90 protein-coding genes (1 of these 90 cut by a window edge) are annotated in these 105525 nt (G+C 67.3%); 39 read left to right on the plus strand and 51 right to left on the minus strand.

Annotated features, from left to right (window positions below):
* The 3 genes in view from mutM to AC13GF_RS11510 are tightly spaced (at most 19 nt apart) and all read right to left on the minus strand, a layout consistent with a single transcriptional unit that may run on beyond the window.
* A protein-coding gene (mutM, locus tag AC13GF_RS11500; RefSeq protein ID WP_483004687.1) for a bifunctional DNA-formamidopyrimidine glycosylase/DNA-(apurinic or apyrimidinic site) lyase crosses the window boundary here: on the minus strand, positions 1 to 385 show its 5' end (the start). Its footprint begins 428 nt before the window's first position; only the first 385 of its 813 coding nucleotides appear in the window; its start codon is at positions 383 to 385; its stop codon lies off the left edge, out of view.
* A gap of 19 nt (positions 386 to 404) precedes the next feature.
* Positions 405 to 737, minus strand: a complete 333-nt coding sequence (locus AC13GF_RS11505; protein WP_483004688.1) for an EF-hand domain-containing protein — start codon at positions 735 to 737, stop codon at positions 405 to 407.
* Entirely contained in the window at positions 734 to 1936 is a 1203-nt protein-coding gene (locus AC13GF_RS11510) for a DesA family fatty acid desaturase (RefSeq protein ID WP_483004689.1), read from the minus strand. Before AC13GF_RS11510 ends, AC13GF_RS11505 begins: the two co-directional genes overlap by 4 nt.
* A gap of 151 nt (positions 1937 to 2087) precedes the next feature.
* Between AC13GF_RS11510 and AC13GF_RS11515 the strand changes: the two genes are divergently transcribed.
* Complete coding sequence (locus AC13GF_RS11515) at positions 2088 to 2909, plus strand: ABC transporter ATP-binding protein (RefSeq protein ID WP_483004690.1); 822 nt, start codon at positions 2088 to 2090, stop codon at positions 2907 to 2909.
* A 141-nt stretch (positions 2910 to 3050) separates the two neighbouring features.
* Here AC13GF_RS11515 and AC13GF_RS11520 read toward each other — a convergent pair whose 3' ends face one another.
* Both AC13GF_RS11520 and AC13GF_RS11525 read right to left on the minus strand, forming a co-directional pair.
* Positions 3051 to 4253 carry a DUF4785 domain-containing protein gene (locus tag AC13GF_RS11520; RefSeq protein ID WP_483004691.1) on the minus strand — a complete coding sequence of 401 codons (1203 nt, stop codon included), beginning with the start codon at positions 4251 to 4253 and terminating at the stop codon, positions 3051 to 3053.
* Positions 4254 to 4264: 11 nt separating this feature from the next.
* Positions 4265 to 5143 (minus strand): hypothetical protein, encoded by an 879-nt coding sequence (locus AC13GF_RS11525; protein WP_329891908.1) that lies wholly within the window; start codon positions 5141 to 5143, stop codon positions 4265 to 4267.
* A gap of 263 nt (positions 5144 to 5406) precedes the next feature.
* Between AC13GF_RS11525 and AC13GF_RS11530 the strand changes: the two genes are divergently transcribed.
* On the plus strand, positions 5407 to 6246 hold the full coding sequence (locus tag AC13GF_RS11530; RefSeq protein WP_483004692.1) for an acid phosphatase: 840 nt from the start codon (positions 5407 to 5409) through the stop codon (positions 6244 to 6246).
* A gap of 112 nt (positions 6247 to 6358) precedes the next feature.
* On the opposite strand, the gene AC13GF_RS11535 is transcribed toward AC13GF_RS11530, so the two are convergent.
* Complete coding sequence (locus AC13GF_RS11535) at positions 6359 to 8632, minus strand: TonB-dependent receptor (RefSeq protein ID WP_107378888.1); 2274 nt, start codon at positions 8630 to 8632, stop codon at positions 6359 to 6361.
* Positions 8633 to 8791: 159 nt separating this feature from the next.
* On the opposite strand from AC13GF_RS11535, the gene AC13GF_RS11540 reads away from it, so the two are divergent.
* Positions 8792 to 9808: a TIGR00266 family protein gene (locus AC13GF_RS11540; protein WP_483004693.1), complete on the plus strand. Its 1017-nt coding sequence runs from the start codon at positions 8792 to 8794 to the stop codon at positions 9806 to 9808.
* 178 nt (positions 9809 to 9986) lie between these two features.
* On the plus strand, positions 9987 to 10979 hold the full coding sequence (locus AC13GF_RS11545; RefSeq protein ID WP_019337382.1) for a patatin-like phospholipase family protein: 993 nt from the start codon (positions 9987 to 9989) through the stop codon (positions 10977 to 10979).
* 39 nt (positions 10980 to 11018) lie between these two features.
* Here AC13GF_RS11545 and AC13GF_RS11550 read toward each other — a convergent pair whose 3' ends face one another.
* Positions 11019 to 13019, minus strand: coding sequence for a hypothetical protein (locus tag AC13GF_RS11550; RefSeq protein ID WP_483004694.1), 2001 nt, complete (start codon positions 13017 to 13019; stop codon positions 11019 to 11021).
* Positions 13020 to 13106: 87 nt separating this feature from the next.
* The gene (locus AC13GF_RS11555; RefSeq protein WP_004153377.1) at positions 13107 to 13589 is read right to left on the minus strand and encodes an Lrp/AsnC family transcriptional regulator; all 483 of its coding nucleotides are present in this window, start codon (positions 13587 to 13589) and stop codon (positions 13107 to 13109) included.
* 125 nt (positions 13590 to 13714) lie between these two features.
* On the opposite strand from AC13GF_RS11555, the gene phhA reads away from it, so the two are divergent.
* The gene (gene phhA / locus AC13GF_RS11560; protein WP_110710638.1) at positions 13715 to 14608 is read left to right on the plus strand and encodes a phenylalanine 4-monooxygenase; all 894 of its coding nucleotides are present in this window, start codon (positions 13715 to 13717) and stop codon (positions 14606 to 14608) included.
* 113 nt (positions 14609 to 14721) lie between these two features.
* On the opposite strand, the gene AC13GF_RS11565 is transcribed toward phhA, so the two are convergent.
* Entirely contained in the window at positions 14722 to 15777 is a 1056-nt protein-coding gene (locus AC13GF_RS11565) for a LacI family DNA-binding transcriptional regulator (protein WP_483004695.1), read from the minus strand.
* A gap of 239 nt (positions 15778 to 16016) precedes the next feature.
* Between AC13GF_RS11565 and AC13GF_RS11570 the strand changes: the two genes are divergently transcribed.
* The 4 genes from AC13GF_RS11570 (at position 16017) to AC13GF_RS11585 (ending at position 19045) form a co-directional block, all read left to right on the plus strand.
* Positions 16017 to 16607, plus strand: a complete 591-nt coding sequence (locus tag AC13GF_RS11570; RefSeq protein ID WP_126930538.1) for a cysteine dioxygenase family protein — start codon at positions 16017 to 16019, stop codon at positions 16605 to 16607.
* Between the two features lie 115 nt (positions 16608 to 16722).
* Positions 16723 to 17361 (plus strand): bifunctional 4-hydroxy-2-oxoglutarate aldolase/2-dehydro-3-deoxy-phosphogluconate aldolase, encoded by a 639-nt coding sequence (gene eda, locus AC13GF_RS11575; RefSeq protein ID WP_057501592.1) that lies wholly within the window; start codon positions 16723 to 16725, stop codon positions 17359 to 17361.
* A 96-nt stretch (positions 17362 to 17457) separates the two neighbouring features.
* Entirely contained in the window at positions 17458 to 18486 is a 1029-nt protein-coding gene (adhP, locus tag AC13GF_RS11580; protein ID WP_049436145.1) for an alcohol dehydrogenase AdhP, read from the plus strand.
* Positions 18487 to 18652: 166 nt separating this feature from the next.
* Positions 18653 to 19045 carry a hypothetical protein gene (locus tag AC13GF_RS11585; protein WP_483004696.1) on the plus strand — a complete coding sequence of 131 codons (393 nt, stop codon included), beginning with the start codon at positions 18653 to 18655 and terminating at the stop codon, positions 19043 to 19045.
* Positions 19046 to 19116: 71 nt separating this feature from the next.
* Here AC13GF_RS11585 and ligD read toward each other — a convergent pair whose 3' ends face one another.
* The 3 genes from ligD to AC13GF_RS11600 all read right to left on the minus strand — a co-directional run bounded on the left by ligD (position 19117) and on the right by AC13GF_RS11600 (position 23063).
* A complete protein-coding gene (gene ligD, locus AC13GF_RS11590; RefSeq protein ID WP_483004697.1) occupies positions 19117 to 21591 on the minus strand; it encodes a DNA ligase D in 2475 nt (824 codons plus the stop codon).
* 3 nt (positions 21592 to 21594) lie between these two features.
* On the minus strand, positions 21595 to 22500 hold the full coding sequence (ku, locus tag AC13GF_RS11595) for a non-homologous end joining protein Ku (protein ID WP_483004698.1): 906 nt from the start codon (positions 22498 to 22500) through the stop codon (positions 21595 to 21597).
* A 164-nt stretch (positions 22501 to 22664) separates the two neighbouring features.
* Positions 22665 to 23063: a hypothetical protein gene (locus AC13GF_RS11600; protein ID WP_010487387.1), complete on the minus strand. Its 399-nt coding sequence runs from the start codon at positions 23061 to 23063 to the stop codon at positions 22665 to 22667.
* A 146-nt stretch (positions 23064 to 23209) separates the two neighbouring features.
* On the opposite strand from AC13GF_RS11600, the gene AC13GF_RS11605 reads away from it, so the two are divergent.
* Positions 23210 to 23554, plus strand: coding sequence for a hypothetical protein (locus AC13GF_RS11605; protein ID WP_126930451.1), 345 nt, complete (start codon positions 23210 to 23212; stop codon positions 23552 to 23554).
* Positions 23555 to 23724: 170 nt separating this feature from the next.
* Here the strand turns inward: AC13GF_RS11605 and AC13GF_RS11610 are convergent, their stop codons facing one another.
* Positions 23725 to 25815: a TonB-dependent receptor family protein gene (locus AC13GF_RS11610; protein ID WP_483004699.1), complete on the minus strand. Its 2091-nt coding sequence runs from the start codon at positions 25813 to 25815 to the stop codon at positions 23725 to 23727.
* A 171-nt stretch (positions 25816 to 25986) separates the two neighbouring features.
* Here AC13GF_RS11610 and AC13GF_RS11615 point away from each other — a divergent pair, with 171 nt between their 5' ends.
* The 3 genes from AC13GF_RS11615 (at position 25987) to AC13GF_RS11625 (ending at position 29237) form a co-directional block, all read left to right on the plus strand.
* Positions 25987 to 27189, plus strand: a complete 1203-nt coding sequence (locus AC13GF_RS11615; RefSeq protein WP_329766996.1) for an amino acid aminotransferase — start codon at positions 25987 to 25989, stop codon at positions 27187 to 27189.
* Positions 27190 to 27404: 215 nt separating this feature from the next.
* Complete coding sequence (locus tag AC13GF_RS11620) at positions 27405 to 28421, plus strand: class 1 fructose-bisphosphatase (RefSeq protein ID WP_014035428.1); 1017 nt, start codon at positions 27405 to 27407, stop codon at positions 28419 to 28421.
* Positions 28422 to 28529: 108 nt separating this feature from the next.
* A complete protein-coding gene (locus AC13GF_RS11625) occupies positions 28530 to 29237 on the plus strand; it encodes a 2OG-Fe(II) oxygenase (protein WP_483004700.1) in 708 nt (235 codons plus the stop codon).
* A gap of 56 nt (positions 29238 to 29293) precedes the next feature.
* Here AC13GF_RS11625 and AC13GF_RS11630 read toward each other — a convergent pair whose 3' ends face one another.
* From AC13GF_RS11630 to dnaA, 15 genes are all read right to left on the minus strand, one after another.
* Positions 29294 to 30385, minus strand: coding sequence for a PA0069 family radical SAM protein (locus tag AC13GF_RS11630; RefSeq protein ID WP_019337496.1), 1092 nt, complete (start codon positions 30383 to 30385; stop codon positions 29294 to 29296).
* 142 nt (positions 30386 to 30527) lie between these two features.
* A complete protein-coding gene (locus tag AC13GF_RS11635) occupies positions 30528 to 31271 on the minus strand; it encodes a pyridoxine 5'-phosphate synthase (RefSeq protein ID WP_483004701.1) in 744 nt (247 codons plus the stop codon).
* Between the two features lie 9 nt (positions 31272 to 31280).
* Entirely contained in the window at positions 31281 to 31550 is a 270-nt protein-coding gene (locus AC13GF_RS11640) for a hypothetical protein (protein ID WP_483004702.1), read from the minus strand.
* A 40-nt stretch (positions 31551 to 31590) separates the two neighbouring features.
* Positions 31591 to 33051 carry a cardiolipin synthase gene (gene cls, locus AC13GF_RS11645; protein WP_483004703.1) on the minus strand — a complete coding sequence of 487 codons (1461 nt, stop codon included), beginning with the start codon at positions 33049 to 33051 and terminating at the stop codon, positions 31591 to 31593.
* A 101-nt stretch (positions 33052 to 33152) separates the two neighbouring features.
* Positions 33153 to 33566 (minus strand): ExbD/TolR family protein, encoded by a 414-nt coding sequence (locus AC13GF_RS11650; protein ID WP_032129281.1) that lies wholly within the window; start codon positions 33564 to 33566, stop codon positions 33153 to 33155.
* Between the two features lie 3 nt (positions 33567 to 33569).
* Positions 33570 to 33995 carry an ExbD/TolR family protein gene (locus AC13GF_RS11655; protein WP_012509603.1) on the minus strand — a complete coding sequence of 142 codons (426 nt, stop codon included), beginning with the start codon at positions 33993 to 33995 and terminating at the stop codon, positions 33570 to 33572.
* Between the two features lie 57 nt (positions 33996 to 34052).
* Positions 34053 to 34814, minus strand: coding sequence for a TonB-system energizer ExbB (gene exbB / locus AC13GF_RS11660; RefSeq protein WP_004132614.1), 762 nt, complete (start codon positions 34812 to 34814; stop codon positions 34053 to 34055).
* A gap of 95 nt (positions 34815 to 34909) precedes the next feature.
* A complete protein-coding gene (locus AC13GF_RS11665; protein WP_049399022.1) occupies positions 34910 to 35578 on the minus strand; it encodes an energy transducer TonB in 669 nt (222 codons plus the stop codon).
* A gap of 143 nt (positions 35579 to 35721) precedes the next feature.
* Positions 35722 to 36909 carry a tetratricopeptide repeat protein gene (locus AC13GF_RS11670; RefSeq protein WP_483004704.1) on the minus strand — a complete coding sequence of 396 codons (1188 nt, stop codon included), beginning with the start codon at positions 36907 to 36909 and terminating at the stop codon, positions 35722 to 35724.
* A gap of 132 nt (positions 36910 to 37041) precedes the next feature.
* The gene (locus AC13GF_RS11675) at positions 37042 to 37848 is read right to left on the minus strand and encodes a M48 family metallopeptidase (RefSeq protein ID WP_483004705.1); all 807 of its coding nucleotides are present in this window, start codon (positions 37846 to 37848) and stop codon (positions 37042 to 37044) included.
* 71 nt (positions 37849 to 37919) lie between these two features.
* Positions 37920 to 38765, minus strand: a complete 846-nt coding sequence (locus AC13GF_RS11680; RefSeq protein WP_483004706.1) for a CPBP family intramembrane glutamic endopeptidase — start codon at positions 38763 to 38765, stop codon at positions 37920 to 37922.
* 67 nt (positions 38766 to 38832) lie between these two features.
* Positions 38833 to 41292, minus strand: coding sequence for a DNA topoisomerase (ATP-hydrolyzing) subunit B (gene gyrB / locus AC13GF_RS11685; RefSeq protein WP_483004707.1), 2460 nt, complete (start codon positions 41290 to 41292; stop codon positions 38833 to 38835).
* A 112-nt stretch (positions 41293 to 41404) separates the two neighbouring features.
* On the minus strand, positions 41405 to 42499 hold the full coding sequence (gene recF, locus AC13GF_RS11690) for a DNA replication/repair protein RecF (protein ID WP_126929271.1): 1095 nt from the start codon (positions 42497 to 42499) through the stop codon (positions 41405 to 41407).
* Positions 42500 to 43494: 995 nt separating this feature from the next.
* Positions 43495 to 44595, minus strand: a complete 1101-nt coding sequence (dnaN, locus tag AC13GF_RS11695; RefSeq protein WP_005411731.1) for a DNA polymerase III subunit beta — start codon at positions 44593 to 44595, stop codon at positions 43495 to 43497.
* Between the two features lie 275 nt (positions 44596 to 44870).
* The gene (gene dnaA, locus AC13GF_RS11700; RefSeq protein ID WP_057495961.1) at positions 44871 to 46202 is read right to left on the minus strand and encodes a chromosomal replication initiator protein DnaA; all 1332 of its coding nucleotides are present in this window, start codon (positions 46200 to 46202) and stop codon (positions 44871 to 44873) included.
* A 255-nt stretch (positions 46203 to 46457) separates the two neighbouring features.
* On the opposite strand from dnaA, the gene rpmH reads away from it, so the two are divergent.
* From rpmH to AC13GF_RS11730, 6 genes are all read left to right on the plus strand, one after another.
* The gene (gene rpmH / locus AC13GF_RS11705) at positions 46458 to 46598 is read left to right on the plus strand and encodes a 50S ribosomal protein L34 (RefSeq protein WP_005411729.1); all 141 of its coding nucleotides are present in this window, start codon (positions 46458 to 46460) and stop codon (positions 46596 to 46598) included.
* Between the two features lie 5 nt (positions 46599 to 46603).
* Complete coding sequence (gene rnpA, locus AC13GF_RS11710; RefSeq protein ID WP_021203275.1) at positions 46604 to 47098, plus strand: ribonuclease P protein component; 495 nt, start codon at positions 46604 to 46606, stop codon at positions 47096 to 47098.
* Complete coding sequence (gene yidC, locus AC13GF_RS11715; RefSeq protein WP_212561487.1) at positions 47098 to 48813, plus strand: membrane protein insertase YidC; 1716 nt, start codon at positions 47098 to 47100, stop codon at positions 48811 to 48813. The genes rnpA and yidC overlap by 1 nt, the downstream gene beginning before the upstream one ends.
* Before the next feature lie 150 nt (positions 48814 to 48963).
* Positions 48964 to 51636, plus strand: coding sequence for a polysaccharide deacetylase family protein (locus tag AC13GF_RS11720; protein ID WP_483004708.1), 2673 nt, complete (start codon positions 48964 to 48966; stop codon positions 51634 to 51636).
* A 3-nt stretch (positions 51637 to 51639) separates the two neighbouring features.
* Positions 51640 to 52989, plus strand: coding sequence for a tRNA uridine-5-carboxymethylaminomethyl(34) synthesis GTPase MnmE (mnmE, locus tag AC13GF_RS11725; protein WP_483004709.1), 1350 nt, complete (start codon positions 51640 to 51642; stop codon positions 52987 to 52989).
* A 271-nt stretch (positions 52990 to 53260) separates the two neighbouring features.
* Positions 53261 to 54367, plus strand: coding sequence for a glycerophosphodiester phosphodiesterase (locus AC13GF_RS11730; RefSeq protein ID WP_483004710.1), 1107 nt, complete (start codon positions 53261 to 53263; stop codon positions 54365 to 54367).
* 93 nt (positions 54368 to 54460) lie between these two features.
* Here AC13GF_RS11730 and AC13GF_RS11735 read toward each other — a convergent pair whose 3' ends face one another.
* Positions 54461 to 55231, minus strand: a complete 771-nt coding sequence (locus tag AC13GF_RS11735) for a rhomboid family intramembrane serine protease (RefSeq protein ID WP_483004711.1) — start codon at positions 55229 to 55231, stop codon at positions 54461 to 54463.
* Between the two features lie 106 nt (positions 55232 to 55337).
* Positions 55338 to 56300: a TerC family protein gene (locus AC13GF_RS11740; RefSeq protein WP_049447414.1), complete on the minus strand. Its 963-nt coding sequence runs from the start codon at positions 56298 to 56300 to the stop codon at positions 55338 to 55340.
* A gap of 351 nt (positions 56301 to 56651) precedes the next feature.
* On the opposite strand from AC13GF_RS11740, the gene AC13GF_RS11745 reads away from it, so the two are divergent.
* Both AC13GF_RS11745 and AC13GF_RS11750 read left to right on the plus strand, forming a co-directional pair.
* Positions 56652 to 57821, plus strand: a complete 1170-nt coding sequence (locus tag AC13GF_RS11745; RefSeq protein ID WP_049436108.1) for a class I SAM-dependent rRNA methyltransferase — start codon at positions 56652 to 56654, stop codon at positions 57819 to 57821.
* Positions 57822 to 57945: 124 nt separating this feature from the next.
* Positions 57946 to 59187, plus strand: coding sequence for a dipeptidase (locus AC13GF_RS11750; RefSeq protein ID WP_483004712.1), 1242 nt, complete (start codon positions 57946 to 57948; stop codon positions 59185 to 59187).
* A gap of 92 nt (positions 59188 to 59279) precedes the next feature.
* On the opposite strand, the gene AC13GF_RS11755 is transcribed toward AC13GF_RS11750, so the two are convergent.
* Both AC13GF_RS11755 and AC13GF_RS11760 read right to left on the minus strand, forming a co-directional pair.
* Positions 59280 to 60707 carry an amino acid permease gene (locus tag AC13GF_RS11755; RefSeq protein WP_460134515.1) on the minus strand — a complete coding sequence of 476 codons (1428 nt, stop codon included), beginning with the start codon at positions 60705 to 60707 and terminating at the stop codon, positions 59280 to 59282.
* A 175-nt stretch (positions 60708 to 60882) separates the two neighbouring features.
* On the minus strand, positions 60883 to 61878 hold the full coding sequence (locus AC13GF_RS11760) for an aldo/keto reductase (RefSeq protein WP_483004713.1): 996 nt from the start codon (positions 61876 to 61878) through the stop codon (positions 60883 to 60885).
* 121 nt (positions 61879 to 61999) lie between these two features.
* On the opposite strand from AC13GF_RS11760, the gene AC13GF_RS11765 reads away from it, so the two are divergent.
* Positions 62000 to 62902 (plus strand): LysR family transcriptional regulator, encoded by a 903-nt coding sequence (locus AC13GF_RS11765; protein WP_483004714.1) that lies wholly within the window; start codon positions 62000 to 62002, stop codon positions 62900 to 62902.
* A 23-nt stretch (positions 62903 to 62925) separates the two neighbouring features.
* Here the strand turns inward: AC13GF_RS11765 and AC13GF_RS11770 are convergent, their stop codons facing one another.
* Genes AC13GF_RS11770 through AC13GF_RS11780 form a run of 3 tightly spaced genes read right to left on the minus strand, consistent with a single transcriptional unit; the run spans position 62926 to position 64973 of the window.
* Positions 62926 to 63360 carry a hypothetical protein gene (locus AC13GF_RS11770; protein ID WP_483004715.1) on the minus strand — a complete coding sequence of 145 codons (435 nt, stop codon included), beginning with the start codon at positions 63358 to 63360 and terminating at the stop codon, positions 62926 to 62928.
* Positions 63357 to 63986, minus strand: a complete 630-nt coding sequence (gene leuE, locus AC13GF_RS11775; RefSeq protein WP_005411716.1) for a leucine efflux protein LeuE — start codon at positions 63984 to 63986, stop codon at positions 63357 to 63359. Before leuE ends, AC13GF_RS11770 begins: the two co-directional genes overlap by 4 nt.
* A gap of 15 nt (positions 63987 to 64001) precedes the next feature.
* On the minus strand, positions 64002 to 64973 hold the full coding sequence (locus tag AC13GF_RS11780) for a LysR substrate-binding domain-containing protein (protein WP_483004716.1): 972 nt from the start codon (positions 64971 to 64973) through the stop codon (positions 64002 to 64004).
* 91 nt (positions 64974 to 65064) lie between these two features.
* Between AC13GF_RS11780 and AC13GF_RS11785 the strand changes: the two genes are divergently transcribed.
* Positions 65065 to 66072 carry a zinc-binding alcohol dehydrogenase family protein gene (locus AC13GF_RS11785; RefSeq protein ID WP_483004717.1) on the plus strand — a complete coding sequence of 336 codons (1008 nt, stop codon included), beginning with the start codon at positions 65065 to 65067 and terminating at the stop codon, positions 66070 to 66072.
* A 66-nt stretch (positions 66073 to 66138) separates the two neighbouring features.
* On the opposite strand, the gene AC13GF_RS11790 is transcribed toward AC13GF_RS11785, so the two are convergent.
* Positions 66139 to 66744, minus strand: a complete 606-nt coding sequence (locus AC13GF_RS11790; RefSeq protein WP_483004718.1) for a glutathione S-transferase family protein — start codon at positions 66742 to 66744, stop codon at positions 66139 to 66141.
* Positions 66745 to 66789: 45 nt separating this feature from the next.
* Between AC13GF_RS11790 and AC13GF_RS11795 the strand changes: the two genes are divergently transcribed.
* From AC13GF_RS11795 to AC13GF_RS11805, 3 genes are all read left to right on the plus strand, one after another.
* Positions 66790 to 68325 carry a DNA recombination protein RmuC gene (locus AC13GF_RS11795; protein WP_483004719.1) on the plus strand — a complete coding sequence of 512 codons (1536 nt, stop codon included), beginning with the start codon at positions 66790 to 66792 and terminating at the stop codon, positions 68323 to 68325.
* A gap of 71 nt (positions 68326 to 68396) precedes the next feature.
* Positions 68397 to 68795 (plus strand): hypothetical protein, encoded by a 399-nt coding sequence (locus AC13GF_RS11800; protein ID WP_483004720.1) that lies wholly within the window; start codon positions 68397 to 68399, stop codon positions 68793 to 68795.
* A gap of 88 nt (positions 68796 to 68883) precedes the next feature.
* Positions 68884 to 69429, plus strand: coding sequence for a glutathione peroxidase (locus AC13GF_RS11805; protein WP_005411710.1), 546 nt, complete (start codon positions 68884 to 68886; stop codon positions 69427 to 69429).
* Positions 69430 to 69514: 85 nt separating this feature from the next.
* Here AC13GF_RS11805 and AC13GF_RS11810 read toward each other — a convergent pair whose 3' ends face one another.
* From AC13GF_RS11810 to AC13GF_RS11835, 6 genes are read right to left on the minus strand one after another with little or no spacing between them, the layout of a single operon-like run.
* Complete coding sequence (locus tag AC13GF_RS11810) at positions 69515 to 70528, minus strand: MlaA family lipoprotein (protein WP_483004721.1); 1014 nt, start codon at positions 70526 to 70528, stop codon at positions 69515 to 69517.
* Position 70529: 1 nt separating this feature from the next.
* A complete protein-coding gene (locus AC13GF_RS11815) occupies positions 70530 to 70841 on the minus strand; it encodes an STAS domain-containing protein (protein ID WP_032128488.1) in 312 nt (103 codons plus the stop codon).
* Entirely contained in the window at positions 70831 to 71493 is a 663-nt protein-coding gene (locus AC13GF_RS11820) for an MlaC/ttg2D family ABC transporter substrate-binding protein (protein ID WP_483004722.1), read from the minus strand. Before AC13GF_RS11820 ends, AC13GF_RS11815 begins: the two co-directional genes overlap by 11 nt.
* Entirely contained in the window at positions 71490 to 72014 is a 525-nt protein-coding gene (gene mlaD, locus AC13GF_RS11825; RefSeq protein ID WP_010487482.1) for an outer membrane lipid asymmetry maintenance protein MlaD, read from the minus strand. The genes AC13GF_RS11820 and mlaD overlap by 4 nt, the downstream gene beginning before the upstream one ends.
* A gap of 59 nt (positions 72015 to 72073) precedes the next feature.
* Complete coding sequence (locus AC13GF_RS11830; RefSeq protein ID WP_005414955.1) at positions 72074 to 72823, minus strand: MlaE family lipid ABC transporter permease subunit; 750 nt, start codon at positions 72821 to 72823, stop codon at positions 72074 to 72076.
* Complete coding sequence (locus tag AC13GF_RS11835; protein ID WP_483004723.1) at positions 72823 to 73611, minus strand: ABC transporter ATP-binding protein; 789 nt, start codon at positions 73609 to 73611, stop codon at positions 72823 to 72825. The genes AC13GF_RS11830 and AC13GF_RS11835 overlap by 1 nt, the downstream gene beginning before the upstream one ends.
* A gap of 189 nt (positions 73612 to 73800) precedes the next feature.
* On the opposite strand from AC13GF_RS11835, the gene recC reads away from it, so the two are divergent.
* From recC to recD, 3 genes are read left to right on the plus strand one after another with little or no spacing between them, the layout of a single operon-like run.
* Complete coding sequence (gene recC / locus AC13GF_RS11840; protein WP_483004724.1) at positions 73801 to 77148, plus strand: exodeoxyribonuclease V subunit gamma; 3348 nt, start codon at positions 73801 to 73803, stop codon at positions 77146 to 77148.
* Positions 77145 to 80825 (plus strand): exodeoxyribonuclease V subunit beta, encoded by a 3681-nt coding sequence (gene recB, locus AC13GF_RS11845; RefSeq protein WP_483004725.1) that lies wholly within the window; start codon positions 77145 to 77147, stop codon positions 80823 to 80825. The genes recC and recB overlap by 4 nt, the downstream gene beginning before the upstream one ends.
* Positions 80822 to 82702, plus strand: coding sequence for an exodeoxyribonuclease V subunit alpha (recD, locus tag AC13GF_RS11850; protein WP_483004726.1), 1881 nt, complete (start codon positions 80822 to 80824; stop codon positions 82700 to 82702). Before recB ends, recD begins: the two co-directional genes overlap by 4 nt.
* A gap of 390 nt (positions 82703 to 83092) precedes the next feature.
* Here recD and AC13GF_RS11855 read toward each other — a convergent pair whose 3' ends face one another.
* The 6 genes from AC13GF_RS11855 to AC13GF_RS11880 all read right to left on the minus strand — a co-directional run bounded on the left by AC13GF_RS11855 (position 83093) and on the right by AC13GF_RS11880 (position 88740).
* Positions 83093 to 83491 (minus strand): hypothetical protein, encoded by a 399-nt coding sequence (locus AC13GF_RS11855; protein WP_483004727.1) that lies wholly within the window; start codon positions 83489 to 83491, stop codon positions 83093 to 83095.
* 61 nt (positions 83492 to 83552) lie between these two features.
* Positions 83553 to 85592 (minus strand): FUSC family protein, encoded by a 2040-nt coding sequence (locus tag AC13GF_RS11860; protein ID WP_483004728.1) that lies wholly within the window; start codon positions 85590 to 85592, stop codon positions 83553 to 83555.
* 3 nt (positions 85593 to 85595) lie between these two features.
* Complete coding sequence (locus AC13GF_RS11865) at positions 85596 to 87056, minus strand: efflux transporter outer membrane subunit (protein ID WP_483004729.1); 1461 nt, start codon at positions 87054 to 87056, stop codon at positions 85596 to 85598.
* Positions 87053 to 87970, minus strand: a complete 918-nt coding sequence (locus AC13GF_RS11870; protein WP_181453341.1) for an efflux RND transporter periplasmic adaptor subunit — start codon at positions 87968 to 87970, stop codon at positions 87053 to 87055. Before AC13GF_RS11870 ends, AC13GF_RS11865 begins: the two co-directional genes overlap by 4 nt.
* Entirely contained in the window at positions 87967 to 88176 is a 210-nt protein-coding gene (locus AC13GF_RS11875) for a DUF1656 domain-containing protein (RefSeq protein ID WP_005411696.1), read from the minus strand. The genes AC13GF_RS11870 and AC13GF_RS11875 overlap by 4 nt, the downstream gene beginning before the upstream one ends.
* A gap of 108 nt (positions 88177 to 88284) precedes the next feature.
* Complete coding sequence (locus AC13GF_RS11880) at positions 88285 to 88740, minus strand: MarR family winged helix-turn-helix transcriptional regulator (protein ID WP_012481667.1); 456 nt, start codon at positions 88738 to 88740, stop codon at positions 88285 to 88287.
* 612 nt (positions 88741 to 89352) lie between these two features.
* Between AC13GF_RS11880 and folE the strand changes: the two genes are divergently transcribed.
* The 4 genes from folE to AC13GF_RS11900 all read left to right on the plus strand — a co-directional run bounded on the left by folE (position 89353) and on the right by AC13GF_RS11900 (position 95631).
* Entirely contained in the window at positions 89353 to 89964 is a 612-nt protein-coding gene (gene folE / locus AC13GF_RS11885; protein ID WP_004141296.1) for a GTP cyclohydrolase I FolE, read from the plus strand.
* 112 nt (positions 89965 to 90076) lie between these two features.
* Positions 90077 to 91546, plus strand: coding sequence for a DUF3375 domain-containing protein (locus AC13GF_RS11890; RefSeq protein WP_107433750.1), 1470 nt, complete (start codon positions 90077 to 90079; stop codon positions 91544 to 91546).
* The gene (locus tag AC13GF_RS11895) at positions 91533 to 92234 is read left to right on the plus strand and encodes a DUF4194 domain-containing protein (protein WP_099552819.1); all 702 of its coding nucleotides are present in this window, start codon (positions 91533 to 91535) and stop codon (positions 92232 to 92234) included. Before AC13GF_RS11890 ends, AC13GF_RS11895 begins: the two co-directional genes overlap by 14 nt.
* 16 nt (positions 92235 to 92250) lie before the next feature.
* Positions 92251 to 95631 (plus strand): ATP-binding protein, encoded by a 3381-nt coding sequence (locus AC13GF_RS11900; protein WP_483004730.1) that lies wholly within the window; start codon positions 92251 to 92253, stop codon positions 95629 to 95631.
* Between the two features lie 196 nt (positions 95632 to 95827).
* Here AC13GF_RS11900 and AC13GF_RS11905 read toward each other — a convergent pair whose 3' ends face one another.
* Positions 95828 to 96607 (minus strand): sulfite exporter TauE/SafE family protein, encoded by a 780-nt coding sequence (locus AC13GF_RS11905; protein ID WP_032130226.1) that lies wholly within the window; start codon positions 96605 to 96607, stop codon positions 95828 to 95830.
* 102 nt (positions 96608 to 96709) lie between these two features.
* Here AC13GF_RS11905 and AC13GF_RS11910 point away from each other — a divergent pair, with 102 nt between their 5' ends.
* The gene (locus tag AC13GF_RS11910; RefSeq protein WP_483004731.1) at positions 96710 to 97102 is read left to right on the plus strand and encodes a YchJ family protein; all 393 of its coding nucleotides are present in this window, start codon (positions 96710 to 96712) and stop codon (positions 97100 to 97102) included.
* Between the two features lie 3 nt (positions 97103 to 97105).
* Here AC13GF_RS11910 and AC13GF_RS11915 read toward each other — a convergent pair whose 3' ends face one another.
* Positions 97106 to 98386, minus strand: a complete 1281-nt coding sequence (locus AC13GF_RS11915) for a GGDEF domain-containing protein (protein WP_483004732.1) — start codon at positions 98384 to 98386, stop codon at positions 97106 to 97108.
* 150 nt (positions 98387 to 98536) lie between these two features.
* Between AC13GF_RS11915 and egtB the strand changes: the two genes are divergently transcribed.
* The 5 genes from egtB (at position 98537) to AC13GF_RS11940 (ending at position 103863) form a co-directional block, all read left to right on the plus strand.
* Positions 98537 to 99808, plus strand: coding sequence for an ergothioneine biosynthesis protein EgtB (egtB, locus tag AC13GF_RS11920; RefSeq protein ID WP_483004733.1), 1272 nt, complete (start codon positions 98537 to 98539; stop codon positions 99806 to 99808).
* Positions 99805 to 100779, plus strand: coding sequence for an L-histidine N(alpha)-methyltransferase (gene egtD, locus AC13GF_RS11925; protein WP_483004734.1), 975 nt, complete (start codon positions 99805 to 99807; stop codon positions 100777 to 100779). Before egtB ends, egtD begins: the two co-directional genes overlap by 4 nt.
* Before the next feature lie 84 nt (positions 100780 to 100863).
* Positions 100864 to 102132, plus strand: coding sequence for a lytic murein transglycosylase (locus tag AC13GF_RS11930; RefSeq protein ID WP_483004735.1), 1269 nt, complete (start codon positions 100864 to 100866; stop codon positions 102130 to 102132).
* A gap of 40 nt (positions 102133 to 102172) precedes the next feature.
* The gene (locus tag AC13GF_RS11935; RefSeq protein WP_483004736.1) at positions 102173 to 103039 is read left to right on the plus strand and encodes a D-hexose-6-phosphate mutarotase; all 867 of its coding nucleotides are present in this window, start codon (positions 102173 to 102175) and stop codon (positions 103037 to 103039) included.
* A 50-nt stretch (positions 103040 to 103089) separates the two neighbouring features.
* Positions 103090 to 103863 carry a DUF2628 domain-containing protein gene (locus AC13GF_RS11940; RefSeq protein ID WP_483004737.1) on the plus strand — a complete coding sequence of 258 codons (774 nt, stop codon included), beginning with the start codon at positions 103090 to 103092 and terminating at the stop codon, positions 103861 to 103863.
* A gap of 6 nt (positions 103864 to 103869) precedes the next feature.
* On the opposite strand, the gene AC13GF_RS11945 is transcribed toward AC13GF_RS11940, so the two are convergent.
* Positions 103870 to 105057, minus strand: a complete 1188-nt coding sequence (locus AC13GF_RS11945) for a benzoate/H(+) symporter BenE family transporter (protein WP_107380756.1) — start codon at positions 105055 to 105057, stop codon at positions 103870 to 103872.
* Positions 105058 to 105525: the final 468 nt, after the last annotated feature.

The raw sequence follows: 105525 nt of genomic DNA on the forward strand, positions 1-105525 counted from the left end.
CCTGCAGCAGCGGGTGGACTTCGCCGGCCGGCTGCCAGAGCAGGCTGCCGAAGCGACGCGGGTCGTTGAAGCGCAGCAGGCGGCCGTTGTCCAGGCTGATGTCGACGTGGTCGTGCGCGCGCAGCGGGGTATCACCGGGCAGCACGCGCAGGCTGCCGGACATGCCCAGGTGCAGCACCGCGCTGCCGATGGCGGTATCCAGCAGCAGGTACTTGGCGCGGCGGCGGATGTCCTCGATGCGCTGTCCCGGCAGCAGCTCGGCCACTTCCGGCGGAATCGGCCAGCGCAGGTCGGCACGGCGCAGGATCACGCCATGCACGCGGCGGCCCTGCAGGTGCGGCGCCAGGCCGCGGCGGGTGGTTTCTACTTCGGGCAGTTCAGGCATGAACCGATTCTACGCCCGCTCAGCGTGGCGGCGCCGCCAGTTCGCGCGCATCCAGGACGCCATCACCGTTGGCATCCTGCTTATGGAAGCGCTGCACGATCACCTGCCGCTGCTGCTCGCGGCTGATCGCCCTGCCCTTGCCACCGGGCAGCTCGTCGGCGCTCAGCACACCATCACCATTGCGGTCCATGCGGTCGAAGGCATACAGCATCCACTGCACGTACTCGGATTCACTCACCCGGCCGTCGCCATCGCTGTCCATCCGCTGCAGGTAGCTGGTGGTATCGGTGACCTGGGCCAGCACCGCACCCGGCAGCAGCACCGCCAGCAGAACCCCGTACCCAGCCCTCACGCGCCCACCAGGCTGTAGCCCTTCAATCGCGCGGCGTAGGCCTGCAGCGCGGCAATGCCGCTTTCCTCGGCCTCGCGGCACCAGGCCTGCAGCTGCTGCAGGCGCTCGGCGGCATCGTGGCCGCGGGCCTCGAGCAGCGCCGCCAGCCGCGCGCGGTACTCGACCAGGGTGCGGATGCGCGGGCGCTGTGCCACCCATTCGCTGAGCTGGGCACGACTGTCCGGCTTCAACCAGCGGCCATCGTTGACCAGGCCGCGGCGCAACCGGCGTGGCAGCAGGCGGCGCAGCTTGGCCCCGGCCTGCGTCGCTTCCTCGCGCAGGGCCGGCATGAATACATTGCGCTGGTAGTCGGTCATCGCCTGGAAGCGGTGCGACAGCAGCGCCTTCAGGGTTTCAGCATCGGGCACGGCGATGTTCGGGCGCACGTCCATGGCCGGCGCCACCCGCAGCACCCTGGCCAGGCGCAGCGCCTGCAGCAGGCGGATCGCCGTCCAGCCGATGTCGAATTCCCAGCGCCGCATCGCGAAGCGCGCCGAACTGGGGAAGGCATGGTGGTTGTTGTGCAGCTCCTCACCACCGATCCAGACCCCCCACGGTGTGAGGTTGGTGGAGGTATCGGCCGACTCGTAGTTGCGGTAGCCCCACCAGTGGCCCAGGCCATTGACCACGCCGGCCGCCCAGAACGGGATCCACGCCATCTGGATCGCCCACAGGGCCACGCCAGGCAGGCCGAACAGCACGGTGTTGATCGCCAGCAGCAGCACCGGGCCCAGCGTGGCGTGCGGGGTATACAGGTGGCGCTCGATCGCATCATCCGGGGTGCCGCGCCCATACTGCTCGATGTCCGCGCGCTGGCCGCGGGCTTCGCGGTACAGCTCCACGCCGTGCCAGAACACCGTGCCGATGCCGCGGGTGACCGGGCTGTGCGGATCGTCCTCGGTCTCCACCTTGGCGTGGTGCTTGCGGTGGATGGCCACCCACTCGCGGGTGATCATCGAGGTGGTCAGCCACAGCCAGAAACGGAACACGTGGGCCAGCGCCGGGTGGAAATCGACCCCGCGATGGGCCTGGCTGCGGTGCAGGTACAGGGTCACCGAGAAGATGGTGATCTGGGTGAAGACCAGCAGCACCGCCAGCATGGCCCACCCACCCAGGCCGAGCACACCACCGGTCAACAGGGACATCAGGGCATCAGGCATGACGGCTCTCCGGATCGACGCGGGGATGGCAGACATCATGGGCGCTTGCGTTGCAAACTGCATCCCTGCGGCGGTGCTTCGCATCGCCATCCGAGGCACCGTTCACAGTTGGGGACCTGAGTTGTCGAGCCTTGATCCACGCGCCAGCACCATGACCGCCGCCCCGCCCGTCGCGGAGCTGCCCCCGTTGATCGAGCTGGACCACGCCACCGTGGTGCGTGGCCAGGTGAAGGTGCTGCACGGGCTCAGCCTGCGCATCGCACAGGGCCAGCACACCGCCCTGCTCGGCCCCAACGGCTGTGGCAAATCGACCTTCATCAAGCTGATCACCCGCGAGCTGTACCCGCTGGCGCAGGTCGACGGCTCGGTGGCGGTAAGGGTGCTGGGCCAGAACCGCTGGCAGGTGGACCGGCTGCGCTCGCAGCTGGGCATCGTCACCGGCGACCTCAGCAGCAACCTGGCCGACATGCCGGGGCTGACCGTGGAACAGGCGGTGCTGTCCGGCTTCTTTGCCAGCTACGTGGTGCCGGCCTTCCGCGAGGTGACCGACGACATGCGTGCACGCGTCGGCGAAACGCTGGCGATGACCGGCGCCCTGTCCCTGCGCGAGCGCGCCTACGCCGAGCTGTCGGCCGGCGAGACCCGCCGCGTGCTGATCGCCCGCGCGCTGGTCAACCGGCCGCAGGCGCTGCTGCTGGACGAACCTTCCACCGGGCTGGACCTGGTCGCCCGCGAACAACTGGTGGCGACCATGCGGGTGCTGGCCCAGCAGGGCATCACCCTGGTGCTGGTGACCCACCACATCGAAGAGATCATTCCCGAGATCGAGCGGGTGGTGCTGCTGCGCGACGGCCGGGTATTGGCCGACGGCACACGTGCCGAACTGCTGCGCGACGAACCGTTGTCGGCGGTGTTCGGCGGCGCGATCACGGTGGTCGAGCAGGAAGGCCGGCTGACCGCGTACGCGGGGTAGACAGACGCATCGCCTTCCGTAGCCGCCTGTAGAGTCGAGCCAAGCTCGACTGCCGTTCGCCGCGAGCAGAAGCAGCCGAGCATGGCTCGGCTCTACACGGAGCGTTACAGCGGGCCGGAACCCGGCCCGCTGCACGTAACCTCAGAACTTCAACGCCAGCGCACGTGACTCGATCGGTGCCATCCGGCTTTGATCCTGCAGCTGCAGGTCACGCAGCTCATACGGCGCACCGAAACCGGCCGGCAACGCAGCCTGGTCGAACGGCAGCACCAGCTGGCCTGCGCCCGGCCCATCGAACCACGCGGCTGCATGTGCCTGCGCGACCGGCTTCAGTTGGCCATCGCGGGCCGTGGCATACAGCGTGCCACGCGCCTCGTAGCGACCCGCTGCAGCCACCTGCAGCGGCAGCGCCACCTGGCGGCTGGCCGGATCCGGTGCCGCCTGGCCGCTGAAGCGTGCGGTCGGTCGCGCCACCGCGAAGGCCACCTTGCCATCACGCAGCACGCCATCGGCCTGGGCGAACACCTGCAGCTCCCATAGCCCCTGCACAGTGCCGACATCGGCCGGGATCCGTACCTGCGCGCGCAGGCTGCCATCGGTGGTGCGCAGCAGGCGCTGCGGCCAGCTGCGGCCATCCGGCGCGACCAGCAGGGCTTCACCGCCCAGGCCGCCACGACGCGATGCCAACTTTGCGGTGGTGGCACCGTCTTCCAGCAGGCGTGCCTGCAGCTGCACGTTGCCACCGGCCAGCACCTGCGCCTGGTTGGCCTGCACTTCCAGCCGCAGCGGGCTGTTGGGTTCCAGTACCTGCACCACGTAGCGACCCTGTGCCTGTGCGCTCTGCAGCGTGTACGCACCGGCCGCACTGGTTGCGCCGGTACGCAGCATGCTGCTGCCATCCCTAACCGGCATGCCGGCCTCCTGCAGCGCGCGGGCATCGACGCTGCGCGCCACGCTGCTGCGGCCGGCCGGGTCGCGCACCTGCAGGGTATTGGCCGGCACTGCACGGGCACCGTCGGCCGGGCTCAGCTGGATCACCGCATCGGCAGCGGTCAGCGGCAGGTCCAGGCCGCGTTGCAGCTGCGTGCCATCAACCTGCTGCCAGTAGCTGCGGCTGACCGACGCATACGGCATGGCCGCCTGCAGTGGTTGTGCCGGGTCCAGCGCCCAGGCAAAGGCCAGCGGCGCGTGCTCGCTTTCGTCGGCGGGCAGCGGCGCGGCCACCAGCGCGGCAGGCACCTGATCGCCTGCACGGGCGGCCTGCAGCGGCTGCGCGGCCTGCGCTGCTGAAAGGGACAGCGCTGCCAGCACGGCGCCGGCCAGCAGGGTGGATTGAATCGTCATGGTCATCTCCCTCACTGGGTCAGGTCGTTGCGCAGCAGGGTGCCGAGGCCGAAGCACTCGCGGCGGCTCTGGTTGTGGCTGAGCGGTTCTGCCCCCTGGGTACGCGCCTTGTCGGTGAACCAGGTGGTGCCGGCGGCCTTCTGGCTGCTGCACTCCAAAAAGCCATCGGAGCAGGACGACAGCCAGTTCTGGGTGAACTCCAGGCCGACGTTGGCCGCATAGCCGCCGCAGTAGCTGTTGCTGTCCCACACCGCCGATTCCACGTCGCTGCCGACCACCGCGCGGAACGGCTTGGGCAGGGCGGGACGGCCTGCGGTGCCGTACAGGTTCTGCGCGTTGTAGGTGGCCATGCTCGCCACCTGCTGCTGGCGCACCGCGTCGTTCTTGTAGCCCAGCAGCCAGCCCAGCGAGGTTTCGAAGGTGTTGCCGTTGAGCACCGCATCGGCCAGCGGCGTGCCGGCCGAGGACGGTGCCAGCGCGTTGACTTTGCGCACCGTGCGGATGATCTTCGGATAGCGGCTGTCGTAGGTCGGGTTGGACAGGATCCAGCGCATCACGTTGCCGCCGTTGGAGTGGGTGATGACCACCAGCTGGGTGATGCCACGGCTGTCGATGAAGCTGGTCAGCTGGTTGGCCAGGCAGCCGGCCGCTTCCGGCTTCCACATGTACTGGGTGAAGTCGCAGTTGATGACGACGTAGTTGCTGCTGTTCGGCAGGCCCTGGCGCACGGTGTCGATGATCGCCGGCTGCCAGTAGTCCTGGGTGGCATTGGTCTGTGCGCCGGTGCCATGCACGAAGGCCACGCCGACCACGTCGGCGGCCTGTGCCGGCGCGGCTGCCAGCCCGAGGAGCAGGGCCAGGACGGTACTTCCTGTTGCGGTGCTGCGCATCGCTTCTCTCCCTCTGTCAACGGATCCCCCCGGTCCGGCTGGAACTGGACGGCTCCTGATGCTTGCCGTTGTGCCGATGCTCGCGGCGCAGCCGCGTGAAAGTCCGTGCGCTGCGCCCGGATTCAGGAGACTGACGTCACTCCATGACGCTTTTCGTATTCTTCCGATGACCATGCCGGGTCTGGCCGTATGACCGATGGCCACTGCAGTGTCGTATGGGGGCTGCGATCATGGCGCGTTGTTTTCTCTCCCGGAGCCTGTCCATGTCGCTGATTTCCCACCCTGCCCGCCCGCTGCTCGGCCTTGCCGTCGTCGCGGCCCTGGCCGGTTGTGCCACCACCGCCGCCAAGCCGACCGCCGTCGAAGCCAACATCACCACCAAGGCGGTGGGCTATCTGGACAAGAGCGCGGTACCGGCCAGCCTCGACCTGGTACCGGCACCGCCGGTGGCCGGTTCGGCCGCCCTCGCCCTGGACGAACAGGTCAGCCGTGAAGCCCGCGCGCTGCGTGGCAGCCCGCGCTTCGCCCAGGCCGGAGTCGATGCGGAGCTCGGCTTCCCCGAAGGCGCCAATCACTTCTCCTGCGCCGCCGACATCGACGTCGATGCGGTGAAGACCCCGGCGCTGTACCGACTGCTGGAGCGCAGCCGGATCGACGCCAGTGCGGCGACCAAGGCCGCCAAGAACCACTACCAGCGCCCGCGCCCGTTCATGGTCAACGGTGAACCGACCTGCTCGCCGAAGGACGAAGACGGCCTGCGCAAGAACGGCTCGTACCCGTCCGGCCACACCTCGATCGGCTGGGCCTGGGCACTGATCCTGTCGGAGATCGCACCGGATCGCGCCGATGCCATCCAGGCCCGCGGCCGCAACTACGGCGAGAGCCGCCTGGTCTGCAACGTGCACTGGCAGAGCGACATCCTCGAAGGCCGCTTCATGGGCGCCGCCGCCGTAGCCCGCCTGCACGACAACGACGCGTTCAACAAGGACCTGCTGGCCGCACGCAAGGAAATCGCCGCCGCACGCAAGGCCGGCCTGCACTCCAGCCGCGATTGCACCACCGAGAATGCGGTGCTGAAGGTACGCCCGCAGAGCGCGCTGTAAGCGCCTGCCGGATCGATCGTTGCCGGCCAGCGGCCGGCACTACCGGTGGCTGTGAAACAGAAGGGCCGGCATTGCGCCGGCCCTTCTTCATTGCATTACCGCAGCCACCGCATCAGAACTTCGCAGTGAACTCCACGCCCCAGGTACGCGGCTCGTTGAGGAAGCCGGTCAGGTTGTTGAAGTCGATCGCACCGACCACGCGGGTCTGGTTGGTCAGGTTGCGGCCGAACACCGCCACGTCGTACTGGCCGTAATCCCAGTTGTAGCCCAGGCGCAGGCCGCCTTCCAGCGAACTACGGCCGCGGAACTCCGGCGACTCGTAGATGAAGAAGTTCACCGCGCTGCGGTAGGCCCAGTCGGTGTAGGCATACAGCTCGCTGCCATCGCTGAGCGGGAAACCGACGCGCAGGGTCGCATTGTGGATCCACTTCGGCGCCTGCGGCAGCGGGTTGCCGTTGACCAGCGCATAGGTGCCACCGTTGATGACGGTGGTCGGATCGTTGATGGTGCAGCCACCGCCGCAGATCGCCACCGCCAGATCCTTGTCCTTGATCTCGGTGTCGTTGTAGCTGCTGCCGAAGGTCAGCAGAACGTTGTCAGCCAGGTAGGCTTCCAGGTCCAGCTCCACGCCCTGGCCGATGGTCTTGTCGGCGTTGAGCAGGGTGGCGGTGTTGTTGGTGCCGCCCACGGCGATCAGCTGCTGGCCGTCAACGTTGTAGCGGAACACGCTCAGGCCCAGGCGCGCGCGGCGCTCGAACAGGTCGGCCTTGATGCCGGCCTCGTACGAGATCACCTTCTCCGAATCGGCCTGCGACAGGCCCGGCGCGAAGGCCAGGCGGCCCTGGATCGACGGCGCACGGAAGCCCTTGGCCACGCGGGCGTAGGCATTCACGTTGTCGGTCAGCTTGTAGACGCCGCTGACGTCCCAGCTGACGTCGTTGACGTCGGTGTTGGCCAGGTACGGGCCACTGACCGGAGTACCGAAGGGAAGGACGGCCTGCAGCACGCTGGCGTTGAAGTCCTTCTTGTCCTGGGTGTAGCGCACGCCGGCACGCAGCTTGAAGCGGTCGGTGACATCGAAGTCACCCGAGGCAAACACCGCCCAGGCCTTGTTGCGCTGGTTCTGCACCACATGGCCGGTCTGCGGGTTGCCCGGCTTCAACGAGTTGTAGTTGAAGTTGTTGATGGTCACGTCTTCGTCGAAATAGAAGACGCCGGCCTGCCAGTCGAAGCGGCCCCATTCGTTGGATTCGACGCGGAACTCCTGCGTCCACTGGCGATGGTGCGGCAGGCCGTCGGCCGACTCCGACGAGAACGGGATGAAGCCCGGCCCATAGTTGCCAGCGCCCAGCGATGCCTCGCCGTAGCCACCGTCGATATCGCCGCGGTTGAGCGATTCAGCGGTTTCATAACCGGTGATCGAGTGCAGGGTCACCGAGCCGAGATTCCACTGCAGGCGCGCGCTGCCGCCCCAGGTCTCCAGATCGGAGAAGTTGACGCCGTCGTTGGCCACCTTGTCACGGTCGAAGTTCTCGACCAGGCCGTTGCCACCCTTCTGGATGATGTTGGCGCGGAACAGGCGGGCGGTACCGTTGAGCTTGCGCTTGTGCAGGTTGAACAGCGCTTCGAAGTCATCGCCTTCGTACAGGAACTGCACGCGGCCTGCGGCTTCGTCATAGCCTTCGAAGCCGCTGTTGGGCGCACCGGCACGGGTGTTGTCGACCCAGTCGTCGCGACGCTGGTAGATGGCCGAGACGCGTGCCGACCAGCGGTCGGTCAGCGGGCCACCGTAGGCGCCCTGCACGTTCCAGCTGTTGTAGCTGCCATAGCCCACACGCACGTAACCGTCGGCATCCTGCGACGGGCGCGCCGAGTCGAACTTGACCACGCCGGCCGGGGTATTGCGGCCGAACAGCGTGCCCTGCGGACCGCGCAGCACTTCCACGTTGGCCAGGTCGAACAGCGGGAAGCCCTTCAGCAGCGGGCTTTCCTGCACCACATCGTCGTACACCAGCGACACCGGCTGCGATGCATTGAGGTCAAAGTCGGTGTTGCCCAGGCCGCGGATGTAGAAGCGCGGGAAGGCACGGCCGTAGGACGACTCGATGTTGAGGCTGGGCACGCGCGCGGCCAGGAAGCGGATGTCATCACCCGCCGAACCCAGCACATCGAGCTTCTCGCCCTGGATCGCGCTGATCGCGACCGGCACGTCCTTGGCGTTCTCGACGCGCCGCTGCGCGGTCACCTGCAGGGCATCGAGGGCAACCGGATCCTTGGCAGCGGGAGTTTCCTGGGCGGCTGCTACCAGCGGCAACAGGGCGGAAAGAGCGGCAACGAGGGGGCGCGCGACCGGAAGGCGGCCACGGGAAGTGCGGGTCGGGGACATGGCGGTAGGCTGTGTTTGGAGGGGTGGTAAAACGGCGCTACCAGATAATTGTTGCAATACAGCACCTGCCCCGCAAATGCCTGCCGTTCATGGCCACGTCGCCCCTGCCCCCGCGCCCTCGCTAGACTCGGGGTTTTCCAGCCCTGCGGAGCCACCGCGATGACCCAGTGGTACTTCCATGCCTCCGCCCAGGCCGAGCGTATCGGCCCACTTGATGACGACGCAGCGCGCCGTTATGCGCAGGCCAACCCGCGCGCCCTGGCCTGGTGCCAGGGCATGAGCGGATGGGCCTCGATTGCCGAGGTGCCCGAACTGCAGTCCGCGGCCCCGGGCATGCCGAACACCCCGCCGCCGGTCCCCGCCGCCGCCAGCGGCCGCGCCGACGACATCGAATTCCGCATCGTCGGCCATGAAATGCAGTTCGTGGAAATCGAGCTCGACCCCGGCGAGAGCGCCATCGCCGAGGCCGGCGCACTGATGTTCAAGGACGCCACCGTGCAGATGGACACGGTGTTTGGCGCCGCCAACGGCGACCAGGGCGGCGGCTTCATGGGCAAGGTGATGGCCGCCGGCAAGCGCGTGCTGACCGGCGAGAGCCTGTTCGCCACCGTCTACACCCAGAGCGGCCACGGCAAGGGCAAGGTCGCCTTCGCCGCACCCTACCCCGGCACCGTACTGGCAATGAAGCTGGACCAGCATGGCGGCCGCCTGATCTGCCAGAAGGACAGCTTCCTGGCCGGCGCGCGCGGCGTGCAGATCGGCGTGCAGTTCCAGCGCAAGATCATGACCGGCCTGTTCGGCGGCGAGGGCTTCATCATGCAGAAGCTCGAGGGCGACGGCTGGGTGTTCATCCACGCCGGCGGCTGCGTGGTGGAACGCGAGCTGGCCGCGGGCGAGCGCCTGGACGTGGATACCGGCTGCGTGGTGGCCTACCACCCCACCGTGGACATGGACGTGCGCCGGGTGGCCGGCGTCAAGAGCATGCTGTTCGGCGGCGAAGGCGTGTTCCTGGCCACGCTGACCGGTCCGGGCAAGGTCTGGCTGCAGTCGCTGCCGTTCTCGCGCCTGGCCGGCCGCATGTGGATGGCCGCGCCGCAAGGCGGTGGCCAGAGTCGCGGCGAAGGCTCGGTACTGGGCGGCCTGGGCCGGATGCTGGACGGCGACAACCGGTTCTGACCCACTCATTTGGTAGGTGCCGACCTTGGTCGGCATCGGAATCTGCGTGTGCCGACCAAGGTCGGCATCTACCGGGGTCGTTTTTGCTGAATAGGGAGTTCCCCCACCCTGCCCGCCCCGCCACGGCTTCGGTATGCTGGCGCCCTTTCCTGAATCCGGCGCCGTGAGCGCACTGCCGATGAGCCTGTTCCGCCCCCGCATGCTGCTGTCCGTCGCCCTGATCGGCCTGCTGGCCGGCTGCGGTGGCGACCCGGTCCGCCCCACGCCGCCGCCGGCACCGACCGTGGTGCCACAGGCCAAGCCGGTGAAGATCGGCATCGCCCTTGGTGGTGGCGCAGCCAAGGGCTTTGCCCACATCGGCGTGATCAAGATGCTGGAGGCCAATGGCTTCGAACCGGCGGTGGTGTCCGGCACCAGTGCCGGCAGCGTGGTCGGCGCGCTGTATGCCAGCGGCATGGACGCCTTCCAGATGCAGAGCAAGGCGGTCGCGCTGGACGAAGCCAGCATCCGCGACGTGCGTCTGTTCTCCGGTGGCCTGGTGCAGGGCCAGAAGCTGCAGGACTACGTCAACGAACAGGTTGCCAACCGTCCTGCCGAGCGCCTGAAGAAGCCGTTCGCCGCCGTGGCCACCCAGCTGGAAACCGGCGAGCGTGCGATCTTCGTGCGCGGCAACGTCGGCCAGGCGGTGCGCGCGTCAAGCAGCATTCCCGGCGTGTTCGAGCCGGTGAAGATCGGTGGCCGCAACTACATCGATGGCGGCGTGGTCAGCCCGGTGCCGGTGGATGCCGCGCGCCAGCTCGGCGCCGACTTCGTGATCGCCGTGGACATCTCCAGCAAGGCCAGCGGCAAGGCGCCGACCGACATGCTGGGCATCGTCAACCAGTCCATCTCGATCATGGGCCAGCGCCTGGGCGAGCAGGAACTGGCACGCGCCGACATCGTCATCCGCCCGAAGGTGCTGGACATCGGCGCCGCCGATTTCAGCCAGCGTGGCACCGCGATCCTGGAAGGCGAGAAGGCCGCGATGGCAGCCATGCCGCAGATCCGCGCGAAGATCCAGCAGCTGCAGCGCGCGCGTGCCGCTGCAGCGGCACCGGCCCCGGTGGCCGCGCCGAAGTGCGAGGAAGCCTCGCGCCTGGGCAAGCTGATGGGCCGCAAGGACAAGTGCTGACCTGAGCCGGCGTGTCTCTGCCAGGCAGCGGCGCGCGCTCTAGCGCGCGGGCCGGTAACCGCTGGCCTGCTGCCGCTCGCGCCTGCGCATCTGGCGTGCCTGCTCCTGCAGTGTCGCCGTGTGCTGCAGCTGTTCCATGCCATCGGCCGGCACATGCAGCTGGCGTCGCGCACGGGTGAGCGCCAGATAGACCGCGCGCACCGGGTTGTGCCAGATGCGCCCGCCCTGCCCCGCACTGAAGCAGCCGGGTGACAGCGAGACCACGTCGAACTGCAGGTTCTTCGCGTGTTCGGCCAGGCACAGCGCCACCCGTTCTTCAGGGGGCGTGTCCTGGTCATCAAGCGCCTGCAGCAGTGACTGCACCCGATCGGCAGACGCAAACAGTTCGACCAGCGCGCCCTGCCCTTCGTCGGCCTGCGTGGCCAGGAAGCGCTCCCACGCCGGGTCCGAAGCGCTGTCGCGGCGCCGGCGCCACGCATCCAGCGGTCGCTGCAGCACGCTGCGCAGCGCACGCAGCGATGCCGGGTGCAGGTAAGGTCGCAGTCCGCGCATCTGCAGCTGTGCAGCATCCAGGGCCAGATCGGCGACGCTGCCATGGATGCGCAGGCCCTCGCTCGGCACCTTCGCCCAGTCGCGGTAATGCAGCACACCGGTGGCGCGGTCGGCGGCACCGACGAACGGCCCACTTTCCTGGCCCAGTCCATCCAGCGCCAGGGTCTGGTTGACCAGACCCTCGACCTGGTTGCCCTGGCGCACCGACTGGTGCATTTCCAGCACCTTCGACGCGGTCCAGCGCGGCACCGCACCGGTCAGGCACTGGTGCGGATCACCCAGGCTGACCACGCCAGGCGCATGGCCGGCCAGCAACTGCTTCCACGACGGGCTCAGGTCATGCGCCTCGTCCACCAGCAGCATGCCCATGTCCAGCGGCGGGGTGACGCCGCGCAACGCCAGCCACTTGCCGATGTGCGCCGGGCTGAGGCTCAGCAGCGTGCCGCGCTGCAGTTCGGCGTCGAACATGCAGCGCCAGACATGCTCGGCGGCCGCCATGTACGGCGACACGTCGAGCATCGCGGCGGGCACCGAACGGTCGAAATGCTGGAACGCCAAGCCCGGTGCCGACGACGCGCACCAACGGTTGATGGCCTCGAAGGCAGTCAGCAGCACCTGCTCCGGGCTGCGCCCACCGATGCCCTGCAGGCCGATGCGGCCGGCAATCTCGCGCGGCGTACGGGTGCTGCGCCGGTAGCTGGCAACGAAGCCACCGGTCTGGCCGCTGCGTACGGCGTGCTGCGCCACGCGGTTGGCGAACTCGATCTGGGTCAGCAGGCGCACCGCAGTGCTGGCCGGCACGCGGGCGCGGAAGGCTTCCACCTGCCCACGCGAGGGCGCCACGTAGGTGTAGCGGCCGGGCCGCGCCTCCATCAGCGCCAGCACCAGGTGGCCCTTGCCGGTGCCGGCATAGCCATCGAGGTCGATCAGTTCATCGGGGTTGGCGGCGATGGCGCGCAGCACGCGGGCCTGCTCGGAGGTGTACAGGCCATGGTGTTCGACCGCCCGCGCATCGTCGGCGGCAACGTCATCCTGCGTGGCCTCGTCATCGTCACTGGAAAAGGTGGCGGGAAAGCGGATCTCATGTTCGACCAGGGTTTCCTGGCAGGCCTGCTGCAGGGCCAGGCCCGGGTACTCCCGTGGCGATTGCGCGATGACGTCCTGCAGGATCTCCGCCGGCACCAGCAGCACGCCGTGGGCGGCCAATGCGGTCAACCAGGCATCCAGCTCCGGCTGGCCACCGCCTCCGGGGCCGGCCAGCTGCGCGGCGGCGCCTTCGTCGTCGGCAAACAGCGCGCAGGCATCATGCAACAGGCGCTCGATCTCGGCCGCTGGATGCAGGCGCGTCCGGCACAGCTGCGCGGCCATCAGCCCGGCCTGCTCCAGGGCCGTCTGCGGTGGCGTGCCATGGGCGATGTAGCGCGCCAGCGACTTGCGCTGCAGCGGCAGGAAGGTGGTGGTAAGCACCGGGTGCTGGAGTTCGGACATGCGTGGAACCGGAAAGGAACGCTGCGGCGCGCGCAGGGCGGAGATGCTCGGCTACCCGCCCGGCGCCGTCAAATCGCAGCTGCGCGTTTATTCCAGCTGCGACAGCGGCAACGCCTGGAAGCCCTTCACCGTGCGCAGCACGAAGCTGGAATTGGCATCGGCCACGCCGCCGGCGTTGAGCAGCCGGTCCAGCAGGAAGTGCGAGAAGTGCTCCAGATCGCGCACGTAGACGTGCAGCAGGTAGTCCATGTCGCCGGTCAGCGCGTGACAGGCCACCACTTCATCCCAGCCCTGCACGCTGTCCACGAAGTGGCCGATGGCGGCCTGGTCGTGCTTCTCCAGCTGTACGCGAACGAAGGCCTGCAGGCCCAGCCGCAGCTGGCGCGGTTCCAGCCGCGCGCCATAGCCGACGATCACGCCCTCGCTTTCCAGCCGCTGCAGGCGCCGCAGGCAGGCCGAGGGCGAGAGGTTCACCCGCGTCGCCAGCTCGGCGTTGGTGGCGCGCCCATCCCGCTGGATTTCAGCCAGCAGGCGTATATCCGTGCGATCGAACTGGACTTCTCCGGCCATTGTTGCCCCGCAACATGGTGAGTACGCAAGGATATTGCGCCAACAAGGCCAATCGGCGCAACTTTTGCAACCCTGTTGCGCGCGCCCTGCCCTAGCATCGTGGGTATCCCGTCAAGGAGTGCCCCATGGACCTCGCCCAGCCCCGCCGCGTCGAACACCAGCAGACCGACAAGGGCTACGTGCCGGTGTATACCACCGCGCTCGTCGAGCAGCCGTGGGACACCTACAGCGCCGACGACCACGCCACCTGGAGCACGTTGTACCAGCGCCAGCGCGAACTGCTGGTCGGCCGCGCCTGCCAGGAATTCCTGGATGCACAGGACGAGATGGGCATGAACGCGCACATGATTCCGCGCTTCGACCAGCTCAACGAAGTGCTGGGCGCGGCCACCGGCTGGACCCTGGTCGGCGTCGAAGGCCTGCTGCCGGAACTGGATTTCTTCGACCACCTGGCCAATCGCCGATTCCCGGTGACCTGGTGGATCCGTCGCCCGGATCAGATTGATTACATCGCCGAACCGGACCTGTTCCACGATCTGTTCGGCCACGTGCCGCTGCTGATGAACCCGGTGTTCGCCGACTACATGGAGGCGTACGGCCGTGGCGGCGTCAAAGCCCACGCGATCGGCCCGGACGCGCTGCAGAACCTCACGCGCCTGTACTGGTACACGGTGGAATTCGGCCTGATCGATACACCCGATGGCCTGCGCATCTACGGTGCCGGCATCGTGTCGTCGAAGGGCGAATCGCTGTACTCGCTGGAATCGGCCGCGCCCAACCGCATCGGCTTCGACCTGCAGCGGATCATGCGCACGAAGTACCGCATCGACACCTTCCAGAAGACCTACTTCGTCATCGACAGCTTCGAACAGCTGATGCAGGCGACGTCGCCGGACTTCACCCCGATCTACGCGGCGCTGTCTGATCAGGCGCATCTGCCGGCGGGCGATGTGCAGGGCGATGACCGCGTGTTCCAGAAGGGCACAGGTGAAGGCTGGGCCGACGGCGGCGACGTGTAGGCGCACGGCGTACAACGCTTCGCTTTGAAAGGAAAACGGCGCACCTGGATGCGCCGTTTTCGTTGCTGCCTGATGCCTGCACCGTCACGGCGGTACAGGCGAGGGCAGGGCAGTCAGGCGTCCACGGCCCGGCAGGAACCGCGCACCATCAGTTGCGGATGCACGCTGGTTGCGGTCGGTGCATCCGGCACGTCGGCCTGCACCAGCATCGACGCGGCCACGCGGCCGATATCGGAGACATGGCGACGCACCGAGGTCAGCGGCGGCCACAGCCGCGACGCCAGCGGGCTGTCGTCATAGCTGACGATCGACAGCTGCTGCGGCACCGCGATGCCCGCACGCAATGCCACCTGGTACACGCCGGCAGCCATTTCGTCGTTGCCGGCGAAGATCGCACTGGGGCGTTGTCCGCCCATCAGCAGCCGCTCTGCGGCATGCACGCCGGACTCGAAGGTATCGCCCGCTTCCAGCACACGCTCACCCGGCAGGGTCAGGCCCACCTGCGCCAACCGGTCGAGGAAGCCATGGGTGCGCTCGCGTGCGGTACGGCGGTCGCCCGGACCGGCAATCACCGCGATGTCGCGGTGGCCGAGCGAGAGCAGGTAGCCCGCAGCTGCGGCTGCACCGTCGCGATCGTGGGTGACCACGGCCTGTGCCTCGTCATCCGACACATGCGCGTTGATGCGGACGTAGCGGCATTCGATGCCGTCGAGCATCTCCGTCAATGCAGCCGACTCGGAGGCACGCGGGCCCAGGATCACGCCGTGCAGCTTCTGCTGCTGCACGAAGCGGCGCACGCCATCCGCGCAGTCCGGAGACTGGCTGTCGCAGGGATGCACGACCAGCTCATAGCCGGTGCCGCGCAGCGCTTCCAGCGCGCCATGCTGCAGGTCGACAATGCATTGGGCGCCCGGGTCGTCATACACCAGGCCGATCAGGAAGGAGCGGCGGAACGCGAGGCCGCGCGCCAGGGGGTCGGGCACGTAACCGACCTCGCGCATCAACGCCTCGACCTTGTCGCGGGTGTCTTTGCGCACCAGCGGCGAGTTGTTGATGATTCTTGAAACCGTTTTCTTGGAAACTCCCGACAGTCGTGCGATGTCGTTGATCGTGGCAGCCTTGCCCTTCGATGCCGGCAACGCGGCATCGCTAATAATTCGCACTGACATGTATAGAACCAGGTAAGTCGGAGAATTCTAGCCTTGCGCCCGAGGGGCGCGAAGTTGCGGAATGTCGCAGCGAAGATGAATCGCGTCGTGTTCGACCGCTTCTGCTGCGCGAGGTTCCATTGTGATCGCTCTACTTGATGTGCATCTGAACCGTTCTTCCGCGCGTGTTCACCTTGAATGCGGGCGCGACGCGCGCGAACGCCAACATTCCCTTAACCAGGCTCCGCTAAAGTCGGGGCATGGACCTGCAGACTTCTCCGTTTCCGGTGTTCCGTGGCCGCGATCGGTTGATCGCCGCGGTCGACGCAGCGATGACCTCCGGTGACCCCGAGCGCATCACCGCCGACCTGCAGCTGGCGCTGCAGGAAGCCATCGCGGACAGCCGCATCGAGTTGCCCGAGTGCGTACACCGTCCGGTCAGTGATCATTACGCGCGACGCCCGCTGTACCACAGCCGCGAACACGGCTACAGCGTGATTGCCATGAGCTGGGGCCCAGGGCAGGGCACGCCGCTGCACGACCACGATGCCATGTGGTGTGTGGAGGGAGTGTGGTCGGGCGAGCTGGAGATCACCCGGTATGAACTGCTCGAATGCGCCGGCGAGCGCTGGCGCTTCCGCCGCCACGCCGTGCTGCGCGGGGGTTGCGGCAGTGCCGGCAGCCTGATTCCGCCGCACGAGTACCACACCCTGCGCAACGCCAGCGACGAAGCGCTGGCGATCTCGGTACACGTGTACGAGGCGCAGATGGAGCGCTCGGCGGTGTTCGATCCGCTGGGTGGTGACTGGTACCAGCGTCGCATCCAGGCATTGCAGGCCGATCCGGCCTGAACCGGGGCAGGGCGGGGCACCGCCAGCACCTTGGTGAGCCACGTGGCATCATGCGCCGCTGCGCTGCCGGACCCGGCGGCGATCCGCGATGCCCCGTCGGGCAAGGAGCAAGACCATGTCCAGCGCTGATCCGCGCCTGCGCGCGCTGTTGAAGCTGGCACCGGTGATTCCGGTGTACACCCCCGAAGATGTGAATGAAGCGGTCGAAGTGGCCCAGGCGCTGTTCCGCGGCGGCCTGCCGGTGATCGAAGTAACGCTGCGCACGCCGCAGGCACTGGATGCGATCAAGGCCATGGTCGAGGCCGTGCCCGATGCCGTGATCGGTGCCGGCACCGTGCTCAACGCCGCGCAGATGCAGGCGGCGAAGCAGGCCGGTGCGCGTTTCGCGGTGTCCCCCGGTGCCACGCCGGCGCTGTATGCCGCCGCTCGCGATGCCGACCTGCCGTACCTGCCCGGTGCCGCCACCGCCTCGGACCTGATCCTGGGCCTGGAGCACGGCCACGACACCTTCAAGTTCTTCCCGGCGGTGCAGGCCGGTGGCGCTGCGTTGCTGGCGGCCTGGCACGGCCCGTTCGCCGATGTGCGGTTCTGTCCGACCGGTGGCATCAGCGCGCAGACCGCGCCGCAGTTCCTGCACCTGCCCAACGTGCTGTGCGTGGGCGGCTCGTGGCTGACCACGCCGGCACTGCTGCAGACCCGTGACTGGGACGCCATCGAACGCCTGGCCCGCGAGGCGTCGGTGCTGGCCAGCTGAACCTGCCGCACGAATCCTCGAGGGTTTGATCGTGATCAAAGCGCCGGCCTCAAGCCGGCGTCATTCTGTGGGCAAGCGCACTACGGAGATCCGAACATGAATTCGACCATGAAGGCTGCCGTCGTGCGTGAGTTCGGCAAGCCACTGGTGATCGAGGAAGTCCAGGTACCGCGCCCGGGGGCGGGCGAAGTACTGGTCAAGATCGAGGCCTGTGGCGTCTGCCACACCGACCTGCACGCCGCCGAGGGCGACTGGCCGGTGAAACCGAACCCGCCGTTCATCCCCGGTCACGAGGGCGTGGGGCACATCGTGGCCGTGGGAGGCGGGGTAGGGCACGTCAAGGAAGGCGACAGGGTCGGCATCCCCTGGTTGTACTCGGCGTGTGGCCATTGCGAACATTGCCTGGGTGGCTGGGAGACGCTGTGCGAGACACAGCGCAACACCGGTTACTCGGTCAACGGCGGCTTCGCCGAGTACGCACTGGCCGATGCCAACTATGTCGGCCTGCTTCCGAAGGAAGTGGGCTTCGTCGAGATCGCGCCGGTGCTGTGCGCTGGCGTGACCGTCTACAAGGGCCTGAAGGTGACCGACACCAAGCCCGGGGACTGGGTGGTGATTTCCGGCATCGGCGGCCTGGGCCACATGGCCGTGCAGTACGCCCGCGCGATGGGCCTGAACGTGGCGGCGGTGGACGTGGACGACAACAAGCTGGCGTTGGCCCGGCAGCTCGGCGCGCAGATCACCGTCAACGCGCGCACCACCGACCCCGCCGCCTTCCTGAAGAAGGAGATCGGCGGCGCGCATGGCGCCCTGGTCACGGCGGTGTCGCCGAAGGCGTTCGAGCAGGCGCTGGGCATGGTCCGCCGTGGCGGTACCGTTTCGCTCAACGGCCTGCCGCCCGGCAACTTCCCGCTGGATATCTTCGGCATGGTGCTCAACGGCATCACCGTGCGCGGTTCGATCGTCGGCACCCGCCTGGACCTGCAGGAATCGCTGCAGTTCGCCGCCGAAGGCAAGGTCGCCGCCACGGTCAGCACCGACCGCCTGGAAAACATCAACGAGGTGTTCGCGCGCATGCACGCAGGCACCATCGAAGGCCGCGTGGTACTCGACTTCGCCGCCTGACCGCCTGTGCATGGCCGCCGCCGCTCCGTCCCCCTCTCCCACGGACGCGGCGGTCATGCCGACCCATCGGTAGTGCCGGCCGCTGGCCGGCAAACCCCAGGCGGTTCGGTAGTGCCGGCCGCTGGCCGGCAACCCGGGCACTCCGTGGCAGCCGTACAATGCGCGCATGCCCGGCCTGCTCAAGACCCTGTTCCTGTCCCTCGTCTCCGTGATCGGTGGCGTGCTGTCGCTTGCGCTGGTCAGCAGCGTCGCCAGCTGGCTGCCGCCGTTGCTGGGCATGTCGCCGGACAACAACAGCGTACAGCTGGGGTGGGACCTGGCCTTCAGCGTACTCGGTGGCATCGCCGGCATTTCCTTCGCCACCTACTACGCGCCCTGCTGGCCGCGTTCGCATGGTTTTTCGATCTGGTCGTTGATCGCGCTGGGCTGCGCCTACGCGGTGTGGACTACGGGCGCGGATTTTCCGCTGTGGTTCGTCATTTCGCTGCTGGCATCGCTGCCACTGCAGCTGCTGGCAGGCTGGTGGTTCGGCCGCCGCGCCTCGCGCGATCTGCGCTGAGCGCATACAGGTAGTGCCGGCCGCTGGCCGGCAACCTCAGCCATCCTGCAGTTGCCGGCCTGCGGCCGGCACTACCGCTTCAGCGACGGCAGCGTCTGCTTCAGCCGCGCGATGCCCTGCCATGGGTCACCCTTCAGCCGCTTCGCGCGCGCCAGCGCCTTGGCCACCGGAAACGCGTCGGCCGCGCTCACCCGGGCCAGTTCTTCCCAGCGCAGCGGCACTGCCACGCCGGCAGCATCGCGCGCGCGCAGCGACCACGAACACACGCTGGTAGCACCGCGTGTGTTGCGCAGCCAGTCGATGAAGATCACCCCGCCGCGCTTGGCCTTGCTCATCGTCGCCACGTAGCGATCAGGCTGCTCCAGCGCCATGGCCTGCGCGAACGCCTCGCAGAACGCCTTCGCCTCGTCCCAGCCAGCCTTGGGCTGCAGCGGCACCACCACGTGCACGCCCTTGCCACCGGACAGGCGTACGAAGCTCTTCAGGCCCACCTGCTGAAGGCGGTCACGCACATCGCGTGCACCGGCTTTCACCTGTGCCCAGCTGACGCCTTCACCGGGGTCGAGATCGAACACCAGGCGATCCGGGTGCTCGGGGTCGGCCACGGTCGCGCCCCAGGGATGCAGCTCCAGGGTGTTCATCTGCACCAGCTGCAGCAGGCCCCGTGCATCGTCGATGTAGACGTAATCCTCGCGGCCGCTCTTCTGCTGCAGGGGCACCGCATGTACCGCATCGCCCAGGCCGGGACCATGGTGCTTCTGGAAGAAGCAGGTCTTGCCCACGCCATCCGGGCAGCGCAGCAGTGACAGTGGACGTCCGGCGATTTCGGGCAGTATCCAGCGCGCCATGCGCTGGTAGTAGTCGGCCACGTCGCCCTTGCTCAGTTTCTGCTTTGGAAACACCACGCGATCCGGATGCGTGATCTGGACCTCGCCTCCGGCTTCGGCATCTGCGGCGCTCATTCCCAGTTCCTCCGTCTGCTTGTCGCTGCGCAGCCGCTTGAAACTGGCCTGGCGCAGCAGGCCCTCCTTGCCCCAGCCACGGAACGCCACCTCCGCCACCGCCATCGGTTTCACCCAGCGTACGCTGGCAGCACGGAACGGCACATGTGCCGGCAGCTGCAGCACGGGCGTCTTCACTGCCAACGGCTGCAGTGCCTTGAGCAGCGCGCGCAGGCTCTCGTCGTCGAAGCCGGTGCCAACGCGGCCCACATAGCGCAGGCCAGCCTTGTCCGGCGTGGCCAGCAGCAGCGAGCCGAATCCCACCCGGGAACCCTTGGGTGCCGTGTGGCCGACGATCACGAACTCGTCGGTGTCTTCGTGCTTCACCTTCACCCAGCTGCGCGCGCGGGTGTTCACATACGGCGCATCCACCTGCTTGCTGACGATGCCTTCGAATCCGGCCTTGCCACTGGCATCGAACACCTGCGGGCCATGGTCGATCACGTGCTCGCTGAAGGCCAGGGTGCCGGGCGCCGGCCCGATGAGGTCCTTCAGCAGCGCCTTGCGCTCCACCAGCGGTGCACGACTGATATCCACGCCGGCCACACCAGGAAGATCGAACACGATGTAGCGCAGCGGTTGCTTCGAACTACCGTCGATCACGCGCTGCAGCGCTGCAAAATCGCTGCGTCCTTCCGGATCCAGCACCACCAACTCACCGTCCAGGCGCGCATCGCGCACCGGCAGCGCCTGCACAGCCTGTACCACCTCGGGAAAATCATCGGTCCAGTCCAGGCCGTTACGTGAGCGGAGTTTCACCTCACCATCGTGCAGATCGGCCAGCAGACGATAGCCATCCCACTTGATCTCATGCAGCCAGCGCTCGCCATCCGGGGCACGGTCGCGATGATCGGTCAGCTGCGGTTTGAACCCGCGGGGATAGGGCGTATCACCTGCGCCGTGCAGTTGCAGTGCGCGTGCATGCCAGCGCGCATCGGCCGTGCGTGCGGCGGGTGCAGCGCGCGCCGCCTTCGCTGCGGAACGCTTCTTCGCCGCGGGTGCCCGTGTCGGTATCGGTGCCGTCAGCAGGTCATCTGCCTCGGCATCGCGCGCTTCACCGTCGTTGCGCTTGATCAGCAGCCACTGCACCTGGCGTCCTTTCATCGCGGTGCGCACCAGCTTCCAGCCACCGGCCAGGCGTTGCCCCTGCAGCACGAAGTCGATCTTTCCTGCCGCCAGTGCCTGCAGCGGATCGCCTTCGCAGGCCCAGGTACCCTGATCGAATACCTCGACGTGACCCGCACCGTAGTGGCCTTCGGGAATATCACCCTCGAAACCAGCGTAGGACAGTGGATGGTCTTCCACTTCCACGGCCAGCCGCTTCTCTCCGGCGCGAAGCGAAGGACCTTTCGGCACCGCCCAGCTCTTCAGCACGCCGTCCATCTCAAGGCGGAAGTCGTAGTGGCGCGAACTGGCATGGTGCAGCTGGATGACGAAGGTCGGCCGCCGCTTCGGATCACCGTGGGCGCGCGTGTCGTCAGGCTCCGGCGTATGCCCAGCGCCACCACCAAGTCGGCGTTTGCGCCGGTACTGGTGCAGCGACATGGTTCAACCTGCCTTGCGCCGGGTGGTCTTTTTCACGGCCTTTTTGGCGGTCTTCTTCGCAGCCTTCTTTGCCGGTGCCTTGCGCGTTGCCGTCTTCTTCGCCGGCGTGCGCTTGTTCGCATCCAGGCTCTTCTGCAGCAGCGCCATGAAGTCGACCACATTGGTGCTGGCGTCCTCGCGCGGTGCCGGCTCATCGTCCACCCGCGTGGTGCCGCCCTTGGACTTGATGCGCTTGTTCAACACCTGCTGCAGGCGCTCGCGGAATTCATCGTGGTAGTGCGACGGATCCCAGTCGCCGGCCATCGACTCGATCAGCTGTTCGGCCATCGCCGTTTCCTTGCCGGTGATGCGGTAGTCGGACAGTTTTCCGGTGGGCAGCTTGTAGTCCTCGGGATCCACCAGTTCCTGCGGATAGCGCAGGATCATCAGCACCAGTGCGTCCTGCTGTGGCATCACCGCACACAGGTATTCCCGCGTGCGCACCACCACCCGCGCGATGCCCACCTTGCCGGTACTGCGCAATGTCTCGCGCAGCAGCACGTAGCCCTTTTCGGCCTTCTTGCCGGGTACCAGCAGATACGGTTTCTCGTAGTAGCGCGGGTCGATCTGCGCCGCATCCACGAACGATTCCACCTCCACCGCTTCGTGGCTTTCCGGCGCGGCCGAACGGATATCACCTTCCTCCAGCACGACATAACTGCCCTTGTCGTACTCATAGGCTTTGACGATGTCCTTCCAGGGCACTTCCTCGCCGGTGTCGGCGTTGACCCGTTCGAAACGGATCGGCTTGCGGTCGCGGGAGTCGAGCATGCGGAACTGCAGATCGACCTTGCGTTCGCCGGACATCAGCGACACCGGCACATTGAGCAGGCCAAACGACAGCGTGCCGGTCCAGATCGGGCGGGCCATGGGCGCACCTTTGGCGGGGCAGGGTGCCCAGCGTGGGCCGGAGCGCGTAAACCAGCCGTGTCCGTGCCGTGCACGTGGGCTCTACGGAAAACGGTAGTGCCGGCCGCTGGCCGGCTGAGGCTCGCGGCCTGAAGTTTCCTGGGGTTGCCGGCCAGCGGCCGGCACTACTGCAGCAGCGGCCTCACCGCCGCCGCCGGAATATGGTCCAGCGCGCGCCAGGCATCCTCCACCACCGGCCTCGCCTGCGACCAGCTCAACCGCGACTGGCCGCGCATCTGCTCCCAGTGCTCGGCCAGTTCCTCGCAGGTATCGGCAGCATCACCGCGTGGCCAATCCGCGGCATGGGTGGTCAGCGCGAAGGCATACACCGGACACAGATCGCGCCAGTTGCGGTGGCTCTGGCCACGCCTCTCCTCGTAGTCGCTGAGCATGTACTGCAGGTAGTCCTGCGCCACCGCCTGCGGATCTTCCTGGCGGCGCGTGCGGCGTTGCGCGGTGCGCTGGCCGAGCGGATCGAGCAGGGCGTTGAACACGGACGGTGCGGGTCGTTCAAGACGGGGCATGGCCGGCTCCTGCAGCGGGGGCGGGTGGGCAGGAATACGCGCGGTGCCGTTACCGGGGGGTGAGCGAGATGTTCATGACGCCAGGTTCGCGGCGGCTTTACCTGCAGGGCGGTGTAGTGGGAGCCCCCGAGTGCAGGTACCAGACCATGAGCCGAGAGACCTCACGAGACCCGCTGCGGGAAAACCACCCGCCCCTTCCCGGCGAGCAGCGCGGCAAGCGCGATGCCGACAACGCCGACTACCGCGGCACCGGTGCACCGTTCTTCGACGCCGAGCACGGTGACGACCACCTGCCGGTAAAACATGTGGCTGAACAGGCGGCCCAGGACCGCAAGGATGGCGGTGACCGCCATCGCGGCGGCCAGGAGAGCCCGCTCAAGCGCCGCGAGCGCAAGCAACGTGCCAGCGACAACCAGGACGAGGCGCTGGAGGAGACCTTCCCGGCCAGCGACCCGACCTCGCCGTTCGTGCCGGCCAAGGCCCCCGACTGACCGGTAGTGCCGGCCGCTGGCCGGCAACCTCCTGACGTCCTCCACGGCGCGATGCCGGCCAAGGCCCACGATTTAAAGGGCCCTCGATTTACGGGTAGTGCCGGCCGCTGGCCGGCAACCTCCTGACGTCCTGCACGGCGCAATGCCGGCCAGCGGCCGGCACTACCCCTTCAGCGCCACGACCACTGCAGGCCGACGTTGGCCCGCCGTCCCGGTCCCGGCTCGTAGAAGCGCCCGTTGCCGTCATTGACGATCACCGAGCCGATGTAGGCCTGGTCCAGCACGTTCTCCAGCCGGGCGAAAGCGCGCAGCTCGCCACCCGGCAGGGTCCAGCGGCGCCCGCCTTCCAGGTGCAGCAAGGCGAAACCGGGCGCACTCGCCGTAGCCACGTCATTGACCACGGTATCGGTGCTGGCCGAGGCCTCCAGCGCCCACTGCCAGTCGGCGGGGCTCCACTGCAGGCGGGCGAAGGCCTGCTGGCGCGGCACACCGGGCAGGCGGCTGCCTGCAGCCACCAAGGTGTTCGCGGTCAGGTACGGCGAGCGCACCTGCGCCTGCAGCCAGGTCCACGCCAGCTGCAGTTCCAGCTGTTCGGCCAGCGGTTGTCGGTACTGCAGTTCCACACCCTGGCGGCGGGTGCGGCCGATGTTGCGATAGGTGCTGCGCCCACCAGAGTTGCTGGCAACTGCCAGCTCATCGTCGGTATCTGCGCGGAACAGGCTGATATCGAGCTGGGTTCCGTCCTGCGCGTGCCACTTGCTGCCAATCTCCAGAGTGCGGCTGCGGGCGGCCGCCAGATCCAGTGCCAATCCCGCCTGGCCGTCGGCGCGATAACCCAGTTCGTTGAAGGTGGGGGTCTCGAAACCACGCCCCACGGCCGCGTGCAGCCGCCACTGCGGGCTGGCCTCGAAGCTGACGCCTGCCACCGGCGTGGTCGCCTGGTAGCGCCGGTGGCCACTGTCATCCGGGTTGCCTGCGGTGATGTAGCGATCGTCCGAGTCGAAGCGCACGGTGCTGTGGCGCAGGCCGGCCAGCAGCGACCAGCGCGGGCTCCATTGCCACCAGGCCTGGGCGAACTGGTCCACGTTCTGCACGACGTCGATCTGGTCACGACGCAGCCGCCCACGCACGCCCAGAGCGCTGCCCATGAAGTTCTCGTAGCCGGTGCGATGCTGGCGCTGGCGGTCGGCGCTGAGCCCGGCCACCAGATCCAGTGGTCGGCCGGCGAGGTCACCATGCCACCCCCAGCGCGCGTCCAGTCCGCCGTAGCCGCCCTCCAGATCGATCACCCCTCCGGCATGCAGCGGATTGGCCTGCGCAGTCGGCGGAATCGGCAGGTACTGGCGCACCGCGCGCTGCCCGGCATAGCCCATCAACTGCCAGCGCTGCGCTCCCGTTTCACGGGTCCAGCGCAGGCCGGCCTGCTGCTGGCGCACCGATTTGCGGGTGTTGTACTGGTGCGCCATCGCCGTGGCCTGGCGCGGATCAGCCGCCACCTGGGCACGGGTCAGGCCCAGCGGATCCTGCGCATCTGGTGCTTCCAGTGCGTTGAGCAGCAGCTCCAGCCGCCCACCGCCCAGCTCTCCACCGATGCGTGCGTTGAGCGATTCACGGCGCGCGCGGCTGTGGTCCCGCCAGCCATCGGTGCGGAAGTGATTGGCGGCGATGTTGTAGTCCAGCACTTGGCCGGCACCCTTCAGCTGCGCACCGACACTGAGCGTGTTGTCGGCGCCGGCGTTCACGCGCAACCGCCACGGGTCGCCGGCCTGGCCCTGCGCGCTCCAGACCTGCAGCACGCCGCCGGAGGAATTGCCGTACAGCGCCGAGAACGGCCCGCGCAGCACCTCGATGCGTTCGGCGCCCAACAGGCTGGCATGCGACAGCTGGCCCTGGCCATCGGGCATGGTCGCGGGCACCCCGTCGATCAACACCCGCACCCCGCGCACCCCGAAGGTCGAGCGCGCGCCGAAGCCACGGATCGACAGCTGCGTGTCCTGGGCGAAGTTCTGCCGGTCGCGCGCCAGCAGCCCTGGTACCCCGGCCAGCGCCTCGGACAGCTGCGCGCCAGTGCCAGCGCGGCTGGCATCGATCCAGACCGTGTCCTGGCTGGCCGGCAACGCGAACGGGTCGATACCCGGCACCCGTGCGGCCTGTACCTGCACCGCAGGCAGGGCGGTGGGCGCAGGCTCGGCCGCCGCCGTCCAGGGCGACAGCAGCAGGGCGGACAGCGGCAGGCAACGGCGTCGTGCGGCGGGATTCATGATTCAGGTTGATGGATCGGGCGGCAACGCACGCCATGGTACGGGGCCGCGGATGACGATGGCGGCGGCCAGCCCCGGCAGGCTTTGTTACGATGGGCTGTTTCCGGCCGAAAAGCCGCAGACCGCGTGGCGCAATTCCTCCCCCTTTCCGTCTACCGAACGAGTACCGCCGTGTCCTTCTTTGCAAACGTGGAACTGGTCCCAGGCGACCCGATCCTGGGCCTGACCGAGGCGTACAACGCCGACAGCCGCCCGACCAAGGTCAACCTGGGTGTGGGCATCTACTACGACGAGAGCGGCCGCATTCCGCTGCTGCGCGCCGTCAAGCAGATCGAGCAGCAGCTCGCCGCTGAAGCCAAACCGCGCGGCTACCTGCCGATCGATGGCCTGCCGGCGTACACGCAGGCCACGCGCGAGCTGGTGTTCGGCAAGGATTCGCCGCTGCTGGCCGCCGGCCGCGTCACCACCGCACAGACCGTCGGTGGCAGCGGTGCGCTGCGCGTCGGCGCCGACGTGCTGAAGAAGCTGCTGCCGCACGCCACCGTTGCGCTGAGCAATCCGAGCTGGGAAAACCACCGCGCCGTGTTCAGCGCGGCCGGCTTCGAGGTGGTGGATTACACCTATTTCGACCCGACCACCCACGGCGTCAACTTCGACGGCCTGCTGGCCGACCTGGGCAAGCTGGAAGCCGGCACCGTGGTGCTGCTGCACGCCTGCTGCCACAACCCCACCGGTGCCGACCTTACCGTCACCCAGTGGAAGCAGGTCGCCCAGCTGCTGAAGGACCGCCAGCTGTTCCCCTTCATCGACATGGCCTACCAGGGCTTCGACAAGGGCATCGAGCAGGACGGCGCCGCCGTGCGCATCATCGCCGAAGCCGGCATCGACAGCTTCATCGTCGCCAACTCGTACTCCAAGTCGTTCTCGCTGTATGGCGAGCGCGTGGGTGCGCTGTCGATGGTGGCGCCGACCGCCGCTGACGCCAAGGCCGTGCAGTCGCAGGTCAAGCGCGTGATCCGCACCATCTACTCCAGCCCGTCCACCCACGGTGCTGCGCTGGTGGCCGGCGTGCTGACCAACCCGGAACTGCGTGCGATGTGGGAGCAGGAGCTGACCGAGATGCGCGAGCGCATCCACGCCCTGCGCCACGGCCTGGTCGAGAAGCTGGCCGCTGCAGGTGCCCCGCAGTTCGGCTTCATCAACGAACAGGCCGGCATGTTCTCCTACTCCGGCCTGAGCCGTGAGCAGGTCGAGCGCCTGCGCGACGAGTTCGGCATCTACGCCGTCGGCACCGGCCGCATCTGCGTGGCCGCGCTGAACCAGAACAACCTGGAATACGTCGCCAAGGCCGTGGCCACCGTCGCCAAGGGCTGAAACAACGCTCCAGTAGCTTGAAGACAAAGGCGCCGAAAGGCGCCTTTGTTTTTTTTGCTTTTGCTCTTGCCTTTGCCTTCCCCACCGCGCTCGCGGCGAATCCTGAAGCGCAGGGCACAACGCATCTGGAAACGATTACGCCTTCCCGCGCTCACGCACGCCCCCGTCAGACGGGCGACAATAGGCGTTTTCCCGCTGCCGAGACCTGCCCGACCATGTCCCGTACTTCGTTGACCCGCTTCCTGATCCAGGAACAGCACGCCGGCCGCATCAATGCCGACCTGCGCCAGCTGATCGCGGTCGTCGCCCGCGCCTGCACCAGCATCTCCATCGCCGTCAGCAAGGGCGCCCTCGGTGGCGTGCTCGGCGACGCCGGTACCGGCAACGTGCAGGGCGAAGCGCAGAAGAAGCTGGACGTGATCAGCAACGAGATCCTGCTTGAAGCCAACGCCTGGGGTGGCCACCTTGCCGCCTGCGCCTCCGAAGAAATGGACCACAGCCAGCCGGTGCCGGACATCTACCCGCGCGGTGATTTCCTGCTGCTGTTCGATCCCCTCGATGGCAGCTCCAACATCGACGTCAACGTTTCCGTCGGCACCATCTTCTCGGTGCTGCGCTGCCCGACCAACGTCGAACTGCCGGGCGATGACGCCTTCCTGCAGCCGGGCAGCAAGCAGATCGCCGCCGGCTACTGCATCTACGGGCCCAGCACCCAGCTGGTGCTGACCGTCGGCCACGGTACCCATGCCTTCACCCTGGACCGCGAGAAGGGCGAGTTCGTGCTGACCACCGAGAACATGCAGATTCCGGCGGCCACCCAGGAATTCGCCATCAACATGTCCAACCAGCGTCACTGGGAAGCGCCGATGCAGGCCTATGTCGGTGATCTGCTGGCGGGCAAGGAAGGCGCGCGCGGCAAGAACTTCAACATGCGCTGGATCGCCAGCATGGTGGCCGACGTGCACCGCATCCTGACCCGCGGCGGCATCTTCATCTATCCGTGGGACAAGAAGGATCCGTCCAAGGCCGGCAAGCTGCGCTTGATGTACGAAGCCAACCCGATGGGCCTGCTGGTCGAACAGGCCGGTGGCGCTGCCTGGACCGGCCGCGAGCGCATCCTCGACATCCAGCCCGACCAGCTGCACCAGCGCGTGCCGGTGTTCCTGGGCTCGCGCGAGGAAGTGGCCGAAGCCGTGCGCTACCACCACGCGCACGACGACGCACAGGGCTGACGGCCTGCCGCCTGACAGCGGTCATGGCAGTTCGATGACATGACCGTGGGGTGACACCGAGGGCGGCAAACGGCACCATCAAGCCGTTGCCGCCTAAGGAATGCACGCATGCACGAGCAGGGCCCGGTCGATTTCATCGAAGTCATCCACAACGCCGTCCCCAGCGAGGTCTGCGCGGCGATCGTTGAACGCCTGCGCGCCACGCGTGGCCTGCAGCCCGGTGCCGTGGGCAGTGGCGTGTTCCCGGAACTCAAGCACAGCAAGGATCTGCGCATCAGTGGCCTGGACGGCTGGCAGGATGTCGACCAGCAACTGCAGATCGCAGTGTTCAATGGCCTGCTGACTTATCTACGCCGTTATCCACAGGCGTTGATTGCGCCGCTGATGTTGCAGATCCAGGACAGCAACGGCCAACCGCGACGCCTGTCTGCCGAGGACTTCCCTGACATGCCGCAGCAGCAGCTGGCCGATCTGGCGCGCACCTGCCTGCGCCCGGGTGCGATCAACCTGCAGTGGTACGCAGCGGGCGAGGGCGGTTATCCGTACTGGCACTGCGAGCTGTACCCGAAGGATGCGCAGGCCGAGACCCTGCACCGGCACGTGCTGTGGACGCTGTACCTCAACGACGACTTCGACGAAGGCGAAACCGAGTTCCTGTTCCAGGGGCGGAAGATCGCGCCGCGCACTGGCAGCCTGCTGATTGCGCCGACGGCGTTCACTCATACCCACCGTGGCAACAGGCCGCAGGGTGGGGACAAGTTCATCGCGACCAGCTGGATCCTGTTCCAGAGTGCGCAGAAGTTGTTTGGGGGATGAGGCCGAACTGCACGTCGGCCTCGGATGGAGAGTCGAGCCATGCTCGACTGATAGGCTCAGAACAACGAGCCCTGCGGCGAATCCTTCTTCGGCGGCAAGGGCTTCAGGAACCGGCTGCAATCCAGCTTCGGCCAATGGCTGTTCTGTGCATTGAAGCCCAGACGCTTGCGCGCCAGCTTGAAGCGGTTGTTCAACAGATCGGCATACACCCCCTGGCCGCGCATGCGCGTACCGAACTGGCTGTCGTAGTCCTTGCCGCCTCGCAGCTGCTGGATGGTGCTCATCACGTGCGCGGCGCGATCGGGATGGTGCGTATCCAGCCAGTCGCGGAACAGCGGCGCCACTTCCAGTGGCAGGCGCAGCAGCACGTAGCCTGCGGTGCTCGCACCTGCGTCGTGCGCGGCCTCCAGCACGGCTTCCAGCTCGCTGTCGTTGATCCACGGGATCACCGGCGCCACCATCACACCCACTGGAATGCCAGCCTCGTGCAGACGCTTCATCGCGCGCAGTCGTGCATGCGGCGCCGACGCGCGCGGCTCCAGCTTCGCGGAGAGATGCGGGTCCAGCGAGGTCACCGAGAAATGCACGCTGACCAGATTCTCCGCCGCCAACGGTGCAAGCAGATCGATATCGCGCTCGACCAGCGCGTTCTTGGTGATCAACGAGAACGGATGCTTGGTTTCCAGCATCACTTCGATCAGCTGGCGGGTCAGCTTGAACTTGCGCTCGATCGGCTGGTACGCATCGGTATTGATGCCCAGTGCGATCGGCTGCGGCACGTAGCCCGGCTTCGACAGCTCCTTGCGCAGCAGCTGGGGGGCATTGGTCTTGGCGAACAGCTTGGTCTCGAAGTCCAGGCCTGGCGACAGGTTCAGATAGGCATGCGAGGGGCGCGCGAAGCAGTACGAGCAGCCATGCTCACAACCGCGGTACGGATTCACCGATTGGCTGAAGCCCACGTCCGGCGAGGTGTTGCGGGTGATGATGCTGCGCGCGGTCTCGGCGCGCACTTCGGTACGCAGGCGCGGGGCAAGGAACTCCTCGCTCTCGTCGACCGCCCAGCCATCGTCCACCGCCTCGCTGACGGTGCTTTCAAAGCGCCCGGCAAGGTGGGACGTGGAACCTCGGCCCTTGATCGCGATACCCATTGCGGCAAGGTACGCCGTGGCTGTCTCAATGGCTGCGACGGCCACCTGAAGGATTCAGGGCGGTGCTGAGCCGAGCATGGGCTCGGCTCTACAGTTGATGCAGAGACCTTGTAGAGCCGAGCCTACGCTCGGCTGCAATGCATCAAAGCAACGCAAGGTACCCGCGCACCGTGGCGTCCAGTCCGTCGTACAGCGCCTCACCGATCAGCGCATGGCCGATCGACACCTCCAGCACGTCCGGCACGTGGGCCAGGAACTCGCGCAGGTTGTCCTGCGACAGGTCATGGCCGGCGTTCACGCCCAGGCCGACGGCCTGCGCGCGGCGTGCGGCAGTAGCGAACAGCACCAGCATCGCGTCAGCGTCGCCGGCCGCGTGGGCTTCGGCGTAGGGGCCGGTGTACAGCTCGATGCGATCGGCGCCGACTTCGGCCGCCTGCTCCAGCAGCGGGTTGCCGGCGTCGACAAACAGGCTGACCCGGCAGCCCATCGCTTTCAGTTCCGCAATCAGCGGGCGCAGTCGCGCGGCATCACGCTCGAAATCGAAACCATGATCGGAGGTGATCTGGCCGTCGCTGTCAGGCACCAGGGTGGCCTGCGCCGGGCGGGTCTGCGCGCACAGCGGCAGCAGGCCGGGGTAACCCCCGCGCGGCGGCGCGAACGGGTTGCCTTCGATGTTGAACTCCACGCCACGGGCACGGGTCAGCGTGGACAGGGCCAGCACGTCCTCGGCGGTGATGTGACGGCGGTCCGGCCGTGGGTGGACGGTGATGCCATGCGCACCGGCATCCAGGCAGGCCTGGGCGGCACGCACCACGTCCGGTTCGGCACCGCCGCGCGAATTGCGCAGGACGGCGATCTTGTTGACGTTGACGCTGAGCTGGGTCATGGAACGGAACTACTTGGAAAGAGGGGACGGATCGTGGTCGTTGGCGTCGTCGTTGCGGCGGGCCTGGGCCTTCTCGCGCAGGCGGCGCAGTTCCTCGGCATCGACCAAGGTGGCAGGGTCGCGCTGCAGATCACCGAAGCGGGCCACGTAGCGGCCGCGCACCCAGGCCAGCAGGAAGGCGAGGGCGGCCAGCAGGCACAGGGTCATCAGCCCGGCGCTGGGGGTCTTCAGCGCGAAGGCGAAACAGCCCAGCGCCAGCAGCAGGTACAACCAGTACATAGTCGGGCTCCCCGGATGATCGCCGCAGTGTAGCGCTGCGTCAGAGCAGCGGCGAGGCCAGCCGGGCGAAGGCCTCGGGCAGGCGTTGCAGCCACAGCGAGCGGCCGGCCTGGTCGTGCACCCGCGTGGAACGGTCGAATTCGCCCTGCAGCAGCTCGGCCAGGGCAGCCACCCGGTCACGGTCGCTGATCATCATCGACAGCTCGAAGTTCAGCCGGAAGCTGCGGTGGTCGAAGTTGGCACTGCCAACGATGCAGACGTCGTCATCGGCGATGAAGGCCTTGGTATGCAGCATGCGTGGGCCGTACTCGTAGATCTTCACCCCGGCATGCAGCAGCTCGTCGAAGTAGGAGCGGGCGGCCTGGGTGACGAACCAGGAATCGCTCATCTTCGGCACCAGCAGGCGGACGTCCAGCCCACCCAGCGCGGCCGAGGTCAGTGCCATCCGCGCCGCTTCGCCCGGCACGAAGTAGGGCGTGACCAGCCAGACGCGCTCGTGCGCTTCCTGGATCGCCGCCACATGCAGGCGATGGATGGTTTCCCAGCCGGAATCCGGTCCGGAGACCAGCACCTGGGCGTTGATCGCACCATCGCCGCGCAGCGGCATGTCGGCCGGCCACAGACGGGCAATGTCCATCCGCGAGGGGTCCTGTCCACTGGCGTAGAGCCAGTCCTCGGCAAACACCAGCTGCAGGCTGCGCACCACGTGGCCGCGGATGCGCATGTGCAGATCGCGGTAGGCATCCGCCCTGCGGCTTTCATCCTCGTCGTCGGTGATGTTGATGCCACCGGTGAAGGCGAGGCGGCCATCGACGATCACCAGCTTGCGGTGGGTACGCAGATTCAACCACGGGCGCTTGAACGGCTTCAGCAGCTGCCGTGGGTGGAACCAGATCGCTTCGCCACCGGCGTCGAGCAGCGGCTGCAGGAAGCGGCGGGGCAGGGCCGACGAACCCACCGCGTCGAGCAGCAGGCGCACCTGCACACCCGCGCGGGCGCGCTCGACCAGGGCATCGCGCAGCGCGGTGCCGGCGTGGTCCGGGTTGAAGATGTAGTACTCCAGGTGGACGTGGTCGCGAGCCTGCGCGATGGCGTCCAGCAGGGCCGCGTAGGTGGCCGCGCCATCCACCAGCCAGGTGACTTCGGTGGCGCTGCTCGGCGCGAGCCCGGTCGTGGCCTGTGCGACCTTGGCCAGCTCGGTGCAGTCGGCGTCGGGTGGGCAGACGTCGCTGTAGTGCTCCATGCCCGACCGCGCGCGTCCACGGCGCAGGCGCTGCCGCTTCACCTTCTGCGGGCCCAGCAGGTAGTAGATGAAGAGACCCAGGTAAGGCAGCAGCGCCAGCGACAGGATCCAGCTCAGCGTGGCCACCGGCTCGCGCTTCTGCAGCATGATCCAGCCCGCCAGCGCGAACAGGTACAGCAGATAGGCGACCGCCAGGATCGTGCCGAGGTGGGCGATGCCGTCGAGCCAGTGGCGCAGGGAGTCGAAGAGGGCGAGCATCCGCCGATCATAACGGTCCAGGCCGTCAGGCATAAAAAAGACGCCCCTGTTTCCAGGGGCGTCTGCAGTCGCGTCATGACTGTTGTATTGCGATGTAGCAGTTACTGCTGCACAAAACCGATCTTCTTCATCTGAGCGTTCTTCGCGGCAGCCAGAACCTTGGCCATCACGTCGTACTCGGAATCCGGGCTGGCGTCGATGCGCAGTTCCGGCTGGTTGGTCGGGTCCTTCTGGACCTCGTTCTCCATCCGCTGCTGCAGCTCGCTCGCATTGATCGGGCTGTTGTTCCACGAGACCTGGTTGCTGGCGTCGATCTTGAGTTCGATCGGCGGCGGCGGTTCGACCAGCTGCGGCGGTGGGTTGAGCACGCGCTGCGGCAGGTCCACGGCGATCGGGTACGTCATGATCGGCGCGGTCACGATGAAGATGATCAGCAGAACCAGCATCACGTCCACGAGGGGCGTGACGTTGATGTCTGCCATGGGGCCTTTGCCACCACCACTACTGAATGCCATGGCTTACTGCCCCTTCTCTTTGGTCGCGACGAAGCCGACGTCCAGCATGCCCTGTTCCTGCGCGATCTTGGTCATCTCGTTGATGACACGCATCTTGGTGGTGCGGTCACCACGCAGGTTCAACGGCGGCTGCGGGGTCTGCTGGGCGGCGGTCGCCAAGCGCGACTCGAGAGTCTGCTTGTTGATTTCTTCGTCGTTCCAGTAGATCGAGCCATCTTCCTTGACTGCCAGGGTGATGGGGCCCTTGCGGTCGTTGGTGTCGTCCGGCTTCTGGACCAGGTTGGCCTCCGGCAGATCCACCTTGACCTTGTGGGACATCAGGGGCGCCGTGATGATGAAGATGATCAGCAGCACCAGCATCACGTCCACGAGGGGCGTAACGTTGATGTCGGCCATGGGGCCGCCGCTGTTACCACTACTGAAAGCCATAACGGGCTCCGTCTAGATCGTGTTGACTACGTTCTCGCTGGGTACAGCGCGTCGCAATTAGCGGACGCGCGAACCGGTGGCGAAGAAGTCGTGCAGGTCGTGCGCGAAGGTATCGAACTTGCTGATGGTCGCGCTGTTGATCTTGCTGAAGAAGTTGAAGGCGAACACGGCCGGGATCGCGACGAACAGACCGATCGCGGTCATGATCAGCGCTTCACCCACCGGGCCTGCAACGGCGTCGATCGAAGCGGAGCCGGTGGCACCGATCTTGATCAGCGCGCCGTAGATGCCCCACACGGTACCGAGCAGACCGACGAACGGAGCGGTCGCGCCGACGGTAGCCAGCAGGGTCATGCCCGACTGCAGCTTGTTGCTTTCGCGGGTCACAGCCTGACGCAGAGCGCGGTCGACGAACTCCGAACGGCTCAGGTTCTCACCCACGCCGCCGGTGGCGCCGCCTTCAGCGCGCTGGTGGTGGGCAGCCGCCTGGGCAGCGTCCAGGGCGATCTTGGAGAACGGCTCGGAAGCCGGCTGTTCTTCCATCGCACGGATGGCGTCCTGCGCGTTCGGGGTGTCCCAGAACAGGCTGACGACGCGATCAGCGGCGCTCTTCAGGCGGGTGGCGCGGAAGATGTTGATGACGGTCCAGTACCAGGACATGGCCGACATGACGACCAGGGTCAGCAGCACGACCCAGGAAACCGCGAAATCACCCGGCTTGGTGGTCATTTCGTGGATCAGGTGCTCGAAGCCCATCTGCGACAGGGCGTTGGACGGATTGCCCCCGGCAGCAGCGGCGATGAAAATTTCCTGCAGCATGACGCTTACCTTTGTTGTGTGTGGTGATAAAGGGTGTAGCTAAGCTAAACAATCGAACTGGGAGCGGGGGGTGGCCGGGCGGCCACCCGGACGCATCAGTTCAGCGCAAAGTTGACCGGGACGCGAACGCGACCTGCCGCCTTCTTACCGCCAGATTCAGCGGCGTTGAAGCGCCACTTGCGAGCTGCTTCCATCGCAGCACGGTCCAGGTCGCGGTTACGGCTGGACTTTTCCACCGTGACATTGGTGACGTTGCCGCTGGCATCGACATCAATGATCAGGATCACTTCGCCCTGGATACCCGCGCGGAAGGCTGCCGGCGGGTAGCGCGGCGGATTCATTGCCTTCGACGAGATGTCCACGCTGGCCTCGATCGAGGTCGGCGGAGCCGGCGGCGACGGAGGCGACGGCGGGGTGACGATATCGCTCGGGCGCGGTTCCGGCACGTCCACGACCGGCGCCTGCGGCGGCGGCGGGACCGGCGACGGCTTCGGCGGCGACAGATTCTTCACCGGCGGCGGCGGAGTATCCGTCGGCGGCGGCGGCGGCGGCGGCGGGGGCGGCGGCGGCGGGGCGTCGACGATGGTCACCATGACGTTGCGCTCCTTCTCAGCCACGGCCTTGGGAGCCACGGCGGGGATCAGGAGCATCATGAACGCGGCCAGATGCAGGGCAATTACAAACGCGATGCCGACGATGCGAGGCCAGCTCAGCCCCTTGTCATCGGGTTGTTCGTACCGGTGAACGACTAGTTGTTCCGTCATGCGCCAAGAGCTCAATAGTGGGGCCGGGATGCCGGGGGCGGAATCCCTGATCAGCGGTGCATGACACCGCAGGAACCTCCAAGCTTATACCAATCCTGAGCGCCTGCGCATCAACTGTGCAGGCATTCAGGCGTTATTCCTACTTACTTCAGGTTGATGATTTTTTTGGCATCAGCCTGGTTCTTCACACCCTTCGCCAGCGCCTGCTGGGCGGCCTGCTTGGCCTCCGGGATGCGACCTTCGGCATGCAGGACGCGTGCCAGGTTCAGGTAGGTCTCACCGTCCTTGGACAGAGGGGCAGCCTTCTGCCACGCATCGATCGCCTGCGGCACCTGGTCGGAGTAGTAGTAGGACTGGGCCAGCGCCAGGTAGACCTGGTAGTCCGGCTTCAGGATGCCCTTCTGCAACCCTTCGTTGATGACCGCGATGACGTCCTTTTCCTTGTGTTCGGTGTTGGCATAGATCGAGTACAGCTGCTTGTACTCGCGCTCTTCGGTGAGCTGGCCGCTGCTGCGCAGCTTGTCCATCACCGCGGCAGCCTTCTCCATCTGATCGGCCTGCATGTACATGCTGGCCAGGTTCAGCTGGGCCTTCTTGTCGTTCGGGTTCTTGGCGGCCAGTGCCTCGGCTTCCTTCACCGCTTCACCGGACTGGCCGGCTTCGGAGAGGGCCGCCATCAGCAGCTGGTTCCAGTTGTCCTTCGGTTCGGTGGCGCCGGCGATGGCCTGCTTCAGCACCGGGATCGCTTCCTGGTAGCGCTCCAGCTGGTACAGCGCCTGGCCCTTGGCGATCAGTTCTTCCGGCTTGGTCGACTTGCTCTCGGCGAAGTACTTGTCCAGGGTCGCCAGGCCTTCGGCGGTCTGGTCTTCCTGCAGCTGCAGCTGGCCCAGCATCAGCATCGACTGGAAGTGGCCGTTGTTGTCCAGGCCGTTGAACTGCAGGACCTGCTTCAGGTAGGCAACGGCAGCCGGGGTGTCGTCGGTCTGGTAGGCGGCCTGCGAGGCCAGCTGCGCGGCCAGCGACTTGTCGTACTCGTTCGCGGCGCTGTCAGCCAGGATCGCGTCGGCCTGCGTGCGCGTCTCCGGGAACTTTTCCTTGTTGTAGCTGTCGATCATCTTCTGCAGCTTGCTGCCCAGCTTGGCCGATGCCTTGACGCTCGGCTCCTCACGGGTCGCGTTCGGGTACAGCGCTTCGGCCTTGGCCTGCTTGCCGCCGCGGTTGCCACGCTCGGAGGAACGCGAGGACTGCGCGAAGGCATCGGTGACCACGGCGCCGGTCAGGGCGGTCGCGACGAGGACGGAAAGTACAGCTTTGTGGTTACGGAAAATCATCGTTCACCTCGATCGAACCGCCGGATAGCGGCAAAGTCGGACTGTCAGAAAAATCTGAGCCGCCAAACGTATCAGAAACAGATGGCGTGAGAAATCGTTTTATGTGCTGCAATACAGCATAGAAATGCGCACTCATCCGCACTTTGGCCGCAGCCCGGCCGCCTGCGCCTGCTGATAGACCGGCGTCAGCCCCGGTGCATCGCGTCGCAGTTCCTGGATACGGTTGGCTGGATCGGGGTGGGTGGACAGCCATTGCGGGCTGCGACCGCCACTGGCGGCCATCATGTTCTGCCACAGATCGACCGCCTGCGCCGGGTTGAAACCGGCCTGTGCCATCAGTCGCTGGCCGATCACGTCGGCCTCGCTTTCCTGGGTGCGTGAACCGGGCAACAGGAAAGCGGTCTGCGCGCCCATGCCACCGAGCTGGTTGACGGTGCTGGCAGCGCCTTCACCGTAGGCCGCGCCAGCCAGCGCGCCGAGCACGGCCAGCCCGGTCTGCGCACCCATCTGCCGGGTGATGCGCTCTTCGTGGTGGCGGGCGATGACGTGGCCGATTTCATGGCCGATTACGGCAGCCAGCTGATCCTGGTTCTTGGCGACGGTGAAGATGCCGGTGTTCACACCGACCTTGCCGCCGGGCAGGGCGAAGGCGTTGGGCTCCTTGTCGACGAACACGGCCGTCTCCCACCGTACGCCACGGTACTGAGGTGGCAACTGCGCGACCAGGGCGTTGACCACGCACTGCACGTAACCGTTCTGGCGGCCGTCGGTGCTGATCTTTTCCTTCTGCTTGGTTTCGGCGAACGCCTGTGCGCCGAGCTGGTGCAGCTGCGCCTGCGACACCCCGCCCACCATCTGCCGGCGACCGGTAGGGGAGGTCGTGGTCGCGCAGGCGCTGACCAGGGTGGTGATGACAAGGGCCAGCAGCAGTTGTTTCATGGATCCACCCCCGTGTTCATATGCGCAGTGTGTAGCGTAGCGGCTTAATCTTTCGTCAAGCGGACACGGCGTTACGTTGCCCCGAAGAACACAAGCGCGGCAAGCGCCACACCGTTGTTCAGCGCGTGCGCGGTGATCGCGGCCCAGAGCGTGCCGGTGCGCTGGTACAACCAGCAGAACGCGGCACCCATGCCGCCGTAGACCAGCCACAGCTGCGCGATTTCGGCCGGGCCGTTGGCACTGGTGCCAGGGATTTCATGGATCAGGGCGAAAGCAAGGCTGCTCAGTACCACGCCCAGCCACGGGCGCCCGGCCTTCCACAGGCGGCCAAACAGCACGCGGCGGAACAGCAGCTCCTCGTAGGCCGGTGCCAGCACCACCGCGAACAGCACCAGGAACAAGGGAAAGCGCGCGATCGCGCTCTGCATCAGCGCCAGGTTGGTGGGGACCGGCTCGATGCCGAACTGCTTGGCCAGGAAGGCGATGCCATTGCTGCCGAGCACGATCAGGGTCGCCACCAGCAGGGTCCAGCCCCAGGTTGAGGGACGGCGCAGCGCCTGGCGCGACGCGTGGCGCTCGGCGGCGTTGGCCGGCCGTCGCCAGAAGTACAGCAGCAACGCGGCACCGCCGGTGGCAAACAGCGCCATGAGAATCTGCGCAAGCGCGCCGGGCTGACCCAGTGACGCCGCTACCGAACTGGCGTCGGGTGCGCCAGCGCCGGCCTGCGCGTTCGCGTAACCGACCATCACGCCACGGTACAGGCCCCACAGCAGGCCGCTGATCAGGCTCAGGCCGAACAGGGTGACAGCCGCGATACCCAGGTCGATGAAGAACCCCGCCAACGGCGAAACGGCACGCGGCGCGGCAGAAGCCGGCGGAACCGGGGGCGGAGCGGAAACCGGGGCGGATGCGGACATCAGGTACCTGTGTTCAAGAGTCGAAGGCCGGCGCGCCTCCCCGCGCACCGGCCGTGTCCCGATTGTGTCAGATATCCAGGTTTGCGACCTTCAGCGCGTTGTCTTCGATGAAGTCGCGACGCGGTTCGACGACATCGCCCATCAGCGTGCTGAAGATCTGGTCGGCAGCGACAGCGTCTTCGATGCGCACCTGCAGCAGTCGACGGGTTTCCGGATTCACCGTGGTGTCCCACAGCTGCTCCGGATTCATTTCACCCAGGCCCTTGAATCGCTGGATCTGGCGGCCGCGCTTGGCCTCCTCGAGCAGCCAGTTCTGTGCCTTGGCAAAGCTGTCGACTTCGATCGACTTGGCACCGCGGGAAATGGTCGCGCCTTCGCGGACCAGACCGTGCAGCAGCTTCGAGGCCTGGTGGATCGCGCGCAGTTCGCCGCTTTCGAAGGCCGACATCGGCAGCACCTGGATGTGCTGTTCGCCCATGTGGCGACGGGTCAGCAGCACAGCGGCCGGGCGCTCGTCGTTGGCTTCCTGCAGTTCCAGCGTGAAACGCGGGCTGCCCAGGCTGCCCTGGTTGAGGCGCTTGGCCAGTGCATCCAGGCCCTCGCCTTCGCCGGCAGCGCGCAGGCTGTCCAGGTCCATCGGTACGAAGTCGACCAGCGCTTCAAGCAGGTTGCGGTCGTAGCGGTGTGCGTTGCGCTCGATCGAATCCAGCGCGGCCGCGTAGGCCAGCAGCAGCTTCTCCAGCGCAAGGCCTTCGATGCCGGGCTCGCCGGTGGCCGGCACCAGTGCAGCGTTTTCCACTGCGCTGCTGGCCAGGTAGCTGTCCAGCGCCGGGTCATCCTTCAGGTAAAGCTCCTGCTTGCCCTGCTTGATCTTGTACAGCGGCGGCAGGCCGATGTAGACGTAACCGCGCTCGATCAGCTCCGGCATCTGACGGTAGAAGAACGTCAGCAGCAGGGTGCGGATGTGGGCGCCGTCGACGTCGGCGTCGGTCATGATGATGATCTTGTGGTAACGCAGCTTGTCCGGGTTGTACTCGTCACGGCCGATGCCGGTGCCCAGCGCGGTGATCAGCGTACCGACCTGGTCGGAAGACAGCATGCGGTCGAAGCGTGCGCGTTCCACGTTGAGGATCTTGCCGCGCAGCGGCAGCACCGCCTGGTTCTTGCGGTTGCGGCCCTGCTTGGCCGAGCCACCTGCCGAGTCACCCTCGACGATGAACAGTTCGGACAGCGCCGGATCCTTTTCCTGGCAGTCGGCCAGCTTGCCCGGCAGGCCGGCGATATCCAGTGCACCCTTGCGGCGGGTCAGGTCGCGGGCCTTGCGCGCGGCTTCACGTGCACGTGCGGCATCGACGATCTTGCCGGCGATCGCCTTGGCTTCGTTCGGGTTTTCCTGCAGGAACTCTTCCAGGCGCGCACCGAAGGCGTTTTCCACCGCCGGACGCACGTCGGAGCTGACCAGCTTTTCCTTGGTCTGGCTGGAGAAGCTCGGATCCGGCACCTTCACCGACAGCACCGCGATCATGCCTTCGCGCATGTCGTCGCCGGTCAGGTTGATCTTGGCCTGCTTGGCGATGCCGTTCTGCTCGATGTAGTTGTTGAGCACGCGGGTCAGCGCACCGCGGAAACCGGCCAGGTGGGTACCGCCGTCCTTCTGCGGAATGTTGTTGGTGAAGCAGTACATCGTCTCCTGGTAGGAGTCGGTCCACTGCAGCGCCACGTCCACGACGATGCCGTTGTGCTCGCCGGTGACCGAGATGACGTTCGGGTGCAGCGGGGTCTTCAGCTGGGCCAGATGCTCCACGAAGCTGCGGATGCCGCCTTCGTAGTGGAAGTCATCGCGACGGCCATCGCCACGCTCGTCGGCAAGGACGATCTTGACGCCGGAGTTCAGGAACGACAGCTCGCGCAGGCGGCGGGCCAGGATGTCGTAGTGGAATTCCACGTTGTCGTGGAAGGCGACGGTGGACGGCCAGAAGCGCACGGTGGTACCGCGCTTGGTGGTGGCTTCCAGCTTGGCCAGCGCGGTCACGGCTGCGCCGTTGCTGAATTCCTGCTGGTAGTGGGAGCCGTTCTGGAACACGTCCACCAGCAGCTTCTGCGACAGCGCGTTGACCACGCTGACGCCGACGCCGTGCAGGCCGCCCGAAACCTTGTAGCTGTTGTCGTCGAACTTGCCGCCTGCATGCAGGACGGTCATCACCACTTCGGCGGCGGAGACTTCCCGGCCGAGCTTGGCGCTCATCTGCTCGTGCTTGCCGGTGGGAATGCCGCGACCGTTGTCGGACACCGAGACCGAGCCGTCGGCGTGGATCGTCACCGCAACGTGGTCGGCGTGGCCGGCCAGCGCTTCGTCGATCGAGTTGTCGACGACCTCGAACACCATGTGGTGCAGACCGGTACCGTCATGCACGTCGCCGATGTACATGCCGGGACGCTTGCGGACAGCCTCCAGGCCTTCCAGGGCGGTAATGCTGTTGGCGTCGTAATTGCCGTTGTTTGCCGGGGTGTTCTGTTCGTCGCTCATTGCGCTTGCCGTAGGCTCCGCAGGTCGGCCACCGCTTGGGGCGATGTGCCGAGAATGAAAGGATTCCAACCCGAATTATACCAGCCGGGGTCGAGCGGCCCTGGTGTGCCCACTATGGCACAGCCACGATCTGTGCATGTTCCACGTGGAACCGGGCGATGTGGGTCAGTTCCTGCAGCGCCGCCGGGGTTTCGGTGGCGGTAATGAAGATCTGTGCCGGTCCGTTGAGCAGGCGCTCCAGTACCCGCGCCTGATGGGTGCGATCCAGCTCCGAGGCCAGATCGTCCAACGCGATCACCGGCCATTCGCCTCGCTGTTCCGCATAGTCCTCGGCCTGTGCCAGCAGGCACGCCAATGCCGTCAGCTTGGCCTGGCCGCGGGACAGCGCATCACGCCCCGGGATGCTGTGGAAATCCACACTCCAGTCCGCCCGGTGCGGGCCGACCGAGGTATACCCGGCCTGCCGGTCACGTTCCCGGGCCAGAAGCAGGGCATCGGCCAAGGGAAGCTCATGCCGCCGCCAACCGGGGCTCAGTTCCAATCCCTGGATACCCAGTTGCGGAGCCAGGCTGGCGGCCAAGGCCACCGTGCGCTGCTGCAGACGCTCCAGGTAGTGCTGGCGGCGGCTGGTCAGCGGTTCCCCGGCCTCGGCCAGCTCGTGATCCCAGGTATCGAGCATCCGCGACGGCCCCCCCTGCTTGAGCAGGGCATTGCGCTGCTTCAGCGCCCGGGAGTAGCGGCGCCACAGGGATAGAAAATCCGGTTCCACGTGGAACAAGCCCCAATCGAGGAAGCGGCGGCGGGGTTCGCCACCGCCACTGACCAGTGCATGGCTCCCGGGTTCGAACGTCACCACGGCCAGCGCTGCGCAGAGATTGCCCAGCTGCGCGACATCTTCACCGTCCAATCGCCCCTTCCAGTCCTGGCCACTGTGGCGCAGCCCGGCCTTTCGGCGGTGCGGCGGGTGATTGGCACGCTGTTCGTCCCATTCCACGAAGATTTCCAGCGCTTCCTGGCCCTGGCGCACCAGACCGTCGCGAACCCGGCCACGGAAGCTGCGCCCGTAGGCCATCAGGTGCAGGGCTTCGAGCACGCTGGTCTTGCCGGCACCGTTGTCGCCGGTCAGCAGGTTCAATCCCGGCTGGGGCGACAGGTCCACCGCACTGAAACGACGCAGTTGATGCAAGGCGAGGCGGCGGATCTGCATGGGGCGCGAAAGACCATCCGCACAAGGCGGTAGAGGGGCAGGGAATCCATCAGCTTACTGCATCGGTCAAGCCAGCCGTGCCGTGCCAGACATCGCCACTGTGCTGAAGCCTCCGCCTGGCAACCCTACGCGTGTTCCACGTGGTGGCGCTCCCTCACCTGGGCTCGCCTGGGTCTGGATATGCCCGGGAATCCTTGAATTCTGAGCGGCGGCGCAGGGTACAGGCCCTCAGATTTCAGCGATTTCAGCCTCATTCCGCGGGCATCGCCAGGCGCCCCCGCGGTGGATTGCGCGAACTCCGCGCAGATTTCTTGAAATCTACGATGCGATGCCCTGGAGGGTTCCACAGATTTCAAAGAATTCGAGGCGGTCGTTTCACGCTGTCCACAGCCGGTCTGTATGACTTATACACAAGGTATGGGCAAACTGTGGATAAAAAAGCCCTTTTGCCCGGCCTTGGAAACTATCCACAGGTTCCCCCCCAGCCTGAGGGGCCTCTATACAGGGGGTTTCAGATGCATAAATCTTTTAAAAATCAATTAGATAATGTATTTTTCCACGAAATCTGGCCCTACCATCACCACCATGCTTTAGATTTATACCCAGATTTAGAAGCTAGGCTAGCCCTGATTCGGCCCCAACCAAGCCTGTGGACAGTGACGTCTGCAGATGAAGCAACCGCAGCGTTGCGGCCCGCGATCTGCTTGATGCATCCGGCCTGTTCGAGGTAAATGAAATCAGGTCTGAAGACCCAGTACCGCCTACTCGATCGAAGGTGGCTGGACAGCGCCCAAGCAAGCAACCTGGGCTCCAATCGCTCAGGACAATTGCATCGGGAGGCTAGCCAGGATCAATCGGCAGCCAGCAATCTCGGGGAAGCCGTTCACACAGACGTGGAGATCTGGCGATCCCGATGCTCCACGTGGAACCTGCAAAAAAAAAACGCCCGGGAAGATCCCGGGCGTCCTTCGGTTCCACGTGGAACAGCACAGCTGTCAGAGACGCAGCGGCATCACCACGTGGCGCGACTTCTCGCTGCTGGATTCACGCACCAGCGCCGAGGAGTTGGAATCGCGCAGCTGGATGATCACTTCCTCGTCGCGCAGGGCGGAGAGGGCATCCAGCAGGTAGTTCACGTTGAAGCCGATGGCCAGATCGCTGACCGTGGTGTCGGCCTCGATCTCTTCCTGGGCTTCTTCCTGTTCCGGGTTGTGCGCACTGATCTTCAGGTTGCCCGGCGAGACTTCCACACGGATACCGCGGTACTTCTCGTTGGACAGGATCGCGGCGCGCTGCAGGGAGGCACGCAGTGCTTCACGATCAACCTTCACTTCGCGGTCGGCACCGATCGGGATCACCGCTTCGTAATCCGGGAAACGGCCGTCGATCAGCTTCGAGGTGAAGGTGACATCGTCGCGCTTGACGCGGACGTGGCTGCGGCCGACTTCCAGCTCGATCTCGCGATCGCCGCTCTCCAGCAGGCGCTGCAGTTCGGTCACGCCCTTGCGCGGCACGATGATCTGGCGCTTGGAACCGCTGGGCTTGGCCAGGTCGGTTTCACACAGGGCCAGGCGGTGGCCGTCGGTGGCAACGGTACGCAGGGCATCACCGCGCAGGTCGAACAGCAGGCCGTTGAGGTAGTAGCGCACGTCCTGCTGGGCCATCGCGAACGCAGTGCGCTCGATCAGCTCCTTCAGGGTCGCTTCGCCGATGGCCACGCGCTCGGTGGCTTCCACTTCGTCCACCGACGGGAAGTCGTTGGAGGGCAGGGTCGCCAGGGTGAAGCGGCTGCGGCCAGCCTGCACGGTGATCTTGTCACCGGTCTGCGAGACGGTGATCCGGCTGCCGTCGGGCAGGGCACGGATGATCTCGAACAGCTTGCGGGCGGGGATGGTGGTTTCGCCGTCCTGGGCATCTTCAACCGCGATCCGCGACACCATCTCCACTTCCAGGTCGGTACCGGTCAGCGACAGCTGGCCGTTCTGCACCTGGACCAGGAAATTGGCCAGAACCGGAAGGGTCTGGCGGCGTTCGACCACGTTGACGACCTGTGCCAACGGCTTGAGAAAGGCTTCGCGCTGCAGTGTGAAACGCATGTGGTTCCGTGCCCCTATGCTTTAAAAAATGTGGAATAAATCAAAAGCTTGGTGGTGCTGGTAGAGACAGAATCGCTGGAAAACAACGCTAAGTCTTTGTAAATAAAAGAATTTCAGACCTCGAAACCCTCTGTATTACCGCCCCCCAGGGGGTGGGGAAAGCTGTGGATAAATCCGACGCGATTTCAGACGCCTTTTTTATCCACAACGTGTCCCGCGCTTGCTACCGGATTCTGCACCGTTTTGTGCGATGACGCCTCATCGGCATCCGTGCATCATTCGCTCAGCTTCCGGATCAGCTTGTCCCAGTCCTCGCGGAGCTTGCCGTCGGTTTCCATCAGGGTGCGGATCTGGCGGCAGGCATGCAGCACCGTGGTGTGATCGCGACCGGCAAAGGCGTCGCCGATCTCGGGCAGGCTGTGCTCGGTCAGTTCCTTGGTCAGGGCCATGGCGACCTGGCGGGGGCGGGCCAGCGAGCGGGTCCGACGCTTCGACAGCAGATCCTTGATCTGCAGGCCGTAGTAGTCGGCAACGGTTTTCTGGATGTTGGGAATGCTGATCGCCTGCTGCTGGGCGCGCAGCAGGTCGCGCAGGGTTTCCTGGGCGAATTCGGTGGTGATCGCGCGGCCGGTGAAATTGGCGCGGGCGGTCAGGGTATTGAGCGCACCTTCGAGGTCGCGCACGTTGGAGCGCATCTTCTTGGCGATCAGGAACGCAACATCATCGGGAATCTCGGCACCGCGTTCGCGTGCCTTGGCCAGCACGATCGCGGCGCGGGTCTCGAAGTCCGGCGGTTCGATCGCGACCGACAGGCCCCAGGCAAGCCGCGACTTCAGGCGCGCTTCCAGGCCTTCGACCTCGCGCGGATAGCGGTCGCAGGTCAGGATGATCTGCTGCTTGCCATCGAACAACGCGTTGAAGGTGTGGAAGAACTCTTCCTGCGTGCGATCCTTGCCGGCGAAGAACTGGATGTCATCGATCAGCAGCGCGTCCACCTGCTGGAACTGGCGCTTGAACTGATCCATGGTCTTTTCCTGCAGGGCCCGGATCATCGCGCTGAAGAACTGTTCCGAACGCAGGTACAGCACCTTCGCGCCCGGATTGGCCTGGCGCATGGCGTTGCCGGCGGCGAACATCAGGTGGGTCTTGCCCAGGCCGGTGCCTCCGTACAGCAGCAGCGGGTTGTGCGCGCGGTCGCCCGGCTTCTGCGCTGCCTGGAAGGCAGCGGCCAGGCCCAGCTGGTTGCTGCGGCCTTCGACGAAGTTGGCGAACGTGTAGTGATTGTCCAGGTTGCCGGCGAACGGCACCTGCGGTTCGCTGGACACCTGCGCCGACGGCGTGGAAACCGGCGCGTTCTGCGCCTCCACGGGACGCGGGCGCGAGCCGATTTCAAGAAAAACGTCGCTGAAACCGGCGAAATGCGCCAGCAGTTCGCGGATCCGGGCCAGGTACAGCTCGCGGACCTGGTCGACGATGAAGGCATTCGGTGCATACAGCACCAGGCTGTCCACGCGCAGATCGGCCTGCAGTGGCTTCAACCAGGTATGAACGTCTTCCGGCGGGAACTCCGCTTCGAGGCGCTCGAGACTACGGGACCAAGCATCCATCAGCAATAATCGTCCGGTGGCCGGGGCATGGACGCGACAAGGCGCCCAAACACAGGCCGGAAAGGGGGGAAATGGATGGCTCAGACTACCACCGAGCGCCCGCCTTCGGAATGCTTGTCCCCTACTTATTCACAAAAACATCCACAGCTATTGCACAGCCCAGTGAATTCGCGTAGCTGACAGGGGTTGACTTGGGGCGGGGTACCTCTCTAGAATTTCCGGTTCTTTCCGTCCCATTCATACGAGAGGCCCCCAATGGCCACGAAGCGCACCTACCAGCCCAGCAACCTCAAGCGTAAGCGCGACCACGGCTTCCGTGCCCGTATGAAGACCGCTGACGGCCGCAAGATCCTGTCGCGTCGCCGCGCCAAGGGCCGCAAAGTCCTGAGCGCCTGATTGCCATGCCGCACATCGCGGCAGACGCAATCCCTTCGACAGTGAATACTGCAGACCCGCGCAAGCGATTCCCTCGCTCTGCGCGGGTTCGCACGCGTGCCGAATACTCAACGGTCTTCAACGGCGCCCGCCGTGTGTCCGATCCGCTGATGACCCTGCACTGGCTGCCGGCTGACCGGCCGGCCAGGCTGGGTCTGGCGGTTTCCCGCAAGGTTGATCCGAACGCCGTCGGGCGTAACCGGATCAAGCGCGTCCTGCGCGACATCCTGCGTCAGACACGTACCGACATCCAGCCAGGCGACTTTGTCGTCGTGGCTCGTAGTGCTGCGCGTTCCGCCAGCAACGACGAGATCCGCCAGGCCTTCCTGCGCCTGCTGCGTCGCCTGCGTGCATTGCCCACGCCGGGCGTGGACGGCACAATGCCGCCGCCTGATGGCATCGCAACTCCTTCTTTGACCGAGCCGGCATCGCGTCCCGGCCCCGCCGAGCCTGTCCGCTGATGAACCAGACCCGCGTATTCCTCATTTTTGCCTGGCTGATGGTGGCCGTGCTGCTGTGGATGGAGTGGAGCCGTGAAAAGGCTGCTCCGACCCCGGCACCGACGACCACGTCGGCCCCGGCCGCCGCACAGAGCGTTCCGGGCGCAACCCCGGGCGCCATCCCCAGCGCCCAGGTTCCGGGTGCGCCCGGCCAGGCCGCCGCGCAGGCGCAGGCCAGCGCCACCCCGGCCAGCCAGCGCGTGACCGTCACCACCGACGTCCTGCGCCTGGTGCTCGATGGCGGCCGCGTGCTCGACGCCGAGCTGCTGCAGTTCCCGCAGACCAAGGACGAAGGCAGCCCGCCGGTCCGCCTGCTGACCGAAGACCCCGCGCACCCGTACAGCGCGATCAGTGGCTGGGCCAGCGAAGACAAGAACACCCCGGTCCCCGGCGCTGACGGCTTCAAGCTGGTCGGTGACACCAAGGACTTCGTGCTGGCCAAGGGCCAGAACGAGCTGCAGATCCCGTTCGTGTGGACCGCCGACAACGGCGTGACCATCAAGCGCACCCTGACCGTCTCGCGCAACGAGTACGCCGTGCGCTTCAAGGACGAAGTCAGCAACGCTGGCGCCGCCCCGTGGAACGGCTATGTCTACCGCACCCTGGACCGCACCCCGACCATCCTGTCGCGGAGCATGACCAACCCGGATTCCTTCAGCTTCAACGGTGCCACCTGGTACGACAACGACAAGAAGTACCAGCGTCGTGCGTTCAAGGACTACCTGGAAGACGGCACGCTGAACCAGAACATCACCGGCGGCTGGCTGGCGATGCTGCAGCACCACTTCTTCACCGCCTGGATCCCGCAGAAGGACCAGACCGCACACTACGTGCTGTCGCAGGTGGCCGGTCGTGACCTGATCGAAGCGCGTGGCCCGGCCTTCACCGTGGCCCCGGGCCAGTCCACCAGCACCGAAGCCCGCCTGTGGGTCGGCCCGAAGCTGGTCAACCTGATTGCCAAGGAAGACGTGCCGGGCCTGGACCGCGTGGTCGACTACAGCCGCTTCTCGATGATGGCGGTGATCGGCCAGGGCCTGTTCTGGGTGCTGAACCAGGTGCACAAGCTGGTCGGCAACTGGGGCTGGGCGATCGTCGGCCTGGTGGTGCTGCTGAAGCTGGTGCTGTACCCGCTGTCGGCGACCCAGTACAAGAGCGGCGCCAAGATGCGTCGCTTCCAGCCGCGCATCGCGCAGCTGAAGGAACGCTATGGCGATGACCGCCAGAAGTTCCAGACCGCGATGATGGAGCTGTACAAGAAGGAAAAGATCAATCCGATGGGCGGCTGCCTGCCGATCCTCATCCAGATGCCGATCTTCTTCGCCCTGTACTGGGTGCTGGTGGAATCGGTCGAACTGCGCCAGGCGCCCTGGTTCGGCTGGATCCAGGACCTGACCGCACGCGACCCGTACTTCATCCTGCCGGTGATCAACGTGGCGGTGATGTGGTTCACCCAGAAGCTGACCCCGGCACCGGGCATGGACCCGATGCAGCAGAAGATGATGCAGTTCATGCCGCTGGTATTCGGCGTCATGATGGCCTTCATGCCGTCCGGCCTGGTCCTGTACTGGGTGGTCAACGGTGGCCTGGGCCTGCTGCAGCAGTGGTGGATGACCAAGCGCCATGGCGGCGAGCCGGTTCCGGCCACCACCGCGCCGGCCCCGGTCAAAAAGAAGTAATCCGACCGGCAGGTCGCCGGCTTCGTAGAGTCGACCTTGGTCGACTGCCATTGAGCCCCGACCGACCCGCAAAAGCCCGCCGAAAGGCGGGCTTTTCGCATGCGGCGTTAGAATCGCCTGCACATCGTTCCTCCCACCTTCGAGTTCACCATGCCGCGTGCGTCGTCGTTCCGCCTGTTCCTGCCTTCGCTGTTGTTGACGCTGGTTGTTGCCGGCTGCGGCGACAAGGACGCGAAGGCGCCGGCGACCACGGTCACCCAGCCCAGCGCGCAGGCCGCGGCCGCCGCCGATCCCGCCGCCGCACCGTTGCTGGCGGCGCTGCAGAAGCAGCTCGACGGCTACCGCCGGATCATCGTGCTGCTGGCCGACGAGGACCAGCAGTCGGCTGCCGACCGCGGCACCTCCACGCGAGTGGGCCAGCAGCTGTTCCACGATGGCCTCGAGCAGCGCACGGCCATCGCCGCGCAGTTCGACACGCTGCTGCGCGGCTCCAGTCCGCAGCGCTTCGCCACCCTCGGCACCGTGCTGGACTACATCGAGTCGGCGCCGGAACTGTTCGACGCCGACCGCCTGGCCTTCCGCGAAGTGCTGCGTGACCTGCATGAGCGCGTCGGCACTGATTCGTCGCTGCCGGCGGTGAAGCTGCACCAGCGCATCGGCGAGGATCTGGAGGCGCTCGATGAAATCGAGCGCAACTACAACCAGGAACTGACCCGCATCTTCAGCCGCTTCGAGCGCACCCGCGCCATCGAGTTGAAGCGTGAGAAGTGGGACGACTACATCGCCCACCTGCACAAGGACTACAGCCGCGAAGCGATCCTGCGCGACTACGGCGTGATCGAGCCGTACCCGATGTCGATGAAGGACAGCGACCGCGAGATCTTCGGCCGAGACCTGCCGGTCAAGACCGTGGTGCTGACCTTCGACGATGGCCCGCACAAGGCCTATACCGATGAAGTGGTGGCCATCCTCAAGCGCTATGACGTGCCGGGCGTGTTCTTCGAAGTGGGCCGCAACCTGGGGAAGGTCGAGGCCGATGGCAAGGTCAGCCTTGGCCCGATGGCCAAGATCAGCCGCAACCTGATGGAAGAGGGCTATGCGGTCGGCAACCACAGCCTGACCCACGCCCAGCTGTCGCGCACCACCGGCGATGCGCTGCGCCAGCAGGTGCTCGACACCGACACGCTGCTGAAGGACGTGGACAGCAAGCGCGCGCCGCTGTTCCGCTTCCCGTACGGCGCGCGCAACGCCGAAGGCCTGCAGCTGCTCAACGAAGCCGGGCTGAAGTCGATCATGTGGAACATCGACTCGATGGACTGGGCCGACCCGGTACCGGAATCGATCGTGCAGCGCGTGCTCGACCAGGTGAACAAGGAACAGCGCGGCATCATCCTGTTCCACGACATCCACGATCGTGCGGTGAAGGCGCTGCCGCAGATCCTCGACCGGCTGATCGCCGATGGCTACCAGTTCGCTGGCTGGAACGGCCGTGACTTCACCGTCGCCCGTGCGCGCAAGGGCGATACCGGTGCCGCCACCGTTACTACCGGCTACGAGAAGTCCTGGGCGATCGTGGTCGGCATCGACAACTACGCCAAGTGGCCGAAGCTGGAGTACGCCAGCCACGACGCGCAGGCGGTCGCCGATACCCTGACCGGGCAATTCGGCTTCCCGTCCTCGCAGGTGATCGTGCTGAAGAACCAGCAGGCCACCCGCAACAACATCCTGGCCGCCTTCCACGACCGCCTGGCCGATGACCGCACCGGAAAGAACGACCGCGTGTTCGTGTTCTTCGCCGGCCATGGTGCCACCCGCCAGCTCGCCTCCGGGCGTGACCTCGGCTACATCATTCCGGTCGATTCGGATCCGAAGGAATTCGCCACTGACGCGATTGCGATGACCGACATCCAGAACATCGCCGAAAGCATGCAGGCCAAGCATGTGATGTTCGTGATGGATGCCTGCTACAGCGGCCTGGGCCTGACCCGTGGTGGCCCGTCGTCGTCGTCGTTCCTGCGCGAGAACGCCCGCCGCAGCGCGCGGCAGATGCTGACCGCCGGCGGTGCCGACCAGCAGGTGGCCGATGCCGGCCCGAACGGCCACTCGGTGTTCACCTGGGTGCTGCTGCAGGCATTGGCCGGCAAGGGCGACCTCAACGGCGATGGCCTGATCACCGGTACCGAACTGGCCGCCTACGTCGCGCCAGCGGTCTCGGCGGTCTCGCACCAGACCCCGGCCTTCGGCAGCCTGCCGGGATCGCAGGGTGGCGAGTTCGTGTTCCAGGTGCCGGACAGCCAGGAATTCCTCAATGCCGATACGCGCCAGCTGACTGCCGATGCGATCGCGCTGAACAACAAGGTGGATGCTGCCAGCGAAGCAAAGGGCAGTCAGGCGCCGGTGACCGTGGCCGACCTTCAGGGCGGCAAGGCCAAGCTGGTGGTGCCCACCGCCGGCCCGGCGTCCGACCGCCAGCGCGCGCAGCAGGCCAATGACCGTGGCCTGCAGCTGTACCGCGAGAAGCAGTACGACGAAGCGGTAGCCCAGTTCACCGAGGCGCTGAAGCTGCGTCCGGACTTCGCCCAGGCCGCCAACAACCTCGGCTTCGTCTACTACCGTCAGCAGCGCTATGCCGAAGCCGCGCGCTGGCTGGAGAACACGCTGAAGATCGACCCCTCGCGTGCCGTGGCCTATCTCAACCTGGGCGATGCCTACTTCAACGCCGGCGACAAGGCCAAGGCGAAGCAGGCCTACACCACCTACCTGGCGTTGCAGCCGCAGGGCAGTGGTGCCGCGCAGGCGCGCGCACAGCTGGAGAAACTCTGAGCCATGAACGACGCGATCCGCACCGACACCATCGTGGCCATCGCCAGCGCCCCTGGCGCCGGCGGTGTCGGCCTGCTGCGCCTGTCCGGCCCGCGTGCCGCGGCCATCGCCAACGCGCTGGGCGCGCCTGCACTGCGCCCGCGCCACGCGCACTATGCGCGGCTGCGCGATGCCGATGGCGAGGTCATCGACGATGGCATCGTGCTGTGGTTCCCGGCACCGAACAGCTTCACCGGCGAGGAAGTGGTGGAACTGCAGGGCCATGGCAGCCCGGTGCTGCTGCAGCAACTGGTCGCGCGCTGCATCGCGCTCGGTGCACGCCAGGCGCGGCCGGGTGAGTTCAGCGAACGGGCGTTCCTCAACGGCAAGCTCGACCTGGCCCAGGCCGAGGCCATCGCCGACCTGATCGCCGCGGGTGACAACCGCGCCGCGCGTGCGGCACGCCGTTCGCTGGATGGCGTGTTCTCGCGTCGCATCGACGCCGTGGTCGAGCAGCTGGTGCTGCTGCGCATCCACGTGGAAGCGGCCATCGACTTCGCCGACGAACCGCTGGATACCCTCGGTGGCGCGCAGGTGCGGCGTGGGCTGGAACAGGCGCGCAGCGATCTGGCCATTCTGCGCCGCGATGCCGAACGCGGCCGTCGCCTGCGCGATGGCCTGCACGCGGTGCTGATCGGTCCGCCGAATGCGGGCAAGAGTTCACTGCTCAACGCGCTGGCCGGTAGCGAACGCGCCATCGTCACCGACATCGCCGGTACCACCCGCGACACCCTGCGCGAGACCATCCGCCTGGACGGCCTGGAGCTGACCCTGGTCGACACCGCCGGCCTGCGCGACGGCGGTGACGCCATCGAACGCGAAGGCATGCGCCGCGCCCATGTGGAGATCGAGCGCACCGACCTGGCGCTGATCGTGCTGGACGCGCGCGATCCGGCGGCCGGTGAAGCGGCGCTGGGCGGGGCCGTGGCGGCGGTGCCGCACAAGGTCTACATCCACAACAAGTCGGACCTGCTGGAGGCGTTGCCAGCACTGGACGATCCGGACCGCGTGTTCGTCTCGGCTGCGACCGGCACCGGGCTCGACGATCTGCACGCGCGCCTGCGTTCGATCGCATCGGCCGGGGCAGGGGAGCAGGTGGACGGCGAGTTCTCCGCGCGCACGCGTCATGTGGACGCAATCGAGCGTGCGCAGGAACATGCGCAGCGCGCCGATGGCGAGCTGGCGCATGAGCGCCTGGAACTGGCTGCCGAGGAACTGCGGCTGGCGCATGACGCGCTGGGCGAGATCACCGGGCAGATGAGCGCCGATGATCTGCTGGGAAGGATCTTCTCCAGTTTCTGCATCGGCAAGTAAGCCTTGGTAGTGCCGGCCGCTGGCCGGCAACCCAGCCGAACGAGCTGCTCGGGGTCAGATCCCCGAAGGGGCTCTGACCCCGACATCCATCAACCGCGCGGCTCGCGCTCGGGTAGGTGCCAACCTTGGTTGGCACAGGGCGTCCGGGGCCATGGACGCCGGCTGGCAGAGCGCCGACCAAGGCCGGCGACTACCGAATCCATGGGGTCCCCCACCTGTCACATTGCCGCCTCATACTGACGCCCATCACATACCGCTTGGGGAAGTCGCAGTGAAGTCGTGGGGTTGTGCGTTGCTGTTGTCGCTGGCCGTGGCACCATCGGTGGCCATGAGTGCTGAATCCTCCACCCCGGCCGCGCACAAGGTGTCGGTCTATGGCCATCGCGGGGCGAGCGCGTTGCTGCCCGAGCACACCCTGGCCGCCTATGCGCAGGCGATTGCCGATGGCGCCGACTACATCGAGCCGGACCTGGTGATGACCAGGGACGGGGTGATGGTGGCCCGCCACGAGAACGAAATCAGCGGCACCACTGATGTGGCCTCGCATCCGGAGTTCGCCGGCCGCCGCACCACCAAGGTCATCGACGGGCAGAAGGTCGACGGCTGGTTCACCGAAGACTTCACCCTGGCCGAGCTGAAGACCCTGTACGCGCGCGAGCGCCTGCCGGAGCTGCGCAGCACCGCCTACGACGGTCAGTTCCGCATCGCCAGCCTGGACGAGATCCTGGCCTTCCTGGTGCAGCAGGCCGGGCGCGCCAACCGGGGCATCGGCCTGGTGCCGGAGATCAAGCACCCGACCTACTTCCAGTCGATCGGCTTGCCGATGGAAGACACGCTGCTGGCCGCACTGCGTGGCAATGCCTATACCAACGTGGGCCCGGTCACCATCCAGTCGTTCGAGACCGCCAACCTGCGCTACCTGCGCGGCAATATCCCGCGCGGCGGCAACATCCGCCTGCTGCAGCTGCTGTGGAAGGGCGACACCCAGCCAGCCGACATCGCCAAGGCCGGTGGCAAGCTGACCTACGCGCAGATGATGACCCCGGCCGGACTGAAGGACATCGCCAGCTACGCCGACAGCATCGGCCCGGAACTGCGCTCGATCATTCCGCTGGATGCCAAGGGCGCGCTGAGCACTCCGACCACGCTGGTACAGGACGCACATGCGGTGGGTCTGATGGTGATTCCGTACACCTTCCGCCCGGAGAACCACTTCCAGGCCAGCAACCTGCGCAAGGGTGCCGACAACGCGCGCAATGCCGAGGGTTCGATTGCCGAGATGCGTGCCTATCTGGCCACCGGCATCGATGCCTTCTTCACCGATGACCCGGCACTGGGCCGGCAGGCGGTGGATGGCATGGGCGCGGCAGGGAACTGATTCTCCCGGTAGTGCCGGCCGCTGGCCGGCAATCCGGAGATTCCCACCGAAGGTTCATGAGGTTGCCGGCCAGCGGCCGGCACTACCGTCACTTCAACCGCGGGGGTCTTCCGGCCGGCGGAACGGGATCACCACGTAGTCCTGGCCTTCGCGCGGCTGCCACAGCACCGGCACGCGCTGCGGTGACGGCGGCTCCAGCTCGTCGTCGGGCAAAGGTTCGATGTCTTCTTCTTCGTCTTCCCAGCTGTAGCGCGGGCGCGGCGGCAGCGGGTCGGCATTGCGGAACAGCAGCGCGGCGATGATGCCGGCGAAGGCGCCGCCCATGTGTGACTGCCAGGACACGCCGTCGGCGTGCGGCAGGATGGTCATCAGCATGCCGCCGTAGAACAGCATGCCGATCAGGCCGGTGGCAATCGCTGCACGGTCGCGGCGCAGCAGGCCCAGGCTGGCCAGCAGGAACATCAGGCCATGGGTCACACCGCTGGCGCCCAGGTGCACGCTGCCCGGATTGCCCAGCATCCAGGCGCCTATGCCCGAGCCCAGCCACAGCAGGGGCAGGGCACGCACGGTGGCTTTCGGGTAGACGCTGCCGGCCAGCGTGCCGAGGATCAGGATCGCGATGCTGTTGGCGACGATGTGCTCGACCGAGGCATGCAGCATCGGGCCGCCGATCAGGCCAAGCAGGCCCTTGGCTTCCAGCGGTGCGACCGCCCACGGTCGCCAGTCGAACGTGCCCTGCAGGGCGAACACGGCCACCAGCACCAGCACGGCGGCCAGGCTGACATTGAACGCCCGCAGGATGCGCGAGCGGTCATTGCGGGGGGCCGGCACGTCGCCAGCGGGCAGGGGCGCGTTGTTGTTCATACCTCAGCAATGGCGGTGGTTGGCGCGAAACCAAGGCCACCGCGGCGGGAGAGTGGAAACGGCCGGCGGGACAATCCCGCCGGCCGCGCCAACCAGCGGGTCAGGCTCAGGCCTGGCCTTCGCCTTCCTTCGGCGGGTACTTCAGGCTCAGCACCACGGTGGCGGCGATGATCACCGCGACCACGCCCAGCGACACCGGGGTCGGGATCTTGAACAGGTCGATGATCATCATCTTGATGCCGATGAAGCCCAGCACCAGCGCCAGCCCGTACGGCAGCAGGTGGAAGCGGTCGGCCATGCCGGCCAGCAGGAAGAACATCGCACGCAGGCCCAGCACCGCGAACACGTTGGAGGTGAGCACGATGAACGGGTCGGTGGTGATCGCGAAGATCGCCGGGATGCTGTCCACCGCGAAGATCACGTCGGTGACCGCGATCAGGATCAGCACCGCGAACAGCGGGGTGAACCAGCGCACGCCGTCGCGCTTTACGCTCAGCGCGTTGCCGGCGTAATCCGGCAGCAGGCGCAGGTGCTTGCGCATCCAGCGCAGGGCCGGGTTGGCCTCCAGGTCCGGCTCCTGGCCGGCGGCGAACCACATCTTCCAGCCGGTGAACAGCAGGAAGGCGCCGAACACGTAGAGCAGCCAATGGAACTGGGTGATCAGCACGCTGCCGGCGAAGATCATGATCGTACGCAGCACGATCGCGCCCAGGATGCCGATGATCAGCACCTTCTGGCGCTGTTCCTCCGGCACCGCGAAGTAGCTCATGATCATCAGGAAGACAAAGATGTTGTCGACCGCCAGCGCCTTCTCGACCAGGTAGCCGGTCAGGAACTCGAGGCCGACCTTGTTGGCCACCACCTGGCCCGCGGTCTCATTCAGGTAGTACCAGAGGCCCGCATTGAACAGCAGGGCCAGCGCGACCCAGCCGATGGACCACCACAGGGCCTCCTTGAAGGTGACCTTGTGCGGTCCACCATGGCGCATCAACACGAGGTCGACCAGCAGGGCGATGACCACCACCGCTGCGAAGCCGCCCCACAACCACACGTTACCGATCGTCTGCATTGGGAATGTCCGTTGGAAAGATGAATGCCAGGCCGGACGGCGAGGATCTGCAACGGAGGATCGGGAGGGGGATCCAGGGACAGAGCTTCGCCAGTACGGCGAAGGTCTCGCTCGCAGTTCCAGTCGGCTGGAACTGCCGTTGCACCGGAGCCTGCGGGCTCGAAATGACGGCGACAACGTCTGGGAGCTACTCCCCTTCTGCCGCCGATTCTGCGGCCTGGCCGGGCCGCCGTCAAATGCCGGATTGCCGGGGTCGGATCCCCGGAGGGGCTCCGACCCCTCGTCGTCGCCACACTGGGGTCAGAGCCCCCTTCGGGGATCTGACCCCGGTGCCCGGTTTACAATAGGTGGATGAATACCCCCCTTCCGATTGTCCGCCTCAAGAATGCGTGGCGTTCCAGCCACCCGTGGATCTTCCAGAAACTGGTCGAGAAGCCGACCGTCCGGCCCAAGCCCGGTTCCATCGTCGACGTGGTCGGCATCGATGGCGAGTTCATTGGCCGCGGGTTCTACAACGGGCACTCGCGCATTGCCGTGCGCATCCTTGAAACCGATCAGAACGTGCCGGTGGATGCCGGCTGGTTCTCGCGCAAGATCGCCCAGGCAGTGTCGCTGCGCCGTGAGGTGCTGAAGCTCGATGCGGTCTCCGACGCCTGGCGCGTGGTACACAGCGAAGGCGACGGCCTGTCCGGCCTGGTGGTGGATCGCTACGGCGACCTGGTGGTGGTCGAATTCTTCGCCGCCGGCATGTTCCGCCACCGCGAATGGATCTACGACGCCCTGCGCGAGCAGTTCCCGGGTTGCCGCTTCCACAGCTTCGCCGACGAACACGTGCAGAAGCAGGAAAGTTTCGACTTCCACGGCAACACCACCACCGAGGCGTCGGTGATCACCGAGTACGGCATCAAGTTCCGCGCCGACCCGGCCGGTGCGCACAAGACCGGCTTCTTCGCCGACCAGCGCGAGAACCGCGAGTGGCTGAGCCAGCAGGTGGAAGGCAAGAGCGTGCTGGACCTGTGCTGCAACACCGGCGGTTTCGCTGTGTACGCAGCAGCGCGCGGCGCATCGGACGTGGTCGGCATCGACATCGACGAGGACGTCATCCAGATTGCCAAGGGCAATTCGCGCCTGAACAACGTGCGTCCGAAGTTCGTCCAGTCCGACATCTTCCCGTGGCTGCGTGATGCCGCCAACCGCGGCGAGCAGTACGACGTGGTGATCCTGGATCCGGCGAAGATGACCCGCGACCGCGACCAGGTGATCACCGCGCTGAAGAAGTACCTGGACATGAACAAGCTGGCGCTGGGCGTGGTCAAGCCCGGTGGCCTGTTCGCCACGTTCTCCTGCACCGGCCTGGTGGCCGAGGACCAGTTCCTCGACATGCTGCGCCGCGCGGCCTATTTCTCCGGCCGCACGATTCAGATCCTGAAGGTGGCCGGCGCCGGTCCGGACCATCCGTTCATGGCCCATGTGCAGGAATCGCGTTACCTGAAGGCCGTGTTCTGCCGAGTGGTCGACTGATTTCCAGATGTAGAGTCGAGCGATGCTCGACTCGCGGTGCCTGATCAGTCGAGCACGCCTCGACTCTACAAATCTGCTGGCCGCAGCGCTATGGTCGGGCTCTTCCCATTGCCGGTGAGAGCCCATGCCATCGTTGCGCCACCTGTCCGTCGTGCTTGCCCTGGCGCTGTGCGCGCCGCTGTCGGCTCATGCCATCGAGTTCAGCGTACAGGAACTGGCCCGCGCCAAGGCCCTGCAGCAGCGCCTGGTCACGCTCGACAGCCACCTGGATACGCCGGCCAATTTCGGCCGAACCGGCTTCGACATCGAGCAGCGCCACGACCGCAACGCGCTTTCGCAGGTCGACTACCCGCGCATGGTCGAAGGTGCGCTGGACGGCGGTTTCTGGGCCATCTACACCGACCAGGGCGACCGTAGCCCCGCCGCGCACCTCGCGGAGCGTGACCATGGCCTGCAGCGGCTGCTGGAGATCCGCGAAATGCTGGCCGCCAATCCCGAGCGTTTCGCGCTGGCATTGACCGCCGATGACGCGGCGCGGATCAAGGCTGCCGGCAAGCGCGTGGTCTACATCAGCATGGAAAACGCCAGCCCGCTGGTGGAAGACCCCAGCCTGCTCTCGTTCTACCACCGTGCCGGCCTGCGCCTGCTCAGTACCGTGCACTTCGCCAACAACGAGTTCGCCGATTCGGCCACCGACCCCAAGGGGGCGGAGTGGAAGGGCCTGAGCCCGGCCGGCAAGGACCTGGTCCGGCAGGCGGTGAAGCTGGGCATCGTGATCGACCAGTCACATGCCTCGGATGCGGTGTTCGATGACCTGCTGGCGATGATGCCGGTGCCGTTCGTGCTGTCGCACAGCTCGGCCAAGGCGGTCTACGACCACCCGCGCAATCTGGATGACGCGCGCCTGCGCAAGCTGGCCAAGGCCGGCGGCGTGATCCAGGTGAACGCCTATGGTGGCTACCTGATCGACATCGCGAAGACGCCCGAGCGCAAGCAGGCCGAGGAAGCGCTGAGCAAGCAGCTGGGTGGCTGGGAAGGCATGGGCATCGAACAGGGCGTTGCCCTGCTGAAGGCCGAGCAGGCGCTGGACCACGAGCATCCGGTGCGCCATGCCAGCCTGGACGATTTCTTCGCCCACTTCGAGCACATCCTCAAGGTGGTCGGCCCCGAGCATGTGGGCATCGGCCTGGACTGGGATGGCGGCGGTGGCCTGAGCGACCTGCCCGATGTCAGCCAGCTGCCGAAGATCACCGCCTGGCTGCTGCGCAAGGGCTATACCGAGCAGCAGATTGCCGGCATCTGGGGCGGCAACCTGTTGCGGGTGATGCGCCAGGCGCAGGATTACGCCGCAAAGCAGGGCGGTTGACCACCCTGCGGTAGTGTCGGCCGCTGGCCGGCATTGCCCCTATCAACAGGATGCGGGTTGCCGGCCAGCGGCCGGCACTACCGGTGATCCGGTTATTTCGCGATCAGCGCGTGGCGACGGCTGTACAGGAAGTACAGCACCAGGCCGGCCAGGTTCCACAGCAGGAAGTACAGCTGGGTGCTGTGCGGCAGGCTGAGGAACAGGTAGATGCAGCCCAGCGCGGCCAGCGGGCCGACCACGAAGGCCAGCGGGGTGCGGAAGGTGCGTTCGCGGTTGGGCTCACGCAGGCGCAGCACCACCAGGCAGATGCCCACGGCGGTGAACGCGGCCAGGGTACCGGCATTGGCCAGTGCAGCGATCTCGTCCAGGCGCGCAACGCCGGCCAGCGCCGACACCACCACCGCGGTGAACAGCGTGGTCGCCACCGGCGTGCCGGTACGTGCATTGACCTTGGACAGGCTGCGCGGCAGCAGTCCATCGCGGCTCATCACGAAGAAGATGCGGCTCTGGCCGTACAGGAAGGCCAGCAGCACGGTCGGCAGCGCGATGATCGCGATCACGCCGATCACCATCGCCGCGGTCGGATGGCCCAGCTGGCGCATGATCAGGGCCAGCGGCTCGGCGCTGTGGCCGAACACCGCGTAGCTCATCGCACCGACCGCGGCCAGCGCCACCAGCACGTAGACGATGGTGCAGCCGATCATCGAACCGATGATGCCGATCGACAGGTCGCGGCCCGGGTTCTTGGTTTCCTCGGCGGCGGTGGAGATCGCATCGAAGCCATAGAACGCGAAGAAGATGATCGCCGCGGCCGCCATCACACCGTGTTCGACGCCATCGGGGCCGATCGACTTGGCGAAGCCATACGGCATGAACGGCTGCAGGTTGGCGCTGTCGAAGGCGGGCAGCGCCACGGCCACGAAGATGGCCAGCGCGATCAGCTTGAACACCACCAGGATGGCGTTGAGGGTGGCGCTTTCCTTGGTGCCGGCCATCAGCATGCCGGCCACCAGCCAGGTGATGATGATCGCCGGCAGGTTGATCATGCCGCCTTCCACGTGCGGGCCGGCCGCCAGCCACGCGGGCAGGTGCACGTTCCAGCCGAACTGGGTGTGGACCCATTCGAGGAAGCCGACGAAGTAGCCGGACCAGCCCACCGCCACCGTACTCACCACCAGCGAGTACTCCAGGATCAGGCTCCAGCCCACCACCCAGGCAAACACTTCGCCCAGCGCGCTGTAGCTGTAGGTGTAGGCACTGCCGGCGGCCGGCATCATCGTCGACAGCTCGGCGTAGGACAGCGCCGCGCAGGCACAGACCGCACCGGCGATGGCGAAGGAGATCAGCACGGCCGGGCCGGCCAGGTTGGCACCGACGCCGATCAGCGTGTAGATGCCGGTACCGACGATGGCGCCAATACCCAGCGCGATCAGGTGCGGCCAGCTGAGCGTCGGGATCAGACGCCTGCCGGCTTCGTGGACGGTGACGGAATCTAGGGACTTGCGCCGGAACAGGGACATGCAGGCCTCGGAAGGGGTGACTAAGAACGACAAGTTCCCGAGTGTGACCGAACGCAGCGCAGCATTACCACTGACGGGGGTCATGCATGGCGGGGCGCGCGCTGCGCCCCGGCCAGGCTGCCGGAATCGGCACAATCCGGCGGTAGCCACCGGTGTGCGTTCGTCCCGGCCGCTGCTACGACTCGATGTTGGCCATGCCACTGACCGAATAGCGGTCACCGGCCGCGGCATGCAGCGGGAAGGCCGCATCCAGTGCGTCCAGCGTGGCCGCATCCAGTTCCACCTGCAGCGCAGCGAGGTTCTCGTCCAGCCGTGCCCGCCGCGTCGTGCCCGGGATCGGCACGATGTGCTCGCCGCGCGACAGCACCCAGGCCAGCGCCAGCTGCGAGGCGGCGATGCCGCGCTCGGCGGCCAGCGCCTGCACGGTATCCACCAGTGCCAGGTTGCGCTGGAAGTTTTCGCCTTCGAAGCGGGGCGAGGTGCGCCGGTAATCGTCGGCGTCGAAGTCATCCGGGCTGCGGATGGCGCCGGTCAGGAAGCCACGGCCCAGCGGCGAATACGGCACGAAGCCGATGCCCAGTTCCGCCGTGGTGGCCAGCACTCCGTTCTGCTCCGGCTCGCGCGACCACAGCGAATACTCGCTCTGCACCGCAGTGATCGGGTGCACCGCATGGGCGCGGCGGAGGGTGGCCGCCGAGGCCTCGGACAGGCCCAGCCAGCGCACCTTGCCCTGTTCCACCAGGCGTGCCATCGCACCCACGGTGTCCTCGATCGGCACGGTCGGGTCGACGCGGTGCTGGTAATACAGGTCGATGTGGTCCACGCCCAGGCGGCGCAGGCTGGCCTCGCAGGCGGCCTGCACGTAGTCCGGGTGGCCGTTGACCTGCCGCCCCTTCGGATCGGTCGGGTCCAGGCCGATGCCGAACTTGCTGGCCAGGAACACCTGGTTGCGGCGGCCGGCAATCGCGCGGCCGACCAGCACCTCGTTGGTGTGCGGGCCATACACATCGGCGGTGTCGAGCAGGGTCAGGCCACGGTCCAGCGCGTGCCGGATGACGGCAATGCCGTCATCGTCACTGCCACGGCCGCCGTAGTAGGCGCTCATGCCCATGCAGCCCAGGCCGAGGGCGGACACGGTGGGGCCGGCAGGGCCGAGAGTACGGGTCTTCATGCGGATCTCCTTGGGGAAGGCGCCACCGACTGGATGGCAGCGGCGAGGGGCACAGCATCCTCCACGCCATCATGTGGATAAACTGCCGATCACCGGACTTACCTTGAAGGCTGGCTTCACAATGGATGCTTCCGTCCCCCTCACCGCTGTGGTCGCCTTCGTCCACGTGGCCGAGCATGCCAGCTTTACCCGCGCCGCCGATGCCCTGGGCGTGTCGACCTCGGCGCTGTCGCAGAGCGTGCGCATGCTGGAAGCGCGGATGGGCGTGCGCCTGCTGCAGCGGACCACACGGCGGGTCAGCCTGACCGAACACGGCGCGCGTTTCCTGCAGCGCGTGCGCGGGGGCCTGGACCAGATCGACCAGGCCTTTGCCGAACTGGACAGCGCGCGCTCGGTGCCTGCCGGGCGGTTGCGTGTGACCCTGCCGCGCATCGTCGCCGATCGCATGGTCCTGCCGCGGCTGCCCGATTTCCTTGCGCGTTACCCGCAGGTGCAGGTGGAACTGTGCATCGACCCGGCGCTGACCGATCTGGTGGCCGAGGGCTTCGACGCCGGCATCCGCCTGGGCGAATCACTCGCACAGGGCATGATCGCGGTGCCGGTCGGGCCACCCGAGCGGCAGGTGGTGGTGGCCACGCCGGCCTATTTCGAACGCCATGGCGTGCCGCAGACCCCGCATGACCTGCAGAGCCACGCCTGCATCGTGCACCGGCTGGCCAACGGCCGGCTGATGCCCTGGGAGTTCAGCCGCGAAGGCCACGACCTGGACGTGGAAGTAAGCGGGCGGCTGGTGTTCAACGATGCCGGCGTCGCCCATCGCGCCGTGTTGGCGGGGCTGGGCATGGCCCAGGGCTTCGCCTCGCTGATGGCCGACGACATCGCCGCTGGACGACTGCAGAGCGTGCTGCAGGACTGGCAGCCGCCATTCCCCGGCTTCCACCTGTACTACCCCGCGCGCGAGCAGATGGCGCCCAAGCTGCGGGTGTTCATCGACCACCTGCGCGCGGAGATGCACGACCGGTAGATGCCAACCTTGGTTGGCATGCTTCAATCGAGCACGCGCGCCGCTACGCCTCCCGGCCAATGGCAGCCATCCTCCTGCCACGCCTCGCTGTCATCGTGGAAGGTGGTGCGACGGCCATCACGGGCGCGTTCGTAGCTCAGATCCAGCACCAGCGCGCCCTGCGTGCTCAGCTGGTAGCGGCCGTTGAGACGCCCGTCGAGGCGTTCTTCCCAGACGCTGTCGAACTGGTACGGGCGGTCTTCGTCCAGCACCGTCGTTTCCTGCGACACCTGTTGCAGCTGCAGGCGGCCGCGCTGCCCGGCGTACTGCACGTCGGCGCTGCCATCGTCCAGCCAGCGCCACAGCAGGTGGATGCCGTCGTTGCGACCCCCGGTGAGGCAGCGATGGTCCTGCGCGCTGGCCGCTGCGGTGTCGGCCAGAAGACCGATGAACCCCAGCACCAGCAGCCGCCGGATCATCCGTTCAGCCCCAACCGGATGCCGAACCCCACCAGGAACAGGCCGGCCACGCGGCGCAGCGCATCGCTGATGCGCGGGTGCTGGATCAGGCGGCGACGGGCCAGGTTGCCCACGCCGATCAGCATCGAGCAGTAGGCGATGCTGACCACCAGGATGATGCCGGCCAGGGCCGCGAAGGTCGCGATGCCCTGGTGTGCCTTCGGATCGATGAACAACGGCAGGAAGGCCATGTAGAACAGGATCGCCTTCGGGTTGAGCAGGCTCACCAGGATCGCCTGCTGGAAGTAGCGGCCCGGCTGCATGCGGATCGGGCCGGCGTCACCGCCCTCATGCTTCGGCGTGCGCAGCAGGCTGATGCCTACCCACACCAGGTAGGCCGCACCCAGGTACTGCACGGCGTGGAACACCAGCGGGTTGGCCTTCAGCAGTGCGGCCACGCCGGCCAGCGCCAGCCACATCAGGATCTGATCGCCGACCAGCAGGCCGGCCAGCGCGGTGTAGCCGCCACGCACGCCGCCACGGCCGGTGGCAGTCAGCAGGGTGAAGGTGCCGGGGCCGGGCAGGGCGAGAAACACCAGCACAGCGACCAGAAACGTCCACAGGTCCTGGATGCCCATCCACGGCATGGCGGCGTTCTCTTGTTACGGGGGACCGCCATTGTCGGTCAGCGCCGGGATTGGCGACAGGGGGCCGGTTGACCCACCCGGCATGCCAGACAGCAGCGGTTGCAGGTGCTGGCGCAGCTGCGCATGCAGTTGCCGTACCGCGGGCGAGAACTGCTTGCGGTGCGGGCATACCAGCTGCAACGGAATGCTGCTGCCAACACCGTCGAGCAGCAGCTGCAGACGCCCGGCCAGCACGTCCTCGCGCAGGTCCAGCCAGGACTTGTAGGTGATGCCTTCGCCGGCCACGGCCCAGCGTCGCACCACATCGGCGTCGTCGCAGACCAGCGGACCGCGCACCGGAATCACGCTACGGCGCCCGTCGACCTCGAACGACCAGCGATCGTAGGCGCGGCCACTGAGCTGGTAGATGAGGCAGTCGTGCTCACGCAGCTCGTCCAGACGGGTGGGCGTGCCGCGCCGCCGCAGATAGCCGGGCGAGGCCGCGAGTACGCGCCGATTGCCTTCCAGCAAGGGCAGGGCGACGTAGTTGGCGTCGTCGAAGTGGCCGATGCGGATGGCCACGTCGACCGGATCGCGGAACACATCGGCCACTTCGTCGGACAGGCGCAGGTGCAGGCGCAGCCGCGGGTGCGCGGCGCGGAACGCGCTCAGCCAGGGCAGCAGCAGGTTGCGGCCAAGGTCCGAGGGCGCCGACAGCTGCAGGGTGCCGTGCAGCTCGGTGTCCTCGCCCTGCACGCGCGCCTGGCCCTCGCGCAGGGTGGCCAGCACCTCCTGCGCATACGGCAGGTACAGCGCACCTTCGCCGGTCAGGCGCAGGCTGCGGGTGGTGCGCACGAACAGGCGCAGATCCAGCTCGCGTTCCAGCCGCGCCACCGCCGCGGCGACCTGCCCCGGCAGCAGGTCAGCCTCGCGTGCTGCCTGCGAGAAGCTGCCCAGTGCGGCAGTGCGGACGAACAGCTGCAGATCGTCGAAGCGGATCATCTTCATCGCCAGAGTGAAAGTGCTGCCCGATTCTGCGCCTTTCTGCGGGAGCGCGCGCGGCGCAACCTGTCGCCTCCTTCCCCACTGGACCGCTGCCATGCGCGCCATTGCCTATACCCAAGCCGGCCTGCCGATCGATGATGCCCAGGCCCTGATCGACATCGAACTGGAGCTGCCGCAGCCCGGCCCGCGTGACCTGCGCGTGGCGGTACGCGCGGTGGCGGTGAACCCGGTCGACACCAAGGTCCGTCGCGGCGTGGCCACCGATGGCCCGCGCGTGCTGGGCTGGGACGCGGTCGGCATCGTCGACGCGGTGGGCAGCGAAGTGACCCTGTTCCAGCCCGGCGATGCGGTCTACTACGCCGGCGTGATCGACCGCCCGGGCAGCAATGCCGAATACCAGCTGGTGGATGAGCGCAGCGTCGGCCGCAAGCCGGCCAGTCTCGACGATGCGGCCGCCGCAGCGTTGCCATTGACCGCAATCACTGCCTGGGAGCTGCTGTTCGACCGCCTGCGCATCCCCGAGGGCGGCGGCGAAGGCCAGACCCTGCTGGTGATCGGTGCGGCCGGTGGTGTCGGTTCGATCCTGGTGCAGCTGGCGCGGAAGCTGACCAAGCTGACCGTGATCGGCACCGCCTCGCGTCCGGATACCCAGGACTGGGCGTACGCAATGGGCGCACACCACGTGATCGACCACAGCTTGCCGCTGGCCGAAGGCCTGGCGCGGCTGGGCATCAGCGAGGTGCAGCACGTGGCCAGCCTGACCCATTCCGACCAGCACTACACGCAGATCGTGGAACTGCTGGCGCCGCAGGGCCAGCTGGGCCTGATCGATGATCCCGGCCAGGTCGATGTGATGGCGCTCAAGCGCAAGGCGTTGTCACTGCACTGGGAATCGATGTTCACCCGGCCGCTGTACCGCACCGCCGACATGCAGCGCCAGCATGACCTGTTGAACCGGGTGGCCGAGCTGATCGACACGGGCGTGCTGCAGACCACACTGGGCGAGCACTTCGGGCGCATCGACGCGGCCAACCTGCGGCGCGCCCACGCGCTGCTGGAGAGCCAGCGCGCCAAGGGCAAGATCGTGCTGGAAGGCTGGTAAGGCAGGTGGTTCCCGCGCCCTTGGGGTCAGATCCCTTTCCCAAAGGGAAAGGGATCTGACCCCTGCTCAGGCCACGCCGTTGTCGACGTGTTCGGCGAAACCGGGCTGCTGCCGCAGGCGTTCGAACCATGCTGCGAGGTGTGGCAGCGCCGGTTTGCTGCCGGGTGTGCTGCGCCAGCGTTGGGTCGACAGCCCCAGCACGATATCTGCAAGGGTGAAGGTGCTGCCCGCCACGTAGGCATCGGTGGCGGCTAGCTGGGCTTCAAGCACACCCATCAGCCGGTTCCACTGCGCCAGGCTGGCCCCGGCGCTGGCATCGTCCGGGTAGTCCGGATGCTGGCGTACGCGCGCCATGAACACGTGCCGCCAGGCGCTGTTGAGGTCGCTGGCCTGCCAGTCCATCCACTGCTCCACCCGGGCCCGGTCCTTCGCTGCAGGTGGCAGCAGATCCTCGCGATCGGCGTGTGCGGCCAGGTAGCGGCAGATGCTGTTGGATTCCCACAGCACGAAGTCGCCATCGCGCAGCACCGGCACCTGCCGGTTGGGGTTCAGCGTGGCCAGCAGGTCCGGCGGGGGGGCCGGTTCGTGCTGCAGGGGCAGATCCAACCCCGCGCACAGCCACAGCACCTTGCGCACATTGATGGAGGTGGGCTTTCCGTACAGAGCGAGCATGGTCCTGACGCAGCAGTTGAGACTCGGCCAGCCTACACTTGCCCCATGCAAACCGAATATCTGCTCATTGGCGGCCTTCTATTGGCCGTGCTCATCCTGCAGCTGGTTGCCCTGCTGCGCCGTCCGCCGCATGACCGCCTGGAACAGGCGGTGCGTGAGGAGGCGCGCGCCGGGCGCAGCGAGCTGCGCGAACAGCTCGATGGCTTCGCCCGCGCGCTGACCGATCTGTCCACCCGCACCGACCAGCGCCTGGACCTGCTGCGCGAAGCACTGAGCGAAGATGCCCGCAAGGCGCGCGCCGAAGCGGCCGAGAGCCAGCAGCGGGGCGCGGCGTTGATGGGACAGCGGCTGCAGGAACTGCGCGGCCAGCTGGAGACCTTCGGCCAGCAGCAGGAAGCCCGCATCCATGCGTTTGGCCAGCAGCTGCAGGAGCTCACCGGGCGTACCGATACCCAGCTCGGCGCGCTGCGCCAGACCTTGGTGGACGATGCACGCAAGGGCCGCGAGGAGGGCGCGCAGTCGCAGCAGCGGCTGACCGAAAGCCTTGGCCTGCGCCTGCAGGAACTGACCCAGCGCAACGAGCAGCGCATCGCCGAGATGCGCACGACGCTGGAAGAACAGCTGCGCGCGCTGCAGAGCGACAATGCGCAGAAGCTGGAACAGATGCGCGTGACGGTGGATGAAAAGCTGCAGTCCACCCTGGAAACACGCCTGGGCCAGTCCTTCAAGTTGGTCTCGGAGCGTCTGGAACAGGTGCAGCGTGGCCTCGGCGAGATGCAGCAGCTGGCCACCGGCGTGGGCGACCTCAAGCGCGTGCTGACCAACGTCAAGACGCGCGGCAGCTGGGGTGAAGTACAGCTGGAGAACATCCTCGAGCAGACCCTGATCCAGGAGCAGTACGCGCGCGGGGTGAAGGTACGCCCGGATAGTGGCGAGATGGTCGATATCGCAGTGCGCCTGCCGGGCCGCAGCAGCGATGACACGCCGGTGTGGCTGCCGATCGACTCCAAGTTCCCACGCGAAGACTACGAGCGCCTGCTGGACGCGCAGGAACAGGGCGACGCCGAACTGGTACGCGTGCAGGGTGCGCAGCTGGAACGAGCGGTGAAGGTGCAGGCCAAGTCGATCTGCGAGAAGTACATCGTGCCACCGCACACCACCGACTTCGCGGTGATGTTCCTGCCCACCGAGGGCCTGTATGCCGAGGTGATCCGGCGGCCGGGCCTGGTCGACCTGCTGCAGCGCGACCACCGCGTGGTGGTTGCCGGGCCGACCACGATCACCGCACTGCTCAACAGCCTGCAGATGGGTTTCCGCACGCTGGCCATCGAGAAGCGGTCCAGCGAGGTGTGGAGCCTGCTGGGTGCGGTGAAGACCGAGTTCGGCAAGTTTGGCGATGTGCTGGACAACGTGAAGGCCAAGCTGGACCAGGCCAGCAAGCAGATCGACCAGACCGGGGTGCGCACCCGCGCGATCGCCCGCAAGCTGAGGGACGTCGAGTCGCTGCCGGTTGAGCAGAGCCGCCAGTTGCTGCCGGACGCGCTGCCGGCAGAGGAAGGCAGCGACGGCGACGAGGCCTGAGCCACGCTGACACGCCGCCTGCATCGCCGATGCGTATGCTGGCGGCCTGTCCGCTTCGATCAGGTATCGTCATGCGCCTGCGCCGCTTCACCAGCCTTGTCCTGACCGCGCTGCTTGCCGCCTGCAGCAGCGCACCACCGGCTGCCGATACGGCGGCGGCGCCCGCCGCAGCGACCAGCCCCGAAGCGGCCGAGGCGTACCGCGAAGCGCGCGACGTCGACTGCCAGGCCGCCGGCGGCACCCTGCAACGGCTCGGCCGGCTGCAGCGCGAGCAGTGCGTGATTCCCCATGCCGACGCCGGCAAGGCCTGCAGCCGCAAGAGCGACTGCACCGGCCAGTGCCTGGCCACGGGCGACGTGGCCGCCGGCAGTGCCGCCACCGGTACCTGCCAGCGCGACGTGCGCCAGAACTTCGGTTGCCGCCAGCGCATTGATGACGGCAAGGCACAGGGCACGATCTGCGTGGATTGATCGTCGTGCCGGCCAGCGGCCGGCACTACCAACAGCGCGCGTGGCGCTATGCTGGTGGGCCATTCCCCGTTGTTGCCGGAGCCCCCGCGTGAGCACCTCGATCCAGGACATTTCCCTCACCACCATCGACGGCCAGCCGTCTTCGCTTGCCGACTACCAGGGCAAGGTGCTGCTGCTGGTCAACGTCGCCTCCAAGTGCGGTCTGACCCCGCAGTACGAAGGCCTGCAGGCGCTGTATGCGGAAAAGCACGCGCAGGGCCTGGAAGTGCTGGGCTTCCCCGCCAACAACTTCCTCGGCCAAGAGCCGGGCAGCGAGGCGGAGATCCAGCAGTTCTGCCAGCTCACCTACGACGTCAGCTTCCCGATGTTCTCCAAGATCAGTGTGGCCGGTGACGACACCCACCCGCTGTACCAGCAGCTGACCGCGGCCCAGCCGCAGTCGATCGGCGAAGGCCCGCTGCGTGAGCGCCTGGCCAGCAAGGAGATCCCGATCCACGCAGCACCGGCGGTGCTGTGGAACTTCGAGAAGTTCCTGGTTGGCCGCGACGGCAAGGTCATCGCGCGCTTTGCCCCGGACGTGGCTGCCGATGACGCGCGCCTGCGCGAGGCCATCGAGGCCGCGCTGGCCGCCTGAGGAAAGCGTGCCAACCGAGGTTGGCACCTGCCGGAAAAGAAAAACCCCGCCGAGGCGGGGTTTTTTCATGCACGGGCTGCAGCGATCAGTTGCTCCAGCTCGGCATCGGCATGGCATCCACCGGGATCGGCGAATTGGCATCGTCGTGGCCACGGTCGCGCTTGCTGCGCAGATCGTTCTCGATCTGGTAGTTGCGGCGCTGCATCCATGCATCGCGTACCAGCGAGTATTCGTCCACGGCGGTGTCACGCAGGTCGTCGATCGCCAGCAGCTGCGCACGGGTATCGACCAGCTGCAGGCCCTGCAGGCCGATGCGGATCTTGTCCTCTTCGATGCGGCGGATCGGCGACAGCGGAATGTCACCGGCCAGGCCGAACACATCGCGCACGGTACGCGGGCCGAAGAACGGCAGTTCCACGTAGCGCGAACGCCGCCAGCCCCAGGCACCGAGGGTCTGGCCGAAGTCTTCATTGCGACGCGGCACCATCGCCTTGCTGGCCGGATCGAACAGGCCGCCGATCCCCAGCGTGCTGTTCATCAGGAAGCGGCCGAGGCTGTCCCACGCATCGGCACCGCGGCCCTGCAGCAGCTGGTTGGTGATGGTCACCGGTGCGCGCAGGTTACTGAAGAAGTTGCTGACGCCGGTACGCGCGAAGCGCGGCACCACGTGGGTGTAGGCCGTGGCCAGCGGGCGCGCGATGCCGCGGTCAACCGCGTTGTTGAAGGTGTGCACCTTGCGGTTGAACGGTTCCCACGGATCGTAGGCCGCCGCGCTGCCGGTGTTGCCTGCGCCGCCATAGAGGGCATCGAAGTCGTCATCACCACCGGGTGCGGTCGCCGCTGCGGCCCTGGCCGCATCGGTGTCGGCGCTGCGGGCTGGTGCGGATGGCGGCGTGGCCGGTGCAGGTGCGGCAACCACGGCTGCTGCCGGCGCGGCGTCGACCGTTCCGGTACCGGCAGTGGGGGTGGAGGCCTCGGCGATGGTGCTGGCCGGGACCACGGTGCTGGCTGCCGGTGCATCGCTGCGTGCGGGCTTGCCGGCGCAGGCGGTCAGGGCGGTGGCCAGGACGATCAGGGGGAAAGTGCGTACGACGTTCATGTCAGCTCGCAGCAGAAGTAGCGTTGAAATCCAGGTCGGGCGACAGCCGGTAGGCCGCGCTCAGCTCGTTGTAGCCGGCCGGCGCGCCGGAGACTGCCAGCGGGTGACCGCTCTTGCGCGCGCGTGCGGCCAGCTCGGCCAGCAGCGCCAGGCCGGCGCTGTCCACGCGTTCGACCTCACCCAGCTCCAGCCGTGACAGCTTCGCCGGCAGGGCCTGCAGCTGCGGCCACAGCGCGATCACCGCGGCACGGTCGAGCACCCCGCGCAGGCGCAGGGTGTCGCCTTCCAGCAGCGCCAGTGCGTTACTTGCCATTGCCCGCGGGCCCGGCCTGCATGCTGCCGCTGTGCAGCTCGGTGGCCACCTGCTTGATGCCCTTCTGGCGCAGCGGGGTGTCGAACTGGTTGCGGAAGGTCTGCACGTAGGAAATGCCTTCGATGTTGACGTCGAAGATCTTCCACTGGCCGTTCACGTTGCGCATCCAGTACTCGACCGGAGTCGGCTCGTTGCCTGCGCGCACCAGTTCGGTGCTCACGCGCACGCCACGATTGCCCGGCAGCGGGCTTTCACCCTTCAGGCGGAAGCTCGGCTTGCCCTGGATGTTGAGCAGGGTCGAGCCGTAGCGCTGCATCAGGCTGTCGGCCATCGCATCGGCAAACAGCTTGATGTCGGCGTCGGAGGCGCCGCGGGCGTGCGGGCCCAGCACCAGGCGCGCGGCGTAGTCGCGGTCGAAGGTGCGGGTCAGCTCGCTGTCGATGTAGCTGCGCAGGCTGGCCGGGTTGCTGGTGAACTCGCTCTTGCGCTGCTGCAGCGTGGACAGGATGCGGCTGCTGGCATCGATCACCACCTTGCCGGCCTGGCCCTGCGTTGCGGTAGCAGCAGGTGCGGCGGCCTGGGCCTGGGCCAGGAACGGGGTGGCCGCCAGCAGCGCCGAGGCGAGCAGGGCCGGGATCAGTTTCATCTTCATGGTTGCGGTTCCGTTGCAGGCGCCTGCGCGCCATCGTTGGGCTTCTGAGCAGCACCGCCACCGGCGCCGCCACTGAACATGTACTTGCCGACCAGCTGGATCAGGTCCACCGCCGGCTGGGTGAAGACGATCTCGTCGCCGGCCTTGAGCACGTCCGGATCACCGCCCGGCTGCAGACCGATATAGCTCTCGCCGAGCAAACCACTGGTGAAGATGCCGGCCGAGGTATCCGCCGGCAGGTCCTTGACCTTGCTGTCCATGCGCAGGGTCACGATCGATTCGAACTTCACCGGGTCCAGGTCGATCGAAGCGACCTGGCCGACGGTGACGCCGCCGATCTTCACCGGCGCCTGCTTGCGCAGCTGGCCGACCTGGGAGAAGCGCGCCTTCAGGTCATAGCCTTCGCTGCCCCAGCTCCAGCGCTGGTTGGTCGAGGCCACTGCCAGCACCATCAGCGAGGCCAGGGCCAGCAGCAGGAAGGCGCCGACGGAAAATTCGAGTCTGGGACCGCGGATGGCCATGTGGATTACCTGATCGAGTCGTTGTGGCCGCGCGCGCCTGCGCACCGCCGGTGGAGGGGTTAGGTGAACAACATTGCCGACAGCACGAAGTTGAACATCAGCACCAGCAGCGAAGCGTTGACCACCGCACGGGTGGTCGCCACCGAAGTGCCTTCAATGGTCGGCTCGGCATGGAAACCAACATAGGCGGCGACCAGCGCGGCAGTGCCGCCGAAGATCGCCGACTTCAGCATCGCCACGCCGAAGTCGTCCCAGAAGTCCACGCTGTTGCGCAGCGCCGACCAGAACACGCCGTTGTCCAGGCCCAGCACGTGTACGGCTTCGAAGTAGCTGGCGCTGATCGCCAGCGAACAGAAGATGCCGGTCAGCAGCGGCACGGTCAGCACCGCCGCCCAGAAGCGTGGCGCCACCGCCTTGGCCACCGGGTCGATCGCCATCAGCTCCAGCGCCTTGATCTGGTCGGTGGCACGCATCAGGCCCAGTTCGGCGGCGATCGAGCTGCCGGCGCGACCGATGAACAGCAGCGCGGTCAGCACCGGTGCCAGCTCGCGGTACAGCGACAGGCCGAGCAGGGTCGACAGCGCGTCGGCCGCGCCGAAGGTGGTCAGCGTGCGGTAGCCCTGCAGGGTCAGCACCAGGCCGACAAAGGCACCGCCGACGGCAATGATCGGCAGCGAGCGCGCGCCGATCTTGTAGATCTCGCGGGTCAGCTCGGCCAGGAAATCACGCGTGGGCAGCGAACCGCGCAGCACGGTCAGCGAGAACAGGCCGGCGCGGCCAAGCGAGCGGGTGGCTTGGACGAACGGCATCAGGCAACCCTCGCGCGTGGCGCGGCATCGAACGGGATGGGGCCATCGGGCTGGCCGTGCAGGAACTGCCGCAGCAGCGGGTCCTGGCTGGACTGCAGTGCCTCGGGCGTGCCCTGGAACACGATGCCGCCATTGGCGATCGCGATCACCTGGTCGCAGATCGGCAGGGTCTCGTGCACGTGGTGGCTGACGATGATGCTGGTCAGGCCCAGGCTGTGGTTGAGGCGCTGGATCAGGCTCATGATCACCCCCGAGGCGATCGGGTCCAGCCCGGTCAGCGGCTCGTCGTAGATCATCAGCGGCGGGTCCAGCGCCAGTGCACGGGCCAGCGCCACGCGGCGCGCCATGCCACCGGACAGCTCGCGCGGCCAGGCATCGGCGGCGGCCAGCAGGCCCACCGCATGCAGCTTCATCTGCACCAGCCGGCGCAGCACGGTGGTCGGCAGGCGGGTGTGCGTGCGCAGCGGCAGGGCGACGTTCTCAGCCACGGTGAGGTCGGTCAGCAGGCCGTTGCCCTGCAGCAGCACGCCCACGCTCTTGCGCATTTCCAGCAGCGCGCCGCTGTCATGCGGAATCGGCTTGCCGAACAGGGTGACCTCGCCGGCGACCGGGCGCAGTTCGCCGGTCAGCGCCGCCAGCAGGGTCGACTTGCCGCTGCCGGACGGACCCAGCACCGCAGTGATGCTGCCCTTGGGCACCTGCAGCGACACGTCGCGCAGGATCGTGCGTCCGCTCCGGTCGATGCGGACGTTGGATAACTGCACCAGACTGGAGGCGGAAGCCGACATGGGCACCATTAACGTTTTTTAGACATCGAAGGATCGGGCCCGTCGGCTGAACATAAGCAGACTGGACGGTCCAGTATTGTGGCACGGCAGGACCCTTGCCAGGCCGGGACAATCGGCCGGCATCCCGGAACAATCCGTACCGGCGACGGGCTGACCATTGAATACTGCCTGCCGTCCTGCACACTGTGCATGATGAGTGACCCAGGCAGCGATTTCCGCCTCTACCATTCCAACTCGCTGGACGTGCTGGCTGCGCTGCTGGCGCGCAACGTGCGTGCGCCGGTACCGGGCCAGCCGCTGCTGGCGCCGGAAGTGGTGCTGATCCCGCAGGTGGCGATGCGGCGTTGGCTGCAGGCGACACTGGCGGCCGAGTTCGGTGTGGCTGCCAATCTCGAATTCCTCACCCCGGGTGAGTTCGTGGCGCGTGCGCTGAAGGCCAACGTCAGCGGAGAGCAGGACGATCTGGACGCGGCCGGCCTGCACTGGAAGCTGTACCAGGCACTGCGTGACCCGGCGTTGCTGGAGCAGCCACCGATGCGCGCGCTGCAGTCCTATCTTGCCGGCGACGACGCATTGAAACCGTGGGCGCTGGCCGGCGAGCTGGCCTCGGTGTTCGAGAAGTACCAGGCCTGGCGCCGTGACTGGCTGCTGCGCTGGGCCGCCGGTGCCGATCCGGCCGATCCGCAGGCGATCCTGTGGCGCACCATCACCCATGGCCACGACTACCGCGCCCGCCGCATCCAGGAGTACCTGGACCGCTTCGAAGGCGCCGGCCAGCCGCTGCCGCAGGGCTTGCCGCAGCGCATGTCTGCGTTCGCGACGCTCAACATCTCCCCCGACGTGCTGCGGGTGATGGCCACCCAGGCGCGGGTGGGCGAGCTGCATTTCTATATGCCGACCCCAGTGCAGTCGTACTGGGGCGACCTGCAGACGCTGGCCGAGCGCCTGCGCAGCGGCGCGCCCGATCCCTTCGGTGAAGCGGCCGGCGAGAACCGCCTGCTGGAAGCCTGGGGTGCGGCCGGGCGCGATTTCATGGCGGTGCTGGGCAGTTACGAGGTGGTGCATCCGGCCGGCGAAATCGCCGCCTATTCCGATCCGGAGGAGGACACCCGGCCGACCCTGGACGAAGGCGGCCTGTCCGACAGCCTGCTGCATCGCCTGCAGCGTGACCTGTTCCACCGCCGCGCGCTGCCCTCGGGCGAGCTGCGCGACGGCCTGCGCAGCGACGACCCCAGCCTGCAGGTGCATGCCTGCCACACCCGCCTGCGCGAGCTGCAGGTGCTGCATGACCAGCTGCGCAGCCTGCTGCAGGACCCGCGCTTCGACCCGCCGCTGCAGGCGCGCGAGATCGCGGTGCTGGCGCCGGACATCGATCCCTATGTGCCATACCTGGAAGCGGTGTTCGGCGGTCGCGGCGGCGAGGAGGAGCACATTCCGTATGCGCTGGCGGACAGCAGTCCGCTGGCGGGCGAGCCATTGGCCGATGTGTTCGTGCACCTGCTGGGCCTGCCGGTCTCGCGCTTTGGCTTGAATGAAGTACTGGACCTGCTGGCCAGCGCGCCGCTGGCCGAGGCGGCCGGGCTGGAAGCAGTGGACTTCGACCGCCTGCATGGCTGGCTGCAACAGGCCGGTGCACGCTGGGGCCTGGATGCGAAACACCGCAACCAGCACCAGGCCCCGGCGGACGACGCCTACACCTGGCAGTTCGCGCTGGATCGCCTGGTACTCGGCCATGCCACCGGCAGCGAGGCCGACCTGGCCGGGGTGGCGCCGTGGATCGAACTGGAAGGCGGTGCGCTGGACGCGCTGGACCGGCTGCTGCGCCTGCTGCGCGTGCTGGCCATCTACCAGCGCCGACTGGGCGAGCTGCTGACCCCGGCGCAGTGGCGGCAACGCCTGCTGTCGCTGCTGGATGCACTGCTGCCGACCGCGCCCAGCTCGCCCAACAGCCAGCGCGCGCTGGAGCGCCTGCGCAAGCTGCTCAACCAGTTCGCCGAAGATGCCGCCAAGGCCGGCTTCGCGGAAGGCGTGCCACCGGACGTGGTGCGCGCGCACTTCGCCGGCGCGCTGGGCGAGGCCGATACGCGCGCGCCGCTGCTGACCGGTGGCATCAGTTTCGGCCGCATGGTGCCGATGCGCCTGCTGCCGTTCCGGGTGATCTGCGTGCTCGGTCTCAATGATGGCGATTTCCCGCGCCGTGACCCTGCCGCCGGTCTCAACCAGCTCACTGCCGAACTGGATACGCCGCGGCGCCGCCCGGGCGACCGCTCCACCCGCGAGGATGACCGCTTCCTGTTCCTGCAGCTGTTCGCCGCCGCGCAGGAGGTGTTCTATCTCAGCTATCTCGGCGCCGATCCGCGCGATGGCAGCGTGCGCGAGCCGTCGGTGCTGGTCAGCGAACTGATTGATGCCGCCGCCGCGTATCACCTCGATCCGCCTGCGGCGGTCCGCGACTTCACCGTGCGCCACGCACTGCAGCCGTTCTCACCGGCGGCGTTCGGTGATGGCGACGCGCGTCGCTTCAGCTATCGCCGCCAGTGGCATCCGGCTGCCGGCCGCCTCACCGGCCAGCGCGGTGGCCTGCAGCCGTGGTTCGACGCACCATTGCCGCCGCCTGCCGACGATGCGGTGGAAAACGAGGTCGCGCTCGATACCCTGCGCCGCTTCCTGTGCGACCCGGCAGGGCAGTTCCTCGCACAGTCGCTGGGCCTGCGCCTGGCCGACGATGTCGAGGAGGTTGATGACCTGGAACCGCTGGTGCTGTCCTCGCGCGGGCCGGAAAAGCGCAGCGTGCAGGCGGCGGTGGTGCGCGCCACGCTCAGCGGCGATACCGAGCCGTTGTACCCGCGGCTGCGCGCGCGTGGACTGCTGCCCTCGGGTCCATTGGGCGAGCGTCAGTTCGAGGTGGAGCAGTTGAAGACGCGCCCGTATGCCAGCGCATTGCTGGGCTGGATGCAGGGCGAACCACTGGAAAGCCGTCGCTACGAAGTGGACATCGACGGCGTGCGCCTGCATGGACGCGTGGCCGATCGGCATCCCGAAGGGCTGGTGCGCCTGCGTGCCGGCACGCTCAATGGCAATGCAGTGATTCGTCAGGGCCTGGACTGGCTGCTGGCCAACGCCGCTGGCGACGCGCTGCCACTTGTGCAGTTCCACGATGGCGGCGACGCCGGCCCCGGCCCGCATGTGCTGCCGGCATTGAGTGCTCCCGCTGCACGCGCGGCGCTGCGTGCGCTGCTGCAGCTGCGCCAGCGTGGCCTGCGTGAGCCGCTGCGCTTTGCCCCGTATACCGGTTGGGTGCTGTACAACGCACCGACAGAAAAACAGCGCAGCGAAGGCTGGAAGCAGTGGCACGGCAGCGACCGCAGCTGGGGAGAATCCAGCAGCGACGCCTGGCAACTGCTGCTGCGTGGTGCCGACCCGTTCGCTACCGATGCCAGCTACGCCGACCTGCTGCGCAACAGCCAGGTGGTCTTCAGTGCGGTGCGCGAAGGCCGCACTCTTGGCACCGAAGCACGCCAGGAGGGCAACGCATGAACACCGCCATCGCTGAAGACGGCATCGAATCCCTCAGCCGCGATCCCTATCTGGCGCTGCCGCTGGAGGGCATCCGCCTGATCGAAGCCAGCGCCGGTACCGGCAAGACCTTCACCCTGGCGACGCTATTCACCCGCCTGGTGGTGGAGCGGGGCCTGCGCATCGGCCAGATCCTGGCGGTGACCTTCACCGATGCCGCCACCCAGGAACTGCGCAAGCGCATCCGCGAGCGCTTGGCGTTGGCCGCGCGCCTGGTCGATCTGGAGCCGGCCGAGGGTGAAGCACCGGACGCGAGATTGACCCGCGACGTGCTGCAGCGTCATCTGCAGGGCGGCTCCGAGAGCGCCGCTGCACTGAAGCGCCGCCTGCAGGTGGCTGCCGACGAGATCGACCTGGCGTCCATCTTCACCATCCACGGTTTCTGCACCCGCGTGCTGCGCGAGCATGCGCTGGAAAGCGGCCACACCTTTGATCCGCCGGAACTGCTGGCCAGCGATCGTGAACTGCTGGAGGAGCTGGCCGCTGATCTGTGGCGTGTGCATGCCAATGACCCGGCCACGCTGGAGCCGCTGACCTGGCTGTGGTCCAACCCGGACGCACTGGCCGCCGATCTGCGCGCGCTGCTGGGCACGCCGCCGCTGCACCCGTTGCCACGGCCGGTGGCGCTGGCCGATCCACACGCGGCGCTGCAGAGCGCGGCCGAGGCACTGTCCGCAAGCGTGCGCGAACATGGCGAACAGTTCTTCATTGACCTCTGCGATGCCGTCGACAACAAGTGGATCAACGGCGTGTCGTACAAGCTGGGCTGGCTGCACCCGCTGGGCCGCCAGCTGCTGGGTTGGGCCGGGCGCGCCGACCCGCGCGAGCTGCTGGCCAGCGAACGCCTGCCGGCACTGCTGCCGGAGGTGCTGGCCGACAAGACCAACAAGAAGTTCCCGGATCGCACGCCGTCGTCGCCATTGCAGGCGCCGTTGGCACGCTATGTCGCGCTGCTGGCCGAACGCGATGCCTGGCTGCGTGGTACCGCGCTGAATTTCCTGCACACGCTTCGCGCCGAAGCCACGCAGCGGCTGCGGGTGCTGAAGCGCACGCGGCGGGTACAGACCTACGATGATCTGATCGATGGCGTAGCACTCGCCCTGGAAGGCCCGCAGCGACTGACGCTGGTCAAGCAGCTGCGCGCGCAGTACCGCATCGCGCTGGTCGATGAGTTCCAGGATACCGACGACCGCCAGTGGGGCATCTTCCACACCGTGTTCGGTGATTCGCCGGAGGTGCGCGAGCTGGGCCTGGCACCGGCGCTGTTCCTGATCGGCGACCCCAAGCAGGCGATCTACGGTTTCCGCGGCGGTGATATCCACACCTACCTGAAGGCCAAGCAGGTGGCGCAGCAGGCGCCGGTGCTGGACCAGAACTTCCGCTCGCGACCGTCTGTGCTGCGCGCGTTGCAGGCGCTGTACGACAACGGTGGCGAAGACGCTTTCCTCGAACGCGACATCCAGTTCGAGCCAGTGCGTGCCGGTGGCGTGCGTACCGACGAGGACTACCAGCGCGACGGCCATGCCGCCGCGGCGCTCACCCTGCGTGTGCTGCGCAGTGGCGGCGACAAGGCGATGAGCGCCGATGCCTCGCGCGATGCGGCGACCCAGGCCTGCGTGGCCGCGATTCACCAGATCCTGGTCGAGGCACGTGCGGGCAATGCCGTGTTGCGTGGGCGCCCGGTGCAGCCCGGTGATATCGCGGTGCTGGTGCGCTCACATCGCGAGGCCACCCTGGTACAGCGCGCGCTGGCCGCGGTCGGCATTCCCGCGGTGGCGGCCGGCAAGCAGAGCCTGTTTTCCACCCCCGAAGCGCGTGATCTCCGCGCGCTGCTGTTGGCCCTGCTGCAACCGGCGGACGAAGGTCGCCTGCGTGCGGTGTTGGCCACCGTGCTGCTTGGCCAGCGGGCAAGCGCGATCGCGGCGATGGAGCGCGAGGGTGACCTGCAACGCGAGTTCCAGGCGCAGCTGCTGCACTGGCGCGAGCGCTGGCAGCGCGGCGGACCGTTTGCGGTGATCGCCGATGTCTGTGCCACGCAGGGCGAACGCCTGCTGACGTTGATCGACGGCGAGCGCCGCCTGACCAATTACCTGCAGCTGGGTGAACTGCTGCAGGAAGCCTCGGCACAGGCGCTGGGCATGCATGGCCTGCTGGACTGGCTGCAGGGACAGATGGCCAGCGCCGACCAGGATGACGAGCAGCAGCTGCTGCGCCTGGAATCGGATGCGCGCCGCGTGCAGATCATCACCCTGCACAAGAGCAAGGGCCTGGAGTATCCGCTGGTGTTCCTGCCCTTCGTCGGCATCGACGGCGGCGCACCGAACACCGCCTCGCACTGCACCGTGCACGTTGGCGGCGAGCGCCAGCTGCACTGGAAGCTGGACAAGGATGGGGCCTGGGAAGCGGCCAGCACGCAGCGTGAGCGCGAGCAGCGCGCCGAGGATGCGCGCCTGCTGTATGTGGGACTGACCCGTGCCGAGCATGCGCTGTGGATCGCCGTGGGTGATCTGGCCGGGCTCGGCAAGACGCGTCTGGCGCCGCTGCTGGGTGACCTGCAGGCGCTGCGCGCGCACGCCGATGTGCACATCGATGACAGTGAGGCACCGGCCGCGCTGCCGCAGCTGGCGGCCGAAGTGGAAGGTGACCTTCCGGCGGTGCGTGCTCTGACCCGGCGCGTGCCGCACGACTGGTGGGTGTACAGCTTCACCCAGCTGGCCCACGCGGACGCCGGTGCCGGCAACGATATCGAAGCGGCGGCCACCGAGCTGCCGGCACCGGCCGCCGACGAACCGGCCGGCCCGGAGCTGCCGCTGGAACCGGCGCTGCCCGAACCCGCCTCCGTCGTCGAAGACAACGTGCCGATCGATCCGCGCTTCATGGGCAGCCGTTTCGGCAACGTGCTGCACGAGGCGATGGAGAACGTCGACTTCGCCGCATGGGGTGACTGGCAACCGGGCCTGGAAGCTCCCGAGGGCCAGGCCGATGTGCTGCGCAAGGCACTGCACGATGAAGGCTATGCCGACGTCGACCTGGACGATGGCGTGGCCGTGCTGGTGCCGCTGGTGGGCCACACGCTCACCGTGCCGCTACCCGAAGGCGGTGCGCTGCACAGCCTGGGTGAAGGCGAGCGCCGCGCGGAAATCGACTTCCATTTCGCCATCGAGCCGACCACGGTGCCGGCGCTGCTGCAGGTGCTGCATGCGCACGGCGTTTCCAGCGCGCGCCGCGGCTTCGGCCAGCGCCGTCGCCTGGAAGGGCTGATGACCGGCATGATCGACCTGACCTACGTGCGTGATGGCCGCTGGTATGTGCTCGACTACAAATCCAACCGGCTGCCGGGCTACAGCCCGGACCTGCTGGCCATTGCCATGCGCCACAGTGAGTACGACCTGCAGGCGCTGATCTATACCGTGGCCCTGCATCGATGGCTGCGTTTCCGCCTGGGCGCGGCCTACGACTACGAGCGTGACATGGGCGGCATCCGCTACCTGTTCTGCCGCGGCCTGGATGGCACCGGCAATGGCGTGCATGTGGACCGCTTCCCGCTGGCGCTGGTGGATGCACTGGATGCGTTGTTCGCCGGTGGCGAACAGGCCCAGGCCGAACTGGCCGCACGTGCCCGTGGAGCCAGCGCATGAGCCTGCTGAAGGAACTGCACCAGAAGGGCCAGCTGCGCACCCTCGATCATGCGTTGGCGACCAGCCTGCAGCGGCTGCGCGACGACACGCCCGAGAGCGTGGCGCTGGCGGCGGCGCTGGCCTCGCTGGCGGTGTCGCAGGGCCACGCCGCATTCGACCCCGCGCAACCGCAGCGGTTGCTGGAAGGCGTGCCCGCGTGGCCTGCCGCGCAGGACTGGCTGGCACAGTTGCGTGCATCGCCGTGGGTAGCGACGCCGGACCAGGCAGAGGCCATCGCCGAGGATGCGCCGCTGGTGCTGGAAAACGGCCTGCTTTACCTGCGCCGTTACCGCGAGTACGAGCGTCAGCTGGCCGCCGGCCTGCAGCGTATCGGTCGACATCCATTGCCGCCGCCGCACATGGCCGCGCTGGCACCGTTGTTCGCGCAGCTGTTCCCGCAGGCATCGGACAGCGAAGATCACCAGGCCCGCGCAGCCGGCGTGACCCTGCGCCATCCGCTGGCACTGGTCACCGGCGGCCCCGGCACTGGCAAGACCACCACCATCGCGCGCCTGTTGCTGCTGCTGGCCGCGCAGGCCCGGCACGCCGGCCAGCCGCTGCCCGAAGTGGCGCTGGCCGCGCCTACCGGGCGCGCCGCCGAGCGCATGGCCGAGAGCCTGCGCGTGGCCGTGCAACGGTTGCAGGAACAAGGACTGGACCCGGCGTTGTGCACGGCGCTGCCCAGTACCGGCACCACCCTGCATCGCCTGCTCGGCGTGATTCCCGATTCACCACGCTTCCGCCACCACGCCGACAATCCGCTGCCGGTGGACGTGGTGGTGGTCGACGAAGCCTCGATGATCGATCTGCCGATGATGGCCAAACTGGTCGACGCGATCGCCAGCGGCACCCGGTTGATCCTGCTTGGCGATCCCGATCAGTTGCCGTCGGTCGAGGCCGGCGACGTGCTCAGTGCGATCCTGCGTGCCAGCGGTGATGGCATCGGTACCCGCGCCGACGACGCGCAGGCACTGCATGGCCTGCTGGCGCCGGCCACGCTGCAGCCGCAGGCGGCACCACGCGCCTTCGCTGGCCGCCGGGTGCAGTTGCAGCGGGGTTACCGGCAGAGCGATGCGCTGGACCTGGCACCGCTGGCGCATGCCGTGCGCGAGGGCGACAGCAGTACCGCGCTGCAGCTGCTGCGCGGCGGTGCATTGGCCGGCGTGCATTTCCACGAAGGCGAAGCCGATCCATTGCGTGGCCAGCGCGAGCATCTGCTGGGCCACTGGCGCGCACTGGCCGAGGCCGCCGACCCTGTACATGCCCTGCACCAGGCCGGGCGCCTGCGCGTGCTGACCGCGCTGCGCGAAGGCCCGCAGGGCGCGCGCGGGCTCAACAGCCGCATCGAACAGCTGCTGGCCGGCAACACCCCGGGCTACTTCCAGGGCCGCCTGCTGCTGGTCACCGAGAACAGCTACCGGCACCGCCTGTTCAACGGTGATATCGGCATCTGCCTGCGCGATGGCAGCGGCGCGATGGTGGCCTGGTTCCCCGGCGACACCATTGAACAACCACGTGCCTTCCACCCGGCGGCACTGCCCGCGCACGAAAGCGCCTTCGCGATGACCGTGCACAAGGCACAGGGCTCGGAGTTCGATGAAGTGTGGCTGCAGCTGCCACGCCAGGACAGCCGCGTGCTGTCGCGCGAGCTGGTCTACACCGGCCTGACCCGCGCCCGCCAGGTACTGCATGTGGCCGGCAGCGCAGAGGTGCTGCAGGCCGCGTTGAAACGCCACGCCAGCCGGTTGGGTGGCCTGGCCTGGCGGCTGGGTGCGGAAGACGTGGCCGAAGCACCGGCACGCATCGAACAGCCTACGGTGCAGGGCCAGTTGTTCTGAACCGGGGTCGGATCCCGTTCCCATCGGGAACGGGCTCTGACCCCTTCACCTGATCGCCAGGCAGAAGCAGTCGAGCATGGCTCGACTCTACAAAAGCGTACTTCGATCATTCCGACGTTCATCCACGCATGGCGTGGATCTACCGTGTCCACCAAGGTTGACACCCACCAGAGCAGAACGCCGTGCCGACAGATCGCAGGAAACTGTCGAAGGCGGGGTGGGTCCGGTTGAGGGGGCGTGAGCCGCATGGATGCGGCGACCGAGCTTACATGGACGTACTTGCAGCGTCCCCCTCAACCGGACCCACCCCGCCAACCCACGGATAGCACGCATTTGACGTTGCCGTTGCCGTTGATTCGGCAGGTGCAGGGTGCCGCCCTGCCGCCCCCGTCATTCAGCGATCAATACCAGACCATCAGGGAACACGATCGCCGCTTCATCAGCACTCACATCGAAGAAGCCCACGCCGTGCTTCTCGGCCAGATCCTGCACGCGCCCGTGCGCGCGCTCGGCCACCGAATACGCGAACGCGCCGTAGATCACCTCGCGGCCGATGCTGTACTCGGTCACTTCGACACGGTCGTCATCGTCGTTGCTAAGCGGCCCGTTCATCGGCGGGAAGTCCTGCGCCATCTCCGCAAACCAGGCCTGCAGCGCCGGGCTGCTGACCGCCGGGTCGTCGTACTCGTGGCGCTCGTTCCACTGCGTCTGCTTTTCGAACCAGGCGATGAAAGCCGCCGCCTCACGTGGGGCGGCACTGGCCTCGAACACCATCATGTCGTAACTCATTGAACCATCCTGCTGCCGTGGCGAAAGGCTGCCGGGCATCGCCCGGCGCCACCGATCATTATCAGGCTGATGCAGCGTCGGCGTCCGCCCACCCCGGCGCCAGCGCCTTCGCCTCCGGGAACAGCGCGAAGCGCAGGCCGATCAGGCCCATCAGCGCCTCGTCGCGGGCCTTGCAGGCGGCCACGCTGCCGACCCGTCCCAGCGAGGTATCCAGCCGCTCTCGCAACGCGTCGGCTGCCACAATCGGTTTGCGCGCGGCGATCTGACGGCGGTAATGCACGGCAATCTCTTCCAGAATGTGCTCGACCGCTTCGCGGCTGCGCTCGGGCAGTTCCAGGCGGGCGCGGCGCAGCTGTAGGATGTTCAGGCCGATGCGCGCTTCATTGAGCATGTCCACCGAGGCGATGTCGCTGCCCTCCGGCGTTGCCGCCAGGCGCGGCGCGAGCAGGCCCAGCAGATCGAGCATACGCGCGGCGAAGCGCTGGCGGTCCTGCTGGCCACGTCCTTCGGCGGCTTCGGCCAGCGTGGTCCAGCCCTGCCGCACCAGCCGGCGCGCGGTCCACTCGGCGCCCACCGAACGGAACAGGCGGGTCATCACCACCGCAAAGCCAATGCCGATGAACATCGCGATCGACGAGTTGAGGAAGGTCTGGATGTTGGCGCTGTAGGTGTTTTGCAGGCTCAGCAGTGCGGCCAGGTTCACCGTCAGCGGCAGCGCGAACAGTGCGCTCTTGGGGTGGTGCAGCATCAGCCCCAGCGGCAGGAACGCCACCGCCAGCACCAGCGCCAGCAGGCCGAAGTCGTGCACCGCCGGGAACACGCCGAACAGGTACACGCCGGCCACCACCGAGGCGACCATCGCCCATACCAGGAACGACACCATGCTCGGTGCCGGATCGTCCTGTGCGGCGAAGAACGCGGCGGTCACTGCGGCCATCATCGCGCCGTTGCCGCCGCCTTCCCAACCCAGCGCGATCCACAGCACGCAGTAGCTCATCAGTGCCACGCCGGCACTGAGCGCGGAGAACAGCGCCATGCCGTAGTCGACGTGCTTGTCGGCAGCCACGCGTTCGGTGCGGATGCGGTAGTGCGCGCGGTCCAGCGGCGCGGTGCCGTGGTCGATGGCGTGCTGCAGGGTGCGGCAGTCCTGCCACAGGTCCACCAGCTCCTCCAGGCGTAGCAGCAGGCTGGCCAGCTGCAGATGTTGCAGGTCGCGGTCCACCTGCGGCTTCAGTGCGCTGATGCGCGCGCGCAGGCGGGCGTACTCGCTGGCGTTGGTCGGGCCATCCAGCCAGTCATGGATATCGTCCACCAGTGCCGGCAGCCCTTCGGGCAGGGCCTGGCCGTCGCTGCGCAGCGCACTCAGGCGGTCGGCAATCGACGACAGCACCGGCAACAGCAGCAGCATGCGCTCGCGCAGGCGCTCCATCGACACCGCCGAACCGGCATGCCTTGGATCATCGCGGCGCAGGAACTCGATCAGCGCCTCGAACTGCACCAGGTCGGCGGCCAGCCGGTTGCGCGGCGCGTGCGCGCGGCCACGTTCAAGGATCTGCCGGCACCACTGCGCGGCGTCTTCCATCCAGTTGCCGATGCGGGCGCGCAGCATCGGGCGCACCGAGGCCGGGAACAGCAGCGAAGCAAACAGCACGGCCACCACCGTGCCGAGGATGATCTCCTCGCTACGTGCCACCACCGTGTCGAAGATGGTTTCCGGCGAGGTCACTGCCGGGAAGCCGATGAAGGCGGTGGTGTAGCCGGCCAGCAGGAACGCGTAGCCGCGCGGCCCGCGGTTGAGCAGGGCCATGAACAGGCAGCCGGTCAGCCAGATCGACATCGCCGCGCTCAGCACCAGCGGCGTTTCCACCAGCGCCGGCAGCACCAGCAGGGTGGCCAGACCGGCCACCAGGGTGCCGACGATGCGGTACACGCCCTTGGCGCGGGTGGGGCCCAGCAGCGGCTGGCTGACGATGTACACCGTGCCCATCGCCCAGTACGGGCGCGACAGGTTGCCGGCCATGGCGATGTACAGCGCGGCCACCGCGGCCAGGTAGGTCTTGATCGAGAACAGCCAGGCCTGGCGGTCGGTCAGCGCGTTCATGGCTTACTTCGCTGCGGTCGAGGCGTTGGGCGCGGCGGCGCTGGCCTGCCAGCCACCACCCAATACCAGGAACAGGTGGATCTGGTCGCGCGAGACCTGCGCTTCGGCGGCGGCCAGGGTGGCGTCGCTGGAGGCCAGGCTGCGGTCGGCATCCAGGCTGGACAGGTACGGCGTGCGGCCGCCCTGGTACAGGCGGCGGTTCTGCTCGGCGGCCAGTGCGGCCTGCTCCTGCGCGATACGCAGCGACTGTAGCCGGCGCAGGTCCTGCGCATAGCGGTCCAACGAGGTCTGGGTCTCGCGCAGCGCCTGCAGCACGGTGTGGTCGAACTCGGCCAGGGCCGCATCGGCACCGGCCTCGGCGGCGTGGATGCGTGCGTGCGTGCCGGACGACGGCAGCGTCCACGAGATCAGCGGGCCGATCGACCACTGCTGGGTCATCGGCGTGCCGAAGTCCTCCAGCAGGCCGGCGGCACCGAGCGAGGCGCCCAGGCGGATGTCCGGGTACAGCTCGGCGGTGGCGACACCAATCCGCGCGGTGGCCGAGGCCAGCTTGCGTTCGGCCTGGCGCACGTCCGGGCGGCGCTGCAGCAGCGCACGGCCATCACCGACCGGCAGCGGCTGCGCCAGGCTGGGGGCATCTGCACAGTCGATCACGCCGGCCGGCAGCTGGCCCGGTGTCTGCCCGAGCAGGGCGGCCAGCGAATACGCGGCCGCCGAGCGCTGCGCATGCAGCGGCGGCAGTGCAGCCTCCAGCAGCGCCACCTGGGCATTGGCGCGGGCCAGTTCCGGTGGCGTACCGCGACCGGCCGCGATCAGGCGCTCGGTGACCGTGCGGCTGCGCTGCTGCAGCTGCAGCGAATGCTCGGCCACGTGCAGTTCGTGGTTGGCGTGGCAGATTTCCAGGTAGCTGTCAGCCACCTGCGCGACCACGCTGACCTGGGCCAGGTCGCGCGCTGCGGCGACCGACTGCTCGTCGGCACGCGCCGCTTCGGCGCCGCGCTTGAGCTTGCCGAACAGGTCGAACTGGTAGCTGACCGCGAACTTGCCATCGGCCAGGTTGATCACCGGCAGCTCGTGCTCCTGCAGGAACGATTCGGCCGACAGCTGCGCGCGGCTGACGCCGGCCTCGGCTTCGTACTCGAAGCCACCGGCGTCCAGTGCCTGTTCGTACACCGCTGCGGCACGGCGAAGGTGCGCATCGGCGGCCTTCAGTTCCACGTTGTCACGCAGTGCCTGGGTGATCAGGCCGTCCAGTACCGGGTCGTTGTACAGCGACCACCAGCGGTCGGGCAGCGCCTGGTTGGCGGCCACCTGCGGGTTCTGCGTATCGATGAAGGCCGCATTGGCTTCCGGGCGCTTGAACGCCGACCCTTCCGGCAGCGCGTAGTCGGGGCCGACGGTCCTGCATGCGGCCAGGCTGGCCAGCGCGACGATCAGGCCAAGACGGGGCAGGGCAGCGTTCACAGGCCCGCCTGTGTCGGTGCGGTGCCGGCCTTGTCGTTGTGCGGATGGCGGCCGGTGTCCACGGTCACCGTGGCGGTGCGACCGGCGATCAGTTCCACGCCCTTGGGTACTTCGTCGATGGCGATGCGCACCGGAATGCGCTGCGCCAGCCGCACCCAGTCGAAGGCCGGGGTCACGTTCGGCAGCAGGGTGCTGCCGTTGCTGCGGTAGCGGTCCTCGATGCCGGCGGCGATGCTCTCGACATGGCCGCGCAGCGGGGCCGATTCGCCCATCAGGCGGATGTCCACGCTCTGCCCCGGGGCCACGCCGCGCAAGCGGGTTTCCTCGAAGTAGCCATCGATGCGGAACGAGCCGGTGTCCAACAGCGCGAGCACCGGCTTGCCGGCCACCACGTAGTCGCCTACGCGCATGGTGCGGTCGTTGACCCGGCCGTCGGCCGGTGCGCGCACCTCGGTGCGGCCCAGGTTGAGCTCGGCCAGGTCGACCGCCGCCTGTGCGGTGGCCAGCGCAGCCTGTGCGGCCTGCAGCTTGGCGCGGCGCACTTCGGCGTCCTCGGCGGCAACCAGGTCCTGCAGGCTGCGGTCACGACCGATCTCGCGGCGCAGCTGTGCCACCGAGGCCTGGCGCTCACCCAGGCTGGCCTTGGCCTGCTCCAGCGCGATGCGGTAACGGGCGCGGTCGACCACGAACAGCAGGTCACCCTTCTTCACCGCCTGGTTGTCGGCCACCTGCACCGTTTCCACCAGCCCGGACACGTCCGGCGCCACCTGCACCACGTCGGCGCCGACATGGGCATCGCGGGTCCACGGCTCATCCATGTAATAGACCCACAACTGGCGCAGCACCAGCAGGGCGACGATCACGGCTGCGCTGGTGAGCAGCACCGGCAGGGTCTTCTTCACGATCTTGTTCACGATTGCATCCAACGCAGGAGGTGGAACAGCAGGCCAAGCACGATCCCGTACAGCGCCAGGTTGAACAGTGGCGGGTGCCATATATGGCGATAGGCACCGGCACGCTGCAGCAGCGCGTGCAGGCCGCTGTTGACCAGATAGGCCAACAACATCAACCCGAGCAGGGTCGGGACGAACACTCCGTGGAGACTGAATTCACCGGGCATCGGTAGGGGCGGGGGCGAGGTGGGGGAGGGGAGGGACAACAGAACAACGGCAACGGGCAAAAGCCGCTGGCGTGTGCACGGCAGCGGCGGTGTTCGGGGGCAGCGGTCTTACGTGATGCGGTCGGCGGCCTCGGCCAGCAGGCGCCATGCCTTCAGCACGGCGTGCAGTTCATCCATGGAAAGCTCGCCGAACACGTCCTGGCGCAGGCCGATCAACTGGTCTTCAAGTTCGCTGACCAGCGCATGGCCTGCGTCGGTCAGCCACAGCAGGTTGGCGCGTCGGTCGCTGGCGTCGCTCTCGCGGCGGACCAGGTCGCTGGCGCACAGCTTGTCCAGCAGGCGCACCAGGGAGGGACCTTCCATGCCCAGCTGCTGGGCCAGCGCCACCTGGCGGATGCCACCGCCGGAGCGGCCGATCATCAGCAGGGGCATGGTGCAGGCGGTGGAGATACCGTAGCTGCCGAGCCGGCTGTCGGCCAGGCGCTGCCACTGCCGCCCTGCGTACAGCAGGCCGGAGCTGAGCTGCATCTGCAGCACGGTGCGCTCGTCGAGGGGTCGGTCCATAAGAGATAGATAGGATACTACTAATTTCATTCCTATCAATGGGTTTTTATGAATGGGCGGGTGTGTTGAGGAAAGCGTTGCGCCTGCCTGGTGTCGGGTGGGGCAGCGGGGGCCGGACGGTGCAGGACACGCCGTGAACCCATCCTTGGGGGCTCGGCCGCGGCATCCATGCCGCGGACGGTCCTGCCCCGCCCGGCCCCCGCTGCCTTCCCATCACCCCGCGAGCGCGGTGGGTTGGCTCTTTAAAGGCCAAAGCAGATGCAGTGCGGACCAAGGTCCGCACCCACCAAAGCTGAAGACACCACAGCGGCGGCGCACCGCTTCCGAAGCCATGAACCCCCGCTTTTGACCCCGCTTTCGGGCGGTCCGGCCGCGCCCGCAGGAATTTGTCGAAGAGGGGGAGGGGCAGGCCGGGCAGGACCGTCCACGGCATGGATGCCGTGGCCGAGCCTACAGGGACGTACTTGCGGCGTGTCCTGCCCGGCCTGCCCCTTCCCCCTCTCGCTCAGCAGCAACGAGGCGCCGCAAGAACCCCCGATGAACCGTCCCAACAGGACGACCCACCCCCCGGTCGGGTACGATGCTCGCCCCCCGTTCGGGACGCTGTACGCAATGAGCAAGAACAACGAAAAGGCCGCCCCGCAGGGCGACGTGACCCAGGACCAGGCCGAGGATGCCGTGCGCACCCTGCTGCGCTGGGCCGGCGAGGACCCGTCCCGTGAAGGCCTGCTGGATACCCCCCGCCGCGTCGCCGAAGCCTACGGCGACTGGTTCAGCGGTTACCGCGACGACCCGCGCGCCTACATGGAGCGGACCTTTGAGGAAGTGGCCGGCTACGACGAACTGATCGTCCTGCGCGACATCGAGTACGAAAGCCACTGCGAACACCACATGGCGCCGATCATCGGCCGCGTGCACGTCGGCTACCTGCCGGCCGGCAAGGTGGTGGGCATCAGCAAGCTGGCCCGTGTCGTCGAAGCCTACGCCCGCCGTTTCCAGGTGCAGGAGAAGATGACCGCGCAGATCGCCCAGTGCATCCAGGATGTGCTGCAGCCGATCGGCGTCGGCGTGGTCGTCGAAGGCGCCCACGAATGCATGACCACCCGCGGCATCCACAAGCGCGGCGTCAGCATGGTCACCTCCAAGATGCTGGGCAGCTTCCGCGACGACGCGCGTACCCGCGCCGAGTTCCTGCGCTTCATCGAAGTGGGCGGCAAGCGCTGAGCCGCTTGCCCGCACCCCGCCGGCCCCTGCGGGCCGGCATGCCCACGGCTGCCTGCACGGCCGCCGTGCGCGGCTGCTCGTCCCCGCCAGCCCTCATGACTCCTTTCGCTGCATGAAGCACCGCGAACGCATCTCCCGTTACCGCCATCTGCGCGAACAGCCCCAGTGGAAGCTGCTCGCCGCCGACCACGCTCCGGAAATCATCGGCCTGCTGCAGGGGCTGCTGATGGACGGCGAGCGCACGCTGTCGTCGTCGGTGCTCAACGAGCGCCTGCAACGCGCGCTGGACCAGCTCAACGGCGACGAACTGTCGCGCGACCTGCCGCGCACCGCGCAGGCCTACATCGCGCACTGGCTGGCCCAGGGCTGGCTGGAGCGCCGTCTGCCCGAAGGCGCCGACCAGGAGCAGTACGAACTGTCGACCGCGGCGCTGCAGGCGATCCGCTTCGCCGATGGCCTCGAGCAGGCCCGCGTGGCCGCCACCGAAAGCCGCCTGGCACTGGTCATCGAACAGCTCTCGCAGCTGGCCGCGCAGACCGAGTCCGATCCGGACGCACGCCTGTCGGCACTGCGCGACGAGCGTGACCGCATCGACGCCGAGATCGCCCGCGTCGGTGCCGGCCGGGTGATCGCGCTGGATGGCAAGCGCGCGCTGGAACGTGCGCGCCAGATCATCGGCCTGGCCGACGAGCTGACCGAGGACTTCCGCCGCGTGCGCGACGACTTCGAGCAGCTCAACCGCGATTTCCGCGAACGCATCATCGACGACGAGGGCGAGCGTGGCGACGTGCTGTCGCAGCTGTTCGAAGGCGTCGACGTGATCGGCGAGAGCGATGCCGGGCGCAGCTTCCAGGCCTTCTGGCGGCTGCTCAACGACGCCGAGCAGAGCGCCCAGCTCGATGCCGCGCTGGAAGCGGTGCTGGCGCGTGGCTTTGCCCGCCGCCTGGACCGCAACGAGCGCAACTTCCTGCGCGGCTTCACCAGCACCATGCTCGAGCGCGGTGGCCAGGTACACGATGTGCTGCAGAACTTCGCGCGCAGCCTGCGCGGTTTCGTGCAGAGCCGTGGCTATCTGGAGCAGCGCCGCCTCAACCAGCTGCTGAAGCAGGCACAGTCCGAAGCGCTGGCCCTGCGCGACGAGTTCCCCGCACAGCGTGGCATCGGCCGTGACCTGCAGCTGACCACCAGCCGCCTGCGCTCGTGGTCGCAGTGGAGGCTGCACGATCCGCGCAGCGCCCAGGTCGATGGCAACGTCGAGTACAACGACGCCGCCGCGATCAGCCTGGAAAGCGTTGGCGATCTGGTCGCTTCATCCGAAATCGACTTCCGCACCCTGCGCCGCGACCTGCACGACCTGCTCGATGCACAGCCGCGGCTCAGCATCGCCCAGGCCCTGTCGCAGCGCGAGGCGCCGCAGGGTCTTGGCAGCGTTATCGGCTATCTGTCGCTGGGCACGCGCTTCGGCAACGTGGTCGCCGGCGAGCAGGAGCTTGCGCAATGGCGTGGTGGCGACGGCCAGATCCGTCGCGCCCGCATCCCGCTGGTTTGGTTCACCCAGGAGAGACGCCATGAGCTGGCATGAAGATCCCATCGACGCACCGCAGGCCGACGTGGCGGAAGACGCCTACGAAGCCGAACCGGTGGCGACCGTGGCGCAGCCCCGCCGTGGCAACGACGTGTACTACCTCGGCGATACCGGTCGCCTGCCGCTGGATGCGCGTCGCGCGCTGTGCCAGCTGCTGATCGGCCCCAGCATCGACCAGCTGCGCCACGCCAAGCTGTGGCCGGCACTGATCCGCAGCGAGGCGGCCATCCGCTCGTCACTGGCGGACCTGTTCCTGGAACTGGTGCTCGACCGTGACAGCGGCGTGGCCTTCACCCGCCAGGCCGATACCGAAGACGTGGATGCGCCGGTGCTGCTGCGCACCTCGCCGCTGACCTTCATCGACTCGGTGCTGCTGCTGTACCTGCGCCAGCAGCTGGCCGAGGCTGATGCGCGCGGCAACCGCGCAGTGGTCGCCGACGCCGAGATGGCCGAAGCGTTGGCCATCTACGAAAAGAACCTGTCCACCGACCGCGCCGGCTTCAACCGCCGCGTCGCTTCGGCGGTGCAGAAGATGAAGGACAACCACATCCTGACCCGCCTCAGCGGCCAGGAAGACCGCCACGAAGTCTCGCCGGCGCTGAAGCTGCTGTTCTCCGCCGAAGACGTGTCCCAGCTTTCGGCGGTCTACCGCCAGCTGCGCGAAACCCCGGCCGCCGAGGCCTGAGAGACCCGACCATCGCATGGCTATCTCCAAGCACACTCCCGCCCTGTTCAACGAAGGCCTGCCGGACCCGCGCCTGCAGCAGTTCCGCATGCGCCGCCTGCAGGTGCACAACTGGGGCACCTTCAACGGCCTGACCGAAGTCCCGATCGCCGAGCGCGGCTTCCTGTTCGTCGGCCGTTCCGGCTCGGGCAAGTCGACCCTGCTCGATGCCATGTCCGCGCTGCTGACGCCGCCGGCCATCGTCGACTTCAACGCCGCCGCGCGTGAAGCCGAGCGCAGTGGCCGCGACCGCAACCTGGTGTCCTACGTGCGTGGCGCCTGGGCCGACCAGCAGGACAGCGGCACCGGCGAAATCGCCACCCAGTACCTGCGCAAGGGCGCGACCTGGACCGCACTGGTGCTGGAATACCGCGCTGGCGATGGTCGCGTGGTCAGCCTGGTGCGCCTGCTGTGGATCTCCGGCAACGGCACCTCGGCCGGTGACGTGCGCAAGCACTACATGATCGCCGAGCGTCCGTTCGACATCGCCAAGGATCTCGGCGGCTTCGACCTGGACCTGCGCAAGCTCAAGCAGAAGCTGTCCGACCTGCACCACTTCGACGCTTTCTCCGGCTACGCCGAGCGCTTCCGCGACCTGCTCGGCATCGACAACGAGATGGCGCTGCGCCTGCTGCACAAGACGCAGTCGGCGAAGAACCTGGGCGACCTCAACGTCTTCCTGCGCGACTTCATGCTCGACACGCCGAAGACCTTCGACGCCGCCGAGCGCCTGGTCAGCGACTTCGCCGAGCTTGATGGTGCGCACCAGGCCGTGGTCACCGCCCGCCGCCAGGTGGAAACCCTGCTGCCGGCGCGCGCCTACTACAACGACCTGAAGGAAATGCACCGCCAGCGCGGTGACGACGAAGCACTGAAGCTCGGCGTCGACAGCTTCCGCGAAAGCCGCCGCCAGGCGCTGATCGAAGCGCGCCTGCGCGAGATGGATGTGCGTGACCGTGGCCTGCTCGGCGAAGAAGCCCAGCGCCGCGCCGCACTGGACAACCACACCGAGCGCCTGGCCGAACTGGAACTGCAGCGCCGCCAGCAGGGCGGTGAGCGCATCGAGGAACTGGAACGCGAGCAGGGCCGCGCCGAAGCCGAGCGCGACCGCCGCAAGGCCAAGCGTGACCAGGCCCAGGAAGCCGCACAGCAGCTGCAGGCCGAACTGCCCGACGACGCCCATGGCTTCGCCGAGCTGGTCGAGCGTGCGCAGAACGAACTGCAGGACCGCCAGCGCGCCTCGGCAGCACTGGACGATGCGATCAGCGACCGCCTCGGCGGCAAGCGCGATGACGAGCGCCGCTTCGGTGAAGTGCGCAGCGAACTCGAAGCGATGCAGCGCACCCCCTCCAACATCCCGGCGCCGATGCAGAAGCTGCGCGCGCGCCTGGCCGAGGAAACCGGCATCGCCGAAGCGGCGCTGCCGTTCGTCGGCGAGCTGATCCAGGTCCGCTCGGAAGAGCAGGGCTGGCAGGGCGCCATCGAGCGTGTGCTGGGTGGCTTCGCGCTGTCACTGCTGGTCGATGACAAGCATTACAACGACGTCGCCGAGTGGGTGAACCGTACCCACCTGGGCATGCGTTTCACCTACTACCGCGTGCGCCGCAACGACGATGCGTTCGCGCGCGAGCCGTCGGCGAAGTCGTTGCTGCACAAGCTGGAACTGCGCGAACACGTGTTCGAAAGCTGGCTGCGCCGTGAGCTTGGCAAGCGCTTCGATTACGAGTGCGTGGATGCCAAGCAGCTGCGCAACGTCGACCGCGGCATCACCCGCGAAGGCCAGGTCAAGCATCCGGGCGACCGCTTCGAGAAGGACGACCGCAGTGCGGTGGGCGACCGTCGTCGCTGGATCCTCGGCTTCAACAACCACGACAAGGTGGGCGCTTTCGAGCGTGAAGCACAGGAACTGGCCAAGCGCATCGCCAGCTGCGAGACCGACATCGCGCGCCTGCGCGGCCAGCGTGATCGCGACAACGAACGTCGTCTGGCCTGCCACGAGCTGGTCAGCATCAGCTGGAACGAGATCGACATCGCCGCCCCGCAGCAGCGCCTGAGCGATATCGAGGCCACCCTGCGCGACCTGCGTGAAGGCAACGCCGATCTCGCCAAGCTGGCCAAGCAGATCGACGCCGTGCGCGCCGACATCGAGCAGTCCCGCCGTACCTATGAAGACGTCCGCGTCGAGCGTGGACAGCTGGTCAAGGAGCGCGATCGCCTCGACCGCGCACGCCAGCAGAGCCGTGCGCTGGTGCTGCCGAGCCTGGCCCAGGAGCAGGAAGCCGGCCTTTCCGAGCGCCTGCAGGAGCAGGGCCCGCTCAGCCTGGAAACGCTGGAAGCGCACATGCGCCAGGTCAGCAACGCACTGAACGAGCAGCTGTCGTCCTCGCAGCAGGACCTCAACCGCATCGAAAACCAGCTGATCGGCTGCTTCCGTCGCTTCATCCAGCAGTGGCCGGAGGAATCGGGTGACTTCACCGTCTCGGTGGCCTCGGCCGAGGACTTCCTCGCCCGCCTCGAACGCCTGGAGCGCGATGGCCTGCCGCAGCACGAAGAGCGCTTCTTCGATCTGCTGCAGAACCAGAGCAAGAACAACCTGCTGGCCCTGCAGCGTCACAGCGCCGAGGCCCGCAAGTCGATCGGCCAGCGCCTGGACGAAGTGAACGCCAGCCTGGAACAGGTGCCGTTCAACCGTGGCACGCTGCTGACCATCGAACTGAACGATCGCCGCCTGCCGGAAGTCGGCGAGTTCCACCTGCAGCTGCGCGAAGTGCTGTCGCAGCAGCAGACCGAACAGCGCGAGCTGGCCGAATCGCAGTTCACTGTGCTGCGCCAGCTGGTCAACCGCCTGGGCTCGCAGGAAGGCGAGGACAAGCGCTGGCGCGAGCTGGTGCTGGACGTGCGCATGCACGTGGAGTTCATCGGCGTCGAGCTGGATGCGGAAACGCGCCAGCAGGTCGAGATCTACCGCAGCGGCGCTGGCAAGTCCGGCGGCCAGCGCCAGAAGCTGGCCACCACCTGCCTGGCGGCCGCGCTGCGCTACCAGCTCGGCGGTGCCGACAGCCAGCTGCCCAGCTACGCCGCCGTTGTGCTCGACGAAGCCTTCGACAAGGCCGACAACGAGTTCACCGCACTGGCGATGAACATCTTCGACAACTTCGGCTTCCAGATGGTGGTCGCCACCCCGTTGAAGTCGGTGATGACGCTGGAACCGTTCATCGGCGGCGCCTGCTTCGTCGAAATCAGCGGCCGCCACGACTCTGGCGTGCTGCTGATCGAGTACGACGAAGAAGGCAAGCGCCTGAAGCTGCCCGAGCGCAGCCGCCAGCAGGCCAACGAACCGGAAGAAGCCGAGGCCTGACCTGGCCGATTGAATGGGAATGCCGGCCAGCGGCCGGCACTACCGGGTCATGAACCGCCGATGGGGTAGTGCCGGCCGCTGGCCGGCAGCACCTCGCGCCCAAGCATTCTGTAGAGCCGAGCCATGCTCGGCTGCTCTTCGCGATGGGAAACCGTGTGCCAACCAAGGTTGGCACCTACCGGGTCATGAGGCGCATTCACGCCCCGCGTAACGTATCCCACGCCATCCGCGCGATCAGCACCACCACCAGCCCCACGAACAGCTTGCGGATGAACGGCGTGCCGCCCTTCAGCGCCAGGCGCGTGCCCACCACCGAACCGATGATGTTGGCCGCCGCCATCGGCAGCGCGAACAGCCACAGGATGTTGCCGGTCGGCACGAAGAACGAGATCGCTGCCACATTGGTGGCCAGGTTCACCACCTTCGACGCCGCTGACGCGCGCAGGAAATCCAGCCCGAAGAAGCGCACGAACAGGAAGATCAGGAAGCTGCCGGTGCCCGGCCCGAAGAAGCCGTCGTAGAAACCGATCGCCGCACCGATCGCCAGCGCGATCACCAGCTCGCGGCGACCGATCTCCTGCGGGCGGTGCAGCGCGCCGAAGTCCTTCTTCCACAGTGTGTAGGCCAGCATCGCGATCAGCAGCACCAGCACCAGCGGGCGCACCGCATCCTTGGGCAGCAGGCTCACCGCAGTGGCCCCGGCGAAGGAGAAGATGAAGGCCGTGCCGGCCGCGAACAGTACCGGTTTCCACGGGAAGCGTACGTTGCGCGCATAGCGCCAGGCGGCCGCACCGGTACCGAACATCGAACTGAACTTGTTGGTACCGAACAGCATCGCTGGCGTCTGCTGCGGCAACACAGTGAACAGTCCCGGCAGCTGCACCAGGCCACCGCCACCTACGGCGGCATCCACAAGACCGGCGATGAAGGCGATCACCACCAGCCACCACAACTCGGGGGGAACCAGTTCCAGCACGGCGATCAATCAAGGTGGGGGCGCGACAGCATACGCCTGTCCTGTACCCGGCGACTTGTGTCGCGCGTGGATCAATCCGCGCAACCCGGCGACAATGCCGGCATGAGCCGAAAACCTGCCGATCCCTGTCCATGCGGCCTGCCCGCCGACTATGCCGCCTGCTGCGGCCGCTTCCATGACGGTGAAGCCGCGCCGGATGCCGAGCGCCTGATGCGTTCGCGCTACAGCGCCTATGTGCGGGGCCTGGCCGACTACCTGCGCCAGAGCTGGCACCCGGACACGCGTCCGGCCGAGCTGTCGCTGGATGATGCGCCCGGCCAGCGTACGCATTGGCTGGGCCTGACCGTGCACGAGCACACCGTCACCGGCGCCGACAGCGCCGAGGTCCGGTTCACCGCGCGCTACCGGGTGGGCGGCGGCAGCGCGGTGAAGATGACCGAGCACAGCCGCTTCCTGCGCATCGACGGCCGCTGGTACTACCTCGACGCGGTCTGAGCCTCAGCCACCGCGTACTGCCAGCACGTCCTGGCTGGCATGCGCGCGCACCTGGTTGCGGCCGCCGTCCTTGGCGACATACAGCGCCTGGTCAGCCGCCTTGACCACGGCCGCCGGCCGCGGACCGACACGGGTGTCGGCCAGGCCGATGCTCACCGTCACCTGCACTACCTGTCCGCTGCCGCCGCGCCCGCGCTGCTGGCGCCCGGCGTCATCGTCGCGGCTGCGGGTGCTGCGGTCACGCAGCTGCATGCGGGTGTCCTCGATGCTCCGCCGCAAGGCTTCCACGGCATCGATGCAGGCCATTGCCGGGCGGTCCAGGAACACCACCGCGAACTCCTCGCCGCCATAGCGGAACGCACGGCCACCATCTCCCACCCGCGCCAGCCGCGAGGCCACCAGGCGCAGCACGTCGTCGCCGGTGTCGTGGCCGTGGGTGTCGTTGAACGATTTGAAATGGTCCACGTCCACCATCGCGATGCTGTAGGTGCCGCGTGCCCGCTGCAGGGTCTCGTTGAACGCGCGGCGCCCTGGCAGGCCGGTCAGCTCATCGCGGAAGGCCATGTGGAAGGACTCCTGCAGCATCGCACCCAGCATCAGCAGCAGGGCGGCGCTGCTCAGCGCCGGCAGCAGCACCGGCTGCAGGAACACCCTCGGCAGCATCCACCACAGGCACAGCAGGGCCAGCAGCATTGCTGTATGCAGCGGCCGCGGATGCCGCCATGCCTGCCAGCCCAGCGCCGCCGTGGCCAGCAGGAACAGCAGCGCCGGCAGCTGCGCCAGCGCGTTCCAGTCGGCCGGGATCCACGCCCAGTGACGGTTCGACAGCAGATCGTGCATGCCGCGCGGCTGTTGCGTGGCCAGCAGCAGGAAGATCAGCAGTGCCGTACCGCTGGCGACGGAGCGCAACAGCAGGTCGTGGCGGCGCCGCCCGCGCTCGGGCCACAACGACAGGCCGGCGAACAGCAATGGCAGCCACGCCGAGATGGCATGGAAGCGCAGGGGTGTCAGCGCGCCGACATGACCGTTGCGCAGGTAGCCGCCGACATCCTGGTGCAGCAGCGCGAACATCACCGCCACCACCAGCAGCAGGCACAGCGAACGTACCTGATGGTAGAGCAGGGCCAGGCCGGCACCGAGGCAGGCCAGCAGCCAGGGCAGGATGCGCTGCGCCGGGCTGGCCACGTCTGCGGTATCCAATGCGGTCCATACCACCACGGCAACCAGCAGGGCGGGCAGCACGAACAGGTAGTGCGCAGGCTGGCGGAGCGGATGCAGGGGCAAGCAGGAATTCCAGCGCGGTGACGACGCGGCCGCAGCATTGCCGTTAGCGGCGCGCGTGCCTGCATCTTGAATGCGGGGGGCTTACCCATGTGAACGAAGTGACGCCGAACCATGACATCGCACTCACCGCCCAGCGCCGATGCTGCCCACATGGACAGCGTACCCGCCGCCGTCGCTGCCCCGCAGCACGATCTCGCCCACCAGTTCGCACGGGTGCGTGCGCGCAGCATGCAACTGGCCGCGCCGCTCAGCGCCGAGGACGCCATGCTGCAGAGCATGGCCGACGCCAGCCCGAGCAAATGGCACCTGGCTCACACCACCTGGTTCTTCGAACGCTTCGTGCTGGCGGGCTTCGCCACCGCGCCAGCGCATGACCCGGCCTGGGATTACCTGTTCAACAGCTACTACAAGAGCGTCGGGCCGGCGCATGCCCGGCCGCAGCGTGGGCTGCTGTCGCGGCCGTCGCTGCAGCAGGTACGCGACTACCGCCAGCAGGTGGATGCACAGGTGCAATCGCGGCTGGCGGCAGGCGATCTTGATGAGCAGGCGCTGCAGCACCTGCAGTTGGGCCTGCAGCACGAACAGCAGCACCAGGAACTCCTGCTCACCGACATCAAGCATGCGTTCTGGTGCAACCCGTTGCAGCCCGCCTACCGCGAGGACCTGCAACCTACCGCCAGCGCTGCCAGTGCACAGGGCTGGATCGAATCACCCGAGCGCATCGTCACCGTCGGTGCCGCAGCCTGGCCGCGGCATACCGCCTTCGCCTACGACAACGAATCGCCAGCGCATCGCGTGCTGCTCCCCGCGCACGCACTGGCCGAGCGTCCCGTCAGCAATGACGAGTACCGCGCCTTCATCGACGCCGGCGGCTACCGCGAGCCGCGCTGGTGGCTCAGTGAAGGCTGGGTAGTGCGTGAAGCCGAGGACTGGCGGCATCCGCTGTACTGGGATGACGCCCTGCAGCGCGAGTACACCCTGGGCGGTTGGCGCAAGCTGGACCCGCATGCGCCGGTCTGCCACCTCAGCTACTACGAGGCCGATGCCTGCGCCCGCTGGGCCGGCGCGCGCCTGCCCAGCGAGTTCGAGTGGGAAGCTGCTGCCGCGTCGCAGCCGCTGCGGGGCCATTTCGCCGATGACGATCGGCTGCAACCGCAGGCAGCGCAGGGCAGTGGAATGCGGCAGCTGTTCGGCGATGTATGGGAATGGACCCACAGCGCGTATGGCGCCTACCCGGGCTTCCACCCTTTCGCCGGCAACCTCGGTGAATACAACGGCAAGTTCATGTGCGGTCAATGGGTGCTGCGCGGTGGCAGCTGTGCCACGCCCCGTGGCCACGTGCGTGCCAGCTACCGCAACTTCTTCATGCCCCCGGCGCGTTGGCAGTTCTCCGGGCTGCGCCTGGCCAGGGACGTCGCATGAGTACGGTGCAGGACGCGCTGCACGCATTGACCGATCTCACCCCCGGGCGCCAGCAGATCCTGGCTGACGTGGTGGCCGGGTTGTCGCGCACGCCCCGCCAGCTGCCGTCCAAGTACTTCTACGATGCACGCGGCTCGCGTCTGTTCGAGCAGATCACGCAGACCCCCGAGTACTACCCCACGCGCACCGAGCTGGCCCTGCTGGCGCGTGTGCTGCCGGACATCGCCCGCACCGTTGGCCCGCGCCTGCACGTAGTGGAGCTGGGCAGCGGCAGCGGACGCAAGACCGCGCTGCTGCTGGCCGCCCTGCGCGACCCGGTGGCCTACACGCCGATTGAAATCTCGCGTGCCGCGCTGCTGTCCAGCATCGACCATCTGGCACCCGCACTGCCCCAGGTGGAGATGCTGCCGGTCTGTGCCGACTTCACCCGTCCCGTGGCCGTACCCATGCCCGAACGCGAACCCGCGCGACGGCTGCTGTTCTTTCCCGGTTCCACGCTGGGCAACTTTGAAGGCGAAGACGCGGTCGCACTGCTGCGGGCGATGCGCCAGACGATGGGCCACGACGGCCTGGCCCTGGTCGGCATCGATCTGCACAAGGACCCGGCAATGATCGAGGCCGCCTACAACGATGCGCAGGGCGTCACCGCCGCATTCACGCTCAATCTGCTGGCCCGGCTCAACCGTGAGATCGGCAGCGACTTCGACCTCGACGGCTTCCGCCACCGTGCCCGCTACAGCACCGCGCGGCTGCGCATCGAAACCGACCTGGTCAGCCGTGGGCCGCAGGATGTGCATCTGGACGGTCGCACCTTTCACTTTGCCGCCGATGAACCGATGCGCGTCGAGTACAGCCACAAGTACACCGACGACAGCTTCGAGGCGCTGCTGCAGGAGGCGGGACTGCAGGTCACGCAGCGCTGGAATGCCGACAGTCCTGCCTACGGCCTGCGCCTGCTGCGTGCCATCTAGGGCAGGCGGCCAGCCGGTGCCCCTTCAGGTTCAGCAGTACCGCTACCCCTAAGATGGCCGTGCAACGGCAACACGGAGGACGCCATGCCCATTCTGACCACGCTCGGCCTGGCGGCCGCTCTCGCCTCGCCCCCCGCGCTGCCTGCAGCATCCGATGCCAGCGTCGATCCGGCCTTCATCCGCTGCCTGGCGGGTCTGCAGGCCACGGCCACCAGCCAGGGCATCAGCGCCGACCGCTTCAATGAGATCACCGCCGGGCTCACCCCGGATCCCAGCGTGCTTGGCCTGCTTGATGCACAGCCGGAATTCACCACGCCGATCTGGGACTACCTGGCCGCGCTGGTCGATCGCCAGCGCGTGGCTGATGGTCGCGCCATGCTGCAGCAGCACCGCGACCTGCTCGATCGGGTGTCGGCGCAGTACGGCGTCGACCCGGCCACCATCGTCGCGGTCTGGGGCGTGGAGAGCGACTACGGCCGCGTGTTCGGCAAGCGCCCATTGCTGCAGTCACTGGCCACGCTGTCCTGTGCCGGCCGTCGCCAACCCTTCTTCCGTGGTGAACTGCTGGCGCTGCTCAAGCTGATCGACCGCGGGGACCTGCAGGCACAGGGGCTCACCGGTTCCTGGGCCGGTGCCTTCGGGCATACGCAGTTCATGCCCAGCACCTATGCACGCATCGCCGTGGACGGTGATGGCGATGGCCGCCGCGATCTGGTCGGCAGCATTCCCGATGCGCTGGCGTCCACCGCCAACTACCTCAAGCGCGCCGGCTGGCGCAGCGGAGAGCCGTGGGGCATGGAAGTCCGCGTTCCTGCGGGCTTCAACGCCAGCCAGGCCGGGCGCACCCAGCGTCGCGCCCTGGCCGACTGGCGTGCGCAGGGCGTGACCGCGCTGGATGGCAGCGCGTTGGCTCCGGCCAACCTGCCGGCGGATGCGCGCGCCGCCCTGCTGCTGCCGGCCGGCAACAAGGGCCCGGCATTGCTGGTGTTCCGCAACTACGACGCGATCTACAGCTACAACGCCGCCGAAAGCTATGCGCTGGCGATCGCGACGCTGGCTGACCAATTGCGTGGCGGCAGCGGGTTGGCCACCGCCTGGCCGACCGACGACCCGGGCCTGGGCCGCGATGAGCGCCGCCAGCTGCAGACCCTGCTGCTGGCCCGTGGTCACGACATTGGTGCCGCCGACGGCATGATCGGTACCGCCACGCGTCGCGCGATTCAGGCCGAGCAGCAGCGCCTGGGCTGGAGCGAGGTGGACGGCCGCGCCGGCCAGCGCATCCTGCGCACGCTGCAGGAAGAGGCGGCCGCCATCGCACCCGCTGGGCAGAAGGCCTTGCCGGCGGCACGTTGACCGCGACATCATCGCCGCGGTCTTCAAGGAGCGTCATCGCATGCAGTCGAATCCGGACATCAGCACCGGCCTGTATCACGGCCTGGAGGCCTGGCAGGTGCGAACCGCCAACGCCACGGCGGTCGTCAGTGTGTTTGGTGGCCAGCTGCTGTCGTTCATTCCCGATGGGCAGCCCGATCTGCTGTGGCTTTCGCCCACGCGCGCCGAGCTGCCCACGCCCATCCGCGGTGGCGTTCCGGTGTGCTGGCCGTGGTTCGGTCGCCAGGGCCAGAGCGCCGATGTACCGGCGCATGGCCTGGTACGTACCGCGCGCTGGGAGCTTCTGCAGGCCAGCCAGAGCGATGATGGCGAGGTCGAGCTGCAGTTGGCGCCTGCGCCCAGCGCCGATCCCGGCCTGCGCCTGCAGATGCAGCTGCGCATCGGCCGCCAGCTGCGCCAGCAGCTGGTCACCGAGAACACCGGAACCTCGCCGGCGACCTTCACCCAGGCCCTGCACAGCTATTTCCGGGTGGGCGATGCCAAGCGGGTCGAGGTCGAGGGCCTTGACGGCTTGCAGTACCTGGACAAGTACGAGGACTATGCGCAGCTGCGCCTGCAACAGGGACCGTGGTCATTGCGCGATCCGCGTGATCCCGGTCGCAGCGATCGCATCTATACCGGTGCCGGCGGCCATTACGTGCTGCGTGATCCCATACTGCAGCGGCGGATCGAGATCCGCAGCGAAGGCAGCCAGACGCTGGTGGCCTGGAATCCCGGCGCCGAGGCCGCAGCCAGGATCTCCGATGTCGGCGATGGGTGGCACGATTACGTCTGCCTGGAAGTGGCCAACGCCGGCCCGGAGCAGATTACGCTTGCGCCGGGTGCGCGCCATCAGCTGGTGCAGACCCTGGGCAGTACCGCGCTGTAGGCGCTGGCAGCGATTTCAGTTTGTCGATACAGGTAGCAAGGACGGAAAACATGCAGGAAGCACAATGGTGGTACGCCAATGGCCGGCAGAGCAGCGGGCCGGTGGATCTGGCCGGTCTTCGCCAGCTGCAGCGGGAAGGGACGGTTACGGCGCGCACGCTGCTCTGGTGCGAAGGCATGCCCTCATGGCGGCCGTTGGCAGAACTGGAGCAAGCTTCCACCCCCATCGAGGTGGCTCCGGCGCTGGATATCGACGCTGCCCCTGCGGTTGAGGGCAGCGCGCCGAGTGTCGGCGATCCGTCCGATCCCTATCGTGCGCCGGTCGCTGTACCGGATAGGGCCGTGGCTGCCGGGCTGGAGGGCGAGATGGCCTTGTACGCCAGCGTGGTCGGCGGCAACTTCCCGATCTATCGCCAGCGCTGGCGGCTGGATCAGGGCATTGCCACGGGCAGTGGCACCTGGCACTGGCCGGCCTTCCTGCTCGGCCTGATCTGGATGATGTACCGCAAGATGTACCGCCTGGCGGCGATGTGGGCTGGCCTGCTGCTGCTGATCAGCGTGGTGGAGACCTTGCTGGACGTGCCGGATGGCCTGTCGCTGGTCATCACCTTCGCACTCAGCATCACCACCGGCATCTTTGGCAACAGCTGGTACCTGGCACACTGCCAGCGCCTGATCGCCCAGGCCCGTGCCGTCACCGGCGGCGATGACGCACGGCTGCGCAGCGAGCTGACCGCGCGCGGCGGCACCAGCGTGGTCGCCACACTGATCGCCATCGTCATCGCGGTGGTGTTGAGCACCGTCGGCGCCGCATTGGCGGGGTAGGGTGGGTCAGCGGCCCTGATGGGGCCGCAGCACCAGCAGGCACAGCGCACCGGCCACCAGGCCCCAGAACGCCGAGCCGATACCGGCCAGTGAAACGCCCGAGGCGGTGACCAGGAAGGTGACCAGTGCCGCCTCGCGGTCCCGCTCCACCGCCAGCGCACTGGCCAGGCTGTTGGCGATGGTGCCGAACAGCGCGATACCGGCCACGCAGGCCACCAGCTCCTTCGGGAAGGCAGCGAACAGCGCGGCTACGGTGGCACCGAACAGTCCAATGACGATGTAGAAGGCACCTGCCGCCATGGCGGCGGTATAGCGTCGTGCCGGGTCCTCATGGGCATCGCGGCCCATGCAGATCGCCGCGGTGATTGCCGCCAGGTTCAGCGCGTACGCACCGAACGGTGCCAGCAGCGTATTGACCACACCGATCCAGCCGATCAGCGGCGACACCGGGGCGTCGTAGCCGGATGCCCGCATCACCGCCACGCCCGGAATGTTCTGCGAGGCCATGGTGACCACGAACAGGGGCAGGGCGATGCCGGCCACCGCAGTCCAGGACAAGGATGGGGTCACCCATTGCGGTACCGCCAGTTGCAGCTGCACCTGCTGTGCGTGCAGCAGGCCACGGCTGGCCGCGACCGCGATGCCGACCAGCAGGGTGGCGATGACCGCATAGCGCGGGAACAGGCGGCGTCCGGCCAGCCAGGTGGCGAACATGGCCAGCGCCAGTACCAGTTGGGTGTTCATGGCCACGAACACGTCCAGACCGAAGCGCAGCAGCACTCCGGCCAGCATGCCGGCGGCCAGCGCCATCGGCACCCGCTGCATCAACCGGGCGAAGATGCCGGAGAAGCCTGCCAGCATGCCCAGCACCGCGGCGAGCAGGAATGCACCGGTGGCTTCAGCAAGCGAGGCGCCGCCAGCACCGACCACCAGCATCGCAGCGCCCGGTGTCGACCACGCGGTCACCACTGGCACGCGATAGCGCAGCGACAGCCCGATGCAGGTCACACCCATGCCCAGACCCAGTGCCCACATCCATGAGGCGATCTGTGCCTGGTTGGCACCGACGGCTTGCGCAGCCTGGAACACGATGACGGCCGAACTGGCGAAGCCGACCAGCACAGTAATGAAGCCGGCAACGAGGGCCGGTACTGAAAGGTCGCGCCACCACGCTTGCCGCACCTGCATGTTCATTGCCGTCTCTCCACTGTGCATCCGTGCATTGATAGCCCTTGTGGCGTTGACCGCGCAACGCGCGGTCAACGCCACAGTGATCTTCGAGCGTACGTCATGCGTGATGTTGCGTTGGTTCTGTCATCACCCTGCAAAAAAGTGCTTGACGAAATCTGCAGGATCTCTAGAATTCGCTCCCTTGCTGCAGCGCACCGCTTCTTCGGAAACGGCACGCAAACAGCAACGCCACCACCGACGAACGAGATGATCGAACGAAGGTGTTGACGGACTCGAAAAGTCCGGCATAATAGGCGGCTCGCAACGACGAAAGACCTTCGGGTCCAACGACGAAGCAGCATCGGCAACAACGTCCACTCCGGTGAGACGGCCTTGAAAAAAGGTGTTGACGAAGCGGAAAAGCCGGCTATAATGGGCGGCTCGCTACGAAGGAAACTTCGCAGCACACGGGAACGGCGCTGAGGCCACTTC

The sequence above is a fragment of the Stenotrophomonas sp. 22LJNL06-5-1 genome (assembly GCF_056861455.1).

Coding starts and splice junctions, on each gene's coding strand:
- ligD (WP_483004697.1), bottom strand. CDS start 21,591: ATGTCGCTGCACCAGTACCGGCGCAAACGCCGACTTGGTGGTGGCGCT.
- folE (WP_004141296.1), top strand. CDS start 89,353: ATGAGCAAGAACAACGAAAAGGCCGCCCCGCAGGGCGACGTGACCCAG.
- AC13GF_RS11890 (WP_107433750.1), top strand. CDS start 90,077: ATGAAGCACCGCGAACGCATCTCCCGTTACCGCCATCTGCGCGAACAG.
- rnpA (WP_021203275.1), top strand. CDS start 46,604: ATGCCGCACATCGCGGCAGACGCAATCCCTTCGACAGTGAATACTGCA.
- AC13GF_RS11570 (WP_126930538.1), top strand. CDS start 16,017: ATGGACCTGCAGACTTCTCCGTTTCCGGTGTTCCGTGGCCGCGATCGG.
- AC13GF_RS11785 (WP_483004717.1), top strand. CDS start 65,065: ATGCGCGCCATTGCCTATACCCAAGCCGGCCTGCCGATCGATGATGCC.
- eda (WP_057501592.1), top strand. CDS start 16,723: ATGTCCAGCGCTGATCCGCGCCTGCGCGCGCTGTTGAAGCTGGCACCG.
- AC13GF_RS11760 (WP_483004713.1), bottom strand. CDS start 61,878: ATGAAGACCCGTACTCTCGGCCCTGCCGGCCCCACCGTGTCCGCCCTC.
- AC13GF_RS11930 (WP_483004735.1), top strand. CDS start 100,864: ATGCCCATTCTGACCACGCTCGGCCTGGCGGCCGCTCTCGCCTCGCCC.
- recC (WP_483004724.1), top strand. CDS start 73,801: ATGATGAGTGACCCAGGCAGCGATTTCCGCCTCTACCATTCCAACTCG.
- AC13GF_RS11605 (WP_126930451.1), top strand. CDS start 23,210: ATGAGCCGAGAGACCTCACGAGACCCGCTGCGGGAAAACCACCCGCCC.
- AC13GF_RS11665 (WP_049399022.1), bottom strand. CDS start 35,578: ATGACGGAACAACTAGTCGTTCACCGGTACGAACAACCCGATGACAAG.
- AC13GF_RS11600 (WP_010487387.1), bottom strand. CDS start 23,063: ATGCCCCGTCTTGAACGACCCGCACCGTCCGTGTTCAACGCCCTGCTC.
- AC13GF_RS11650 (WP_032129281.1), bottom strand. CDS start 33,566: ATGGCATTCAGTAGTGGTGGTGGCAAAGGCCCCATGGCAGACATCAAC.
- AC13GF_RS11815 (WP_032128488.1), bottom strand. CDS start 70,841: ATGGCAAGTAACGCACTGGCGCTGCTGGAAGGCGACACCCTGCGCCTG.
- AC13GF_RS11835 (WP_483004723.1), bottom strand. CDS start 73,611: ATGTCGGCTTCCGCCTCCAGTCTGGTGCAGTTATCCAACGTCCGCATC.
- AC13GF_RS11735 (WP_483004711.1), bottom strand. CDS start 55,231: ATGAACAACAACGCGCCCCTGCCCGCTGGCGACGTGCCGGCCCCCCGC.
- AC13GF_RS11525 (WP_329891908.1), bottom strand. CDS start 5,143: ATGCGCAGCACCGCAACAGGAAGTACCGTCCTGGCCCTGCTCCTCGGG.
- egtD (WP_483004734.1), top strand. CDS start 99,805: ATGAGTACGGTGCAGGACGCGCTGCACGCATTGACCGATCTCACCCCC.
- AC13GF_RS11755 (WP_460134515.1), bottom strand. CDS start 60,707: ATGTCCCTGTTCCGGCGCAAGTCCCTAGATTCCGTCACCGTCCACGAA.
- AC13GF_RS11910 (WP_483004731.1), top strand. CDS start 96,710: ATGAGCCGAAAACCTGCCGATCCCTGTCCATGCGGCCTGCCCGCCGAC.
- AC13GF_RS11610 (WP_483004699.1), bottom strand. CDS start 25,815: ATGAATCCCGCCGCACGACGCCGTTGCCTGCCGCTGTCCGCCCTGCTG.
- AC13GF_RS11745 (WP_049436108.1), top strand. CDS start 56,652: ATGAATACCCCCCTTCCGATTGTCCGCCTCAAGAATGCGTGGCGTTCC.
- AC13GF_RS11830 (WP_005414955.1), bottom strand. CDS start 72,823: ATGCCGTTCGTCCAAGCCACCCGCTCGCTTGGCCGCGCCGGCCTGTTC.
- rpmH (WP_005411729.1), top strand. CDS start 46,458: ATGGCCACGAAGCGCACCTACCAGCCCAGCAACCTCAAGCGTAAGCGC.
- exbB (WP_004132614.1), bottom strand. CDS start 34,814: ATGCTGCAGGAAATTTTCATCGCCGCTGCTGCCGGGGGCAATCCGTCC.
- AC13GF_RS11820 (WP_483004722.1), bottom strand. CDS start 71,493: ATGAAGATGAAACTGATCCCGGCCCTGCTCGCCTCGGCGCTGCTGGCG.
- phhA (WP_110710638.1), top strand. CDS start 13,715: ATGGACCTCGCCCAGCCCCGCCGCGTCGAACACCAGCAGACCGACAAG.
- yidC (WP_212561487.1), top strand. CDS start 47,098: ATGAACCAGACCCGCGTATTCCTCATTTTTGCCTGGCTGATGGTGGCC.
- AC13GF_RS11585 (WP_483004696.1), top strand. CDS start 18,653: ATGCCCGGCCTGCTCAAGACCCTGTTCCTGTCCCTCGTCTCCGTGATC.
- ku (WP_483004698.1), bottom strand. CDS start 22,500: ATGGCCCGCCCGATCTGGACCGGCACGCTGTCGTTTGGCCTGCTCAAT.
- recF (WP_126929271.1), bottom strand. CDS start 42,499: ATGCAGATCCGCCGCCTCGCCTTGCATCAACTGCGTCGTTTCAGTGCG.
- AC13GF_RS11770 (WP_483004715.1), bottom strand. CDS start 63,360: ATGATCCGGCGGCTGCTGGTGCTGGGGTTCATCGGTCTTCTGGCCGAC.
- AC13GF_RS11880 (WP_012481667.1), bottom strand. CDS start 88,740: ATGGACCGACCCCTCGACGAGCGCACCGTGCTGCAGATGCAGCTCAGC.
- AC13GF_RS11680 (WP_483004706.1), bottom strand. CDS start 38,765: ATGTCCGCATCCGCCCCGGTTTCCGCTCCGCCCCCGGTTCCGCCGGCT.
- AC13GF_RS11860 (WP_483004728.1), bottom strand. CDS start 85,592: ATGAACGCGCTGACCGACCGCCAGGCCTGGCTGTTCTCGATCAAGACC.
- mlaD (WP_010487482.1), bottom strand. CDS start 72,014: ATGGCCATCCGCGGTCCCAGACTCGAATTTTCCGTCGGCGCCTTCCTG.
- AC13GF_RS11630 (WP_019337496.1), bottom strand. CDS start 30,385: ATGGGTATCGCGATCAAGGGCCGAGGTTCCACGTCCCACCTTGCCGGG.
- leuE (WP_005411716.1), bottom strand. CDS start 63,986: ATGCCGTGGATGGGCATCCAGGACCTGTGGACGTTTCTGGTCGCTGTG.
- AC13GF_RS11640 (WP_483004702.1), bottom strand. CDS start 31,550: ATGTACTGGTTGTACCTGCTGCTGGCGCTGGGCTGTTTCGCCTTCGCG.
- AC13GF_RS11800 (WP_483004720.1), top strand. CDS start 68,397: ATGCGCCTGCGCCGCTTCACCAGCCTTGTCCTGACCGCGCTGCTTGCC.
- AC13GF_RS11795 (WP_483004719.1), top strand. CDS start 66,790: ATGCAAACCGAATATCTGCTCATTGGCGGCCTTCTATTGGCCGTGCTC.
- AC13GF_RS11620 (WP_014035428.1), top strand. CDS start 27,405: ATGTCCCGTACTTCGTTGACCCGCTTCCTGATCCAGGAACAGCACGCC.
- dnaN (WP_005411731.1), bottom strand. CDS start 44,595: ATGCGTTTCACACTGCAGCGCGAAGCCTTTCTCAAGCCGTTGGCACAG.
- AC13GF_RS11900 (WP_483004730.1), top strand. CDS start 92,251: ATGGCTATCTCCAAGCACACTCCCGCCCTGTTCAACGAAGGCCTGCCG.
- AC13GF_RS11515 (WP_483004690.1), top strand. CDS start 2,088: ATGACCGCCGCCCCGCCCGTCGCGGAGCTGCCCCCGTTGATCGAGCTG.
- AC13GF_RS11935 (WP_483004736.1), top strand. CDS start 102,173: ATGCAGTCGAATCCGGACATCAGCACCGGCCTGTATCACGGCCTGGAG.
- gyrB (WP_483004707.1), bottom strand. CDS start 41,292: ATGAGCGACGAACAGAACACCCCGGCAAACAACGGCAATTACGACGCC.
- AC13GF_RS11875 (WP_005411696.1), bottom strand. CDS start 88,176: ATGCCCGGTGAATTCAGTCTCCACGGAGTGTTCGTCCCGACCCTGCTC.
- AC13GF_RS11510 (WP_483004689.1), bottom strand. CDS start 1,936: ATGCCTGATGCCCTGATGTCCCTGTTGACCGGTGGTGTGCTCGGCCTG.
- AC13GF_RS11550 (WP_483004694.1), bottom strand. CDS start 13,019: ATGTCCGAACTCCAGCACCCGGTGCTTACCACCACCTTCCTGCCGCTG.
- dnaA (WP_057495961.1), bottom strand. CDS start 46,202: ATGGATGCTTGGTCCCGTAGTCTCGAGCGCCTCGAAGCGGAGTTCCCG.
- AC13GF_RS11565 (WP_483004695.1), bottom strand. CDS start 15,777: ATGTCAGTGCGAATTATTAGCGATGCCGCGTTGCCGGCATCGAAGGGC.
- AC13GF_RS11540 (WP_483004693.1), top strand. CDS start 8,792: ATGACCCAGTGGTACTTCCATGCCTCCGCCCAGGCCGAGCGTATCGGC.
- recD (WP_483004726.1), top strand. CDS start 80,822: ATGAGCCTGCTGAAGGAACTGCACCAGAAGGGCCAGCTGCGCACCCTC.
- AC13GF_RS11675 (WP_483004705.1), bottom strand. CDS start 37,848: ATGAAACAACTGCTGCTGGCCCTTGTCATCACCACCCTGGTCAGCGCC.
- AC13GF_RS11720 (WP_483004708.1), top strand. CDS start 48,964: ATGCCGCGTGCGTCGTCGTTCCGCCTGTTCCTGCCTTCGCTGTTGTTG.
- AC13GF_RS11740 (WP_049447414.1), bottom strand. CDS start 56,300: ATGCAGACGATCGGTAACGTGTGGTTGTGGGGCGGCTTCGCAGCGGTG.
- recB (WP_483004725.1), top strand. CDS start 77,145: ATGAACACCGCCATCGCTGAAGACGGCATCGAATCCCTCAGCCGCGAT.
- AC13GF_RS11750 (WP_483004712.1), top strand. CDS start 57,946: ATGCCATCGTTGCGCCACCTGTCCGTCGTGCTTGCCCTGGCGCTGTGC.
- AC13GF_RS11780 (WP_483004716.1), bottom strand. CDS start 64,973: ATGAAGATGATCCGCTTCGACGATCTGCAGCTGTTCGTCCGCACTGCC.
- AC13GF_RS11555 (WP_004153377.1), bottom strand. CDS start 13,589: ATGGCCGGAGAAGTCCAGTTCGATCGCACGGATATACGCCTGCTGGCT.
- AC13GF_RS11625 (WP_483004700.1), top strand. CDS start 28,530: ATGCACGAGCAGGGCCCGGTCGATTTCATCGAAGTCATCCACAACGCC.
- AC13GF_RS11945 (WP_107380756.1), bottom strand. CDS start 105,057: ATGAACATGCAGGTGCGGCAAGCGTGGTGGCGCGACCTTTCAGTACCG.
- cls (WP_483004703.1), bottom strand. CDS start 33,051: ATGCTCGCCCTCTTCGACTCCCTGCGCCACTGGCTCGACGGCATCGCC.
- AC13GF_RS11530 (WP_483004692.1), top strand. CDS start 5,407: ATGTCGCTGATTTCCCACCCTGCCCGCCCGCTGCTCGGCCTTGCCGTC.
- mnmE (WP_483004709.1), top strand. CDS start 51,640: ATGAACGACGCGATCCGCACCGACACCATCGTGGCCATCGCCAGCGCC.
- AC13GF_RS11655 (WP_012509603.1), bottom strand. CDS start 33,995: ATGGCTTTCAGTAGTGGTAACAGCGGCGGCCCCATGGCCGACATCAAC.
- AC13GF_RS11520 (WP_483004691.1), bottom strand. CDS start 4,253: ATGACGATTCAATCCACCCTGCTGGCCGGCGCCGTGCTGGCAGCGCTG.
- AC13GF_RS11545 (WP_019337382.1), top strand. CDS start 9,987: ATGAGCCTGTTCCGCCCCCGCATGCTGCTGTCCGTCGCCCTGATCGGC.
- AC13GF_RS11810 (WP_483004721.1), bottom strand. CDS start 70,528: ATGAACGTCGTACGCACTTTCCCCCTGATCGTCCTGGCCACCGCCCTG.
- egtB (WP_483004733.1), top strand. CDS start 98,537: ATGGACAGCGTACCCGCCGCCGTCGCTGCCCCGCAGCACGATCTCGCC.
- adhP (WP_049436145.1), top strand. CDS start 17,458: ATGAATTCGACCATGAAGGCTGCCGTCGTGCGTGAGTTCGGCAAGCCA.
- AC13GF_RS11670 (WP_483004704.1), bottom strand. CDS start 36,909: ATGATTTTCCGTAACCACAAAGCTGTACTTTCCGTCCTCGTCGCGACC.
- AC13GF_RS11765 (WP_483004714.1), top strand. CDS start 62,000: ATGGATGCTTCCGTCCCCCTCACCGCTGTGGTCGCCTTCGTCCACGTG.
- AC13GF_RS11855 (WP_483004727.1), bottom strand. CDS start 83,491: ATGAGTTACGACATGATGGTGTTCGAGGCCAGTGCCGCCCCACGTGAG.
- AC13GF_RS11635 (WP_483004701.1), bottom strand. CDS start 31,271: ATGACCCAGCTCAGCGTCAACGTCAACAAGATCGCCGTCCTGCGCAAT.
- AC13GF_RS11895 (WP_099552819.1), top strand. CDS start 91,533: ATGAGCTGGCATGAAGATCCCATCGACGCACCGCAGGCCGACGTGGCG.
- AC13GF_RS11535 (WP_107378888.1), bottom strand. CDS start 8,632: ATGTCCCCGACCCGCACTTCCCGTGGCCGCCTTCCGGTCGCGCGCCCC.
- AC13GF_RS11790 (WP_483004718.1), bottom strand. CDS start 66,744: ATGCTCGCTCTGTACGGAAAGCCCACCTCCATCAATGTGCGCAAGGTG.
- AC13GF_RS11940 (WP_483004737.1), top strand. CDS start 103,090: ATGCAGGAAGCACAATGGTGGTACGCCAATGGCCGGCAGAGCAGCGGG.